General features: G+C 60.7%; 77 protein-coding genes and 2 pseudogenes. 36 read left to right on the forward strand and 43 right to left on the reverse strand.

Going from position 1 to position 92,622, the window contains the following annotated elements; all coding sequences use genetic code 11:
* Positions 1 to 21: 21 nt before the first annotated feature.
* The 4 genes from NTD84_RS08465 to NTD84_RS08480 all read right to left on the reverse strand — a co-directional run bounded on the left by NTD84_RS08465 (position 22) and on the right by NTD84_RS08480 (position 4,015).
* Positions 22 to 1,101 carry a putative urea ABC transporter substrate-binding protein gene (locus NTD84_RS08465; RefSeq protein WP_262164697.1) on the reverse strand — a complete coding sequence of 360 codons (1,080 nt, stop codon included), beginning with the start codon at positions 1,099 to 1,101 and terminating at the stop codon, positions 22 to 24.
* Between the two features lie 40 nt (positions 1,102 to 1,141).
* Positions 1,142 to 2,080, reverse strand: a complete 939-nt coding sequence (locus tag NTD84_RS08470; protein ID WP_262164698.1) for a hypothetical protein — start codon at positions 2,078 to 2,080, stop codon at positions 1,142 to 1,144.
* Position 2,081: 1 nt separating this feature from the next.
* Positions 2,082 to 3,131, reverse strand: a complete 1,050-nt coding sequence (locus tag NTD84_RS08475) for an isopenicillin N synthase family dioxygenase (RefSeq protein WP_262164699.1) — start codon at positions 3,129 to 3,131, stop codon at positions 2,082 to 2,084.
* A gap of 263 nt (positions 3,132 to 3,394) precedes the next feature.
* Positions 3,395 to 4,015 (reverse strand): cell wall hydrolase, encoded by a 621-nt coding sequence (locus NTD84_RS08480; protein ID WP_262164700.1) that lies wholly within the window; start codon positions 4,013 to 4,015, stop codon positions 3,395 to 3,397.
* Between the two features lie 200 nt (positions 4,016 to 4,215).
* Between NTD84_RS08480 and NTD84_RS08485 the strand changes: the two genes are divergently transcribed.
* Both NTD84_RS08485 and NTD84_RS08490 read left to right on the forward strand, forming a co-directional pair.
* Positions 4,216 to 5,067 carry a CAP domain-containing protein gene (locus NTD84_RS08485; RefSeq protein WP_262164701.1) on the forward strand — a complete coding sequence of 284 codons (852 nt, stop codon included), beginning with the start codon at positions 4,216 to 4,218 and terminating at the stop codon, positions 5,065 to 5,067.
* A gap of 185 nt (positions 5,068 to 5,252) precedes the next feature.
* On the forward strand, positions 5,253 to 6,152 hold the full coding sequence (locus NTD84_RS08490) for a bestrophin family protein (protein ID WP_262164702.1): 900 nt from the start codon (positions 5,253 to 5,255) through the stop codon (positions 6,150 to 6,152).
* Between the two features lie 308 nt (positions 6,153 to 6,460).
* Here the strand turns inward: NTD84_RS08490 and NTD84_RS08495 are convergent, their stop codons facing one another.
* The 5 genes from NTD84_RS08495 to NTD84_RS08515 are packed head-to-tail and all read right to left on the reverse strand — an operon-like array spanning position 6,461 to position 11,302.
* Positions 6,461 to 8,500: an LTA synthase family protein gene (locus tag NTD84_RS08495; RefSeq protein WP_262164703.1), complete on the reverse strand. Its 2,040-nt coding sequence runs from the start codon at positions 8,498 to 8,500 to the stop codon at positions 6,461 to 6,463.
* A 27-nt stretch (positions 8,501 to 8,527) separates the two neighbouring features.
* A complete protein-coding gene (locus NTD84_RS08500; protein ID WP_262164704.1) occupies positions 8,528 to 9,145 on the reverse strand; it encodes a hypothetical protein in 618 nt (205 codons plus the stop codon).
* On the reverse strand, positions 9,145 to 10,440 hold the full coding sequence (locus NTD84_RS08505; protein ID WP_262164705.1) for a sialidase family protein: 1,296 nt from the start codon (positions 10,438 to 10,440) through the stop codon (positions 9,145 to 9,147). The genes NTD84_RS08500 and NTD84_RS08505 overlap by 1 nt, the downstream gene beginning before the upstream one ends.
* Before the next feature lie 50 nt (positions 10,441 to 10,490).
* Positions 10,491 to 11,036 (reverse strand): cytochrome b/b6 domain-containing protein, encoded by a 546-nt coding sequence (locus NTD84_RS08510; RefSeq protein ID WP_262164706.1) that lies wholly within the window; start codon positions 11,034 to 11,036, stop codon positions 10,491 to 10,493.
* The gene (locus tag NTD84_RS08515) at positions 11,036 to 11,302 is read right to left on the reverse strand and encodes a PepSY domain-containing protein (protein WP_262164707.1); all 267 of its coding nucleotides are present in this window, start codon (positions 11,300 to 11,302) and stop codon (positions 11,036 to 11,038) included. The genes NTD84_RS08510 and NTD84_RS08515 overlap by 1 nt, the downstream gene beginning before the upstream one ends.
* A gap of 165 nt (positions 11,303 to 11,467) precedes the next feature.
* Here NTD84_RS08515 and NTD84_RS08520 point away from each other — a divergent pair, with 165 nt between their 5' ends.
* Positions 11,468 to 12,130, forward strand: a complete 663-nt coding sequence (locus NTD84_RS08520) for a response regulator (RefSeq protein WP_262164708.1) — start codon at positions 11,468 to 11,470, stop codon at positions 12,128 to 12,130.
* Positions 12,127 to 13,494, forward strand: coding sequence for an ATP-binding protein (locus NTD84_RS08525; RefSeq protein ID WP_262164709.1), 1,368 nt, complete (start codon positions 12,127 to 12,129; stop codon positions 13,492 to 13,494). Before NTD84_RS08520 ends, NTD84_RS08525 begins: the two co-directional genes overlap by 4 nt.
* A gap of 9 nt (positions 13,495 to 13,503) precedes the next feature.
* Here the strand turns inward: NTD84_RS08525 and NTD84_RS08530 are convergent, their stop codons facing one another.
* Positions 13,504 to 14,292, reverse strand: a complete 789-nt coding sequence (locus NTD84_RS08530) for a DeoR/GlpR family DNA-binding transcription regulator (protein WP_262164710.1) — start codon at positions 14,290 to 14,292, stop codon at positions 13,504 to 13,506.
* A 67-nt stretch (positions 14,293 to 14,359) separates the two neighbouring features.
* Positions 14,360 to 15,028 carry an ATPase gene (locus tag NTD84_RS08535; RefSeq protein ID WP_262164711.1) on the reverse strand — a complete coding sequence of 223 codons (669 nt, stop codon included), beginning with the start codon at positions 15,026 to 15,028 and terminating at the stop codon, positions 14,360 to 14,362.
* Between the two features lie 259 nt (positions 15,029 to 15,287).
* On the opposite strand from NTD84_RS08535, the gene NTD84_RS08540 reads away from it, so the two are divergent.
* A complete protein-coding gene (locus NTD84_RS08540; protein WP_262164712.1) occupies positions 15,288 to 15,503 on the forward strand; it encodes a hypothetical protein in 216 nt (71 codons plus the stop codon).
* Between the two features lie 25 nt (positions 15,504 to 15,528).
* Here the strand turns inward: NTD84_RS08540 and NTD84_RS08545 are convergent, their stop codons facing one another.
* Positions 15,529 to 18,318 carry an amino acid adenylation domain-containing protein gene (locus NTD84_RS08545; protein WP_262164713.1) on the reverse strand — a complete coding sequence of 930 codons (2,790 nt, stop codon included), beginning with the start codon at positions 18,316 to 18,318 and terminating at the stop codon, positions 15,529 to 15,531.
* 345 nt (positions 18,319 to 18,663) lie between these two features.
* Here NTD84_RS08545 and NTD84_RS08550 point away from each other — a divergent pair, with 345 nt between their 5' ends.
* From NTD84_RS08550 to NTD84_RS08560, 3 genes are all read left to right on the forward strand, one after another.
* Complete coding sequence (locus NTD84_RS08550) at positions 18,664 to 19,467, forward strand: energy transducer TonB (protein ID WP_262164714.1); 804 nt, start codon at positions 18,664 to 18,666, stop codon at positions 19,465 to 19,467.
* 82 nt (positions 19,468 to 19,549) lie between these two features.
* The gene (locus NTD84_RS08555) at positions 19,550 to 20,275 is read left to right on the forward strand and encodes a MotA/TolQ/ExbB proton channel family protein (RefSeq protein ID WP_262164715.1); all 726 of its coding nucleotides are present in this window, start codon (positions 19,550 to 19,552) and stop codon (positions 20,273 to 20,275) included.
* Position 20,276: 1 nt separating this feature from the next.
* The gene (locus NTD84_RS08560; RefSeq protein ID WP_262164716.1) at positions 20,277 to 20,678 is read left to right on the forward strand and encodes an ExbD/TolR family protein; all 402 of its coding nucleotides are present in this window, start codon (positions 20,277 to 20,279) and stop codon (positions 20,676 to 20,678) included.
* A 214-nt stretch (positions 20,679 to 20,892) separates the two neighbouring features.
* Here NTD84_RS08560 and NTD84_RS08565 read toward each other — a convergent pair.
* A pseudogene (locus tag NTD84_RS08565) lies at positions 20,893 to 21,081 on the reverse strand (methyltransferase); the annotation flags it as partial.
* 74 nt (positions 21,082 to 21,155) lie between these two features.
* Between NTD84_RS08565 and NTD84_RS08570 the strand changes: the two are divergent.
* Positions 21,156 to 21,566 (forward strand): RidA family protein, encoded by a 411-nt coding sequence (locus NTD84_RS08570; protein ID WP_262164717.1) that lies wholly within the window; start codon positions 21,156 to 21,158, stop codon positions 21,564 to 21,566.
* Between the two features lie 107 nt (positions 21,567 to 21,673).
* Positions 21,674 to 22,702 (forward strand): NAD(P)-dependent alcohol dehydrogenase, encoded by a 1,029-nt coding sequence (locus tag NTD84_RS08575; protein WP_262164718.1) that lies wholly within the window; start codon positions 21,674 to 21,676, stop codon positions 22,700 to 22,702.
* Positions 22,703 to 22,741: 39 nt separating this feature from the next.
* On the opposite strand, the gene NTD84_RS08580 is transcribed toward NTD84_RS08575, so the two are convergent.
* From NTD84_RS08580 to NTD84_RS08590, 3 genes are all read right to left on the reverse strand, one after another.
* A complete protein-coding gene (locus NTD84_RS08580) occupies positions 22,742 to 23,170 on the reverse strand; it encodes a molybdopterin-binding protein (RefSeq protein WP_262164719.1) in 429 nt (142 codons plus the stop codon).
* A 95-nt stretch (positions 23,171 to 23,265) separates the two neighbouring features.
* Complete coding sequence (locus NTD84_RS08585) at positions 23,266 to 24,183, reverse strand: LysR family transcriptional regulator (protein ID WP_262164720.1); 918 nt, start codon at positions 24,181 to 24,183, stop codon at positions 23,266 to 23,268.
* Positions 24,184 to 24,330: 147 nt separating this feature from the next.
* Positions 24,331 to 26,916, reverse strand: coding sequence for an EAL domain-containing protein (locus NTD84_RS08590; protein ID WP_262164721.1), 2,586 nt, complete (start codon positions 26,914 to 26,916; stop codon positions 24,331 to 24,333).
* Between the two features lie 236 nt (positions 26,917 to 27,152).
* On the opposite strand from NTD84_RS08590, the gene NTD84_RS08595 reads away from it, so the two are divergent.
* Positions 27,153 to 27,647 carry a PaaI family thioesterase gene (locus tag NTD84_RS08595; RefSeq protein ID WP_262164722.1) on the forward strand — a complete coding sequence of 165 codons (495 nt, stop codon included), beginning with the start codon at positions 27,153 to 27,155 and terminating at the stop codon, positions 27,645 to 27,647.
* A gap of 130 nt (positions 27,648 to 27,777) precedes the next feature.
* On the opposite strand, the gene NTD84_RS08600 is transcribed toward NTD84_RS08595, so the two are convergent.
* The 4 genes from NTD84_RS08600 to NTD84_RS08615 form a co-directional block, all read right to left on the reverse strand.
* Positions 27,778 to 29,979 carry an OsmC domain/YcaO domain-containing protein gene (locus tag NTD84_RS08600; protein WP_262164723.1) on the reverse strand — a complete coding sequence of 734 codons (2,202 nt, stop codon included), beginning with the start codon at positions 29,977 to 29,979 and terminating at the stop codon, positions 27,778 to 27,780.
* 163 nt (positions 29,980 to 30,142) lie between these two features.
* A complete protein-coding gene (metE, locus tag NTD84_RS08605; protein WP_262164724.1) occupies positions 30,143 to 32,431 on the reverse strand; it encodes a 5-methyltetrahydropteroyltriglutamate--homocysteine S-methyltransferase in 2,289 nt (762 codons plus the stop codon).
* Positions 32,432 to 32,700: 269 nt separating this feature from the next.
* Positions 32,701 to 34,098: an MFS transporter gene (locus NTD84_RS08610; protein ID WP_262164725.1), complete on the reverse strand. Its 1,398-nt coding sequence runs from the start codon at positions 34,096 to 34,098 to the stop codon at positions 32,701 to 32,703.
* Between the two features lie 515 nt (positions 34,099 to 34,613).
* Entirely contained in the window at positions 34,614 to 35,627 is a 1,014-nt protein-coding gene (locus tag NTD84_RS08615; protein ID WP_262164726.1) for a GlxA family transcriptional regulator, read from the reverse strand.
* Between the two features lie 101 nt (positions 35,628 to 35,728).
* Between NTD84_RS08615 and NTD84_RS08620 the strand changes: the two genes are divergently transcribed.
* Both NTD84_RS08620 and NTD84_RS08625 read left to right on the forward strand, forming a co-directional pair.
* Positions 35,729 to 36,637, forward strand: coding sequence for an alpha/beta fold hydrolase (locus NTD84_RS08620; RefSeq protein ID WP_262164727.1), 909 nt, complete (start codon positions 35,729 to 35,731; stop codon positions 36,635 to 36,637).
* A gap of 113 nt (positions 36,638 to 36,750) precedes the next feature.
* A complete protein-coding gene (locus tag NTD84_RS08625) occupies positions 36,751 to 37,176 on the forward strand; it encodes a hypothetical protein (RefSeq protein WP_262164728.1) in 426 nt (141 codons plus the stop codon).
* A 4-nt stretch (positions 37,177 to 37,180) separates the two neighbouring features.
* Here NTD84_RS08625 and NTD84_RS08630 read toward each other — a convergent pair whose 3' ends face one another.
* From NTD84_RS08630 to NTD84_RS08645, 4 genes are all read right to left on the reverse strand, one after another.
* Positions 37,181 to 38,395, reverse strand: a complete 1,215-nt coding sequence (locus tag NTD84_RS08630; RefSeq protein ID WP_262164729.1) for an MFS transporter — start codon at positions 38,393 to 38,395, stop codon at positions 37,181 to 37,183.
* 282 nt (positions 38,396 to 38,677) lie between these two features.
* Complete coding sequence (gene tauD, locus NTD84_RS08635) at positions 38,678 to 39,511, reverse strand: taurine dioxygenase (RefSeq protein WP_262164730.1); 834 nt, start codon at positions 39,509 to 39,511, stop codon at positions 38,678 to 38,680.
* Between the two features lie 2 nt (positions 39,512 to 39,513).
* Complete coding sequence (tauA, locus tag NTD84_RS08640) at positions 39,514 to 40,500, reverse strand: taurine ABC transporter substrate-binding protein (RefSeq protein ID WP_262164731.1); 987 nt, start codon at positions 40,498 to 40,500, stop codon at positions 39,514 to 39,516.
* A 151-nt stretch (positions 40,501 to 40,651) separates the two neighbouring features.
* Entirely contained in the window at positions 40,652 to 43,552 is a 2,901-nt protein-coding gene (locus NTD84_RS08645) for an EAL domain-containing protein (protein WP_262164732.1), read from the reverse strand.
* 299 nt (positions 43,553 to 43,851) lie between these two features.
* Between NTD84_RS08645 and NTD84_RS08650 the strand changes: the two genes are divergently transcribed.
* On the forward strand, positions 43,852 to 45,204 hold the full coding sequence (locus tag NTD84_RS08650; RefSeq protein WP_262164733.1) for an MFS transporter: 1,353 nt from the start codon (positions 43,852 to 43,854) through the stop codon (positions 45,202 to 45,204).
* 121 nt (positions 45,205 to 45,325) lie between these two features.
* Here NTD84_RS08650 and NTD84_RS08655 read toward each other — a convergent pair whose 3' ends face one another.
* Positions 45,326 to 45,664 (reverse strand): hypothetical protein, encoded by a 339-nt coding sequence (locus tag NTD84_RS08655; protein ID WP_262164734.1) that lies wholly within the window; start codon positions 45,662 to 45,664, stop codon positions 45,326 to 45,328.
* 182 nt (positions 45,665 to 45,846) lie between these two features.
* Here NTD84_RS08655 and NTD84_RS08660 point away from each other — a divergent pair, with 182 nt between their 5' ends.
* Positions 45,847 to 46,083 (forward strand): hypothetical protein, encoded by a 237-nt coding sequence (locus NTD84_RS08660; RefSeq protein WP_262164735.1) that lies wholly within the window; start codon positions 45,847 to 45,849, stop codon positions 46,081 to 46,083.
* Positions 46,084 to 46,152: 69 nt separating this feature from the next.
* Here NTD84_RS08660 and NTD84_RS08665 read toward each other — a convergent pair whose 3' ends face one another.
* Complete coding sequence (locus tag NTD84_RS08665) at positions 46,153 to 46,389, reverse strand: hypothetical protein (RefSeq protein WP_262164736.1); 237 nt, start codon at positions 46,387 to 46,389, stop codon at positions 46,153 to 46,155.
* A 150-nt stretch (positions 46,390 to 46,539) separates the two neighbouring features.
* Here NTD84_RS08665 and NTD84_RS08670 point away from each other — a divergent pair, with 150 nt between their 5' ends.
* From NTD84_RS08670 to NTD84_RS08680, 3 genes are all read left to right on the forward strand, one after another.
* Positions 46,540 to 46,833, forward strand: coding sequence for a hypothetical protein (locus NTD84_RS08670; protein ID WP_262164737.1), 294 nt, complete (start codon positions 46,540 to 46,542; stop codon positions 46,831 to 46,833).
* 199 nt (positions 46,834 to 47,032) lie between these two features.
* Positions 47,033 to 49,159, forward strand: coding sequence for a TonB-dependent receptor family protein (locus NTD84_RS08675; RefSeq protein ID WP_262164738.1), 2,127 nt, complete (start codon positions 47,033 to 47,035; stop codon positions 49,157 to 49,159).
* A 42-nt stretch (positions 49,160 to 49,201) separates the two neighbouring features.
* On the forward strand, positions 49,202 to 50,107 hold the full coding sequence (locus NTD84_RS08680; protein WP_262164739.1) for a helix-turn-helix domain-containing protein: 906 nt from the start codon (positions 49,202 to 49,204) through the stop codon (positions 50,105 to 50,107).
* A 360-nt stretch (positions 50,108 to 50,467) separates the two neighbouring features.
* Here NTD84_RS08680 and NTD84_RS08685 read toward each other — a convergent pair whose 3' ends face one another.
* The 5 genes from NTD84_RS08685 to NTD84_RS08705 all read right to left on the reverse strand — a co-directional run bounded on the left by NTD84_RS08685 (position 50,468) and on the right by NTD84_RS08705 (position 56,450).
* On the reverse strand, positions 50,468 to 52,054 hold the full coding sequence (locus NTD84_RS08685; RefSeq protein WP_410017337.1) for a GMC family oxidoreductase: 1,587 nt from the start codon (positions 52,052 to 52,054) through the stop codon (positions 50,468 to 50,470).
* 57 nt (positions 52,055 to 52,111) lie between these two features.
* Positions 52,112 to 52,996, reverse strand: a complete 885-nt coding sequence (locus NTD84_RS08690; protein WP_262164740.1) for a sugar phosphate isomerase/epimerase family protein — start codon at positions 52,994 to 52,996, stop codon at positions 52,112 to 52,114.
* A 152-nt stretch (positions 52,997 to 53,148) separates the two neighbouring features.
* A complete protein-coding gene (locus tag NTD84_RS08695; RefSeq protein WP_262164741.1) occupies positions 53,149 to 54,171 on the reverse strand; it encodes a glycoside hydrolase family 3 N-terminal domain-containing protein in 1,023 nt (340 codons plus the stop codon).
* 2 nt (positions 54,172 to 54,173) lie between these two features.
* A complete protein-coding gene (locus tag NTD84_RS08700) occupies positions 54,174 to 55,208 on the reverse strand; it encodes a glycoside hydrolase family 3 N-terminal domain-containing protein (RefSeq protein ID WP_262164742.1) in 1,035 nt (344 codons plus the stop codon).
* A 72-nt stretch (positions 55,209 to 55,280) separates the two neighbouring features.
* Positions 55,281 to 56,450 (reverse strand): Gfo/Idh/MocA family protein, encoded by a 1,170-nt coding sequence (locus NTD84_RS08705; RefSeq protein WP_262164743.1) that lies wholly within the window; start codon positions 56,448 to 56,450, stop codon positions 55,281 to 55,283.
* Positions 56,451 to 56,814: 364 nt separating this feature from the next.
* Between NTD84_RS08705 and NTD84_RS08710 the strand changes: the two genes are divergently transcribed.
* Positions 56,815 to 57,681 (forward strand): XRE family transcriptional regulator, encoded by an 867-nt coding sequence (locus NTD84_RS08710; RefSeq protein ID WP_262164744.1) that lies wholly within the window; start codon positions 56,815 to 56,817, stop codon positions 57,679 to 57,681.
* 59 nt (positions 57,682 to 57,740) lie between these two features.
* Here the strand turns inward: NTD84_RS08710 and NTD84_RS08715 are convergent, their stop codons facing one another.
* On the reverse strand, positions 57,741 to 58,910 hold the full coding sequence (locus NTD84_RS08715) for a thiamine pyrophosphate-dependent enzyme (protein WP_262164745.1): 1,170 nt from the start codon (positions 58,908 to 58,910) through the stop codon (positions 57,741 to 57,743).
* Between the two features lie 586 nt (positions 58,911 to 59,496).
* Here NTD84_RS08715 and NTD84_RS08720 point away from each other — a divergent pair.
* The 5 genes from NTD84_RS08720 to NTD84_RS08740 all read left to right on the forward strand — a co-directional run bounded on the left by NTD84_RS08720 (position 59,497) and on the right by NTD84_RS08740 (position 65,475).
* Entirely contained in the window at positions 59,497 to 60,660 is a 1,164-nt protein-coding gene (locus NTD84_RS08720) for a PotD/PotF family extracellular solute-binding protein (protein WP_262164746.1), read from the forward strand.
* Positions 60,661 to 60,884: 224 nt separating this feature from the next.
* Positions 60,885 to 61,820 carry an ABC transporter permease gene (locus NTD84_RS08725; protein WP_262164747.1) on the forward strand — a complete coding sequence of 312 codons (936 nt, stop codon included), beginning with the start codon at positions 60,885 to 60,887 and terminating at the stop codon, positions 61,818 to 61,820.
* A 31-nt stretch (positions 61,821 to 61,851) separates the two neighbouring features.
* Positions 61,852 to 62,643, forward strand: coding sequence for an ABC transporter permease (locus NTD84_RS08730; RefSeq protein ID WP_262164748.1), 792 nt, complete (start codon positions 61,852 to 61,854; stop codon positions 62,641 to 62,643).
* 5 nt (positions 62,644 to 62,648) lie between these two features.
* Complete coding sequence (locus NTD84_RS08735; RefSeq protein ID WP_262164749.1) at positions 62,649 to 63,728, forward strand: ABC transporter ATP-binding protein; 1,080 nt, start codon at positions 62,649 to 62,651, stop codon at positions 63,726 to 63,728.
* Positions 63,729 to 63,885: 157 nt separating this feature from the next.
* Entirely contained in the window at positions 63,886 to 65,475 is a 1,590-nt protein-coding gene (locus NTD84_RS08740) for a GMC family oxidoreductase (protein ID WP_262164750.1), read from the forward strand.
* A 139-nt stretch (positions 65,476 to 65,614) separates the two neighbouring features.
* On the opposite strand, the gene NTD84_RS30010 is transcribed toward NTD84_RS08740, so the two are convergent.
* The 3 genes and pseudogenes from NTD84_RS30010 to hisD all read right to left on the reverse strand — a co-directional run bounded on the left by NTD84_RS30010 (position 65,615) and on the right by hisD (position 69,195).
* Positions 65,615 to 66,370 carry a methyl-accepting chemotaxis protein gene (locus tag NTD84_RS30010; RefSeq protein ID WP_410017338.1) on the reverse strand — a complete coding sequence of 252 codons (756 nt, stop codon included), beginning with the start codon at positions 66,368 to 66,370 and terminating at the stop codon, positions 65,615 to 65,617.
* 102 nt (positions 66,371 to 66,472) lie between these two features.
* Positions 66,473 to 67,729 (reverse strand): annotated as a pseudogene (locus NTD84_RS30015) (HAMP domain-containing protein); the annotation flags it as partial.
* Between the two features lie 182 nt (positions 67,730 to 67,911).
* Entirely contained in the window at positions 67,912 to 69,195 is a 1,284-nt protein-coding gene (hisD, locus tag NTD84_RS08750) for a histidinol dehydrogenase (protein WP_262164752.1), read from the reverse strand.
* A gap of 396 nt (positions 69,196 to 69,591) precedes the next feature.
* On the opposite strand from hisD, the gene NTD84_RS08755 reads away from it, so the two are divergent.
* From NTD84_RS08755 to NTD84_RS08765, 3 genes are read left to right on the forward strand one after another with little or no spacing between them, the layout of a single operon-like run.
* Entirely contained in the window at positions 69,592 to 70,317 is a 726-nt protein-coding gene (locus NTD84_RS08755; RefSeq protein WP_262164753.1) for a ThuA domain-containing protein, read from the forward strand.
* Positions 70,314 to 72,101: a thiamine pyrophosphate-binding protein gene (locus NTD84_RS08760; protein ID WP_262164754.1), complete on the forward strand. Its 1,788-nt coding sequence runs from the start codon at positions 70,314 to 70,316 to the stop codon at positions 72,099 to 72,101. The genes NTD84_RS08755 and NTD84_RS08760 overlap by 4 nt, the downstream gene beginning before the upstream one ends.
* A 17-nt stretch (positions 72,102 to 72,118) precedes the next feature.
* A complete protein-coding gene (locus NTD84_RS08765) occupies positions 72,119 to 73,723 on the forward strand; it encodes a GMC oxidoreductase (protein ID WP_262164755.1) in 1,605 nt (534 codons plus the stop codon).
* Positions 73,724 to 73,838: 115 nt separating this feature from the next.
* Here NTD84_RS08765 and NTD84_RS08770 read toward each other — a convergent pair whose 3' ends face one another.
* Together NTD84_RS08770 and NTD84_RS08775 are read right to left on the reverse strand one after the other, a co-directional pair.
* Positions 73,839 to 74,939 (reverse strand): LacI family DNA-binding transcriptional regulator, encoded by a 1,101-nt coding sequence (locus NTD84_RS08770; protein WP_315975563.1) that lies wholly within the window; start codon positions 74,937 to 74,939, stop codon positions 73,839 to 73,841.
* Between the two features lie 56 nt (positions 74,940 to 74,995).
* On the reverse strand, positions 74,996 to 76,123 hold the full coding sequence (locus tag NTD84_RS08775) for an MFS transporter (protein ID WP_262164772.1): 1,128 nt from the start codon (positions 76,121 to 76,123) through the stop codon (positions 74,996 to 74,998).
* Between the two features lie 306 nt (positions 76,124 to 76,429).
* Between NTD84_RS08775 and NTD84_RS08780 the strand changes: the two genes are divergently transcribed.
* From NTD84_RS08780 to NTD84_RS08815, 8 genes are all read left to right on the forward strand, one after another.
* Entirely contained in the window at positions 76,430 to 77,722 is a 1,293-nt protein-coding gene (locus NTD84_RS08780) for an MFS transporter (RefSeq protein ID WP_315975564.1), read from the forward strand.
* Positions 77,723 to 77,850: 128 nt separating this feature from the next.
* Positions 77,851 to 78,546 (forward strand): SDR family NAD(P)-dependent oxidoreductase, encoded by a 696-nt coding sequence (locus NTD84_RS08785; protein WP_262164758.1) that lies wholly within the window; start codon positions 77,851 to 77,853, stop codon positions 78,544 to 78,546.
* Between the two features lie 84 nt (positions 78,547 to 78,630).
* The gene (locus tag NTD84_RS08790) at positions 78,631 to 79,650 is read left to right on the forward strand and encodes an AraC family transcriptional regulator (RefSeq protein WP_262164759.1); all 1,020 of its coding nucleotides are present in this window, start codon (positions 78,631 to 78,633) and stop codon (positions 79,648 to 79,650) included.
* Between the two features lie 139 nt (positions 79,651 to 79,789).
* Complete coding sequence (locus NTD84_RS08795; protein WP_262164760.1) at positions 79,790 to 81,031, forward strand: sterol desaturase family protein; 1,242 nt, start codon at positions 79,790 to 79,792, stop codon at positions 81,029 to 81,031.
* A gap of 3 nt (positions 81,032 to 81,034) precedes the next feature.
* Positions 81,035 to 81,589 (forward strand): hypothetical protein, encoded by a 555-nt coding sequence (locus tag NTD84_RS08800; protein WP_262164761.1) that lies wholly within the window; start codon positions 81,035 to 81,037, stop codon positions 81,587 to 81,589.
* Positions 81,590 to 81,724: 135 nt separating this feature from the next.
* The gene (locus tag NTD84_RS08805; RefSeq protein ID WP_262164762.1) at positions 81,725 to 83,677 is read left to right on the forward strand and encodes a DUF1302 domain-containing protein; all 1,953 of its coding nucleotides are present in this window, start codon (positions 81,725 to 81,727) and stop codon (positions 83,675 to 83,677) included.
* Between the two features lie 17 nt (positions 83,678 to 83,694).
* The gene (locus NTD84_RS08810) at positions 83,695 to 85,062 is read left to right on the forward strand and encodes a DUF1329 domain-containing protein (RefSeq protein WP_262164763.1); all 1,368 of its coding nucleotides are present in this window, start codon (positions 83,695 to 83,697) and stop codon (positions 85,060 to 85,062) included.
* A 133-nt stretch (positions 85,063 to 85,195) separates the two neighbouring features.
* Positions 85,196 to 85,567, forward strand: a complete 372-nt coding sequence (locus NTD84_RS08815; protein WP_262164764.1) for a hypothetical protein — start codon at positions 85,196 to 85,198, stop codon at positions 85,565 to 85,567.
* Positions 85,568 to 85,598: 31 nt separating this feature from the next.
* Here the strand turns inward: NTD84_RS08815 and NTD84_RS08820 are convergent, their stop codons facing one another.
* Together NTD84_RS08820 and NTD84_RS08825 are read right to left on the reverse strand one after the other, a co-directional pair.
* A complete protein-coding gene (locus tag NTD84_RS08820; protein WP_262164765.1) occupies positions 85,599 to 86,075 on the reverse strand; it encodes a GNAT family N-acetyltransferase in 477 nt (158 codons plus the stop codon).
* Positions 86,076 to 86,122: 47 nt separating this feature from the next.
* Positions 86,123 to 87,514 (reverse strand): aldehyde dehydrogenase family protein, encoded by a 1,392-nt coding sequence (locus NTD84_RS08825; protein ID WP_262164766.1) that lies wholly within the window; start codon positions 87,512 to 87,514, stop codon positions 86,123 to 86,125.
* Positions 87,515 to 87,650: 136 nt separating this feature from the next.
* Here NTD84_RS08825 and ptrR point away from each other — a divergent pair, with 136 nt between their 5' ends.
* Positions 87,651 to 88,547, forward strand: a complete 897-nt coding sequence (ptrR, locus tag NTD84_RS08830) for a putrescine utilization regulator PtrR (protein WP_262164767.1) — start codon at positions 87,651 to 87,653, stop codon at positions 88,545 to 88,547.
* A gap of 49 nt (positions 88,548 to 88,596) precedes the next feature.
* On the opposite strand, the gene NTD84_RS08835 is transcribed toward ptrR, so the two are convergent.
* The 4 genes from NTD84_RS08835 to NTD84_RS08850 form a co-directional block, all read right to left on the reverse strand.
* Positions 88,597 to 89,220 carry an NIPSNAP family protein gene (locus tag NTD84_RS08835; protein WP_262164768.1) on the reverse strand — a complete coding sequence of 208 codons (624 nt, stop codon included), beginning with the start codon at positions 89,218 to 89,220 and terminating at the stop codon, positions 88,597 to 88,599.
* Positions 89,221 to 89,331: 111 nt separating this feature from the next.
* The gene (locus tag NTD84_RS08840) at positions 89,332 to 90,351 is read right to left on the reverse strand and encodes a 3-hydroxybutyryl-CoA dehydrogenase (RefSeq protein ID WP_262164769.1); all 1,020 of its coding nucleotides are present in this window, start codon (positions 90,349 to 90,351) and stop codon (positions 89,332 to 89,334) included.
* Positions 90,351 to 91,457 carry an NAD/NADP-dependent octopine/nopaline dehydrogenase family protein gene (locus NTD84_RS08845; protein ID WP_262164770.1) on the reverse strand — a complete coding sequence of 369 codons (1,107 nt, stop codon included), beginning with the start codon at positions 91,455 to 91,457 and terminating at the stop codon, positions 90,351 to 90,353. The genes NTD84_RS08840 and NTD84_RS08845 overlap by 1 nt, the downstream gene beginning before the upstream one ends.
* Before the next feature lie 95 nt (positions 91,458 to 91,552).
* Positions 91,553 to 92,527 (reverse strand): AraC family transcriptional regulator, encoded by a 975-nt coding sequence (locus NTD84_RS08850; protein ID WP_262164771.1) that lies wholly within the window; start codon positions 92,525 to 92,527, stop codon positions 91,553 to 91,555.
* Positions 92,528 to 92,622: the final 95 nt, after the last annotated feature.

The raw sequence follows: 92,622 nt of genomic DNA on the forward strand, positions 1-92,622 counted from the left end.
ACCCGGCGATGGCGTTCACGCCTAGAGTTGATTGGCCACCGCCATGTTCACGAACCGGCTGTCGAATCGCAGCTTGATGTTGTTTTTGTCACCCAGGGTCGAGCCATCGGCGAACTGCATGCCCACCGCATCGGCGCTGGTCGCCGCCTGGCCGAGCAAGCCTTTGGCAAAGGAAAACGTACGGACCTTGTCCATGGTCTGGCGAATCGCATCGGAGTTGGCGAATGCAAACGCGCTGCCTGGCGTGTAGAAAAGCATGGTCTGGGTAAGTTGCTCCTCGTAGCCCTTCAGGTCCGTACCCGAACGCTCAGCCATCGAGGTGCGTGCGGCCTTGGCCTGAGCGTCGTCGCCCGACATCAGTTGCAAGGTTTCAAACCACGCTCCGACCAACGCCTTGCCCAGCTCCGGGTTGGCCTTCAGCGTCTCGGTGTTGACCGCCATCATGTCGATAATCTCGCCGGGGATTTCCTTCGAGGTGAATACCTGCACCGCGGTCGGCGATTGTTTCATGACCATGCTCAGCTGCGGGTTCCACAGCGCTGCCGCGGTCACGCCCGGCGTGGTGAATGAGGCCACGGCATCGGCGTCGGACGTGTTCATGATCTTGATGTCGCGCTGACTCAAGCCGTGAATGTCCAGCGCCCGGGACATCAGGTAATCCGACACCGACAGCTCGACCAGATTGACCTGCTGGCCCTTGATGTCGGCAAAGGTTTTGCCGTTCTTCAACACAATCGCATCGTTGCCATTGGAGTAGTCGCCGAGGATCAGTCCGGTGGTGTCGACGCCGTTTGCGCTGGGAATGGTCAGCGCATCCATGTTGGTCATGCCACAGGCATCGAATGCACCGGCAGCGTACTGGTTGATCGACTCGATGTAGTCATTGAGTTGCACCAGTTCGATCTTGATTCCGTATTTCTTCGCCCATTTGTCGATGATCCCGTGCTCACTGGCGTAGCCCCACGGCATCCAGCCGGAATAGATCGACCAGGCGACCTTGAATTCCTGTTTTTTCTCCGCCGCGGACACGCCGAAAGCCAGGAAAGACAGCGCCAGCAACACGGCTGCAAAACGATAAAACACACACGAGAATGCCTTCATGGAAACCTCACGGGTTATGAAATGGGGTGCTGCATCGGGGTCAAACGAGCGGCTGGGTATAGCGGCTCAGTGTCTGGGATTCACGTTCGTACCATTGCGCGGCACGCTCGGTGAATCCGGTGGATGGCGTGTAGCTGATGTCGGGTTCCAGCGTGTCGATCACGAACAGGCGTTCACGGGCAATGCCACCCACCCGCAACGATTGAACAACGTGCTTGCCGTCGTCGAGGCATTCGAAACCGTCCAGCGCGATCAAGGGCTGGCCGACACGCACCGCACGCGTCGATAACACGACGTTGAAGCCGGAATTCAGCGAACCGCTGGCCACCGATGTTTCGAAGTTGAAGGCTCGTTCGAGCCATTGCGGATCATCCCCGTTGCGCACGACCAGGTCCCGCAACGGCAGATCACCCTCCAGCGGCTGGGCCCGCCCCAGCACCAGCGCCGCGTGATCACCGCAGACGATCAGGCCCCCGCCCCGGTGATACACGTCGCCGCTCTCCCGGGCTTTTTCTTCCAGCAATCGCAGGCCGATCAGCGGACCGGCGGCCGACGTTTGCAGGCGCCAGTCTTCGACATAAGCTCCGCTGGGTGAAAACTCGATCATGCAGTTGCCGATCCGTTGCAACACGCCAGGTTCCGGCCAGCGGTTATGCAATTGAAAGGAGGTGTCGGTATGCCAGCTCAGCACATCGCCTTCCCACGCGCACAAGGCTTCCCATCCTTCGTAGTTGGCAAGCACCTGCAACTCTTCGGCGCTGTAATCCGGCAAGGATTTGACCGGCACCTGGTGAATCTCCAGCGGCAGGCGCAAGTCGATGGTGAAGTTGCGGCTCTGGAACCAGCAGACGTGGGTGCGCGCATCGGTCAGGCCGTTGGCGAAACTGATGGAATGGCGCTTATAGAAACCCAGCATCCAGTCGGGAACGCCCTGCGCCGGTTGCTGCGGGTAGTGTGCAACGAGATCGAGAAGGTGCATGTCAAACCTCCCCCGCAATGGCCGCGCGACCGAATGACGACAACCCCTTGGCACCGGTCGGCAAGCTCAACTCACCCGTCGCCAGTCGCTGCTTGAGATAACGGAAGGTCTGCAGGGTTTGCGCATAGAGGTGATCGCCGCAGTTGACCGGTTCGTAGCGGCTTGGCGCTGCCGGATCCAGCAACTGCGCAATAGGCTCGATGACCGTGTCGTAGTCACAGGCACAAAACATCGGGAAGGCGTAACGCTCCTCACCGACCTTGCGTACCCGATGCGCTGTAGCAATGTAAGTGCCGTTGCTCAGCACCTCCATCATGTCGCCGATATTGATGACAAATGCACCTTCAACCAACGGCACGTCAATCCACTGCCCTGCCCCGTTAAGCACCTCGAGGCCCGGCGCGGTCGGCAGCAGGATGGTGAAGCATTCGTAGTCGGTGTGAGCGCCGATCCCCGGCCGGTCCTGCACCCCATCCGGTGAGAACGGATAGTGGATCAGCCGCAGCTGACTTGGCGGGTGGTTGACCCGTTGGCTGATCGCATTTTCCGGCAGGCCCAACGCCAGGGCGAAGCCCTTGAACAACGTCATGCTCAGGCTGAACACCGCATCGTAGTAGGCCTTGATGTCCTCCTTGAAGCCGGGCAATGTCGGCCAGCGATTCGCGCCCAACATGGGCCGGCGCCCCTCTGGCCTCAGGTAATCGAAGCCGACATCAAACGCTTCCTTGTGGTCGATGCTGCCTTCGACAAATTGCTCTTCGCCTTCGGGCACATAGCCGCTGTGATTGCTCGACAGACCGATGTAGTCCTGCAACTTGCGTTCAAGCGGCTGCGCGAAGTATTCCGCGGCGCGCGTCTTCAGCCGGTGGATGACCCGTGGATCGATACCGTGCCCGGTCACATACAGAAACCCCGCTTGCGAGGCGGCGTGCCCCAGGGCAGCGGCAGCTTCGGCGCGGTCGGCCAGGCTTGCGGAGAAAAGCCCGCGAATGTCCACGAGGGGAAGGCGCTGGAATGCGGAGTGTGGGGTGTTTCGAGGCGTGGGCGCCATAAGTAACCTCCTGATGATTAGTCAAAATGTCACCTGGTCGTCCAGATATCGCGTAGCCGTGAGGCCTCCGGGTCGTCCCGGATCAAGCGCACCGAGAAAGGTGCATGAGGGAGTCAGCAAGGTACGTGCCACGTCCTGGAAAACTGCGTGCGCTGGTTTATCCCATTGATTTGCCAAGGGCCGGCGATGGGCCGACCCGCTGCAGTTGCCCCGTTTGTGATTGCCCTCACGGCACCAGAATGGGGCCGTGCGCCGTTCGGAGGCTACTTGGCTGAACCGTCCTTGGGCTTGTAGAACAGGAACCGCCCGATCGCGGCGGTCTTGATGTATTTACTGGCCCAGTCCGGCTTGACGTTCTTGTCATGAAAATACATCGCGCCCCGGGTTCGATCCTTGAGTTGTTTGTTCAACGCCTTGCGCGCGATTTCCTTGGCCAGCGTGTATTGCGCCTCTTCCTGTACCTGATCGGAACGCCCGTCGCACCACCACGAAAACTGGCAACTCTTGCTCTCCGAACCTTGCTTGACCACTCCGCACACCTTATCGGGAAAACCTTCATGGCCCAGGCGATTCATGACCACGCTGGCAACCGCTTCCATCTCGGCCGTTTCCCGGCCTTTGGCTTCCCAGTAAATGGAACGGGCCAGACAGGTGATGGCGTCGTCCAGCGGTGCTGTGCCTGCGGGGTCAACCGCCTGTACTTCGGTGGTGGTAATGGTTTCGGTTTTGGGCACCGGCACATCAGTGCCCTTGTCGGCCGCTTTCTGCTCCAGAACGACGGCTTTGTCCTCGGCCGCTTTCTTTTGCTGTTCCGGCTCCGCCGCCATCGCCAGACTGCCGATAAGGGTTATTGCCAGGCAGGTTACAGTCCAGATGAATCGCATGATCGCCCCTTCTGAGTGAGCCGGATTTGAGCTGAAGACATCAGTACCGCAGCGCGCCAGCGTGGCGGGCTGGCTTGATTGTAGTAGCCAAAATTCTTTCCGGCCGACAGCCGCTAAACTTCAGTTCGGCGCGAAAAGGCATTGCGCGCCCGGGGGTGAAATCGCGCATCATGGGCGCAGTCCGATCAAGGGAGATTTCCATGCGTGTCCTGTCATCCGCTTTACGCCTTGCCACGTTGTCATTGGGTTTGTTGTTCGCCGCGAATGCGCTGGCGGTTGACGAGAAACAGCTGATCGACGCGATCAACGTCTACCGCAGTCAAGTCCAGCGGTGCGCGGGTGAGGTGTCGGCGGAACTGCCGCCGCTGGCCGGTGATCCACGGCTGGCGCTGTCTGCCACCAGCGTCATCAATCTGCAGCAGGCCATGGTGACGGCGGGTTATCCAATGAAGAATGTGCAGGCGATCAGCCTGTCCGGGCCCCGTGATGCGGCCTCGGCGATGAAGGCGATCCAGGAGAGCTTCTGCCAGATCGTGCTGGACCCGCAATTCGTCGACATCGGCGTGAGCCGCCAGGACCGTGACTGGCGCATTGTCCTGGCACGCCCGCTGCTGAGCGCGCGGCTGGGCGACTGGCAGGCGGAAGGTCAGAAATTGCTGGCCGAACTCAACATCGCACGCGGCCGTCCGCAGCAGTGCGGTACCCAGGCGTTCGCCGCCGCCCCGCCGCTGACCTGGAACGCCACGCTGGCAACAGCGGCCGAAGAACATTCGCGCTCCATGGCCAACAACAATTACTTCGATCACAAGGACCGCGATGGCCGCACGCCGGGTGACCGCGCGGAACTGGCGGGTTACAGCGCCCAGCTGATCGGCGAGAACATCGCCGCCGGGCAAGACACCGTGCGCCGCGTGGTCGATGGCTGGGTCGCCAGCCCAGGTCATTGCGCCAACCTGATGAACCCGCAGTTCCAGGAGCTGGGCGCGGCGTATGCGGTGGATCCGAAGAGCGATTCGGGGATTTACTGGACGGCGATGTTCGGTACGCCGTGACCGGTAGCGCCTGGCTTGTCGATGATGGCGCCCTATTCTGCCTATGGCCGGGCGCCGTCATCGACTCGGTCGATTACCCGGTCATCCATAGTGATTGGACGCCCCCGCCAGGTTGCTCATAGCCTGCGCGCATTCAATTCGTCAACAGCGCCCTTCAACGTGGGCGCCTGCGCAGGCAAAGCACCATGATCGTCCGTCCCAAACCCAACCTGATCAACATCCTCACCTCGCTCAAGGGCTCGATTGCCAAGAAGATCGCGCTGCGCTGCGCGATGGTGACGCTGTTGGCTTCGATCATCGTGCTCGTGGAGACCCTGCACCCGAACTCCTTTGCCAAGGTCAACGCTACGCCGTTCACGCTGCTCGGCCTGTCGCTGTCGATTTTCATGAGTTTTCGCAACAACGCCTGTTACGACCGCTGGTACGAAGCCCGCAAGGCCTGGGGCGACGTGATGGTGGCGATCCGTTCGATGATCCGCGAAACCCAGGTCGTCAAGGATCCGCAGCAACGGCAGATCCTCCTGCACAACCTCTGCGGATTCGCCCATGCGCTGAACGCCCGGTTGCATAAAAAAGATGAACTGGAGGCGGCTGGCAACTGGCTGGCACCCAAGCCTGACGCCAACGCGCCGGATGTCAGCGGGCGCATTCTCAACCACGTAGGCCAGCAATGTTCGGCGCTTGGCGAATCCGGGGCCATCAGTGAATGGCGCTACACGCTCATGGCCAACCACCTGACCAGCCTGACCCATTCCCAGGCCGTCTGCGAACGGATCAAACACACGCCACTGCCCTTCGCCTACACCCTGCTGCTGCACCGGACCACCTACCTGTTCTGCATTCTGTTGCCCTTCGTCATGGCCGAACCGCTGGGCTGGCTGACGCCTGTGTTCACCGCCATCGTCAGCTACACCTTCTTCGGCCTGGACGCGATTGGCGATGAACTCGAGGATCCGTTCGGACAGGACGAAAACGACCTGCCGACCTATGCAATCGTGCGCAACATCGAGCGCGAAGTCCTCGCGGCGCTGGGTGCAACGCAACTTCCCCCAGCGTTAGAGCCGGTCGACTTTGTGTTGAGCTGAGGCACCGCGTTAACAGTCCGCGCCGAAAGACGTGCGGCTCCCCGTCCAGTTATCAATTTCCTCGATCTTTCACATCATGAAGCCGAATTTTTTATTTTCCTGCGGCATCGGCAAGATGGCGCCATATCCAATAATTCGGGCGATCGTTTCATGAACATAAATTTTGCATTTGCATGCTTGATCGTGGTGTCGTTTGCGATCGCGTTGGGGCACGGTTGATCCCGCCAGCCTGCGGACCTCTTCTGCAACATTTTCGAGGTGCGGATCTGTTTCCTCGAGGAGCAGCTGTTTCCTGAACAGAGCAACCGTTAATCCACCCGCACGTTTCGATACAACATCAGACGCGAACTCTCATGCAGCCCCCGCGTCAGTTCCACCAAACGCTTGAATTCCTCGGGATTCTGCTCGGCGATATCGTCCGTCGGCGTCGCGGACGCCAGGTCGTGCAACGTCGGTGAGCTGCCATCATGCTGCATTTGCAGCAAGTGATGCCGGGTCACGCCACCGATCAGCGGGAAGGTGCCTTCACGCAGCACCAGCGGCACGACGCGTTCGCCTTCCGGCGCCGGTTGCTGGATATCCCGCCCCATCGCACCATGGGTAAACGGCATGCCAGCCATGCCGGCCACCGTCGGCAACAAATCCGCCAGCCCCACGGCCTCGTCGATCACCTTGGGCTGCAGCAGCCCGGGCGCGTGGATCAGCATCGGCACGTTGTTGCTTTCCAGGCCCAATTGCTCGAAGGCCGGCGCCATATGCGGAATCTGGCTGATGCGGGTGTTGTGGTCGCCAAAGAACACGAAGATTGTGTTGTCGTAGTAACCGCCCGCCTTTGCGATCTCCATCAACCGGCCGATATTGAAGTCCAGCAGGCGCACGGCGTTGTACTGCTCGACGCTGCGCGACCCGGCGGCCTGCACCTGTTCCACGGTCAGGTGGTCGACCTTGAAGCCGTCATTGTCCTTGGGGATGGTGAATGGACGGTGATTGCCGGAGGTTTGCAGGTAGGCAAAGAATGGCTGGCCCTTGGGCAGATCGCGAATGATCCGGTCACTCTCCTTGAACAAGTCCAGGTCCGAGATGCCCCACACATCGACCAGCGGCGAGCGCCAGTCGCTTTCGTCATACAGCCGCACGCCGTCGATGCTTTGGCGGATGAGCGCGTTGATGTTCGCCCAACCGGCGTTGCCGCCAATCATGTAGAGCTTTTGGTAGTCGGTGAATGAGTTGATCAAGGTGTGCTGGCGAGTGATCAGCGGATTGCGCGTGGCCGTTTCCTGACGGGTGACGTCGGGCACGCCGGTGACGCTGGCCCACACCGTCTTGGCGGTGCCGGTCACCGGCACGTAGAAGTGCTTGAAGAACCAGCTCTGGCCGGCGAGGCGATCTATGTTCGGTGTCGGGTTCAACGGATTGCCGTAGGCACCGACGGCGCTGGTGCCCAGCGACTCGAGCATGACGAAGATGACGTTGGGCGGACGCGCTCCCGATGCCTTATAGGGCTGCGCGGCTTGATGACGTTCGAAGGTCAGGGTTTGCGGGTCCGGTTGCTCCACGCCGAGATAGCGGGCCACTGCCGGGTAATGCTGGCGCACTTGCGCTTCGTCGAATTGCGACTGGCCGACCTTGAGCGTGTCATAGAGAAAGATCACCGGGTTGAGTCCCAATGCGGCGATCTGACTGTTGCCGGAAAAAAACGCATCGCTCCAGCGCAACGGCACCGGGTTCTGCACGTTGAGGTTTTCGACCCGGCCCAGCAATGCCAGTAGCACAGCGACCACGCCGAGCCCCGCGCCGAAGGCGACCGAAGAGCGGCGAACCGCCGTCGGCTCGCGGTCCAGGGTCAGGCGTTCCAGCCGGATCAGGCCGTAGAACCACAGCGCGACCACGGCCAGCCAACCGGCGGTGATCCACAGTACCGGATAGGTTTGCCAGACCATTTGCCGGGAGATCTGCGCGTCCTCCAGATAACGCAGCACGGTGGCGTTGATCCGTACGCCCAGGTAGGCGTAGTGGCCAAAATCGACGATGTACACCAGGCCCACAACGCCCAATGCCAGCAGCAGGTAGAACCTCGCCAGCCCACGCAGCGCTGGCGTACGCAACAGATTCCAGCGCGGCAGCCACGCCAGCAAGGCGAGCGGCAGCATCAGCAACACCGCCAAGCGCAGGTCGAAACGCAGGCCGATACCCAGCGTCTCAAGCCACTGCGGGTTGTCCGCCATGGCCCGGATATCGACCCCGGAAAATCCGAGCACGAACACCAGCCTGAGCATGGCAAACAGCAAAAACATCAAACCGATCGCGCCAGCACCGTAGCGCAGGCGTCGTGATTGCAACCAACCCATCGTTTACCTCTGTGTTGTGTGAGCGCGTCAGCTGTTCAAGGAGGGTTTCAGGACCGTGCGCGCCGGGCGAATCCGGCGCCAGGCAGCCATCGCCAAAAGCCTCGAACCGGCCAGCACGCAGTACCCCGCCAACAGCGGGTCGATCAGATAATCCCAGTAATTCTCTGACGCCTTGAGCCGCAGCGCGAACGCCAGCGTGCCAGCCGCCAGCATCCACACGCCCAGTGCGTTGCGCAGCCACAACAGCGACAACGCCGCCAGTCCGGTGAGCACAATCATCGGGCGCGGGTTGAAACCCCAGCGGTACGGGTCGAAATACGTCACGCCCAGCGTGGCCGGATACAGCATCAGGCCGAACACGGCAAACACCAGCAGCACCTGACTGCGATGTATCCGCTTCAACGGCTGGACCACCCCGAGGCGCAGCAAGCCCGCCCAACCCAGAAACATCAGGGTGCTGATCGCCAGGTCATCGGTGAAGCTGCGCGCATACGCCGCGAGCGACAGGCCATCGACAGGCATGAAACTGACCAGCGCCAGCACCGGCAACAGCCAGGGGCGCCAGGACGCGGTGAAGTTGAACGACCCCAGCAGCGCAAAAAGCACCAGGGTGAAACTCAGGTGGGCTTGCCAGAGAGGTAGCATCAGCGTTGCTCCGCCAGCCAGGCATCATTGAAGCTGACATGTTTGATGAAGGTGTTGTTCCACGAGTAGACCAGGTGATACATGCCGTCCAGGCTGCGGCTGAAATACGGGTATTCGTACTCGAATTCACAGCCGGCGGGCTTGCACACCCGGTAATCGAGGTTGCTCAGGAAACCCTGTTCAAGGGGCAAACGCCGGGCACCGCTGGACGCACGGAAGTCTTCACCAATGATTTGCCGGTAAGCCTCGGGTGAAAACGCTTTGCCCAACGGATCGGGCGACTGGTCCAGCTCGACCAGGTTGCGCCAATCGGTGAGCCCGGCATCGGTGCCATACAGGCTCAGCTTGAAGCGACCGTCCCGCAGGTCGTTGAGCGCCACCAGCACACCGTCGTCGGGGGTCCCCACCGCCGCCAGCGAGGAATTGGGATTGGCCGGTTCCAGCGGATGCGGTTCGCTCCAGGTCTGCCCGGCGTCTTCGGTGCGGCTGGCCAGAACCCGATGATGGACGTTGCCGGCATAACGCAGCATGGCCACCGCACGCCGTGCGTCCTGGGGCACGATGGTCGGCTGCAAGGCGTTGGTGCCGCGACTGATCCGAAACTTGTCGATCACCTCGCCGTCAGCGCTCAGGTACAGGTACTCGGCGAACTTGCCCAGGAACTCGTGATAGATCGGCAAGCCGATCGAGCCATCGGCATGGAACACCGGCGCGGCGCGTACCAGTGTGCTGATGTTGAAGAACGGCGACGTGATCAGTTGCCGCGGCGACGACCAGCTGCGGCCCAGATCATCCGAGACCATGGCGTTGATGGCGCTGCCGGCCCAGCCACCGACCGACACCGAGACATAAAACAGCCACAGGCGATTGTCCGGCGCCATGGCGATCACCGGGTTGCCCAGTTTACGAATGTGCTTGCGGGTGCCGATGCGGGTCGAATCCCTGGTTGCCAGCACCTGCTCCGCGCCCCACTCGCCACTGCTGGCGTCGAAGCGTGAAGCACGCACCTGAACGTCTGCCGCACCCTCGCGCGTACCGGCGAACCACACCGCCATCAGGTTGCCACCGGGTAATGCGGTGACCGACGACGAGTGAACGAAATCATCCAGATGGGAGGACACGAAACGGCTGGTGTAGATCGCGGCGGGCTCATGGATCGGTGCCGGCTCAGGCGCTTTGGCCTCGGCGAAATCCGCCAGGACATGCGGCGGATGACTGCGCCAGGCGGCGAAGAAGATGATCGCCAGCAGCAAACTGCCGACGCTGAAGACCAGGCGAAAAGAAAGCGTACGCATGAGTAACCTGTTGCAGGTGCAGTGGAGAACAAGCGACAGAACGCGAGTGGTCAGCGCGCAGCATCATCGGGAAGTCGCCGACGACGCCCGGTGAGCATCGACAACGGCAAGTTGTCGCGGACCATTACACTTTCAACCAGCGCTGCCGCCACGTGAATAGCGACCAGCCCGAGCAGGACATTGGCGCTGGTCTCATGAACCAGCAACGGCCAGTCGGCGCCCCACAAGGCATCGACCTCCTCCATGGCCCAGCCAGTGAGCGCCAGAACTGACATCGCCAGCAGCATCAGAATCATCACCAGCGCGCCAAGCGGCGAATGCCCGAGGCGGTGCTCGGGACGTTTGGCCAGCAGCGATCGCACGTGTCCGGCGAGCCTTTTCGGCGTCGGCCAGAAGTCCGCCCAGCGCGCACTTCGAGGCCCGATGAATCCCCACACCACCCGCATCAGCAGCCAGGCAGCGGCGTAGTAACCGAGCCAGACATGCCAGTCGTCACCGGCTTCATTGAAGAAGTAGTTAGCGACGAAGACGCCCGCAATAGAGAGGTGAAACACCCTCACCACGGGGTCCCAGAGGTGCAGGGATTGCGTCGGCATCAGCCTTTGATCTCGGTCTTGACCGCCTTGCCGGTCACCGGATCGTGGTAGATCTCGACCTTGCGCTTGTCCTTGTCGAAGCCATAGATCTCGTAGCAATTGCCATCGGTGACCTTGAACTTGCTGATCTCATAACCCTGTGCCTTGAGCTGTTCCTGAAAGGCCTTCTGGTCTTGCCATTGCGAGCGTTCGGCGGTGGTGCACTGAGGGCCGGCGACGGCCAGCGGGCTGAGAATCGACAGAGACAACAGCAGTAGTTTGCGCATGACAGCACTCTCTTTTTGAGGAAGCTGCACTGTGCAAAACCAAGCTTAGGCCAAGCTTAGTTCGCAACTCGCGGTTACATCTTTCTCGGCGAAGTGACTGCCCGATCCCAATAGGGCGCGGCATGATGCGGCCGTTTCACCGACCTTTTCCTACAGAGAACTTCCATGCGCCTGCTGCTTGTCGAAGATGATCGTGCCCTCGGCCTGGGCATTCGCGTCGCCCTGAGCGCCGAAGGCTATACCCTCGACTGGTTGCAGGACGGGGTCGGAGCGCAGCACGCCTTGCGCAGCGAAACTTTCGACCTGCTGTTGCTCGACCTCGGTTTGCCACGGCTCGACGGCCTGACGTTGTTGCAGCAATTGCGCGCCGATCAGCAGGATCTCCCGGTGCTGATCCTGACCGCCCGCGATGGCACCGCCGAACGGATCGCCGGGCTGGATGCCGGCGCCGACGACTACCTGATCAAACCCTTCGATGTCGACGAGCTCAAGGCTCGGGTCCGCGCCCTGCTGCGACGTAGCCAGGGACGGGCACAACCGTTGATCGAGCACGCGGGCGTCAGCCTTGACCCGGCGACCCAGCAAGTCAGCTATCAAGGCCATGAGGTGGTGGTCACGCCGATGGAATACCAGTTGCTCCATCAGTTGATGGTGCGGCCTGGCAAAGTGGTCACCCGCGAACGCCTGTCACGGGCGCTGTACGGCTGGCAGGACCGGGTCGAAAGCAACACCCTGGAAGTGCTCATCCATAACCTGCGCAAAAAACTCTGCACGGAATTGATCCGCACGGTGCGCGGCGTGGGTTATGTGGTGGAGCTGAGGCCGTGATGTCGGTACGCGCACGCATCCTGGTGCCGGTGCTGATACTGGTCCTGATCGGCGACGTGTTGATCAGTTGGCTCGCCTTGCGCGACAGCCATCATGAGATCGAAGAGGTCTACGACGCCCAATTGGCGCAAAGTGCCCGGTTGCTGCAAGGCGTGCTGCGCCAGCGGGCCCAGGGAGAAAACGACTGGGAGCGTTTGTACCAGGCCTTCGATGACGCCATGAGCCGCGTCGGCGATGGCGAGGCGGCCCACCCTTATGAAACCCGACTGACTTTCCAGGTGTGGCGAACCAGCGGTGAACTGTTGGTGCGTTCCGCCGAAGCACCGGTCCTTGAGTTTCCGCCCACCACCCTGGGCTCCCACGACCTGATGGAAAACGGCCGCGACTGGTGTGCGTTTCTGCTCGCCGACCCTCAGCAGGGTTTGCTGATCTGGGTTGGCGAGCGCGACGACATTCGCCAGGACCTGATTCAGCGCATCGTCCGTCATACCTTGTGGCCGACCTTGATCGGCGTGCCGTTGCTGGCCGCTTTGATCTGGCTGACCATCGGTTGGGGCTTCAAGCCTTTGCGAGCCATGACCCAGGCGATCCGCGGGCACAACACCGACACCCTGCAACCGCTACAGCTGAGGCCCTTGCCCGTTGACCTCGCGCCCATGCAAACCGCCCTCAACGGCCTCCTGGGGCAGATAGATACGCTGCTGGAACGCGAACGCCGCTTCATCGCCGACGCCGCCCATGAACTGCGCACGCCGCTGGCGATCCTGCGGATTCACGCGCAAAACGCCCAGCACGCCGGCACCGCGCAGCAGCGCGAGGAAGCGCTGGAGTTCCTGGTGTCCGGCGTCGACCGAGCGACCCGCATCGGCAGCCAGCTGCTGACCATGGCCCGCATCGAGCCGCACCTGAACAATCCGGATATCAGGGCGGTGGAGTTGACCGCCCTGGTCCGCGAAGAACTGGCCGAACTGACGCCGTTGGCCTTGGAGAAAGAGGTCGAACTGGTCCTCGACGGCGACCTCGATTGCGAAATCCGCACCGATCCGGTGGCCCTGGCCATCGCCCTGCAAAACCTGGTCACCAATGCCCTGAACTTCTCCCCGCCCGGCAGCGAAGTCCGTGTGCGGGTACGTCCGCAAGCGTCGGGAGCGGTTTACATCAGCGTCGTCGACAGCGGACCCGGGATCGACGAAGCCGCATACGCCCGGCTGTTCGAACGTTTTTATAGCCAGGGCAACGCCAATGGCGCCGGATTGGGGCTGGCGATCGTCGAGATGATCGTGGGCAAGATCGGCAGCAGCCTCAAGCTGTACAACCTGCCTCAGGGCGGATTGTGCGCGGAGCTGCGGCTCAACCAACGCTGAGGCACGCCCTCAAACGCCCGCTTGCACCACCTCGATGCCCAGACTCCGGTAATCCTCGATATTGCCCGACGCCACATGCCGCTCGGTAATCAGCGTATGAAGGCGACCGCACGGTGCGACCACGAACGGCTCGACCGCGCCAAGCTTGTCTGCGGTGGTGACGGCGATCACCTGCGACGCACTGTCGATCAGCGCCTGTTTCACCGGCACCTCATCGAAATGCAAAGAACTGATGCCCACCTCCGGATGAATCGCGCAGACCCCGGTAAACAGCAGGTCCGCCTTGATGCTCTGCAACAAGCGCACGGTTTCATGGCCGCTGACCGACATTGTCGCCAGATTGAGTTGCCCGCCCGCCAGAATCACTTTGATCCCTTTGTATTCGGCGAGGATGATCGCGGTCATCGGCGAGGTCGTGATGGCGGTGATGGCGATGTCCGGGCGCAACGAACGGGCGATCTGCAAGGTGGTGCTGCCAGAATCGAACATCACGATCTGGCCATCCTCCACCAGGTGGGCGGCGAACTGTGCCAGGTGGGTTTTCACTTCGTCGGTCTCGCTGACCCGGGTGAAGTAATCCTTGCCCGTGTCCTTGGGCCGCGGCAGCGCCCCGCCGTGAACGCGTTGCACCAGGCCGGCGGTGGCCAGTTCCGAGAGGTCGCGGCGGATGGTGTCTTCGGAAACGGCGAAATGCTGACTCAGCTCGGACGCCATGACCTTGCCGTCACGTTCGAGAATCAACAGAATTTTTTGCCGGCGTAGATGAGGCAGCTCGGCGACTGCGTGCTGGTATTGCATGTTTTTGCCTGAATATGCGGGTTTGTGCGAGGTTAGCCAAACCCTCGCACAAATACAATCCAGACGGTCAGTTGCTCGCGACCTGAGCGACGTTGCCGGACGTCACCAGCGCCTTCAGCGAGGCATCGAACTGCTTCAGTGCATTCACTTGCAGCGCGGTTTGCTGGTCGATCTGCGCGGCAATCTCCGGCGCGGCCTTGCCATGCACCCACACTGACGGCATTTGCTGGGCGCGCGAGCCTTCGGCCTTGCCGATGTATTGCAGGTTCGCGTCGTAGAACTTCGCCATGAACCGCGCTTCGACCTGATTGTTGCGCTTCGACACGAGGCGACTGTAGGTGTCCAGCATCACCACTACGTCCGGGTGCGCTTGCACCAGCGCATCGAGGTTGTCGTAGACGGTCACCGAGGCGAACTCTTTTTGCAGCGAGCCCATCAGCCAGTTGATCGCCCGTTTCGGATCGGAGCTGTCGACGAAGGCGTTGCTGATGCGCGGATCCAGCTCAGGGTTCTTCGCCCCGTTCAGTGCGACGGAGTGGTACTGCTCAAGGTATTCGAGGGTATTGACGGTGTTTTCGCTATAGAGCACGCCCACCGATTGGCCACGCTGCAGGCTGGCGGCGCTGTCGGCGACCGGCGGAAAGTGGCAGGACTGATCCGCCGCGTAGGCCGGAACGGTGGCGGCAGCACTGCCGGTCAGGACGGCGACAAGGGCGAGCCAGGTTGGGATTTTCATCGCGCAGGTTCCTTCGGAGGCGAATGCGGTATGTAGCCATCCTCCTCCCTTACCGGAAAAACAGAACTTGCGTTTGTTGATGGTGGTTATTGATTAAACGAATGGTTGCGCCAACCCGATCAACCCCGCATGGCCGAGACGTACCGCTATAAGACCTATTCCATTTCGCGCTTAAAAACTGTCATTCCTGACAGGTCATCAATGACCAGGCCTGTGCAACGATGTGTCCAACTTGAACCAGCGACAGTCAGGAGACGTCATGAGCAGCAAAGTCGAAATGTCGGTCACGGACGCTCCCGAGACGGCGACCGACAAAATGGTCCGAAGTGCGCTGGCCAGGATGTTTCCGGGCGCCGATGTCGTCTCGGTAAGCAGGCCCTCAGGGGGCTTTAATTTCATGTTGCTGGGCAAGCATGAAATCGGGTCGTCTCCAACGAGCATCAGCTATCGGCAACTGGTGAACGAACAACGTTAGTTTCGTCCCTCGATCTGGCTGATGGTCAGGCCACCCGCTCGAGCGTATCCGCGGCGGCCTTGTTCTTCCGACGATTCCAGCGCGTCAACACGATCCGTAAACCCTTGTTCCAGGCATACGCCACTGCGATGCCACCGACAATGGCCAGGACGACGGCGAGCGCCGGCTGGCCGGCCACGATGTGACGGGCCAGTGACTGGAACTGAAAATGCGTCAGGTAGATGTACAGCGTCGACGAGGCGATCATCGCCAGCCCTCGCGCAACCAGACTCGGCACCGGGATGGATTTGACCCAGATCACCGCGAGAATGGCCGGTACGGCGATGTCGACATACCCCCGAGCTTCCAACGCGTCCGGTCCGTTTCCAAAGACAAGCAGCAGATCCTGCCCGCCCATCACGATAACCGCCACCGCACTGACCAGCCACTTCTGCACGTTCGAATGGGCGTAGTGAATCGCCATCCCGAGCACCATGATCGCCAGGTAATGTTGCGGCACCCGGTTGTACAGCGCTGTCGCATCAAACACGTAGGCGTTGATCAGAAAGTCCGCCACGACCAACGCGCAGGAGGCAATCAGCAGGTTTTGAAACGGGTTGGACATGATCACTTTTCTGACGCCCTCGAACGACAGGGCCAGCCCGATGAGCACGATCATTTGCAGCAGCACTTCGATGTACCAGTACGTGAACACCCCGACGACGCGCTCCGGAAACCAGTTGGAAATCAGCAGCACGGTTTGCCAATGGACCTTGTCAAACATCGCTTGAACCAACACGGCGTAGAGAATGGTCGGCGCTGCGATCGTGACAATGGACTTGCCCAGCGCGCGCGCGTTACCGCGTTCATTGATGGCTTGAAGTTGAAACCGCGCCAGGGCGATGCCGGACACGATAAACAGCACCTTCGTTTCACCGGCAATCAGCCAATTGGAAAAAAGATGAAGATGGCCGACAACGATCAGCACAATGGAGATGACGCGCAAAAGGACGGGGACTTCCATCGCCCGGATTGAAAAACGCGACGACCGGGCGTTTTGCGTCAGCTCGCACAGTTCACGCACCGGGATCATTTCCCACTGATGCGGCAGATGGCCAATCAGTTCTTCCAGCACCATCGAGGCCTGGACGAACGACAGCGAATCCCCGCCCAGCTCGACGAACGACAAGCTGGCATCGATGCGCGGGACTTCGAGTATTTCGGCCCATGCGGCCGCCAGTTTGAGTCCGAGCGGCGAAAGGTCCTGATCCGAGTCCGTGTGACTGACCATGGTCGGCAATGCACGCTTGTCGATCTTGCCGTTGGGTGTCAGCGGGATGCTGTCGATAAACACGTACTGCGCCGGCACCATATAGTCGGGCAATTCACGGCCAACATGCTCACGCAATTCCGCCGGGGAAACCGGCTCGGTCGACACGCAATAAGCCACCAGCTTGACGTTGGCGTGTTCAGTGAGCGCCAGCACCACCGACTGTTTGATCCGCGGATGCCGTGCCAGTGCACCCTCAATCTCGGTCAACTCGATCCGGTGGCCGCGAATCTTGACCTGACTGTCTCCTCGCCCCAGAAACGTGACACTGCCGTCGGCCAGATAAGTGCCGAGGTCGCCGGTTTTGTAACAACGGTCATCCTCGACCTGGGTGAACGGGTTCACCACGAACTTCTCCCGGGTCAGCGCGGCGTCATGCCAGTAACCCAGGGACAAATAGGGGCTGCGGATCAGGATTTCGCCGACCTCACCTTCGGCAACCAGTTGGCCGGATTCATTCACCACCAGCAATTGCGCGCCTTCAATCCCCTTCCCCAGCGGAATCTTCGCCGTGTTGGTGTCCGGGTCGATCTGATGAAAGCCCATCGCCTGTGGCGTTTCCGTGGTGCCGTAGAAATTCACGCTGACGGCATTCGGCGCAATCACGCGGATCTGTTCATACAGCGTCTGGCTTAGGGCATCTCCGCCCCAGAACAGGTAACGCAAGGCGTTGAAGGTCAGGCCGGCAAGTTTCGCCCCGGTTTCGATCAGCTTGCCCAGCGGCGGCGTCAGGTGGATTACCGAGATCTCGTTGTCACGTAGCCACGTGGCCAATGCCACGGGATCGATGACGGTTGACTGGGCCGGGCAAATGACTGTCCCGCCGATGGACAACGGCGTGAACACATCGCGGTAGACCGGGTCATGGCCCAGGCCGGACAGCAGGGAAAAACGATCGTCCTTCGTGAGCGAATGGCGCTGCACATGCCACTCGATGAAATGCACCAGCGGCGCATGAGGGGTGACGACCCCTTTCGGCTCGCCGGTGCTGCCCGAGGTGAAAGTGATATAGGCCGGACGCCCCGGATCGACGTCAGGCAGGCTGGTGTCAGCGGCAGGAAACGCCTTCAGTGCGTCGTCGGGTATTTCCGGAATTCGAACGACTGGCAGCGCAGCTTCGAGGACGACACTTGCGTCACCGCAGAGCAGAACGAAGGAAGGCTCAAGCGTGCGAATGATTTGATCCACCCGCGCCGCCGGGTAGGCGGCGTCGGCCACCGTAAAGGTCAATCCGGCCCGCAGCGCGCCGAGCATGGCGTAGACCAACCCGGCACAACGGCTGGACACAATCACCACCCGGTCGGTTTCAGTGGCGCCCTGGGCAATCAGCGACGCCGCCATGCCGCGGCTGATTGCTTCGAGCTGACGGTAACTGCACGTTGCGCCCTGTGAGATCACGGCAACTGCATCAGGTGACTGCCTGGCCTGCTGCAAAAAATCCGTGAAAATCGGTTGTTCTGCGCAACTTTCCAGAATAAGCGCAGGGTTTGGGCGAAGATCGCGCATCTTGTTTCAGTGCTCCGCAAAATCCATACGAGGTCGACGGTCGAATGCAGTGCACGTTAATGCACCGCGGTCCACGGCGCCATAGCGGGTGATGCCTATTCGTCTTGTCGCAAGCAACCAGTTGCTGCTCCAGCAACACTTGATGAGCAACCAATGCGTCTGACCCAGCACAACCGGCAGCGCGCACCCCTCAAAAACGCCATTCCAGGCGGGATTGGCAACTGGTATGGCTCTTGCTCTGACTGATCACCCATGCATGTTTGCCTGAACATTTACAGGCCGCGCGCAAACAAGAGTTGCTGACGGGAAGGCTTCCCGTCTTGCTAAACAGTCAGGAGTCAATCAATGGCCAACGTCCAAACCGCCCCGGCACTCGATGTGCCCTGGCGTCAGGCGCCGAGCGCTGAGTTGCTCGACTTGGGGCGGGTCTACCTGGGACCTCTGTCCCAGTCGCGACTGCACAGCACGCCCAAGCGGGTATTGAGCCGTCGTGAAGGGGTGCTGCTCGGTGTTTTTGCCCTGGTGCTGCACGGTGCGGTGATCTATTGGGTGAATAGCACACCTACTCCGCCGCTGCCCGTGGTGCCGCCGGAAATTCCGCCGATGACCATCGAGTTTTCCCAGCCCGCGGTGGCGGTGGCGGAGCCGCCCGAGCCCGTTCCGCAGCCCGTGGTCGAGCCACCGCCGCCCGTGGAGGACGAACTGGCCGTCAAGCCGCCTCCGCCCAAACCGATTCCCAAACCTAAACCTGTGGCTAAACCGGTGCCCAAGCCCGTCGCCAAACCGCTGGAACAACCACCGGCGCCACCGGCCCCGCCACAACCGGTCGCCGCCCCGGCACCGCCTGCGCCACCCGCGCCGAAACCGGTGACCCCGGCCTCGGCCAACGCCGGTTACCTGCATAACCCGGCGCCGGAATACCCGTCCGTGGCCATGCGTCGCGGTTGGCAAGGCACGGTGTTGTTGCGGGTGCATGTGTTGGCCAGCGGCAAACCCGGCGAGATCCAGATCCAGCAAAGCAGCGGCCGCGACCAGCTCGATGACGCGGCGCTGGCCGCAGTCAAGCGCTGGAGTTTCGTCCCGGCCAAACAGGGCGACGTCGCCCAGGACGGCTGGGTCAGCGTGCCCATCGACTTCAAGATCCGATAACCCCCGATTGCATTGAACACCGCGGGCCACCTGACAAAAGGCGCATCGCTACACGACCTACGATTTGTTGGAGAGCCTCACCATGAACCTCATCGCATCGCCTTTTGAATCCATCGAACACGCGGTTATCTGGCTGCTGATCATTTTTTCCGTCGCCACCTGGGGCCTGGCCCTGCTCAAGGGCGTGCAGTTCACCCGCCTCAAACGTCAGGATCGTAAATTCCACCAACAGTTCTGGGCCGCTTCGAGCCTGGACTCCGCGGCGGAGCTGGCCCACAACCAACCGGGCGCCGCTGCTCGCGTGGCACTGGCCGGTTACGCTGCGATCCAGGTGCCGGACGGCGCACAGGCCACCGACCTGAGCCAGGCGATCAACCACCAGGACCGTCTCGAACGCGCCCTGCGTCAACAGATCGTGCGTGAGCGTCGGTCGCTGGAAACCGGCCTGGCGATTCTGGCCAGTATCGGCAGCACCTCGCCCTTCATCGGTCTGTTCGGGACGGTCTGGGGCATCATGTCGGCGTTGAAAGGCATCAGTGCAGCGGGCTCGGCGAGCCTGGAAACCGTGGCCGGGCCGATCGGTGCGGCATTGGTCGCCACCGGCGTAGGGATCGCCGTCGCGGTACCGGCGGTGCTGGTCTACAACTACTTCCTGCGGCGCCTGAAGCTGACCGCTGCCGACCTCGATGACTTCGCCCATGACTTCTACAGCCTGGCGCAAAAGAACGCCTTTCGCGTGCTGGTCCATCCGGCACTGAAAAAATCCGGCGCGACACCCACCGGGCAAAAAGTGAAGGAGGCGTCCTGAGATGGCCTTTTCGACGCAAGACAATGACGAAGTGCTGAGCGAGATCAACGTCACGCCGCTGGTGGACGTGATGCTGGTGCTGCTGGTGGTGTTCATCGTTACCGCCCCACTGCTGACCAACTCGATCCCGATCAACCTGCCGAAAACCGAATCGGTGGCGCCGGTGGAGCAGAAAGATCCGCTGGTGGTGAGCATCGATGACAAGGGCAAACTGTTCATCAACAAGGATGAGATCCAGCCGGACCTGCTCGAATCCGACCTCAAGTCCGCCAAGGACAAGAACGCCGATGTGCGCGTGCAACTGCAGGCGGATAACGGGGTGAATTATGGCGAAGTCGCGCGTGCGATGGCGTCGATCGAGCGGGCGGGCATTACCAAGCTGTCGGTGATTACGGCGAAGTAGCGCGGCTTCTTTGATCAGGGCCACGCACTCAACGGGAAGCGAATCAGCCTGGGCGTCTGCCCGACCGCCATCGCCAGCAAGCCGGCTCCTACAGTGGTTCAGCGTAAAGCTTGAATCCTGTGCCCACCACAGATCCCTGTGGGAGCGGGCTTGCCCGCGAAGAGGCCGTCACAGCCGACACCAATGGCGCCTGCAGGCTTGTTTCTACAGGTTATCAAATGATCGGCGCAGGTTTGCAGGCGATCCAGCCTTTGAAGGTGAATCCGCTGTAGAACAACTCGACACTGCCGAATCCTGCCTCCCGCAGCAGTGCTTCATCCTGCTCGGGCGCCAGTACCGGGAGTTGACTGTTGATCGCGGAGTTCGCGCGTTCCGCGTCTGCGGCGGGTACGCCGGAGTCCACGTCCCGTTCTGTGAGCAAGCGTCCCGTCGCGGCGGCGGGTAGAATCCGTCGATCACCTGCCCCGGAGCCCCACCATGTCGGACCGTGAAATCGTCATTCCAGACGCCATGAAAACCGTCGTCGAACGCGCGGGCTATGCCCCTGCGGTCAAGGTCGGCGACACGTTGTACTGCGCCGGCCAGGTCGGGCGAACCGCCGAACTGGAGGTGATCCATGATCCCGAGCAACAATTCATCAGCGCCTGGGAAAACCTGCGCACGGTGCTGGCCGCGGGAGGCTGCGGCTTCGAGGATGTGGTTGACATGACCACGTATCACATCGACATGGCGCAGCACATGGCGGTGTTTCGCGAGGTGAAGAACCGGCTGTTTCCCAAGGGCCTGTGCGCCTGGACGTGCATCGGTGTCAGCGAACTCGCGCACCCAGGGCTGCTGGTGGAAATCAAGTGCATTGCCGTGCGGCGAACCTCAGTGCGCGAAGGTTAGGCACTCCATCGGCAAGTCAGGCGACGGCCAGCAGTGCAGCTACACTCCGTTGGCTTCGCCGCGGCACCCAAGGTGCCAAACCGTCACTCCTGATCTGGAGGTGTGCCATGAGCGATACCGAACTCAAATCCTTCACCGGCTGGGCCGCAACGGCTGCCGGTGCTCCGCTGGAACGTTATAGCTACGATCCCGGCCCGTTGGGCGAAGAAGAAGTGGAAGTCGCCGTGGAATATTGCGGCGTCTGTCATTCCGATCAGTCGCTGATCGATAACGATTGGGGGATCAGCCAATACCCGTTTATCCCGGGCCATGAAGTGGTCGGCCGTATTGTGCGAGCTGGCGCGCAGGTACGCGGACTTAAAACAGGCCAACAGGTCGGCATCGGTTGGTACAAGGGCAGCTGCATGCATTGCGCCTCGTGCATCAGCGGCGCGCATAACCTGTGTGGCACCGCGCAGCCGACGATCATTGGCAGCAATGGCGGTTTTGCCGACCGAGTGCGTTCGCACTGGGCCTGGGCGCTGCCGATCCCGGACGGCCTCGATCCAGCCGCCGCCGGACCGCTGTTCTGCGCCGGTTCGACGGTGTTCAACCCCCTGGTGGAATTTGACGTCAAGCCCACTGACCGGGTCGGCGTAGTCGGCATCGGCGGCCTCGGTCATCTGGCCCTGCGTTTTCTCAATGCCTGGGGCTGCGAAGTCACCGCATTCACCTCGTCGTTGAGCAAGCAGGACGAAGCCAAGCGTCTGGGCGCGCACAAGGTCGTCGCCTCGACTGACAGCAACGCATTGAAATCGATTGCCGGGACGCTGGACTTTTTGCTGATCACCGCCAATGCCGACCTCGATTGGCCGGCCATGCTTGGCACGTTGCGTGGCAAGGGCCGCCTGCATTTTGTCGGCATCGTGCCGGGCGCGATTCCCGTGCACGTGTTCGACCTGATCCCGCAACAAAAAAGCCTGTCCGCCTCACCGGTCGGTTCGCCGAGTAATACCGCGAGCATGCTGGAGTTCTGCGCGCGCCATCAGATCGTGCCACAGGTCGAGCACTTCCCGATGAGCCGGGTCAATGAGGCCATTGATCACCTGCGCAGTGGCAAGGCCCGTTATCGCGTGGTGCTGGACGCGAGCAAATAACCGGCCAGGACTGACCGGTTGGTTGGCGCTGGGTGGCTGTCAGGCCGGAACACCGAGGATGATGTGGGAAGCCTTGATGACCGCCGTGGCGCTGACACCCGGGGCCAGGCCCAATTCAGTCACCGCCTCACGGGTCACAATCGAATACACCTTCGAGCCACCGGCCAGTTCCAGTACCACCTCGGCGTTCACGGCGCCATCGGTGACGCTCAGCACTTTGCCCTCCAGGCAGTTGCGGGCCGAGAGGCGAATGTCGCTCGACTCGGTCATTAGCATCACCCACGGTGCCTTGATCAGGGCAATCGCCTCCTTGCCGGCCGCAATCCCGAGATGACGGATGCTTTCCACGGTCACCACTGCCACCAGTTGCTCGCCACCGGGCAGGGTCAGGATGACTTCCGAATTGACCGCGCCGTCCTGGACCTGAGCCACTTTGCCCTTGAATACGTTGCGCGCACTGACTTTCATAACAGAACTCCTTGTTTTTTTGACTTTAAAGTTAGGAATCACGCCATCATCAAGGTTAGCAGTGCGTAAAACAAGTGCACCAGCGCTGCCAACCCTCAACGCACTTCGACCGGCGCATGCTGTGCCATCAACTCGGTGATCCAGTCGATGAACACCCGCAACTTGAGGCTGATATGCCGGTTCGGCGGAAACGCCACGTAAAGCGGCATCGTATCGAGACGCCAGTCTTCAAACAGCGGCACCAACTCGCCGCTCGCCTCGTAGGCCCTGGACATGTACCTGGGCAGCCACAAAACACCCAACCCGGCCAGACCGGCCGCCAGATAGGCGTTGCCATCGTCGACCGCCAGCGCATAGCGGCCTTTGACCTGCACGTTTTCACTGTGGTTATGCATCGCATAAGGCAGTGGTTTGCCAGTGCGAGCCCAGAGGAAGCCGACGACGCGATGCTCCGACTCTTCCAGCTCCCGAGGATGCGCGGGCGTGCCAACCCGAGCCAGATAACTCGGCGCTGCAAAAACACCGAGCTGCAGGTCTGCGACCCGTCGGGCCATCAGCGATAGGTCCGTCAGCTCACCGCCGCGCACCACGCAATCGACGTTCTCATCGATGATGTCGACGATACGGTCGCTGACGCCCATGTCGATCTGGATATCCGGATAGCGCGCATAAAATCCGGGCAGCGCCGGCATCAGGATCATGCTCGCCAGCGGGCTAGGCACATCCACCCGCAATCGCCCGCGGGGCAGCGACGCGGCCACGGACAGACTGGTCTCGGCGTCGTCCATGTCAGCCAGCACCTTCAACACCCGTTCGTAGAACACCGCGCCATCGGCGGTGACGTTGACCTTGCGCGTAGTGCGGTTGAGCAGTTTGACCCGCAGTCGCGCCTCAAGCTGCTGCACCAGTTGGGTCACGGTGGTCTTGCTCATGTGCAGGGTTTCCGCGGCCTTGGTGAAGCTGCCCGCCTCCACCACCCGCGCGAAGGCCTGCATTGCATCAAAACGGTCCATTGCTGCCCTCGGATCTATCGGATTGTCTGGGCTCACCCACCAGTGATCGCCAAGGTTGCTCGTATATCGCCCCGTGCGAGCTTCTGCGGTTTTTTCACTGCAGATGTCACGTCAATGACCCCTCTGGATGCGGGCCGCGGTTCACAATCAGTCCATTGTCCCCAGGGCGTTGCTCTCAAAGACGCCGATCAATTCGTTGAAAGCGTCAGTCTCAAGCGGCCGGCTCAGGAAATAGCCTTGGCCTTCATCGCACGAGACCTCTCTCAACAGGTTCAGGTGATCGGCGGTTTCGACCCCCTCTGCTGTCACAGTGAGCGATAGCGCCCGGCCCAAGCCTACGATCGCCTGAATGATGGCCTTGTCATCCTCGCTATCAACCAGCCGGGTCAAAAAGCTGCGGTCTATTTTCAGGCCGTCGAACGGAAAGGCGCGCAGGTAGCTCAGCGACGAATATCCCGTTCCGAAGTCGTCCATTGCTATTCGTACACCGAGGCGCTTGAGCGTGCGCATCACCTCCAGTGCGCCGCTGGCGTCCTCCAGCATCACGCTCTCGGTAATTTCCAGCTCAACCCGCGCGGGATTGATTCTGGAATCGAAAAGCGCTTTCTGAACGCGCTCGACCAGATTGCCGCGCTTGAATTCCGTCGGTGACAGGTTGACCGAGACGAACAGATTTTCCGGCCAGCGGGCGGCGCTGGTGAAGGCCGTTTCGAGCACCCAGTTGCTCAAGGCCAGAATCAGCCCCGACTCTTCTGCTATCGGAATAAACGTGTCGGGGGCGATCAATCCACGCTCAGGGTGTTGCCACCGGACCAGCGCCTCGGCGCCCACCATCTGACCGTCAACGATCCGATAACGTGGCTGGAAATGCAGGCGCAGCTCGCCGTGTTTGATCGCAAACCGCAGATCGCTTTCAAGGCGGCGGCGCTCGATGATCCGCGCATTCATGTCGCCCGCATAAAAACGCCAGGTATTACGACCGGCCGCCTTGGCCTCGTACAGGGCAATATCTGCGTAACGAAGCAGTTCGCTCGCTTCGCAGGCGTCATTCGGTGCCATTGCGATGCCGATACTGGCGCTGACGAACACTTCCTGTTCATCGATCGCTATCGGCCGTTCGACGGACTCGATCAGACGCCGACACAGCGTTTCCACTTCCTCCTGAGAACTGACGTCGGTGAGGATCAATACGAACTCGTCACCGCCGACCCTGGCAACCAGATCACCGTGGCGCACGCAATCAGCCAGTCGACTCGACACTTCATTAAGCACCCGATCACCAGCGGCATGCCCGAGCAAATCATTGACCGGTTTGAATCGATCCAGGTCCAGGCTGATCATGACCAGCGGTTGTTCCACCGTCGGCAACGCCTTGAGCTTGCCGTCAAGAAACTCTTGAAGTCGGGTCCTGTTGGGCAAACCCGTCAGCGCGTCGTGTTGCGAAAGAAACTCGATGCGTCGGCGGGCTTCGACTTCCTCGGTCACATCGGTGGCCGTGCCCCGGAACCCGCCGCCCACCATTCCCCTGGCGGCAAGACGCGTGATGCGCTCCTGACCTTTTGCATCAACGTAGCGGCACTGAATGCTGATATCCGGGCGACGGCTCGGAATACTCAGCCACTGCGACAAGGTGCCCAGTTCGGTGCTCAGCAGGTCGTTGATCAAGGCCCCTATCCAGGCTTCTCTGGAGAGCCCCGTTACGCCTTCGAACCGTTCGGACAAATAGGTGAAACGCCAATCGTTGTCGATTTCCCACACCCAGTCCGAACTGGCTTCAACCACATCACGAAAGCGCGCTTCGCTGGTCGCCAGAGCATTCTGGCTGCTCTGCAGTGACGCGTAGCTGGCATCCAGTGCCAGCGCCCCCGCAGTCGTGCGACGCAGAATGGCCCAGGTCATCAGGCACACCAGCAAAGCGGCGATGCCGATCAGCGGCAGCCCGACCCCCAACAACTGCAGCCCCGGCCGGGTCGGACTCCAATGCAGACTGCCCGCCGCGCCATCCTCGCCAAGCGGATAGAGTGCCGTCGCGCCGAGTTCGTCAGGCGTGGCGACGTGCAAGCGGCTCACCCCGAAATCGTTGCCGATCATCGCCAGCTTTGTGCTGTTTAACATGTCGACGAAGATCAACACCGACGGTGCTCGGTCATCAAGCACCACCGTCGGATCAGTCCCCGGTGTGATGGCGGCAGCAGCGATCAGGGTGGGCACACCGGCGACGTTTATGAAGGCGGTAACCGGTATCTCCGTTTCCGCGCCTGCGCGAGCCTTGTCGAGGATTCCGACGATGGACTGTTTGAGCCAATCGGCGACTTCTACAGCCTTCAGCTCGCCCTTGATCACTGAATAAACGGTGCGGTTGACGTCGTTGACGACGAATATGCCCTGGAAGCCAAAATCCGAATAAAGCGTCGGTCCGACGTTCTGGCGTACAAATGCCCAGTCTGAGTCCACTTCAGTATGCAGGTGTTTATAGGCATCGCCCCAGAACGCGTAGTCCTTGACGGTTGAGCGCAGGGATTTCTCCAGCGATTGCATCGCTTTTTTCGTATAGAACGCGCTTTCAACCTCTTCATTGCGATCCAGGTCATGAGCGAGGTAGATGAGTGAAAGGCCAGCCAGTAAAAACACGGCGGCCAGCAGACTCACGAACTTGAGGAGCGAGGCGCGTGCCAACAGCACGCTGGAGCGGTGGGAGGCGGAACGGGCGATTGAGTTCTGGTTATCGGGCATAAGTTCCGCTGATCATTGTCGTAAGTCGATTGCATACCGGGTTATCGGCGGATGCGGCGGATCGATGAGAAACGACTCGATCAGCGGCGCATTGTCATTAAAGTCCATGTATCTGCACCTGGCTCGATCCGACAATCAATAAACTGCTGCATGCTTGATCCGACGGCACGTTCTGACGTTCACCTTCAGCGGATCAACGTTAGAATCATGCGTTCAGATATAAGGATGATCAACCCATGTCCGTGCTCGAAACTTCCCTGCAAGACACCGCCGCCCCCGATGGCGTTTGCTACGGCTGCGGCGGCAGCAATCCTCACGGGCTGCACATCAAGAGCTACTGGCATGAGGACGGCGAGCATGTCATCGCCGAGCACGTGCCCGAGGCCAGATATTGTGGCTGGCCGGACCTGGTCTACGGCGGCTTGATCGCGATGCTGGTGGACTGCCATTCCAACTGGACGGCCATGGCCTGGCATTACCGGGCAGAAAACCGCGAAGTCGCCAGCCTGCCACGCATTAATTGCGTCACCGGCAACCTGGGCATCAAGTTCATCAAGCCGACGCCGATGGGCGTACCACTGACCCTGCGGGCGAGAGTGGAAGGTGATGTGGGTCGCAAGACCCGCGTGATCTGCGAGGTCTACGCGGGTGACCTGCTGACGGCGGTGGGAGATTCAGTTTTTGTGCGGGTGGACACCGAGCAATTGGCGGCGGTCGCGCACGGGCGGTAATGCCTGAAAGTAAGCATGCCCGGTAGGAGCCAGCTTGCTGGCGATGGACTCCAGGGCGCCGCGTTCATTCAGACAGAACGCGTGAGCGTGGACGACCATCGCCAGCAAGCCGGCGCCTACAGATGTTGCGTTATTTCTGGGCTACCCAATTGGCCCGCGCCGTGTGCAGCTTTTTGTAGCTGTCGATCAGGCGCAAATGCCGGTCGAGCCCTTCCAGTTTCATGCTGGTTGGCGTCAAGCCATGGAAACGCACGCTGCCCTCTACAGAACCGATCACTGCGTCCATCCGCTCGTTGCCAAACATCCGGCGGAAATTGGCCTCGTAATCTTTCAGTTCCAAGTCTTCGTCCAGCTTCATTTCCAGCACTACGTTGATGGCCTGGTAGAACAAGCCCCGTTCGACGGTGTTGTCGTTGTATTGCAGGAACATTTCCACCGCCTCTTTCGCCTCTTCGTATTGCTGCAGGGCGAGATAGATCAGCAGCTTCAACTCCAGGATCGTCAGCTGACCCCAGGCGGTATTGTCGTCAAACTCGATGCCGATCAAGGTGGTGATGTCGGTGTAGTCGTCCAGCTCGCTTTCCACCAGACGCTCAACCAGCCCCTGCAGTTCGCCGTCGTCCAGGCGATGTAGGTTCAGGATGTCTTCGCGGAAAAACAGCGCTTTGTTGGTGTTGTCCCAGATCAAATCGTCGACCGGATAAATTTCCGAATAGTCCGGGACCAGGATGCGGCAGGCCGTCGCGCCGATGTGCTCGTAGACCGCCATGTACACTTCCTTGCCCATGCCCTTGAGAATGCCGAACAAGGTCGCGGCTTCCTCGGCATTGGAGTTTTCGCCCTGGCCGGAGAAGTCCCACTCGACGAATTCGTAATCCGACTGGGCACTGAAGAAACGCCACGACACCACGCCACTGGAGTCGATGAAGTGTTCGACGAAGTTATTCGGCTCGGTCACCGCATGCCCTTCAAACGTCGGCTGTGGCAAGTCGTTGAGGCCTTCAAAGCTGCGGCCCTGGAGCAATTCAGTCAGGCTGCGCTCCAGCGCCACTTCCAGGCTCGGGTGCGCGCCGAACGAGGCGAACACACCGCCAGTACGCGGGTTCATCAAGGTGACGCACATCACCGGGAATTCACCCCCCAGCGATGCATCCTTCACCAACACCGGGAACCCCTGCTCTTCCAGCGCCTGAATCCCGGCGAGGATCCCGGGGTACTTCGCCAGCACGTCGGCCGGCACATCCGGCAGGGCAAATTCACCTTCGATGATTTCGCGTTTGACCGCCCGCTCGAAGATCTCCGACAGGCACTGCACCTGGGCTTCGGCGAGGGTATTACCGGCACTCATGCCATTGCTCAGGAACAGGTTTTCAATCAGGTTCGACGGGAAATACACCACCTCGCCGTCGGACTGACGCACATAGGGCAGTGAGCAGATGCCGCGCTCTTCATTGCCCGAGTTGGTATCAATCAGATGGGAGCCACGCAGTTCGCCGTCGCGGTTGTAAATCTTCAGGCAGTACGCATCGAGGATTTCCGTCGGCAGCGCGTCTTTGCGGCCAGGCTTGAACCAGCGCTCATCCGGGTAATGCACGAACGCCGCGTTGGCGATGTCTTCGCCCCAGAACTGGTCGTTGTAGAAGAAGTTGCAGTTCAACCGTTCGATGAACTCGCCCAACGCCGACGCCAGTGCGCCTTCCTTGGTTGCACCTTTGCCGTTGGTAAAACACATCGGCGAATGCGCATCGCGGATATGCAGCGACCACACGTTGGGCACGATATTGCGCCACGAGGCGATTTCAATCTTCATGCCCAGGTCCGCCAGAATGGCCGACATGTTGGCAATGGTCTGCTCCAGTGGCAGGTCCTTGCCGGCGATATAAGTGTTCGCCTCGGAATGCGCGGCAGGCATCAACAACGCCTGGGCATCGGCGTCGAGGTTGTCCACTTCTTCGATCACAAACTCAGGCCCGGCTTGCACCACCTTTTTCACGGTGCAACGGTCGATTGAGCGCAGGATGCCCTGGCGGTCCTTGTCGGAGATGTCCGCCGGCAATTCGACCTGAATCTTGAAGATCTGGTTGTAGCGGTTTTCCGGGTCAACAATGTTGTTCTGTGACAGCCGGATGTTTTCGGTGGGGATATTGCGCGTCTGGCAGTACAACTTCACAAAATAAGCCGCACACAACGCCGATGACGCCAGGAAATAATCGAAAGGGCCAGGTGCAGAGCCGTCACCCTTGTAGCGGATAGGTTGATCGGCAACCACGGTGAAGTCATCGAACTTGGCTTCAAGTCGGAGGTTGTCGAGAAAATTAACCTTGATTTCCATGCGGAGTTACCAGAATGACGAGTCAAAAATGAATTGGGCGCCATTATCCGGTTTTTCCATACAAGTAGTTAGCCTGTCGTGGGAAAGCCGCTGACGGGTGTCGGCTGAATGAAAAAACCGGAGCACCGTGAAGTGCTCCGGTTTGGAGTCAGGCCTTTGAGCGTCAGGCCAGTTCTTTACGCAATTGACGGGCCGCGTTGACCATGTGCACCAATGCCGCTTCGGTTTCCGGCCAGCCACGGGTTTTCAGGCCGCAGTCCGGGTTGACCCACAGGCGCTCGGCGGGAATTCGCTTGGCGGCTTTGCGCAACAAGTTGGCCATTTCCGACGAATCCGGCACCCGTGGCGAGTGGATGTCGTACACGCCCGGACCGATGTCGTTCGGGTAGTCGAAAGCTTCGAAGGCATCGAGCAGTTCCATGTCCGAGCGCGAGGTTTCTATGGTGATCACGTCGGCGTCCATGTCGGCGATGGACTTGATCACGTCGTTGAACTCGCTGTAGCACATGTGGGTATGGATCTGCGTTTCATCCCGCACACCGCTGGCGGTGAGACGGAACGCTTCCACCGCCCAGTCCAGGTATTCCTGCCAGTGCGCGCGCCGCAAGGGCAGACCTTCGCGGAACGCCGCCTCGTCGATCTGTACGATCTTGATGCCAGCGGTTTCCAGATCAACCACCTCGTCGCGCAGCGCCAGGGCCAGCTGTTGGGCCTGGACTTTGCGCGACACGTCTTCGCGCGGGAACGACCACATCAGCATGGTCACAGGCCCGGTCAACATGCCTTTCATGACTTTGTCGGTCAGGCCTTGAGCGTAGCGGATCCACTCGACGGTCATGGCGCTCGGGCGGCTCAGGTCGCCGAAAATCACCGCGGGTTTTACGCAGCGCGAACCGTAGCTCTGGACCCAGCCAAAGCGGCTGAATACATAGCCATCGAGTTGCTCGGCGAAGTATTCGACCATGTCGTTACGCTCGGCTTCGCCGTGCACCAGCACGTCCAGGCCCAGGCTCTCCTGCACTTGCACGGCGTGACGAATCTCGCTTTGCATTGCTTCGGTGTATTCGGCTTCGCTCAGTTTGCCCTGCCTGAAGGACTGGCGCGCGAGACGAATCGACGTGGTTTGCGGGAACGAACCGATGGTCGTGGTCGGAAACAAGGGCAGGTTCAGACCGATACGTTGCTTGGCCATACGCTGGGAAAACAGCGAATGACGCTGACTGTCCTTCGCGGTGATCGCGGCAACACGCGCCTGCACGGCCGGCTTGTGAATGCGCGGCGAGGCGGCGCGGCTGGCCTGGACGGCGCGGCTTTGTGTCAGTGCTTCGAGTACGTCTGGCGCTTCCGGCTGATTGATCGCCTGGGCCAGCACCGCGACTTCTTCGCACTTCTGCACGGCGAAGGCCAGCCAGCTTTTCAGCTCGGCATCGAGCTTGTCTTCACGCCCGAGGTCGACCGGGCTGTGCAGCAACGAGCAGGATGGCGCGACCCACAGACGATCACCCAAACGCTCATTGGCGTGTTGCAGTGTGGCCAGGGCTTGTTCCAGATCGCAACGCCAGACGTTACGGCCGTTGACCACGCCCAGCGACAACACTTTATAAGCGGGCAGGCGATCGAGGATGGTCGGGTATTGCTCCGGCGCGCGGACCAGATCGATGTGCAGGCCGTCCACCGGCAGGTTGGCCGCCAGGCCCAGGTTTTCTTCCAGGCCGCCGAAGTAGGTGGCGACCAGTTTTTTCAGCGGGTCACGCTGGATCAGGTTGTAGGCCCGTTCGAAGGCGTTCTTCCACGCTTGCGGCAGATCGAGCACGAGTATTGGCTCGTCGATTTGTACCCACTCGACGCCCTGCTCCGCCAGGCGCTGGAAGATCTGGCCGTACAGTGGCAGCAGGCGATCCAGCAGCTCAAGCTTGTCGAATTCGGCGCCCTTGGCCTTGCCCAGCCACAGATAGGTGAGCGGGCCGATGATCACCGGCTTGACGTTATGGCCCAGGGCGCGGGCTTCTTCGACTTCTTCGAACAACTGATCCCAGCCGAGCTGGAACTGTTGATCGGCGCTGAATTCCGGGACGAGGTAGTGATAGTTGGTGTCGAACCATTTGGTCATTTCCTGGGCGTGTGCACCACCGCAGCAACTGTCGCTGACACCACGCGCCATGCCGAACAGGGTTTGCAGTGAAGCCTTGCCGTCGTGCGGACGGAAACGCTCCGGGATCACGCCGAACATCAGCGAGTGGCTCAGTACCTGGTCGTACCAGGCAAAGTCGCCCACCGGCAACAGCTCGATCCCGGCGTTCTTCTGCAATTCCCAGTGGGTCTTGCGCAGATCCCGGCCGACCGCACGCAGGCTCGCTTCGTCCAGTTCGCCCTTCCAGAACGCCTCTTGTGCTTTTTTCAGCTCGCGGTCGCGACCAATGCGCGGAAATCCAAGGGAATGGGCCAAAGCCATGACAAAAAACTCCATGTGGTTGATGGGAGCCATTGTCGATAGTTAGCAGTGAGTGAGACAAACTCATTTTTATCGTGATGATCACAAGTTCCCTTCATGATCAACCAGCACCTGTAGGAGCCAGCCTGCTGGCGATGGCCTCCAGAGCGCCGCGTGCATTCAGGCAGCAACCGTCATCGTTGACGACCATCGCCAGCAAGTTGGCTCCTACAGGGGGATTGTGTGTACCTGGTGACGAGGTCGGCCGGGCGGCCGCCTCGCCTGTCCGCTTAGAGGTCGGTGATTTCTTTGTGGCGCGGCACCAGAACTTTCATCACGCTCCACGCCACCAGGTAGGCCAGCGCGCAGATGGCGAACATGATCATGTAGCCGGTGTGAATGTCGTTGATCGATTTGTAGTAGTCGAACACCCAGCCGCCGATCTTGGTCATCACCACACCGCCCAAGCCACCCGCCAAGCCGCCGATACCGACGACGGAAGCGATGGACTTCTGCGGGAACATGTCCGACACGGTGGTGAAAATGTTGCACGACCATGCCTGATGCGCCGACGCGCCCACGCCGATCAGTAACACCGGCACCCAGAAACTGATGTAGCCCAATGGCTGCGCCAGCAACACCAGCAGCGGGAAAAACGCGATCACCAGCATGGCTTTCATGCGGCCGTCGTATGGCGCATCACCACGGGCCATGAAGTAACTCGGGAACCAGCCGCCGCCGATGCTGCCGACCATGGTCATGCTGTACAGCACCGCCAGCGGCCACACGATGGCCTGGCCTTTCATGCCGTATTGCGCCGACAGGTAGGTCGGCAGCCAGAACAGGAAGAACCACCAGACACCATCGGTCATGAATTTACCGAAGGCAAATGCCCAGGTCTGGCGGTAGGTCAGCAATTTGAACCACGAAACTTTCTTCTCGGCGACACCCGGCTCCGGGGTGACGATCACCTGCGCATCGCTGCGGATGTATGCCAGTTCCTGCGCCGAAAGGCGCTTTTGCTTTTCCGGTTTTTCGTACAGCGCGATCCACACGGCGACCCAGACGAAGCCCAGCATGCCGATCACGATGAACGCCGCTTCCCAGCCCCACAGGGCGGCAATCAGCGGTACGCAGATCGGCGCGAGGATGGCGCCGACGTTGGCCCCGGAGTTGAAGATACCGGTGGCGAACGAGCGTTCCTTCTTCGGGAAGTATTCGGCAGTGGCCTTGATCGCGATCGGAAAGTTACCCGCTTCGCCGATCGCCAGCACGGCGCGCGACAACATGAAACCGGCGATCGAAACCGGGATCACCGCCAGGCCGAGTGCGCTGGAAATCGAAGCGATCCCCTCGCCCATCGGCACGGAAAAGGCGTGCATCATCGCGCCGGTCGACCAGATACCGATGGCGAAGATGTACGCCTTCTTGGTGCCGATCTTGTCGACGAAGCGGCCGGCAAACAGCATGGAAATCGCGTACACGAACTGGAACACGGAGGCGATGTTGGCGTAGTCGCTGTTGCTCCAGCCAAATTGCGTCGACAGGTCCGGCGCCAACAGACTGAGGACCTGGCGGTCCAGGTAGTTGACGGTGGTAGCAAAAAACAACAGCGCACAGATCGTCCAGCGGTACTTGCCGACCGCCTGGCCGACACGTTGCGGATTGATAGGCTCATTCAGATTCATGGCATCACTTTATTATTGGATTAGGGTGATGATCTCTCGGTTTCAAACGAGATCACTGCTTACGCGAAAGCATTGCTTCGACTCGCGTCAAACGAGCAGCACGTGCAAATCAAAGGCGGGCGGTGTTGCCAAGAGACTGGGGGATGACTGCGCGGTCGGGCGAGCAGTCAAGACCGGGCCATACGTAATGACCTTCGGGGAGGTGCGCAAGCGGATTGATTTCATGATGAGTGCCGGTTTTTGTTTTTAGGAGTGTTACATCGTATGTCGTCGTACAACTGTATCTTTTATAGCGACAGCCTCCCCGGCTGTCAATCTGGAAAATCGCCGTTCGTCTCGGTGAATACCCATGCGCAAGCATTGCTGTGGGCCAAATAAAGCGGGCTATCGCACGCCCATGACGGTTGGCTTCTGCAGAAAATCGGCAGTGTATTTGATATTTAGATAGTCGTACGACAACGCATGTCGCTCGCTAATGGAGATCGCCGGCCCTTATGGACCGGCTCGGACGGCGCTCATTTGACCAGCCGTGTTTCCTTGGATGGCCTGTAGCCAAAATACGCGCTGTAGCATTTGCTGAAATGACTGGGCGATACAAACCCACAGGCCACCAGCACCTCCACTTGGGACAACTCCGTATGCTGAAGCAGGCGACGCGCTTCAGTAATCCGCAGTTCCATGTAATAACGCTGCGGCGTGGTGCCGAGTTGCTCCCTGAACAGACGCTCCAGCTGCCGACGGGAGCGACCGACGTACACCGCCAGTTGCTCCAGTTCAAGCGGCTCTTCGAGGTTGGCGTCCATCAGCTTCACCACTTCGCGCAACGGCGCGCTGACACAGACATTCTCCGTCGGTTTTATCCGTCGGTAGCGTGACTCTTCGAACGCGAGAATGTCCTCGATGCCTTCGACCAGCGCCTTGTCGTGCAAGCCCTTTATCCAGTCCAATGCCATGTGAAACGCGCCCGACGGACTCGACGCCGTGAGCCGGTCGCGATCGATGACGTAGGGCTCGCTGGTCACGTGCGTGGCCTTGGCAATTTCCGCGAGTGCGGGGCGATGTTCCGGGTGAATCGCGCAACGGTAGCCGTCGAGCAAACCGGCGATGCCCAGGAACCAGCCGCCATTCCACAAACCGGCCAGGCTGACGCCATGATCCGCGGCCGTGCGCAGCAGGTTGATCAACTCGTCGGTCGCCTTCAGTTCTGTGCGATAACCGCCGCAGATCACCAGCAAATCGAGTTCACTGACCGCGGAACAATCGAGCTGCGCATCCGGGCGAATCACCAACCCCAAGTCGCTGACCACCTCACCATCGCCCAAGCCGAACGTTCGGGATGAAAACAGTTTGGGCCGCAGCAGATTGGCGGTGACGATCGTATCCAGCGCCTGGGTAAACGCCGGCAGCGAAAAGTGTTCAAGCAGCAAAAAGCCCGTGCGGGTCAGATGCACAAGCTCGTTGGCGTTCTCGTTCAGATAGCGAAGGTTCTTGCCCTTCATGCCTCCACTAAATTGGCGTCGTTCGATCAAGGGTCGGGGCACTCGGTTGCGTTAACGATCAGGGAGTCTGCACATCAGGATATCGCAAAACGGTCTACGCTCCTCCCATCGTTCCTTCCGGAGACTGAGCCATGATCCGCACCCTGCTGACCGCGTCCCTGCTCATGGCCTTGAGCCTCCCCGCCCACGCCGACATTACGCCGTTCCCCTCCTCCTTTCGTACCCAGGATATTGCCGTAGACGGCGTGAAGATCCACGTTCGCGTCGGCGGCAAGGGGCCCGCCGTGGTGCTGTTGCATGGCTTCGGCGATACCGGCGACATGTGGGCACCGCTGGCGGCGGACCTGGCCAGGGATCACACGGTGGTGGTTCCGGACCTGCGCGGCATGGGTTTGTCGTCGATCCCGGAAAGCGGTTATGACAGGAAGACCCAGGCGGGTGACATCCGTGCGGTGCTGGCCTCGTTGGGCATCGAACATGCGATCGTCCTCGGTCACGACATCGGCACCATGGTCGCCTTCGCCTACGCCTCGCGTTATCCGCAGCTGACCGAGCGCCTGGTGGTGATGGACGCGCCCGTGCCGGGCATTCCGCCATGGAACGACATCGTACGCTCACCGATGCTGTGGCATTTCGACTTTGGCGGCCCGGACGCCGAACGTCTGGTGGCCGGGCGCGAGCGCATCTACCTGGACCGGTTCTGGAACGAGTTCGCCGGCGATCCCACCAAGATCGACGAAGCCACCCGCCAGCATTACGCCGATCTCTACGCGCGACCCGGCGCGATGCATGCGGCATTCGCACAGTTCCGCAGCATTCGGCAGGATGCGGTGGACAATGAAGCGGGAATGAAGGCGCGGTTGACCATGCCGGTGCTGGCGGTCGGCGGAGAAAAATCCTTCGGCAACAATGAAGCCGTCGTGATGCGTAATGCGGCGGATAAGGTCACGGAGGTGGTGATTCCCGGAGCGGGGCATTGGTTGATGGAGGAAGCACCGACGCCGACCATTAGCGCGATTCGCCAATTTATTGAGCAATGATGTTCTGTCGGCGCATCGCTAAAACGGATGGAACCCCACGCCTCATCGCGTTTTCGAATCTTTATCAGCGCTGATCCTGTGCCAGGCGAGGCGCCATTGGAGAGGAAATCCCGATGAACAGCAAAGTTCTGTGCCTGATCGTTTGCCTGAGTCCGACGTTGGCGTTCGCCGAAGGTTGCGACGTACTCACCCGTTCCCAGAGCCCTTCGGTGCCCGCCGTCGAAAACCATAGCTGCTATGAGTATGAAGGCATGCCGGTTAACGCCATCGACTGGTCATGCAGCAATCAAAGCAAGGAAATGCTCACCAATACCAAGAAAAAGGTCGCACAGTGCGACGACCATTATCAGGCCTCGTGCATCGCCACGTTGACTCAGGAATCGCTGGCCAACCCGCATTCCACCAGCAAGGACAAGAACGCCACGTCGCTCAACATTCCGAATAACGCCCAGGTCACGACGTATTACTACGACGCCGAGCACCTGAGCCAGGCGAAGATTGACTGCGAGTCGGGTGGCGGGCACTGGAAATCGAAGTAACCGCTCACGCCGTGCGATCCAGGCCGCGCTGCACAATCCAGGACAACGGCAACGTGAGCAGCAGAATCGCCGACAAGGTCATCACCGCGACGGGGATCCCTGTGAGGTCCCCAAGGCGACCAAACAAAACCGGCGCCAGAGCACCACCACCGATGGTGCCGGTGTAGAACAGGGCGAAGGCGTGCTCGCGTTTTTCGGCGCTCGACAGTTCCGGCACCACGCCATAAAGCACTGAGGACGTGCCGTTCAGCGCCAGCCCCAACAGAGGCAGCAGCACCATCATGCCGGTCAGCGGCAAGTAAACGGCGAGAATGATCAACAGCGCCGTCGCGGACTCCGTCAGCCACACGGTTTTCATCATGCCGATACGCGCGCCAAGATAACCACACAGCAACTTGCCGAATGCACCGCCGACGAACAACAGCGCCAACGCCAGGCCGATGCCCGCCGTGCCGGCACCTTTGCTCGTCAACACGAACGGCAGGAAAGTGAGAAAGCCCATGCGGACCGCACTGTCCAGGACGCCCGTCACGAGCAATGCGCGCAGGCCGCTGACGGAGCCGGTACCGGCCTTCACCTTGGTGGTTTTCGTCTTGCCAGAATTCCGGGCGCCGCGAGCGACAATCAGCCAGCCCAGCAGCGCCGCAGCGGCCAGCCCCAACAACCCCAGCAACGTGACGCTGGTGCGCCAACTGACCACCGTCAGCAACAAACCGACCAGGGCCGGGATCAACATCTTGCCGATGTCGCCGGCAAAGTTGTATTGCGACAATGCCTCCTTGACCCCGCCGCCCGCTTCATAGGTATCGCTGACCATCGAAGACGCCAGCGGGTGCTGCGTACTGGCGCCCAATCCGCCCAGCATCAGGGCCAGCAACAACAGCGGCAGTCCGTCCGCCAGCCCCACACACAGATAGGCAACACCGGCCAGCGCCGTGCCGCCCACCAGCAATCGGGTGCGGCCCCAGCGTTTGGCTGCGCGACTCGCCAGCAACTGGAACCCGGCCATCGTCCCGGAATAGGCCCCGCGCAGCAGGCCCACTTGCGCAAGACTCAGGCCGAATTGCACCTGCCAGATCGGCAGCAACACGTAAATGACGTCAGTCAGGCCGTCGTGTATGGCATGCGCGCCGCAGGCGGCCAGCAGCGATCGGCGACGGACAGACATGTCGTCGGGAAGTGATTCATTCAAGGAAATTTTTTCGCTGAGGTCGGTCATCGCATTGCCGTGCTAAACGCGTGAGTGAAGCATGAAGGTAGCAGGCCCGCCTGCTTTGCGCTCCTGCAGAAGATTGAGTCGGGCCCACCGCCATCGCCAGCAAGCTGGCTCCTACAGGGATTGGCGGCGTGCCAGGATACTTGAGCACACCACAAATCCCTGTGGGAGCGAGCCTGCTCGCGAAAAGGCCTGACATTCACCATTGATGCTGGCTGACCCACTGCTATCGCCAGCAACCGGGCGTCTACAAAGGATCCTGACCTGCAAAATCGATTTGAAGCCTCAAAAAGGCACATCACCCAAAATCGTCGCCCGGTGCATGACGCGTCGGTTGGGACGGTAGTCATCGATAGCGTAATGCTGGGTGATCCGGTTATCCCAGAACGCTACGTCATGGGCTTTCCACTGCCAGCGAACGGTGAATTCCGGGCGGCTCACATGCTGGAACAGGAAACCCAGCAGCCCATCACTTTCCTTCGCTTCAAGTTCGTTGATACGGGTCGTGAAACCCTCGTTAACGAACAAGGCCTTTTGACCCGTAGCCGGATGCGTTCTGACGACCGGATGGGACAGCGGCGGGTGATCTTTCCTGGCTTGCTCATAGCGCGCCAGCGCCTCGGGCGTGCTGCCAAACCGCTCGGTGGGAAATGACTTGGTCAGCTCGTGAGTGGCGGTCAACCCATCGAGCAGCTGTTTCAGCGGCGCAGACAACGCCTCGAAAGCCGCCACGCCATTGGCCCACAACGTATCGCCGCCAAAGGCCGGCACCTGCCGCGCGGCCAGCACCGACCCCATCGCCGGCGCCGCAAGAAAAGTGACATCCGTGTGCCAGATGGCATTGTCCCGCACGTCGGTGATGGCGGTGTCGATCAACAGCAGTTCCGGATGCTGGTCCACGTGCGGATAAATCGGATGCCGGTGCAAATCGCCGAAACGCGCGGCGAACGTCACATGTTCTGTGGGTGTAATCGTCTGGTTTCGGAAGAACAACACCTGATGCTGCAACAGTGCTTGCCCAACCCACTGATGCTGCTGATCGCTCAAGGGCACGCTCATGTCCAGCCCCTTAACCTCGGCGCCAATCGTGGGCCCGAGGGGGCGAAGCGTAAGGCTCATGTTTACTCTCCGATGAACTTGTCGCTGACGAAGGCCGAGTAGTCAGGCAACACCTTTTCGATTTTCCCCTGCTCTTTCAGAAACTCGGCAGTCTTGCCGATTTCCTTGGCGGTGCCACCCGCGAGGAACTGCGCGGTCTTCTGCTCGGAGGCCACCGGGAAATACGAACCGTCCAGCAATTCTGGAATATCCGAAGCGTTCGCCCCGGTGAGCCGCGCGATGCTCTTCACGGGTTCAGAGGTCGCCGTCCACTCGGCTTTGTGCGCGGTGTAATCGGCAATCGCGGCCAGGCTGACCTTGGCGAAATCAGCGACGATCTTCGGATTTTTTTCGGCGAAGTCTTTGCGCGCTACCCACACTTCAAAGGTCGGTGCGCCCCAGCCTGACACTTCAGCCGCATCGGTGAGAATCTTGCCGGTCTTGCGAATTTCACCCAACGCCGGCGACCAGGTAAACGCCCCGTCGATATCGCCACGACTCCACGCCGCAGTGATTTGCGCCGGCGTCAGGTTGATGATGTTGACCTTGCGCGGATCCAGGTTCCAGTGCTTGAGCGCGCCGAGCAGGCTGTAGTGCGAGGTCGACACGAACGGCACGGCGATGGTTTTGCCGACCAGATCCCCAGGCGCTTTGATGCCGCTGCCATCGCGTACGACCAGCGCTTCGGAACTGCGAATCTGCGCGCTGACGATGAACGTCACCAACGGCATGTTCCGCGACGCAGCAGCAGCCAGCGGGCTCGAACCCAGGTTACCAATCTGCACGTCGCCGGAAGCCATGGCGGCCAATACAGCAGGGCCTGCCTCGAATGCACGCCAATCGATTTTCTGGCCAATACCCTTTTCATATTCGCCATCAGCGATGGCGCGCTTGATCGGGTCGATGCCGTTGATGTAGCCAAAGGTCAGGTCGGCGGAATGAGCGGTCAACGAAAATGCAGCGATCCCCAAGACCGAGACAAGGTGCCTGGCCAGTTTCAGCGTGTTCATTTTTATGGATTCCTGGGCGGGTAAAGACTGGAACGACGCGCTTCTGGATGCCTTAGCGTCGAGTCTTTTAGATGATATTGATCTATTAATTATTAAATAAATAATTTAATGGAATTAGCTTAGATCCATCACCCCGTTCATCGCCCATACCTCAGCGACCCTGAACCCCTATCAACGAACTCGCCAGCAACGCCTCCAACCCCATCGGCTTGGCAAAGTAATAACCCTGCGCTTGCCCTGCCCCCATTTCCCGCAGCAACAGCAGCGTTGCTTCATCCTCGACACCTTCAGCCACGACGCTGAGGTCCAGCGATTCGGCCATGCGGACGATCGCCCGGACGATCGCGCGGCTGCGTGGGCTGGTGGTCAGTTCGAAGATGAAGGATTTGTCGATTTTCAAGCCGCTGAAGCGGTATTGGTGCACGTAGCTCAAGGAGGAAAACCCGGCACCGAAGTCGTCCAGCACCACCGACATGCCGTTGTCGGCCAGTTGCTGCATGGTCAGTCGGGCAATGGCGGGCTCGGCCACCAGTGCACCTTCGGTCAGTTCAAGGCAGATTCGTGACGGCGCAACCTGATAACGCGCCAACAGCGCCAGCACATCAGTGGCGAAATCGGGACGCGTCATGCTGTAGCTGGAGCAATTGACGTGTACCGGCGGCCAGTTGGCGTGCTCGGGCTGTGACAGGATCACGGCAATGCTGGTGAGCATGTACAGGTCCAGTCGACCGATCAGGCGCAACCCCTCGACGTCCGGCAGAAACTCGCCCGGCTCGATGACCCTGCCGCCCGGCTGATGCCAGCGGATCAGCGCTTCAAGGGCCAGCAGTTCGCCGGTTTCCACGCTGACAATCGGCTGGAAGTACGGCTGCAGTTCGTCGGTCCGCTTAAGCGCGTTGCGTAACGCCCCTTCGCGCTCAACCTGGTCCGAAACTTCGCGACGCACTTCCTGGTTGAACACCGCGTAGCTGTCGCGTCCGGCGGCTTTGACTCGGTACATCGCGGCATCGGCATCGCGTAGCAAGTCGGCGGGCTCGTCATGGAACTGACTGTCGGCGCTGACAATGCCGATGCTGCAGGACGAGAAGACTTCATGGCCATTGATCAAGAACGGCAGGTCGAACGCCAACAGGATCCGCTCGGCGATTTCGATCACCACGTCCAGCGGTGCCTCGGGCGCGAGCACGGAAAACTCATCCCCGCCCAGGCGCGCGAGCATGTCGGTCTCGCGCAGGCATCCACGCAAGCGGTGGGCCGCCTGCATCAACAGCAGGTCGCCGAAATGGTGGCCGAGGCTGTCGTTGACCATCTTGAAACGATCGAGGTCGATGAACATCACCGCCAGGTGCCCGCCTTCACTGCCGAATTGCGACCAGGCCAGGTTGAGGCGCTGTTGCAGGTAGGTGCGATTGGGGAGCCCGGTCAGCGCATCGTGGGAGTTTTCGTGCTGCAGCTTGGCATTGGCGTGGTCGAGTTCGCGGGTGCGGTTCTGCACCCGGGCTTCGAGTTTGAGGTTGGCGGCATGAATGGCTTCGGCGGCGGTGCGGCGCGACAACGCGGTGTCGATGTGCCGCGACACGAAGGTCAGGAGTTCCTGGTCGCGTAGCGTATAGCCGACTCGCGAGGTATAGGTTTGCACCGCCAGCACGCCACGCACCACATCACCATCGAACAACGGAATGCCAAGCCAGGAATACGAGCGGACCGACTCGTCAATTTCAATTTCACCCCTCGCGGCCAATCGGTCAGCTTCGCTGGAATCCACCAGGCAAGGCCGGCGCTGACGGATCACGTACTCGGTCAACCCGCGTTGCCCACGACGTGCGACCGGACATTGGGTCCGCCGCTCATCGACGTAATAGGGGAAGGTCACTTCACCGGTGGCGTCATCGAACAGCGCGATATAGAAGTTCTGCGCGAACAGCAGATCACCGACGATACCGTGCAGGGTCTGGAACAATTCCGCCATGTCGCCGGGCTGGCTCGACAGTTCGGCAATCTGGAACAGCGCACTCTGCAAATGTTCGGCACGCTCCCGCTCCGCGACTTCCTGGCGCAAGGCGTCGTTGAGTGCCGAAAGCTCCAGGGTGCGGCGCATCACCGTCTCTTCCAGGTCCGCGCGGTGCAACAGCCGGTCGAGTGCCATGGCCACGTGACGGGCCACCACCAGAAACAGGGCACGGTCTTCAGCGCTGTAGGTCCGGGAAACGTCGTAGACCTGCATCGCCAGCATGCCGAACACGTCGTCCGAAGCATTTTTCAGCGGCGCGCCCATCCAGAACTCGGGGCGATCCCCCACGCAGTAGAACCGGCCTTCGGCCTGGGCCGCGCGAATACCGGCGGCGTCGATCAGCAGGGGCTGGCCAGAGGTCAGCACCTGACCCGTCAATGACAAGTGCGAAGGGTCAAGGAATTCGTAGTGTTCGGATTGCACGGCGTCGACATCGATGATGTCGACGTAATACGGGTAATCGATCTTGCCACTGCGCGGGTCATACAGCGCGAGGTAGAAATTTTCGGCGTCGATCAGGCTGGCAAGCAGTTGGTGAACCCCCACCAGAAACACGAACCGGTCGCGGGTCGAACTGGCCAGGTAGGTAATTTCATACAGCACCCGTTGAGTAATCTGAGCACGGGCCAGGGTATTGGTCTGTAGCTGAACGCCCAGGCGCTGGGCAAATTCGGCGAGCGCCGGTTCCGCGGCGTCGTTGACCGGCGCGAGCAGCCAACCCAATTCACTCTCGCCTCTGCCAGTCGGCCAGCGGTGCAGGCGCCAGGTCTGGCAAAAGCCTTCGAAGTCTTCGGTCGCGACGCTGGAAGGCCACTGCACCCGCGGGTCGCCCTGCCCGACCAGATGCATCTGTTCGCCAGCGCGATAAACGGCCCACGACGTGGTATGGACCCAGTGGCGCGCCGAGTCCAGCAATCGTTCGATCGTGTCCTCATTGCCTGCGCAGGCCATGTCGAGCGGGCCCGGGTTACCGGGTGGAGACGCGACGTCGTCGCAATCGTTCGATTGCCGCGGGGAGTCGTTCAATGGACGAAAACTCATCAGCGCTCTCCCTGAGCGAAACTGGCGATAACTCACTTACGGATTGCTAGCAAAGTACCGGTGAGCTTCTCCTTTAAAGCTTATAGAAGTTTTTTTCAATCTTTTATTCGCTTTGGTGACAACCAGAGCGCGGACCACAGCCGGGTTGTCTGCGCCAGCCCTCACTTTGTCCGGCACAGATCATGCTTCAGCGAACCGCAACAAGTCGGTCCTGACTACGCGGAGGGTACTTGGCAAGCAAGTGCTTTCAGCCACGGCCCCGATAATCGAAGGCTAATTGATGAAACGTCGAGGTCCGCATGACGAGCAGCGCCACCGGGCAGGTCAGCCCGCAAACCCTTAGAAAAGTCATTGTCGCCGCCGGCATCGGCAACTTCGTCGAATGGTTCGACTTCGCGGTGTATGGCTTTCTGGCCACGACCATTGCCCAGCAGTTTTTCCCCAGCGGCGATGCGAGCGCGGCATTGCTCAAGACCTTTGCGGTGTTCGCCGTGGCCTTTGCTTTTCGCCCGCTTGGTGGGATTTTTTTTGGCAGGCTGGGTGACCGGATCGGTCGCAAAAGAACCCTGGCCATGACCATCCTGCTGATGGCGGGTGCGACCACCTTGATCGGTCTGTTGCCCACCTACGCCGCGATCGGGGTGCTGGCCCCCGTTCTGCTCAGCCTGATCCGCTGCGCCCAGGGCTTTTCTGCCGGGGGCGAGTACGCCGGGGCCTGCGCCTACCTGATGGAGCATGCGCCCAATGACAAGCGCGCCTGGTATGGCAGCTTCATTCCGGTCTCGACCTTTGCCGCGTTCGCCTCGGCCGCAGTGGTGGCCTATGCGCTCGAAGCCTCGCTATCGGCCGAAGCCATGGGCAGTTGGGGCTGGCGCTTGCCGTTCCTGATTGCCGCGCCATTGGGGCTGGTGGGCCTGTACTTGCGCTGGAAACTGGACGAAACCCCGGCGTTCCAGGCCGTAGCGCAGAGGCATGCGGTTGCGCACTCGCCGATCAAGGACACGCTGCGCAATCATGGTGCGGCGATGTGCTACCTGGGCGCGTTCGTGTCGCTGACGGCGCTGTCGTTCTACATGTTCACCACCTATTTTGCGACCTACCTGCAAGTCGCCGGCGGCTTGAGCCGCGCGATGGCGTTGCTGGTATCGCTGATCGCCCTGATGTTCGCCGCGGTGGTTTGCCCGCTGGCCGGGTTGTTTTCGGACCGGGTCGGCCGTCGCAAGACCATGATGACCGCGGGCGTGCTGTTGATGGTGGCGGTGTATCCGTCGTTCCTGATGGCCAGTTCCGGTTCCTTCGCCGCGTCCATCGTGGGCGTCATGCTGCTGGCGATTGGCGCGGTATTGTGCAACGTGGTCACCGCCGCCCTGCTTTCGGAAACCTTTCCCACCCGAACCCGCTACACCGCTTCGGCGATCACCTACAACATGGCCTACACCTTGTTCGGCGGCACCGCGCCGCTGGTGGCCACGTGGCTGATCACCACCACCGGCAGCAACTTGTCGCCGGCGTTCTACCTGATCGCCGTGGCCGTGCTTGCGTTGATCGGCGGTTTGGCGTTGCCGGAGACGTCGAGGATTTCGCTGCATGATGTGCCGAGTGGGGACCCGCTCAACGACGCGCGCTACAGCGTGAAATCGCAAATTCCGTAGGAGCTGCTTGGTTTCCGGAACTCAGACAAAAAAAGCCCCGTCACCGAATGCGGTGCGGGGCAAAAAATTGGTTGGTTGCGGCCAACCAAAGGAGCTCAGTGCAAAACGTGTACGGCCGGACTCAGATGCATTCCTGTGCGGCACGTTCAAAACTTGAGGGCAGGAAGTTCGAAGCCAGCAAATGCCGGTCGTAGACGAACACCTTGCCGCCGTTGCCAGCCTTGTAAGCCTCCAGCACGTTGTCCGCCGAAACCTTGCTCGGCACCACGATGCGGTAGCTGCGCTGGGTCTGCGAAACCGTCGGGTTCAACGCACTGCCCTGCAATTTCGGTATGACGCAGTCAGCGAATTGGGCAGGTGTCTTGTGGGTCTGCAACGTTAATGTCGGGTCGTTCGGCGCGGAGGCGCAACCGGCAAGCAGCGAGGCAAAAGCCAGGACAGTCACAAATAAAGGGCGCATCACTCTCATCCTGAAAACAAAAAATTCTGTTCATTGACTCTCTGGAGCCGATTTTCCGACTATTCCGAACAAAACAGAACTTACGTTTGGTAATGGTGACTATTACGTCTAGCGATAGTTACGCCTCGCACAGCGGGATGCATACTCAATCACCACATGGAAAAACTGATGAGGATCGCTGCTTGAGAACTTTTGACCTGATCCGCGACGCCGTTTTGCCCGACTTCCGCGATCGGGTGGCCGAATACCTGATCCAGTATGAAAGCGTGCTGCTCGCCGACACCGCGCCCGACCCGGAGCTGACTCGGGCCACTGCCAATCAGTTGCGCGGCTACTTGCGCGGATTGAACACCACTCGGGTGTTGGGCATGGCTGATTGGGAAGAGCTGGATCGGCGGGTGGTGAATACCTGGCTTTAGGTCAATTTGCCCGGTGCCGCCGCATCCGGCGCCATCCCTGCCAATCCGCCGAGCCTGAGTCTGCGCCTATCAGCCAGGTTGCTCGGCGACTTCAATCCGAGTCAGCCCGACCAGCTCGGCCTGCTCCAGGATTTCTTCCGGCGTGGCGTCCGCATTGGGCATGATCAGGCTGTTTTCGCCATCGCCAAAATGCAGTTGTAACAGGTGCATGGCCGCTTCATGGACGGGCAGCTGCGGCTGTTTGAATTCGAACGTCTGCGTGCGGGGTTCGCCGTTGAACAGGTATTCAAGGGTGTAGAGATGCATGGTGGGATCCTCGTGACGGGAGAAGTGTGACTGCTTATCCTGACCAGCCAGTCAGCTTCCAGTTCAACTGCATTGGGCGCTGTCTTATCATCTAATCTGATAAGCACGCGCTCCACACACGCTGCCAGACGCATTTTGCAGGACATCGCCATGACCCAAAAAACAGCGCGACACGTCTCGTCATGGATCCTGCCCTCCCTGCTCGCGCTCAACATGGCGTTGATTGGAGGGTGTTCCGGCAAGGGGACTCGCTATTCGACGGCAAACGTCGGTTCCAGTTGCTACGCCAAAGCACTGCCCACTTCCGGCGAGGGCGGCCTTGCGTGGGGAGACACCTTGAGCATGGCGCGCAGCAAATCCCTGAACAATTGCATCCGCTACGCCGGCCGATCCGGGGGCACGCCGGACACCTGTCAAGTGGTGTTGGCCGAGTGCCGAAAGTAGCGCTCCAGAGAACCTTCAGATACCGCATTACCCGTAGGAGCCAGCTTGCTGGCGATGGGCGTAAGCGCGCCGCGTTGATCCAGCCAGCTCGCGTTATCGTTAGCGACCCTCGCCAAAAACAGAATCGCCATGTGTTTCCTTCGTTCTTGCTGACGTCGCAATTGTTCACTGCCCGTTCCTGCACGTCTGGAGTTTCCCAATGCCCTCGCCCAAATCCTTGCCCGCTGCGCTGCTGGGCCTGGCCCTTGTTTGTCCGGCCATTACCGAAGCCCAAGGCCTGGAGCTTGGACAAGTGCTGATCGGGGCGGAGGATCAGAGCGGCGAAGACGCGTCGATCGAGGAAGCGCAGGCGCGGCTGGCCCAGGTGCCCGGCGGCACCAACGTGGTGGATCTGCGCCGCCCGCTGCAAGGCCGCGTGGCGAGCAATCAGGATGTGCTGGCTTACCAGCCAGGCGTCTATGCGCAGTCGGCGGGTAACGAAGGGGTGAAGATCTCTATCCGCGGATCAGGGATCAACCGCGCACCGGGCGCCCACGCCTCGGGGTTGTACACGCTGCTTGACGGTCTGCCACTGACCGGCCCCGGCGGCACGCCCTACGAGTTGCTGGAACCGCTGTGGCTCGATCACGTGGAAGTGTTGCGCGGCGCCAACGGCTTCGATCGCGGCGCGCTGGCCTTGGGCGGCGCAGTCGATTACGTCAGCCACACCGGCTACAACGCAGCGAAGTTGCAGGTGCGTTACGCCATGGGCAGCCACGGCTATCAACAGCGTCAGGTCAGCTCCGGGCAAGTGCTGGGCGATTTCGATTACTACGTGGCCGTGACCGATGCGCGTGCCGACGGCTACCAGGACCACACGAACAGCGACAGCCAGGGCGTCATCGCCAACTTCGGTTATCGCTTCAATCCCAACCTGGACACCCGTTTCTACCTGCGCTATCGCCAGACCGACAACGACCTCGCCGGGCGCGTGACCAAGCGTTCCATCGAGCATACCCCACGCGCAGCCAACCCCGCGTACGTGGCGCGGGACGACAGCCGAGAGCAGCCAGGCAGCACCTTCATCGGCAACAAGACCACGTTCTATCTCGATGACGATTCGAGCATCCAGACCGGCCTTGTCTACCACGACTATCCGATGGATTTGCGCGAGGGGCCGAACCGTTTGACGGTGGCGTACACGGACGTCAGCGGCACCTTCGACTACAAGCGCCGCGATACCCTCTGGGGCCTGGAAAGCCGCAGCACGGTGGGTCTGCGCGTGACCAAGCACCTGCCGAATGATGGCGCCAGCGAGTGGGTGCGCATCCCTACCGGCAACACCGCCGGCTATGAGCCGGGCACGCACATGCGCGACTTCACTTATCAGGGTTCGGACACGGTTCTGCATCTGGGCAATGACCTGGAGATCGCCGACGACCTGTGGCTGACCACGGGGCTCGCCGCGATCTACACCCGCCGCGAAAGCGCGGTGACTTACCCCGACGGCGGAGGCAAGACCAGCATGAACGACTGGGACTATGCGCCGCGAATCGGTCTGCGCTACCAACTGACGCCCGATTTGCAGCTGTTCGGCAACCTCAGTCGCTCGGTCGAAGCGCCGCATCCGTGGTCGCTGATTTACAGCGCCAACCAGCGGTTTCCGGTAGGCAGCGGCCCCGCCACCGGCACCCAACGCGACCCGATCGAGCTGCAGAACCAGACTGCGACCACCCTGGAACTCGGCGGTCGCGGCGACAGCAGCGTCGGGCAATGGAGCCTGGCCTGGTACTACGCCCAGGTGCGCCACGAATTGCTCTCGGTGTTGCCGGATGCCAACGCCATCACGCCCTATGAACTCAACGCCAGCCCCACCGTGCACCAGGGCGTCGAAGCCAGCCTGAACAGCGATCTTTGGACGCGGGACGATGGCGGCCGACTGAGTTTGCGCCAGAGCTATACCTTCAGCGACTTCCATTACCGCGACGACGACCGCTTTGGCGACAACCGCCTGCCGGGCCTGCCGATGCATTACTATCAGGGCGAACTGCGCTACGACTGGCCGCTGGGCTTCTTCGCAGCGCTGAACACCCAATTGACCTCAAAAGTGGCGGTGGATTACGCCAACAGCTACGACGCCGACCCCTACGCCCTGTTCGGCACCACCGTCGGCTACAACGCCCCCAAGGGCGACTGGCAGACCTGGCTGGACGTGCGCAACCTGACCAACAAACGCTACGCCGCCACCGTCACGCCAGGCTACGACGACAAAGGGCTGGACGCCGCACGGTCGACGCCGGGTGAAGGTTTGGGGGTATATGTCGGGGTGTCGTGGAGCCTGCTCTGAGTTTTTTATCCAGCAGTATGAAATAGCGAAGGGAGACTGGCAGTGACGAGCGCAGAGCGAACCTCAGCGACCGGCCTGGAAGCGCATATCCGCGGAGTACGCCTGGCGGCGTCTGACGATGTTTCAGCGAAAGACGTGCTGGTGCAGATTTTTACCCGAGAGCGGGCCGAGCCGAGTCTGGTCGTTCCCGCCGTGGCCGAACCGTTGATTGTCTGGGTGCTGTCCGGGGAAGCGGCCATCGAGGAAAGAGAGCCGGGAGAGGACTGGGTGGCGAGCGCGGTTCGCCAGGGCGACTTTTTCCTGACCACCTCGGCGGTGCCCTATGAAATGCGTTGGCAAGTCACCAGTGCCGCCCCCTTTGTGGTCATGCACGTTTACCTCGGACTGCAGCTACTGGAGCGCGCCATCGAAGAAACCGATCAAGGCGTGCCCGATGCCATACGCTTGCGCGAAGTCTCCGGAGGACGCGATGAGGCGCTGTCGTTGCTGCTCGAACAATTCAGGCTCGAACTGACGACCTCGGCGCAAACCAGCCCGCTCTTGATGCAGGGCATCGCGCAATGCCTGGCCGTGCACCTGGCCCGCCATTATCGCGACGACAACGCCGAAAACATTGCCCTACGCAATGCCCTCCCCGCCTATAAGCTTCGGCGCGTGGTGAGCGTAATGGAGAACACCCTCGACGAAGAATTTCGTTTGTCCGAACTGGCGCACGAAATCGGCCTGAGCGAATACCATTTCAGTCGCCTGTTCAAACGCGCCACAGGCCACTCACCCTCCCAATATTTCATCAAGCTGCGAATGACCAGGGCCAAGCAACTGCTGGCCGAGACCGACCGAAGCATCATCGATATCGGCATGGACGTCGGCTACAGCAGCGCCAGCCATTTTTCCCAGGTGTTCAAGCGCGAAGTCGGCGTCACACCGAGCCATTACCGCAGGCCCTGACGCGACACCGCGCAGAATTCCGGCCGCAAGAGCCTGCTCGCGAGGGACGTAAACGATGACGCGGGCTTTCTGAAGAAACGCGGCGTTCTCGAGTTCATCGCGAGCATGCTCGTTCCTACAGTTGGGGTGTGGGCAGTGGTCATAGCCCTGCGACGCTACCCACTTGCCGCCCAACGCGTTGTAGCCCGCAACAAACTCAACCCCTGTAGGAGCCAGCTTGCTGGCGATGTACGCAAGGGCGCCGCGTTGATTCAGGCTGCACGCGTTATCGTTGGCCACCATCGCTGGCAAGCCGGCTCCTACATATCTCCGCGTCCTCGGTGACAACCACGCTTTGCTCGACCGGTAATACGCGTCGGCCTACTGACCCCTCCTGATCATGTCGGCCGCCTTCTCACCGATCATGATGCACACAGCATTAGGGTTGCCGGATATCAACGTGGGCATGATCGATGCATCAGCAACACGCAGCCCTTCCACGTCGTGTACCTTGAGATTCGGCGCAACCACCGAGTGCTCATCCACCCCCATGCGGCACGTGCCGGAAGGATGCAGCGCCGCGTGGGCTTCTTCATGGCAGAACTTTCTCATGGCCTCTCGAGTGCTGACCGCCGCGTCTGGCACATGCCGCCTGGCCAGATAGGGTTTGAACGCGGCTTGGGACATGATCGCCTCCCCCACCAGGCAGCCATCCACCAGGCTTTCGATGTCGTACGGGTCGGAGAAATAGTTGGGCACGATGCGCGGCGGTGACATTGGGTCGGCGGAATACAGTTCGACGTAGCCCCGGGACCTGGGACGGATCTGGCCGAGGTTCAAGGTGCAGCCATTCCCCCCCGGCACCGAGTCGACGCCCTCTTCAATGCCAGCGCCGACCACCATGAAATACTGGATATCCGGGTTGGCCGCCGCCTTGTCGCCCCACCAGAACGCCCCGCCTTCAATCAGGTTGGACGCCGCCGGGCCTTGCCTGAACAGGGCGTACTGCAAGCCCGCCATCATCTTCCAGTGCAGCTTCTTGTATTTGTCGTAGCTGTGCGGCCCGGTCAGTTCATAGACCAGCGACACTTCGATATGGTCCTGTAGGTTCTGCCCGACACCGGGCAGATCCTTGACGACTTTGATCCCCTGTTTTTCCAGGTGCGCGGCCGGGCCGATGCCCGACAACATCAACAAGCGCGGGGAGTTGATGGCGCCGGCCGACAGCACGATCTCTTTTTCCGCATGCATGACCTGCCGCACGCCGTTCTCGACGTACTCGACGCCGATGGCCTTGCTGCCCTGGGTCAAGATGCGGATCACCCGGCAGCCGGTCTTCACCGTCAGGTTCTTGCGAGCCTTGGCCGGCGCCAGGTAGGCCACCGCCGCACTGCTGCGAAAACCATTTTTTGCGGTGATCTGATACAACCCGCATCCCTCAGGGTGACCCGAGTTGAAGTCTTCGTTATACGGCAGACCGTATTGCTGGCAGGCGCGCAACCATACTTTGGTCAGCGGATGGATATTGATCGGGTCAGAAACACCCAGCGGCCCGCCAACGCCATGCACGTCGTTGCAGAAGCGCTCGTTATCCTCGGCTTTTTTGAAGTAAGGCAGAACGTCCTGGTAGGACCAGCCCGTCGCCCCTTGTTCGACCCAGCCGTCGTAGTCGGCGGGCACGCCGCGGATGTAAATCATCGCATTCACCGAACTGCCGCCACCCAGCACGCTGGCCTGGACCATGGTCGGCGTTTCAGTCCGGCGCTGATCTTCGGTGGGCTCCCATGCATAGCGCTTGAGCAGCGGACCTTGCGCGGTTTTATAGTAGGCACCGGGAATATGGATGTAGGGATTGCGATCGCGCGGTCCCTCTTCAAAAAGAACCACCGACGCAGACGCCTCTTCGCTGAGTCTCGAGGCCACCGTGCAGCCTGTCGAGCCGCCTCCGATTACGATGAAATCCACCATGACGACTTGATACCTTTTATGAGGTGCAGATTGTAAGAACGGGGGTTTTAAAGCGCGTTAACGTCCAACCAGGCTGGCTAAAAGCGCCTTTAAATCTTTCGCGACCTCATAACTGTTTTGTTGCTGCTGCTTTTTGCAAAACAACTCACAGCTCCACCATCCCTCGTAACCGGTGGCTTTCACCGCGTCCGTCCACTCGCGCAGGTTCAATATCCCCTGCCCCGTCGGTACGTCGCGGAGGATTTCCTCATTGGGGATACCACCGGAAAACGGCAGCGAGTCACACACGTGCACGCCGTAGATCACGTCTTTGTTCATGCGTGCGATGTCTTCGGGTGTCACGCCGGACGTGAAGCAATGCCAGTAGTCAATCACTATCTTCACGTTGTCGCGTTCGCTGCGCTCGATCAGCTGCAGTTGATGCTCAAGCGTATTCAGAGGCGTCCATGACAGCGCTTCCAGGTAGAGCAGAACGTCGTACTGCCTGGCCAGGTCGGCGAGCAACGCCAGGTTGTGCGCGGTCAACGCATATTGTTCAGGCTCGGACCACCCCAGCAAACCGCTGTAATGAGGGCTCGTGCCGTGCTGCTGGTAATCGATCACGGCCTGAACGTTGATGGGGCCGGTGAGCACCTGAACACCTTTGGCGCCGACCAGTCTGGCCAACTGAAATAGCCGTTCCGCTTCCTTCAACAAATCATCGCGCTCGGCGCCCTGGCGTTCGATGTCCCGCAGGTAACCCATGCCGGTGACGGGGATATCCTTGAGTAACGCTTTGAGTTCCGGCTCCGAATAACCGGCCTGAAGATAAGCCTCCAGTTTGCCGCTGTAGATTTCCAGCGCATCGAAACCGAGGGTCTTCGCCATGTCGATGTCCATGGCCAGCGTTGAATGCTTGGCGACCGTGGAATGCAAGGCCAGGATGTTTTTTTGAGTGTTCATGTCAGGCTCCTACCGTTGCTTCCCAGTGTAGAGGGATAGGGTTCCGGTAGTGATTTCGCACTTGCAGGAAATCCGGCGCAACCTGACGCAGTGGCTGCGTCAGGTTTAATGACCTGAGGGAGCGGGCTTGCTCGCTCCCACAGGAATTGGCGTTACGAGTAAGGGGCGGCCAGGCGATTGGCCAATGCGCAAACCGCCATCGCCGCAGCATCCAGACGCTCCTGAGCCAGGGTGCCCGCCGCGACAGCCCCGGTGATCGCACGAACAATCTGCGGAATCTCCGGCATCGCCTTCGCCGAAATCAGTAGCAGATCTGCCCCCGCGTTCAACGCAGCAACCGCCACCTCGCCTAGCGACGACTCGCCTATCGTGGAGCGGTGGTCCAGATCAATGGTCATGACCAACCCCTTGAACCCCAGCTCCCGGCGCAGCAACCCGATCAGCTCAGGCGAAACCGAGGCCGCAACGGGGGGCTCGCAGGCCGCGAAAATCGCCGGCCCCATCATCACCGCGTCCGCACCGGCATCCACCCCGGCTTGAAACGCGGGCCAGCCGGCGCGCAGTTGCTCCAGCGACTCGGTCACCACCGCCTCCTCGGTTGACGGTTGGCGCAGCAGCACTGGATGCCCGGGAAAATGCTTCAGGGTGCTGGCCATCCCTGCACGGCGCACGCCACGCACATAGGCGCCCACCATAGCGGCGGCACGGTCGACATCATCGGAAAGCGTTCGGCCCTGGAGCCACACATTGGGGCCAGCCACTACATCGGCGGTCGGTGATAACAGCAGATTCACACCGGCCTTGCGCACCGCTGTGCCGACCTGAAAACACACCTCTTCCAGTTCAACAACGCCCATGGTTCTGGCGAGCTCGGGGTCAGGCAGGGCAGGCGCAATGCCTTGCAAACGGTGGACGGCAGAGATATCGGCATCGGCCGCCAGCAGCAGCGGCCCACCCAATTCCCTTGCCGTGCCGGTGAAGCGCTGCCACTTCTCCAATGTCTCCGACGCCAGCCGGCTCGCGCTCATTTTACCGCTGACATATTCCTGCGCGGTCTCACCAAACAACAGGCTGCGCCCGCCACTGCCGAGAAATCTGCGCACGCCGTCATCCATCTGGAGATCGAGCAACACTGGAAACAGTACGCTGTATGCCTGGCTTTCAATCGCGCTCATGATCAATTCCGCGTTGAGTGGTATTGGTCGTGATTGGCCACTGCCAGTTCACGAACCCTGGTGGCGGCATCCAGCAGAATCTGCCGGTCCAGCGCACCCTCGTGAACGGCCGCGACAATCGATTCGGCAATCGCATCCAGGCCCGATTCGCTGGACACCAGCAGCAGATGTGCGCCAGCGGCCAGCGAAGCGACGGCGGTGTCGGTGATCGAGTTACCCCTGAGGATGGACACCGCATCCAGGTCATCGGAAATGATCAAGCCGCTGAATCCAAGGGTGTCACGCAACACCCCGATGACCTTGGCTGAAGTAGAGGCGGAATGATCAGGGTCGATGGCCGGAAAAACCGCCGGCCCCGGCATCACCGCTTGCACGCCGGTAGCAATGACTTTCTTGAACACTTCAAGGTTGTCGTGCAGCAACGCCAGCGGGCCAGGCACGGTGGCTTCCGCGATGGCCGGGTCCGTTTCCGTGATGTAGTGGCCGGGAAAGTGTTTGGCGGTGGCAATCACGCCAGCACGTTGCACTCCGCGGATAAAGGCACAGGACACCCGGCTGACTTCAACGGGGTCGGCGCCCAGGTGTCGGTTGTGCAACCAAGGGTTGGCGCCAGTGACCACATCGACGATCGGTGCCAGAAACAGATTGACGCCCAGCTCCCGCGCCACGCCCGCCATCGCAAAGCAGCGCTGCTCGATCTCCGGTGCACTGAGGTCGTGCAATTGGTTCCTCGATGCGACAGCCGGAACCAACCGGTGGAGCCGTTCAATGCCGCCGAGTTCCTGATCCACCGCGATCAGCACCGGCGCACCGGCCAATGACGCCGCTTCCCGGGCGATGTCGATGAAGTCGGCAGCGGACTCAGCGCCCTTGCGCGCCACGCTCATGTCTCTGCCCACATATTCGTCCCGGGTTTCGCCCAGCAAAATGGAGACACCACCGCGACTCAGAAAACGCCGGACAGTGTCGTCCAGTTGCAAATCACCAAATGCGGGAAGCAGTACCGAATACGCCGCTCTATGCAGTTCGCTTGACATCTTTTTCCTCACCACCGTTGTTGTGAGCGCAACGCTCAACTTGAAGGACGCGTGACGCAATGCCACGCAAAGTTACCGTTCTGGAAAAGGCACCCAGGCCCGCCGCTGACTGGACTCGACACACGCCTGCGACAGCACCACGCCGCGCACGCCCTCGTGAATGTCCGGTAACGGCACGCGGGTCGCGGTGCGCCACTCGGCTCCGGCATCGAGGGCCTCGGCGAAATCGGCGTACAGCACGGCGAGGGCTTCTAGATACCCTTCCGTATTGCCCGGCGGCAGGCTGGTGCAGGCCAGCGTCTGCGCGGCGTTGTCACTCTGGCCACGACGATGGATGCGGTCGGCGCCGTCAATGGGCGTGAACAGCAGGGTTTCCGGCGATTCCTGACTCCACTCGATGGACGCCTGGCTACCGACAATCTTGAAGCGCAAGCCGTTGCGATGACCGGGTGCCGCGAAACTGGCCCACAACAATCCATCGATGCCGTCCTCAAACTCGAGCTGCACCACACAGGTGTCGTCCAGGCCCCAGCCGGGTACGACCGTGCTCAACTTGGCATTGAGGTTCGTGCAGCGGCGTCCGGACAGGAACTCAAGCATGTTGAACGCATGCGTCCCGACATCGCCCAAGGCACCCGTCGGGCCGGCCATTTCAGGATCGCCGCGCCAGGCGAGGCTCTTGCTCAAGCCCTCGACGCCAGGCGCCAGCCATTCCAGCAGGTACTCGACATACATGAAGCGCACGTCCCCCAACTCGCCGGCCTGAATCCGGCTGCGAGCGTCCCTTACCATCGGGTAGCCCTGATAGGTGTAAGTCAGCGCGAAAAAGGTATTGTGCCGATCGGCAATGCTGGCCAACGCGTAGGCCTCATCGGCGCTGTTTACCAACGGCTTGTCGCAGATCACCGGGATGCCGGCCTGCAGAAACAGCCGGCACGGTTCGAAATGCAGGTGATTGGGCGTGACGATGACGACGGCCTCAATCGGATCCGGCCGTCGCGACTCGGCAGCGGCCATGTCGGCGAATGACAGATAGATCCGCTCTTCATCAAGGTTGAACGCCGCCCCGGCTTCCCTGCATTTATCTGGGTCCGAAGAGAAGGCGCCCGCAACAATATCGAAGCGGTTGCACAGGCGCATGGCAGCCCGATGGTAGCTGGCAAAGTACGCGCCCTGGCCGCCACCCACCATGCCGATCTTCAGACGCCGCTGCCCTGGAATGTCGCCGGTTAACCTGGCCATTTCTTGAAGCCTCCTACCGATACAAAAAAGTGTGTTACTCCGCAAAAATCAATGTGTTACTGACATGGGGCCACCCGTAACTTCCGGCCCCTTTAATCGGGTTCTACCGGTCAAGTGCGGCGATGTTTTATCCGGTCGATAAATGGGTAAAACCGCTTACAATCTGACGCAACCGTCTATAAGAAAAACCTGAAATTAAAACGGCATGAAACATGCTTTATTACATTGGAGTTGGTTAAGTTATTGAGTTTATAAAGGTTAAACGACGGTTATTCGATAACTGCCCTATAACTTGTATAACCGCCGATTCATCCGAACTGAACAGATCGAGAGAACCATGCCCAGCCGAGGAGATCCGCCCCCCATGTCGTTAAACACCGCCACCTCGCACCCCGAGCGACAACAGGTTCGCAGCGACTTGCAGGCCAATGTGCAAAAGAACCTCAGCACGCTGGTAGAGTCGTGCCGTTCGGTTGCCGACATGTGCCGCAAGGTTGATGTCAATCGCCAACAGTTCAACAAGTACCTGGTGGGCCAGCACGTCCCCTCACAAAAGATCCTTCAAAAAATCGGCCGTTATTTCATGATGGAAGCCGAAGATCTTTTTCGCCCGCCCGCGGAGTTCAAGAAGTTCTACGAAGGCTACGAAAACGAATTACCGACAGACTTGCGGGCCTCGGCGCAATTCAATCATTTCCTGCCATTGGCAAAACAGTCGGTCGATTTGCTTGAAGACTATCTGGGCGTCTATTACCGCTATCACAACTCCTCGATTTATAAAGGCCGGATCCTGCGCTCTGTCACTTGCCTGTATCGCGCCGATTCAATGGTCCAGTACGTCACGGTAGAACGCTTCCCGCTGCTGGATGGCAGCGGCAAGATTGGCTACTCATTCACTTATCACGGTTTTTGCCTGTTGCTTGGGGACCGCCTGTTCCTCGTGGACTTTGAAGGCAAGCAACGCAACGAGATGACCTTTTCGATCCTGACCCCGCAACATCGCCGACCGATCCGCTTCCTCTATGGCCTGGTGACCGGGGTGGCGTCTTCATCCTTCCGCCAGCCCTTTTCCACCCGTATGGCCCTGGGCCTGGTGGACAAGGGCAAGATTCGCAAACATCACCTGCGCAACGCGACCGCCGTGTTGCCCAGCGATCAGTCGCTGCCACTGGAAGTGCGCGAATACATGACCGGTGACAACGCCACTATCGTGTGGGGTGGCCAGGACTGAACCATTACTTGCGAGGCTGCCCGTCGATGATCGGCGGCGATTCCTCTGTCAACGCTTGATTAATTCACTTGTGGGCCGCGCGTCGTGATGACCTCCACCAACGACGGCCCCTTGCTGTTCAACGCCTTGATAAACGTCGGATTGAGTTGCGAAGCATGCTCGACCCGCCACGCCTCAAGACCAAAATTTCTGGCGATGCCCGCGAAGTCGGGAGCGTACGGTTTACCGTCCGGGAGATTGAACTCGCCGGCCCGGTGCTGCTCGACTAACGGGGTTTGCACATCGCTCAACGACACATACCCGCTGTGGTTGAACACGATGAACACCACGGGAATGCTGTGCATCACGCACACCGCCACTTCCTGCATCGATTGCAAAAAATCCCCATCCCCCACGGCACACACCACCTGGCGCGCCGGCATGGCGAGCTTGGCGCCGATAGCCGCCGGCACCGCCCAGCCCGGCATGCCCGCATTGGCGGCGCAGAGATTTCTGGATTGATAGACGGGGAACATCTCTCTGACCAACGCCTGGAGATTCCCCGTACCCACCACCACTATCGCGTCCTGCTCCAGAACCGACCGTAGTTCGGCCATGGGTCTCTGTACTGTCAACGGTGCGACATCGCCGGAACCGTCTTCAATCGGACGCGACGCGCTGTCTTCGCGCAGGGCGACAACGTTGAGTCGTGAGTCTGCCCTCAGCACTTCGCTGGTCGCTCGCAACGTGGCGGGCGCCAGTCGGACATCCATCGAGGCGCGCAGAACCGCGGCCGGAATATCCAGGCTGACCGGGCCGGCGCGATCACTGAACATCGTGTCGAAGGATTGCCGCAGGGCGTGCGGCAACTGGTCGGGCAAGGCCACCCGCACGTGCTCTTTAGCGGTCGCGGTGGGCGGCGCTGCCGGCCGCTCATCACCGTCCTCGCCGCTGATCACCAGCATGGCCGACGAGCCCGCCAGTGCAGAGGCGACAGCACCCAGCGCCTTCGACAGACCCAGCGCCACCGGGAGCAAAACCGCCATGGAACGACCGCACGCCCGAAAGTAGCCATCGGCAAGATGCACGGCGCTCTGCTCCTGCATGACTTGAATGAACGGGATGTCGGTGCCAACCGTGAGCAATGCTTCCAACAGGGCCCACGTGCCGTTACCCGGCATGCCGGCCACATAACCGACACCGTTCGCTTTCAGCGCTTTTGCAACAATCTGGCCACCGGTGAGTTTCACAGGACACTCCAATCAATCAGTGCAGGTGGGAAGGCGGAATGCACCTCGCCCCTCTCGGTATCGCCACTGGAGTATTCGCCTGGAGCACTTGCGGCTCAATTTCGCACCCTGCGCAAAAGAGACGCACGTTGACGCAGGTGATCGCCGCCGGTCACCCACGCTAGGGGAAGTATCGTCAGAGAGAGCGTGTTGCGCCGATTAGGTCACTTTGATGCGTCAGAGTGCGTCGCTTTTGTGAGCGCTGCGAAATTGAGTGCTCTGCCTGCCAGGCCAATACTCGATCCATGAAAACAACAAGCCGAGCCTATCAAGCGCTGGGCGCGTCGCTTCAAGTCTTGCCCTCGCCACTTGAGGAAAGCCGCGCAGCCCAGCCGAGGAAGAGTCAATCGGATCAGTGGAGGTCCAGGTGCGCCATGTTCTCTCGACAGGCAATTGCGCATCGCCCGCCTCCCCAGCCCATGGAACCAATGCTGGCCATCACACTGCCGATCTACAGGACTGCATACACGCCCGGCACACCCGCCGAGCCAACGCCCTTGCAAGTCGCTAATCGTTTTCACACAACCACCCTAGGCAGGAACTCGAAATGAAAAAAGAAACAGAGACGGGTTTTGGATTGACCGGCATTGACCTGGATTCGATTAGCTTGAAACGGCGTACGTTTTTGCTGGGGGCTGCCGCATCGGCCGCAGGGTTGTACATGGGCTCCTTCATGCCTAGCGCATTTGCCGCCGCCGCGGGTGGTCACCTCGAGATTCTCGGCTGGGAAGGTGAAACCGGTGACGCGGAGCTCGCCGACTGGCGCAAGCAGCGTGGCATCACCGTACGGTCCAGCTACGCCAGCAACCAGGACGACATTACCGCCCGGTTGGCCGGTTCTGATCCGGTGCAGCTTGATCTGACCATGTACGCGCTGGGCTACGAGACCATCTACCAGGAAATGGGCCTGCTCAAGGCGATCGACACCTCGAAGATCCCCAACTACTCCGCGGAGAACACCGTTCCGCTGTTCTACAAGGGCAAACGCTGGTTCTGGGATGGCAAGCAATGGGGCGTGCCGCTGCTGTGGGGCATGAATACCATCGTCTACAACCCCAAGCGCGTCACCAAGCCGCTCGAATACAAGGACCTGCTTGATCCGAAACTGAAAGGCAAACTGACCTTCGTCGATGACGGCACCTCGAACTGGTCACTCATCGCGATCATTGCCGGCTACGGCGACAAGTTCCCCAACCTGACCCGTGCCGAGTTCGACGACGCCTTCGAGAAACTCAAACCGTACCGCGATCAGTGCCGCGTCTTCGCAGCCTCCTCGGGCGACGCGGTTTCGCTGCTGGTGTCGGGCGAAGTCGACGTGGTGTTCTCGGCGTCGGCCAACACGCCTAGCGAGACCAAAAAGCGTGGTGTAGACACGGCGCTGTCGGTCCCCAAAGAAGGTGCAGCGCTCTGGTGCGATGCCTTGTTCATCCCGAAAACCGCCAAGGATGTACCGCTGGCACTGGAGTTCATCAACAAGACGCTCGAGGCTGAAACCCAGGCCAAGATGGCGACCACCATGTTCTCCGGCGTGGTCAACACCCAGGCGGTGCCGCTGCTGCCCGCAGAGCTCAGAAACACCTTCGACTACGCGAACCTGGACAGCTTTTTCGAGAAATCGAAACTCTACGGCCAGCCTCCCCTGAGCTCCGACAAGTATGTGACCTATGCTGAATGGATCGACCAGTGGGCGAACTTCAAAGGCTCGTTCTAGAGCCGTCGGCGGTCGGGTTATTTGAAGGGACTGTTTGAGGGAACTGCTTGGGTGGACGGCACCGGAGAGTGCGTGTTTTCGGGCACGCGCTCCTCTGCTCGATGGAGGCGATGGAATGGCCTGTCGATGCCGTTCGTACGGTTCAGAAAAAGCACACGTCATACCGTGCCGGCGCTCGCCAAAGCGCCCTCGTCATCGAAACAAAAAGCAAAGGCAAATTCATCATGAACGTAGTCAACAATAGCGAGCCCATCATTCTTGAAGAAAGGGATTCGCAGACCGGTAAACGCGTGAAAATCGACAAGAAAACCCTGAGCGGGTACTGGCTGGCGTCGCCTCCACTGCTGTTCCTGGTGGTGTTCTTTCTTATTCCGTCGGTGTTGCTGCTGGTCGCCAGTTTCTGGACCGCCAAGACCTTCAGCATGGAGCCCGCCGCCACGCTGGCCAACTACGCGAAGGCCCTGAGTGCCACCGGGTTTTACGACTCGCTGTGGATCGCGCTGCAGAATGGTTTCTGGACCGCCATTCTGTCGACAGTCATCAGCGCCCCGGTCGCCTATTACATTGTTTACCGGACCCGCTCCAACGCTGTGCTGTACCTGGCGTTGATCTCGTGGTTCTCCAGTTACCTGGTGCGGGTCTACGCCTGGCGCTCAATCCTCGGCACCAACGGCGTGATCAACTCGACGCTGATGCACCTCGGGCTGGTCGATCAACCCCTGGACTGGCTGGTCTTCAGCAAGTTTTCGGTGGTGCTGACCCTGGTCCACATCATGCTGCCGTTCACCCTGTTGCTGCTGGTCTCGGGCCTGCGCGACATCAAGAAGGATTACCTGGAGGCCGCCGCCGATCTGGGCGCCAGCGGTTCCACCATCCTGTGGCGGGTGATCATGCCCATGGCGCACAAGAGCATCGTCAGCTCATTCATGTTCACCTTCGTCCTCGCCGCCAGTGACTACGTCACGCCCCAGCTGCTGGGCGGCAGAGACGCGATGACCACCGGCCTGGTGATCGCCAACCAGTTCCGCTCAGTCGGCAACTGGCCGCTGGGAGCGGCCATGGCTTACCTGCTGCTGATTGTCTTCATGCTGGTTTATGCGCTGCTGCTGGGCGTTTTGCGGGCCGCCAACCTGGCGCCCGGCAAACGCTACCACGACTGAATGCCGCCAATAAAAACGCAAGGTGACCGCCATGATCAGACTCTTCACGTACGTTTACATGCTCTTCCTCTACGCGCCCATCGCGATTATTGCGTTGTTCAGCTTTCATTCGTCGGCCTCGTTGTCGTTCCCGTTCGAAGGCTTTTCCACGCAGTGGTATGAGGCGCTGTTCAGCAGCGCGGACTTCATGACGGCGCTGACCAACAGCGCCATCGTCGCCGCTGGCTCGGCCCTTCTCACCACGCTGCTGGGGACGTTCTCGGCACTGGCGCTGATGCGCATGAAAGGTCGCGTCAAAAGCGTGTTCGCTTTCATGAACTTCGCCCCGATCGCCCTGCCCGGCTTGTTCCTGGGGATCGCGCTGGTGATCTTCTTCTCGCTGATTGGCCTGCCGCGCTCGCTGCTGACCGTCGTCATCGGCCACACGCTGTTTACTTTTCCGTTTTTCGTCGAGTCGGTGCGTTCCCGCCTGGAGTACTTCGACCTGTCGTTCGAAGAGGCCGCCCGTGACCTGGGGGCTTCACCGCTCAAGGCGTTCTGGCTAGTGACACTGCCGATCATCGGCCCAACGATCGCCGGTGCCGCGATCCTCGCGGTGGCGCTGTCCATGGACGAATTCCTGATCACCGTGTTCGTTACAGGCAGCGACACCACGCTGCCCCTCATGATTCTTTCGATGATGCGCCGCGCCGTCAGTCCAACCATCAATGCCGCCTCGGTATTCATGCTGGTCGTGACCATCGCCATCATCGTCATCGCCGGCCTGGTCATGACCCTGCGCCGTCGCCGCCTCGAACTTGAACGTGCTGAAACTGCAGAGTAATCGCCATGACCAACAGTATTGAACTGACCGGAATCTCCAAGAGCTACGGCAACCTGACCGCCCTGGGCAAAGTCGACCTGACCGTTAAGCGTAACGAAATCCTGACCCTGCTGGGCCCGAGCGGCTGCGGCAAGACAACGCTGATGCGCATCATCGCCGGCTTCGAAGAACCGACCACCGGCAAAGTGGTGATCGACGGCAAGGACTCCACATCCCTCGCGCCAGAGCATCGCCCGGTGAACATGGTGTTCCAGAAGTACGCGCTGTTCCCACACCTGGACGTGTTCGATAACGTGGCGTTCGGGCTGCGCCTGAAGAAAAAACTGAAAGACGAGATCAAACGCGAAGTGACCAAGGCACTGGAGCTGGTCCAGCTGGAAACCTTCAAGAATCGCTGGATTTCCGAACTCAGCGGCGGGCAGGCGCAACGCGTCGCGCTGGCACGGGCCCTGGTGAATCGTCCTGCTGTGCTGCTGCTCGACGAACCACTGGCGGCGCTGGACCTGAAGATCCGCCATCACATGCTCAATGAGATCAAGCGGATCCACGAAGAGACGTCGACCACCTTCGTGTATGTGACCCATGACCAGGATGAAGCGATGATCCTGTCCGACCGCGTGGTGCTGTTGAACAAGGGCGGCATCGAACAGATCGGCGGGCCGCAGGAGATGTACTGGTCTCCACGGACGTTGTTCGCTGCGAAGTTTTTCGGTGATACCAACATCGTCAACGGCACTTACGGGCTGGGTGAAACCAGCAATGGGTTTGTCGACCTGCCGTTCGGTCGTTACGCGCACACCGCCAGGAACAGCCTGGGTGCCGGGCCGGTGAATGTGTCGATCCGTCCCGAAACCATTGGCCTTGAGCCTGCACTGGGCACGCCGCTGGCCGATGGGGCGTTTGTCGGTAAAGTGAAAGACACCTCGTTCATTGGTAACCGGGTCATCTATCGGGTGGCGGTTGCTGGTGGCACCCTCGACCTCAAATGCCAACAATTGCCAACACCGGGTAGTCACGCACTGCCGCCTGGATCGGATGTGGCGCTGACCTGCAAACCGGACAGTTTTGTGGTGATGCCAGCTTAAACACCGCTCTCCTGTAGGAGCCAGCATGCTGGCGATGGTCGTCAACGATAACGCGGGGTATCTGATAGCCCGCGGTGCGCTTAAGTGCATCGCGAGCAGGCTCGCTCCTACAGGTGTCGGGTTATCCGTAGGATTTTATTCAGGGCGGTATATAGCAGTGGTCGACTTCATCGTGGTTGGGGGCGGGTCAGCCGGGTGTGTCCTGGCGGCACGCCTGAGCGAAAATGCGCAGGTTTCGGTGGTGCTTCTCGAAGAGGGGCCGAGGGACACCCACCCGTTCATCCATCTGCCGGTCGGTTTCTATAAGACCAGCCAGGGCAATCTGGTCGAACGTTACCCTTGGGAACCACCAGCGGACTATATCGGCGCAGCCAACCCGAGCATGGTGCAAGCACGCGTGCTCGGTGGCGGGAGTTCCGTCAATGCCATGGTGTACCTGCGTGGGCAACCGGCCGATTACGACTGTTGGGCGGCGAATGGCGCAGAGGGCTGGGGCTACGAGGACGTGCTGCCCTACTTCAAGAAATGCGAGACCAACGATCGGTTCAGTAACGATGCGCACGGCACCGAGGGTCCGCTCGGCGTCAGCGATCAGCGCTACACCCACCCGCTGACCAAGTTCTGGCTGCAAGCCTGCCAACAGGCCGGGCTGCCCTACAACGCCGATTTCAATTCCGGGGTGCAGGACGGCTGCGGGCTTTATCAGATCAACGCCAGGAATGGCCTGCGATCGAGCACGTCGGTCGCGTACCTGAAGCCGGCGCGCAAACGAACCAACCTGACGGTTAAAACCAACTGCCGGGTCTTGCGCATTCTGGTCGAAAACGGCCGTGCAACGGGCGTTGAATACCTGGAGCAGAACCAGCGTCGGGTCCTCCGGGCCGAGCGCGAGGTCATCGTCAGCGCGGGCGCGATCAACACGCCGAAGCTGCTGATGCTGTCCGGCATTGGTCCCGCCGATCACCTGCGGGACACAGGCGTCGAGGTGCGACATGACCTGCCCGGGGTCGGCCAGAACCTGCAGGATCACATCGAAGTCTCACTGATCAACGAACTGCGCCATCCGTTGAGCTACGACAAGTACAAGAAACCGCACTGGAAACTCGCGGCTGGCTTGCAGTACGCGCTGTTTCGAGGGGGACCAGTGACGTCCAACGTGGTCGAAGGTGGTGCGTTCTGGCGTACGTCGGTGGCCGAGAATCGTGCGGACGCCCAATTCTGCTTCATGGCCGGAGCCGGGGTGGAAGCCGGGGTCGGTTCCGTACCCGGGGGCAACGGCTGCACCCTGAACGTGTGCCAGACCCGTCCGCGCTCGACGGGTGCCGTGACGTTGCGCAGCGCAGACCCGATGGATTTCCCGTCGATAAAACCCAACTACCTGAGCGATCCGTTCGATGTGGAGTGCATGGTACAGGCGACCGAGTTCGGTCGGCACATCATGTCCCAGCGCGCGATGGCCGGGCACATTCTGCGCGAGCACGTCCCCGCCGAACCGTTGCGCACCCGCGGCGATTACCTGAGATTCGTGCGACAGCAGGCGCATGCGGCGCTGCACCCGGTGGGCACCTGCAAAATGGGTACGGACGGGATGGCCGTGGTGGACAACCAATTGCGGGTACACGGGATCGAAGGCCTGCGGGTCGCCGACAACTCCATCGCGCCGAGCCTGTGCTCCAGCAATACCAATGCGCTGGCGATCATGATTGGCGAGAAGGCGGCGGATCATATCCAGCGTGGGCGTGCATAACCCTATCCGCGGCAGCCGCACGACTGACTGCAGGAGCCGGCTTGCTGACGATAGCGTTGCATCCGCCAACATTTATCGCCTGAGCGGGCGCTATCGCCAGCAAGCCGAACTCCTGCAAATGCAGGTGTGCACCGCTTCTTCAAACCCTGAAATTGCTCATCAGTCGTTGCTGCTGGTTCGCCAGGTCATTCAAGGCCTGGCTGATCCGCGCCGACTGATCCGCCTGCGCCACCAATGCCCCGGTCACGTCCCTGATGGCCGAGACGTTGCGGTTCACCTCTTCCGTCACCGCGCTCTGCTCCTCCGCCGCACTGGCGATTTGCAGGTTCATGTCGGTCATGATGTCGATGTTCTGGCTGACATTGGCCAGGGCATCGACAGCCTCCAGCGCCTGCGCAGCGCTGTCATCGGCCTGGCGATGCTGACTTTGCATGGCACTCACGACATCGCGCGTCCCGCTCTGCAGGCTTTCGATCACAGCCTGGATCTCGCTCACTGAATCCTGCGTGCGCTGGGCCAGATGCCGAACCTCGTCCGCCACCACCGCAAAACCCCGACCGGTCTCCCCCGCTCTCGCCGCTTCGATGGCAGCGTTCAGCGCCAACAGATTGGTTTGCCGAGCGATGTTGCGGATCACATCGAGCACGCTGCCGATTTGCTCGCTGCTGTCGGCGAGTTGGCGAACTCCGGCCATGGCGCCGTTCATGTGGTTAGCCAGGGATTGAATGGATTGCGCAGCGGTTTCGATCGTGCCCTTGCAGGATCGGGCCGCGACATCGCCATTGCGCGCTGCGGTTGCGGCCATGGAAGCATTACGGGCGACGTCCTGGGCGGTGGCGCTCATCTCATGCGCGGCCGTCGCGACCTGCTCGACTTCCCGCAATTGCTGCTGCATGCCGCTGCTGGTCCGGGTGGCGATCGACGACGCCTGGTCGGCGGTGGAACGCGTGTCCAGCACGCTCTGGCTGACCTGGGCGATGATCGGCTGCAGCTTGTCGAGGAAGCGATTGAACCAGCCCACCAGCGTGCCCATTTCATCGCGGCGCTCGGCACTCAGGCGTTGGGTCAGATCGCCCTCGCCGTTGGCGATGTTTTCAAGCATTGCGCTGACCCGGCGGATCGGCCGGGTGACGCTCACCGCCAACCAGCCCATCAGCAATGTGCCGGCCAGGGTAACGCCAATGCCGGTAGCCACCTGCACGATGATCGATGTTCGATTGGATTGCTCCAGTACCTGCTGCAACGCCGCGACCGACGCCATCAACGTGGCGCGCGGCACCTCGATCACCGTCATCCACTGGCTGGCGTTGGGGATGGGGGAAAATGGCACGACGAGCATGACGTTCGGATTGCCGCCATCATCGATCACCAGCGTCTTGCCCGACTTCGCATTCTCGAACATGTCAGCCGCCTGTTGCGCAAAAATGTCCATGATGGATTTTCCCAGCGCCGCAGGATCGCCGCTCCTGCCCATGACAGCACCCGCGGCGCTGACAAAGGTCAGTTGCCCCTGCCCCTCAAACAGCGACGCACTCGCTTTTTGGGCGATGTTTTGCAAGCTGCTCAAGGGCAGGTCGATGCTGACCACGCCGAGAAATTTGCCGCCATCCAGCAACGGAATCGCGATGCTCGAGGTCAGGGTTGGCACATCGTTGAGCAGGAACGAATACGGCTCGATCAGGCACGCCTTGCGGGTTTTCTTCGGGCAGTTCCACCACTCTTTTCCGGGGTCGCCGTCGTCCTGCATGTCCTTGTCTTCGAGAATGAAATTTTGCATCGAAGAGACGTATACCCCGAAACGGCCATTGGCGTTGCCGGAGAAGTCGGCGCCGTTGATGTTGCTCGCGTCGGCACCGTCCAGTGCATTGGGCTCGAAGGCGAGGCCCACGCCGAGTATCTCCGGCGTGGTTGCCACCTGCGCGCGAAGCAACCGGTACAGATCGGCCCGCACTTGCTTAGGGGCCAGACCGTTTTGCCGGGCCTGACGGCGCAGCATGACGACCTGGGTCGCCAGTGAGCGAGTGAACATCATGCTGCTGAGAAACCGCTGCTCGATGCCATTGGCCTGGAGGTGCCCGGTGGCGTCCAGGTATTGCATGGAGGCCAGGGACAATGAATCCGTGCTCGACTGACTGACCACGGCGGAGGTGTCGCGCATCTGATGAATCGAAAACCCCACCAGACAGAACACCATCACACACAGGCAACTGCCGGCGGCCAGCGTAATTCTTGTTTTAATCGACAAGGTTTGCATTGCATTGCCTCATTCAAGTCCAGCCTGGAATAACGGGATTTTTTCGAACGGTTCAAAAAAAAGGCTCCCCGAATGGGGAGCCTGAACACACGTGGCAAGACGGTAAGAGTGACCGGCAGCAGCGAGAAACGACCCTTTTTCTCGCCACCCGCTTGCCACGCGCGGCAAATGACTTGACGACCTCAAGCGGATTTCTTGTACCGCCGAATGCGGATGTCCGCCTGCTCCTTGTGCCCGGCAAAACCTTCCATGCCGCACAGACGCGAGCAGTATTCGCCGACCAGCACCGAGGCTTCGTCCGTCAGGACACGTTGATAGGTGCAGGTCTTGATGAACTTGCCGACCCACAGGCCGCCGGTGTAGCGCGCGGTGCCGGTGGTCGGCAAGGTGTGGTTGGTGCCGATCACCTTGTCACCGTAGGAGACATTGGTGCGCTGGCCGAGGAACAGCGCGCCGTAGTTGGTCATGTGCTCAAGGAAATACAGCGGGTCCCGGGTCATGACTTGCACGTGCTCGGAGGCGATCCGGTCGGCTTCCGCGACCAGTTCGTCCACGGTGTCGCAGAGGATAATTTCGCCATAATCACGCCACGCCACCGAAGCGACCGGCGCAGTAGACAGAATGGCCAACTGCCGCTCGATTTCCGCTGGCAGGGTTTCCGCCAGCTCAGGGCTGTTGGTCAGGAACACGGCTGGAGAGTTGACGCCGTGCTCAGCCTGACCAAGCAAGTCGGCGGCGATGATTTCCACATCGGAGCTGTCGTCGGCAATCACGAGGGTCTCGGTCGGCCCGGCAATCAGGTCGATACCGATCTTGCCAAACAGCTGACGCTTGGCTTCCGCGACATAGGCATTGCCAGGGCCGACGATCATATCGACCGGGGTGAAGGCTTCGGTGCCCAGCGCGAACGCGGCAATCGCCTGCACCCCGCCGACGCAATAGATTTCATCAGCTCCCGCCAGGTACATGGCGGTGACGATGGCCGGGTGTGGCTTGCCATCAAACGGTGGCGCTGCGGCCACAACCCTTTTGACGCCCGCCACCTTGGCCGTCAGCACGCTCATGTGCGCCGATGCCAGCAACGGGTATTTACCGCCAGGAATGTAGCAACCCACCGAGTTCACCGGAATGTTGCGATGGCCGAGAATCACGCCCGGCAAGGTCTCGACTTCAACGTCGTGCATGGAAGCTTTTTGCACTTCGGCAAAACGACGTACTTGCGCCTGGGCGAACTTGATATCGCCGATTTCCTGTTCGGACAGACTGGCGACACACGCCGCGATTTCTTCATCGGTCAGACGGAAGGACACCGGTTCCCAGTGATCAAATTTCTTCGAGTATTCGCGAACGGCGGTGTCACCGTTTTTGGCGACGTTGGCGATGATTTGCTCAACCGTCTCGCGGACTTGGGACGCAATCTCCGCTTGAGCTTCGACAGGTTTACTTTTCTTCAGGTAACGAATCATCAATGTGCTCCAGGTGGTTCTTGAGGGCACGCGGCATGCCCTCAGCATTGGCGACCATCTTTTCTCACCCCCCTGCCCCCGGCAATTTCGCAGCGTCCTTATTGATGACGCGATCTGACGCAGCACAGACGCAATGCTGAAGCACTTAAGCCAGCAACTAACGTTATTCGTATAACCCTTTCTTCTTAAAACAGTCCCAGCTGAACTGCATCTGAATTACGCCAGCGCAGGCACTCTGGATTTATCAGGCCAGAAGCCCTCTATATCAACGCCCTCAAGTCGCCCTTCATGAAAATGATCATACAGCCATTGACTTAGCGATTCGGAGTGATAGCTTAAATAAGCGGTTATACGTATAACCTAATAATCACACCCAACTTGAAGAGGTGACCAACCGTGAGTCGAGTCTTGTATCTATTCGGTGGCTGGCCCGGCCATTACCCCTATGAAATTGCTGCATGGGCCCGGACCGTTTTCCAGGAGCTGGATTTCCAGGTTGAAGAGTCGACTGACATCTTCACCCTGGACAGGGACTTGACCGGTTACGACCTGATCGTGATCGGCTGGAACAACGCCGTCACGACGGAAACGCTGACCGCCTCTCAGGAAAACCGCCTGCTCGAAGCGATCGAAAGCGGCACCGGGCTGGTGGGTTGGCACGGTGCGGGTGCGGCGTTCCGCGCCAGCCTCAAGTACCACTGGGTGTTGGGTGGATCGTTTCTCGAACATCCGATGGGCGAAGGGTTTCCCCACCCCTACCAGGTCAACGTCATCGATCACAGCCATGAGGTCACTCAGGGCGTCGAAGACTTCGAAGTGCGCTCCGAGCAGTACTACATGCAGGTCGACCCGAACATTCATGTGCTTGCCGAAACCACCTTCGACGGCAACCCGTTCCCCTGGATCAAGGGCCATCGCAGCCCGGTCGCCTGGGTTCGTCAATGGGGCCAAGGCCGGGTGTTCTATCACTCGATCGGGCATGACACCAGCAACCTCGCCGACCCGAATATCCGCCGCCTGACCAAGCAGGGCCTGAACTGGGCGACCCGCGGGCGTGCCACGAATACCGGGGAAACCGAGCCATCCACTTCCGCTTCATCAACCCAAGGAGTCCTGTCATGACTAAATTGACCGGCAGCCAGATCGTGGCGCAAACCCTGAAAAACTATGGCGTCGAATATGTCGCCGGTATTCCTGGCCACGGGATCTGGACACTCACCGATGCCTTCCTGGAAGAAGACTCGAAACTCAAGTTCATCCAGGTCTTCCACGAGCAGAGCGCGGTGCACCTCGCGGACGGTTACTACCGGGTGTCGGGCAAGCCGATGGCGGCGGTGACCTCAATCGGCGCCGGTGCCACCAACACCATTATTGGCCTCGCCACCGCCTTCACCGACTCCACCAGCCTGATGCTGATCACCGGCGGCCCGCCCACCCACATGCGCGGTCACGGTTTGCTGCAAGAGCTGGAGCGCTACACCGACAACGACTTCCCGAAGATCGCCGAAGCCGTGACCAAGCGCCATTGGGTCGCGACGCGCGTCGAAGAGTTGCCGTTCATGATGCACCGCGCCTGGAGCGCCATGGTCACCGGCCGTCCTGGCCCGGTGCACATTGAAATCCCGATGGACGTGCAAGCCGAAGCGGCCGAAGTGACGCTGCATGACCTCGAAGAACGCACCCCCATCGGCAAGTCATTCCCGGATCCTGCCGCCACGGCCCGTGCGGTTGAAGAGTTGCAGGCGTGCAAACGTCCGGTGCTGGTGATCGGCGGCGGTGTGATCACCGGCGAAGCGCATGCCGAGATCCTGGCCCTGGCCGAAGCGTGGAAAATCCCGGTGGTCACCACCTGGAACGGCAAGAGCGGTTTCCCCGAGGACCACGCACTGTTCGCCGGCAGCGTCGGCCAGACCGGCACGATGTGTGGCAACAAGGTGGCCTCGACCGCCGACGTGATCATCGCCGTGGGCTGTCGCTTCACTGACTGGTCGTCGTCGAGCTACGCCAAGGGCGTGACCTTCGCGATTCCGCCGTCGAAGCTGATTCACATCGACATCGACCCGCACGAAATCGGCAAGAACTACCCGGTGACCGTGGGCATCTGCGCCGACGCCAAGTATGCCCTCGCGGCCATCGTCGAAAGCCTCCAGGGCCAGACTGTCGATCGCACCGAATACCTGAGCGACCTGCGCGGCTATCAGGACGAATGGGAGACCAAGCTGGCCGGTCGTCGTGACTCCGATCGCTTCCCGTTCACCTCGCAACGGCCGCTGGGCGCGCTGCGAAAGGTCTTCCCGCGCGACACCATCGTGGTGGTCGGCTCCGGCAACACTCAAGGCGCGGTCAAGCAGACCTTCCCGGTCTACACCCCGCGCACGCACCTGACCTCGGGCGGGTTCTCGTCCATGGGCTGGGCGGTGCCTGCCGCCATCGGCGCCAAGCTGGCCGCGCCAGACCAACCGGTGGTATGCATCCTCGGCGACGGCGACTTCCTGATGACCTCTCAGGAAATCGCGATCTGCGTGACCAATAACATTCCCGTGGTGTTCATGATCCAGAACAACGCCGGGTACATGTCGATTCGCGGCGGCCAGCGCAAGCAGACCAGTCGTCACATCGGCACCGAGTTCAATCATCCGGATGGCACGCCTTACAGCCCGGATTTCAAAGCGGTCGGTGAGGCGTTCGGCCTGAAATCCTATCGTGTAGAGCGTCCGGAAGACCTCGAGCCGATCCTGCAGGAAGCGCTGGAGCTGAATGCGCCGGTGCTGATCGAAATCCCGACCGATCGCGACGCCGCGGGCCCTTGGGTTCCAGGCTGGTGGGACTTCCCGATTCCTGAGTACATCACTGATGAACGCCAGGACGAGTATCGGGAACTGCGCAACTCCGAACAGCACCTATAAGAACTGGAGCGGCTCACATGAGTGATGCATTGATTTCGCATCATGCAGAGCTGAATCCACAACCGGGGGCGCCGCGTGAACCGCGCGCCCTCGACGTGGTGACACCTGATGCAGATGGCAATATCAACTGTGATGTAGTGATTATCGGCTCGGGCATGGGCGGTTCGACCTTTGCCCACGCCTTGCGCGACAGCGGGCTGGACATTGTGATCGTCGAGCGCGGTGATTTCCTGCCCCGTGAGATTCAGAACTGGAGCGCCGAAGCGGTGTTCGCCGAAGGCCGCTACCGCAATGCCGAACAATGGCTGGATCAATCCAATCAAGCGTTTTCACCCGGTGTGTTTTATTACGTCGGCGGCAACACCAAATTCTACGGGGCCATGCTCCCGCGGTTTCGCGAAGAGGATTTCGGCGAAATTCAGCACGCCGAAGGCGTGTCGCCTGCGTGGCCGATCAGTTACGCCGACCTTGAACCCTGGTACGCGGAGGCGGAAAAACTCTACCGGGTACATGGCCTGGCGGGCACCGACCCCAGCGAGCCCTGGCGCTCGGGGCCTTTTCCACAGCCTGCGCTCAAACATGATCCGGCACTGGTTCCGTTGGAGCAAAGCATGCGGCGCTCCGGGCTCAAACCCTTCGTGATGCCCGCTGCCGTGGATTATGGCGACGGTGGCGGCTGCGTGTTGTGCTCCACCTGCGACGGCTATCCCTGCCTCGTCGATGCCAAGGCTGACGCGGAAGTCTCGGCCCTCAGGCCTGCCCTGCGCAGTGGCACCGTAAGGCTGTTGACCCGTACGACCATCAAGCAATTGAACACCAGCCAGGACGGCCGGACCGTGACCGAGGCACTGGGTGTCATCAATGGTCGGGACGTCACGCTTAGGGCCAAACGTTTCGTCCTCGCGTGCGGTGCGGTGAACAGTGCGGCACTGTTGTTCAAGTCAGCGAACGATCAGCACCCTGAAGGGCTTGGCAACCGCTCGGGGCAATTGGGCCGCAACTACATGGTGCACAACAGCACGTTCATGCTGGCGGTGGATCCACGGCGCCGGAACAAGGTGATCTTCCAGAAAACCCTGGCGATCAACGATTGGTACAGCGCCAGCTCGCACAACGCTTTCCCCTTGGGCAACGTACAGATGCTGGGCAAAATCCGTGAGCCGATGATCAGCGCCATGCGGCCGTGGCTGCCTAAGTTTGCGTCGCGATACATCACCGACCATAGCGTCGACTTGTACCTGACCTCGGAGGATTTACCGACGCAAGAGAACCGGGTCACGTACGACAAGCAACGTGGCGCGATCAAAGTCCACTGGATACCGAATAACCTCAAAGCCCATGAGGGACTGGTGAGCAAGACCAGTAAAGTCATGCGCGATGCGGGCTATCCGGTGATCCTCAAGGCACGCATGGGCATTGCCACCAACTCGCACCAGTGCGGCACCGCCGTCATGGGCAAGGACCCCGCTTCAAGCGTGCTGGATGTGAACTGCAAGCTGCATGACCTGGATAACGTCTGGGTCGTCGACAGCTCGTTCTTCCCATCTTCAGCGGCGGTCAACCCGGCACTCACCATCGCCGCCAACGCCCTTCGGGTCGCAGCAAATTTCAAGCGCCTGTAGCATCGGAAAAACGCAAATCCTGTAGACGCCCGGCTTGCTGGCGATGGTGATCTTGTTGACGCTATCGCCAGCAAGCGGGCTCCTGCAAAGGGCCGCTTGCCCCTGCGGGAAGTTTTCAGGCGTCGGTTGGCGGGAGTTGTTGCGTAGATGTCCGCACGATGAGCTTGGTGGCGAAGATCTTCTGCTCAGGTTCGAGCCGTGTACCGGCCGGTGCATTCAATTGCTCGGTCAGCAGCCGCGCGGCGTACACGCCCTTCTCCACCATCGGCTGGCCAATGGTGGTCAAACCCAGCTGAACCGCCTCAGGAATGTCATCGAAGCCGATCACTGAAAGGGCCTGCGGGACTTTTCGATTCAGCGCGTGCGCAGTTTTCATGCAGGCGATTGCCATGACGTCCGAGCACGCCACCACCGCGGTCACCTCATTGGATGTCAACAACGTAAAGGCCGCCGTTTGCCCGGAAGTCGAATCCAGCCCGCCAGCCTCGATAATACTCAGGTCCTCGAAGGCCAGGCCCGCCGCGCTAGCCGCTTCCACATACCCGGTGAGCCGCTCCCTGACAATGCGCTCACTGGCGCTTTTGAAACGCGCTTGATCAATCGGTCCGCGATAACCGTCGGGATTGAGACGGTCAATGATGATGCCGATCTTGCGATGCCCCAGGTCCAGCAGATGTTGCATCTGCGTCCGGGCGGCACCTCGATCATCGATGCCGACAAAGAACGAGTCGTCCACCAGCGGCGAATCGATGACTACAAACGGAATGTTCTGTTTCACCACCGCCAACACGGCCGGGTGATCATCCGGCAGGGTCGAGATAATCAGACCATCCACCAGCCCGCGCAGGGCCAGGCTGCCGTGATTCTCCGCCTGGGCTCGACCGACCAGCCGGTTGTTATTCAGCGGGAACAACGTCAGAGCGACGTTCTCCAGTTCGCCCACTTCACTGATCCCGCGCAACAAGGCAATGGTGCAGGGGTCGGCGAACGCCAGGGACAGCTTGTCCATCATCATCAGCCCGATCGCGCCGATCTTGCCGGAACGCAAGCTGCGCCCCAGCACGTTGGGCCCCGGATAACCCAGGGAAGCCGCGACCTCGAGGATATGCTCGCGCTGGGCCTGCGACAGTTTGGAGGGGCGATTGTAGGCGTAGGACACCGCCGGCTGAGACACCCCCGCCGCCAGTGCTACATCTTTCATTGAAACGGATGCCATCGCTTGCTTCCCGATCTTTTTGAAAACCCCATGCGAGGTCGTAATAAAACATGCATTCAGTGTAACCGTTGACGGGAACCCTTCGGAACCAGTCGAGTGGCACTGAGCATCACCGCGATCATCAATGACGCTACAGCGAGCAGCGCTGCGGACAGACTCGTCGAGTGAGCGACGAACCCGATAACGGCCGGCCCCATCAGGATACCGAGGTAGCCAAGGCTGGTTGCCGCCGCGATAGCCAATTCACCCGGCATTGTCCGTTGCGCGCCCGCCAGCGAGAGATAAACCGGCGCAATGTTCGCCAGGCCGGCGCCGATCACCGCGAAGCCCAACAGGTTCAACAGCCAGTCCGTCGTCAGCACGACCATCAGAAAACCCAGCATGACCACCAGGCCACCGCCAATAAGCACCACGCGCGAACCCAATTTCAGCAGGATCCGGTCACCGTTCAGTCGCCCCAAAGCCATCATCACCGCGAACGTTGCGTACCCCAAACCGGCAATGGAATGTTCAACCCCGCGGACCTCGGTGAGAAACACCGCGCTCCAGTCGAGAATTGCGCCTTCAGCGAGAAAGGCGAACAGGCACAGCACACCCAGCAGCAGCACCTTGCGGGTCGGCCGGACAAAGATCGGGCTGCCCTCATCGCCGCTTCGCCCCAGCATTTGCCGCCCGGCGGTCAGGACAAACGCGACCAACGCCGCCATCACCGCACTGCTGGCCAGCAGCGGCGTCGCGCCCAGCCATAACAACGCGGTGATACCCGCCGCACTCACAATCGTCCCGAGGCTGAACAAACCGTGAAAACCGGACATGAGCGAGCGCCCGGTAGCACGCTCAACCATCACGCCCTGAACGTTCATCGTCACGTCCACCGCTCCACAGCCTGCGCCGAACACGGTCAGGGCAAACATCAAACCGGCGAATGAATGCGTCGTTGCCAACAGCGGCAGTGTCAGCAAGACCAGCGCGATACCGATATGCATCGTGAAGCGACACCCCTTCCTCGCGTTGAGGATCCCGGCGAGCGGCATCATCACCAGTGAGCCCAGGCCCAGGCACAGCAGCAACAGGCCCAGGGCGCCGTCATCGACGCCGGCCCGGCTGCGAGCATAGGGAACCAGCGGCGCCCAGGCCCCCATGCACAGGCCTGACAGCAGAAACGTAAGCCGATAAGCCGTCATGTCCGGAGTGGCGCACGGCAGTACCAATTCTTGAGACGACACGGAAACCTCAATGTTCGGACAATTGAAGTTATACGTATAACCTAAAACAATCCGTTAGGCCAATGCGTCTTTACAACGCAGCGATGCCGCATCGTGCACAGCAATGGAGCAATTATCTGGCCGACCTGCAACGAGTCTGAAATAAGTTGACAGCCTGTGAGCTGCCAATGTTATTTTTGATGGAGTTATACGTATAACTCTAATACCGCCACCTTCCATATGCACGAACAACCCACAAAAAAACAATAGGGACGATGCAGCGTGATAAACAACCTTCCACGAACACCCATTCCAGCCCGTATTCGCAAGGCGCGTATCGCCACCTTCGTGGGCTTCATGATGATCGGCGCAATGATGTACATCTGGTCGACAGGCGTGAGTGTCTTCAGAGCGCAACTGGGCTTCACCGGGGAATCGGGGGACGCGAACTTCGGCCTGATCGCCCTCGGCGTCGGCGTAGGTTCCGCGGCGGGTGCGCTATGGGTGGGCCGCTTGCTGGACAGCTTCGGTGCGAAACCGGTGATTACCGTGTGTGCCCTCGCCTATCCGCTGTCCATCATTCCCCTGGGTTTCGTCAGCGGTTTCTGGTTCGCCTTGTGCTTCGGTGTCGCACTAGGACTTTTGCGCGGGGCGATGGACACCGCACTGAATGCCCATGGCGTTCAGGTCGAACGTTTCTATCAACGCTCGATCATGTCTGGCTTCCACGCGTTCTATTCGCTGGGCGGTTTTTTGCTGGGCATGGTGTGCAGCTGGCTGACCGGCTTCTACACCGACAGTGTGCAAGTGCCCTACACCGTATTGGGCGTGGCGCTGTTCATCGTGGGTTGTTTCTTCAGTCGCTGGTTGCTGGGCAAACACGATGTACCGCTGCCGTCGTCCAGCGACTGGCAGACCGGCGCACAGTCGCTTGATGAAGTCGGCAAAGGTCCCTCGGCCAAAACCCTGCTGGTCATGATTGCCCTGGGCACCCTGCTCTTGGGCAGCATGATGGGGGAAAATGCGATTGCCGATTGGGGCCAGGAATACATACGCCGAGAGTTCTCGACGACGACGTCGATAGCCGGCATGGCGGTGTCCATCTTTGTCGGCGCAGCGTTCGTCGGGCGTCTTTTCGGTGATCGGCTCGCGGCAGCGTTTGGTAATGCGCGAGTGGTGTTCGGATGCGGGGCGCTGTGCGTGCTCGGGATGATCATCACTATTGTCGGTGGCACCGCGGTCACCGGCATCGTCGGCTATGCCCTGTTCGGCCTTGGCCTGTCCTGTATCGCGCCGTTGATGATCTCCGCCGCGGGGCGCAGGGACCCGAAACACGCAGGCCGCAACATTGGCATCGTCAACTGCATCGGTTTTTCCGGGATGCTCGTAGGCCCCGCCGTTATCACGGTGATCGTCAGTAACTTCGGCTTAAGCAAGCTGATGTTTTTCCCGTTGATCATGCTCGGTTTGCTGGCGACATTTGGCCCATTGCTGATGCGTGGACCTCAAGCTGTTAAGCGCGAAAAGCAACGCACTCAGCGCAACATTGACGCGGCCACTAAAGAAGAGTGCCTCTGAAGCCCCACCGTAACGTTCGTCAGGCCATCCATCTGGCGCAACAGCGCACTCAAGTTGGCGCACTGAGGCATGCCAACGGGTCGCTGGCTCAGTAGCGTGTGCGCACATCAAAAAGAAGGATAGCGTTCATGAATGACTCACTCGCCCGGCGCGTCGTCGCGATCACCGGGGCATTTGGTAATTTGGGTGCAACCCTGGCCAGAATGGCCGCGGCCCAAGGCGCCTGCCTGGTATTGATTGATCAGACTGCCTCGGCGATGCCTTCGTCGCCAACGCGGCTGGTGCTGTCCGGCATCGACCTGACTTCGTATGCCGACTGCGAGGAAGTGGCGCGGCGCATCCATGAGCATTTCGGGCGGCTTGACGGGTTGGTCAACGTGGCGGGAGGGTTTGCCTGGGAGTCCGTGCAAGACGGTGCACCGCATACTTGGGACCGGCTCTTCGCTCTGAACGTGGGTACAGCGTTGAATGCCAGCAAGGCCGTGCTGCCGCTGCTCCTGGAGTCGTCGGCCGGACGCATCGTCAATATCGGCGCCGGCGCTGCGGCTAAAGCGGGATTGGGGATGGGTGCCTATGCGGCGTCCAAGTCGGGCGTCTTACGCCTCACTGAAAGTCTGGCCGAGGAACTCAAGGATAACGGCATCACCGTCAACGCCGTGCTGCCGAGCATCCTCGACACCCCTCAGAACCGCGACGCCATGCCCGATGCAGAGCATGACCGCTGGGTGACGCCGGCACAGCTGGCGGCGGTGATTCTGTTCCTGCTTTCGGACGCGGCGACGGCCATCACGGGGGCCGGCATTCCGGTAACGGGTCGGGTCTGATTCGCAGACGGGCGTCGCTCGCCGTGGCGATGCCCGTGCTGTTAGACTCCGGCTCCCAACCGGATCACCGGATTCCCGTCGCCAATGCGTCCTGCTACCGCCAGTGCAGCTTTCGTCAACCACGTCCTTGATGTCGCCGAGCAGCATGGCTGCGAGGGTGAATCGCTCCTTGCCACAATCGGTTTGCCACGGGAGCGGTTGTCCGACCCGATCCTGCGTATCCCCATGCATCAGCTTAGAGCCCTGCTGGCGCTGTCGGCGTCGATCACCGGCTTGCCGCATTTCGGATTGTTGGTAGGCGCCGCTGTGCGGCCGGGGACCTATGGCGTACTGGGTTATGTGTCGATGACCAGCGCTACGCTCGGCGAGTCGATGAGCATGATCCGGCGTTTCGGCAAGATCGTTTTCGACAGCCCGTCGAGCCAGACGCATATTGAAATCAATGACGGTCGCGTATTGGTGGAGGACCAGCGCATCAGCGAATTGGAGCCCTACTGCGCTTTCCAGCAAGAAGCTGTACTGACAGGGTGGACAGCGTTTGGCCGCTGGTTGATTGCCAGCAACCACCCGGTGCTGGCAGTCACGATGAGGCATCCGGCGATGGGTGATCCGGCCGTCTACGAACGTTTCTTCGGTTGTCCGGTGCAGTTCGGCGCCAAGCGCAACAGCCTGGTATTCCCCGCGTCGATGCTCGCCATGCGGGTACAGGGCGCCGACCCGCGTACGCACAAGAGCCTGCTTCTGGAAGCCACCCTGCAACTGGGCCGTTCCTATGCGCCGCTGTCGGTGATTGGCCGCCTGCGGGCCCTGTTGGTGGAGCAGCTGCCCGGTGGCGACTTCAGCCTCGAAAGCCTGGCCAGCCACCTCGCCATGTCGCCGCGCACGCTGCAACGCAAACTCGCCGTCGAGGGGGAAAATTTCACCCAGGTGCTGGAGACGATGCGCATGGAACTGGCCGACCATCACCTGCGCAGCACCGACGCCAGCATCATGGATATCGCGTTGACCCTGGGCTTCTCCCAGGCCAGCGCGTTCAGCCACGCCTTCCGCCAAGCCCGCGGGATTTCTCCGGCAGATTTTCGCAAGGCGCTTCACAAGCAGTAAAAACGCCTCGTCAAAGGCCGGCCTGATGTCGCGCGCGACATGAAAATTGGCGCCATTCAACATGGACCCTGACGCGCTGGGTCAAGCCCTTGGATGAGGATCGGGTTAGCTTCCTTGCTACATAACAAGGAGGCAGAAAATGCCCAATGCCATCGTCTATGCGATCCCCGCATTCTTCGTGTTGCTGTTGCTGGAGTTGCTCTGGAGTTTCTGGCGACGCCGCCAGACCTTTGCCTTGAGCGACAGCCTGTCGAGCATTTCCCTCGGCCTGGGCGGCCAGGTGCTGAACATCTTCGCCAAAGGACTCAACATCGGCATCTACTTGCTGGCGTACAAGTACCTCGCGCTTTTTGAACTGTCCCCCTCGCAGTGGTGGGTATGGGCCATCGGCCTGATCGGCTACGACTTCTGCTACTACTGGCATCACCGCATGGGCCACGAGACCAACCTGGTCTGGGCCTCGCACGTCGTGCATCACTCCAGCGAAGAATTCAATTACTCGACCGCGATGCGTCAGACCAGCACCGGTTTTTTCACCAACTGGTTCTTTTACTGGCCGCTGGCACTGATTGGTTTGCCACCGCTGGTGTTTATCGTCAGCGGTGCCGTGGTGCTGGGTTACCAGTTCTGGATTCACACACGCCATATCGGCAGCCTTGGCTGGTTCGACTACTGCTTCGCCTCCCCATCCAATCACCGCGTGCATCACGGCCAGAACGACTACTGCGTGGACCGCAACTACGGCGGTGTGCTGATGCTGTGGGATCACCTGTTCGGCAGCTTCGCCAAGGAACGGCCGGCGCAAGAAGAGCCGATTATTTATGGCATCCATGGGCAGCTCAAGACCTTCGATCCGATCAAGGCAAACCTGCACAAATACCTGGGTCTGCTGGAGGATTTTCGTCTCGCCGACAACTGGCGCGATCGCCTCAAACTCTGGTTCGCCCCGCCTGGCTGGCGGCCCGCCGCCGCCCATCGCCTCAAGCCGCATCCGCCCCATGACATCAGCGCCTTCCGCATCTACCGGCCGCGCATTTCCAATGCAACCGCGCTCTATTGCCTGTTGCAGATGGCGCTGATCATGCCGCTGGGGATGGGGTTCATCGCCTTCGCTTTCCAGCTCAGCCTGCCTTGGCAACTGCTCGGCGCACTGTGGGTGCTGGCTTCGCTGTGGGTGTTGGGCCGCACCCTGGAAAACGCGCCAGGCAATGGTCGTTGGCAGGTGCTGTGGCTTTGCTCGCTGGCCATCCCGGCGGCCATCGCCCACCTGCAATGGGGCCTGCCGATCGCCTGGGTGGTGACGCTGTTCAGTGTCGCCAGCCTGGTGCTGCTGGGTACGCTCGTGCGTTCGCTGCGCCGTCCATTGCCATTGGAGGTGTGATTGATGACCAGCGTGATCTGTGAGCTGTTGTTGTGCATGGCGAGTATCTGGGCCGGCGCTGTCAGCCTTAAGGACCGCCAGGGTTGGCGGACGGCGGGCTTCCTGTTGATCGCGACGACCGCACTGCTGGGTGCCCTGGTGTACGCCCGGCTGGAGCAGTTTCAGCCGGTGCATCAATTCATGTCGGGCGTTTCCGCACGCCTCGCCTTGCTGTTGATTGCCGTGGGCGGCCTGTACCGCATGTCGCATCGGCTGCTGCTGGTGGCTGCCGCCGCCGTGATGCTGTGGGTCCCGGAGCAATGGGCGTTGGCCGGCAATGTGATCGCGCTGATCGCCATCGCCTGGCCGGGTCGATCGCGACGCTGGCCGTTGGCGCTCATGGGCGCGCTGCTGTTCATGTTTGCCGGGCTGGTGGTTGGTGTCCGCGGTGACTGGCATGGCATCGCCCGGCAGGACATCTACCACCTTACGTTGATGCTGGCTGCGCTCTCCTGGGGGATGGCGCGGCTTGTCAGTCAAGGACCGCAGTCGCGCTTGCCAGCGCCCCTGGCCGACTGACGGCGATCTCTGTCGATTGGAGGAAATCATCACGGCGTGAGCGCAGCACGCCGCATCGCAATCTACTTCCGGGCGCCAAGGCGGCACACCGGCTAATGACGCAAACAATAATAATCAGTCGTTGGAGCAGTTCAGATGGAAAGCAAATCCCGCAAGCGCAGCTTGCACGCCGGGTCCGCCCTCGCCTGCGTCTTCCCGTTGTTACTCAGCGGACAGTCCAAAGCCGCCGAATTCAGTTTCCTCGACAATCAGGTCACCGGATCACTGGACACCACGGTTTCCTATGGGGCGCTGTGGCGCGTGCAAGGCCAGGACAAGAGCAACAATGACGTCAACTCGAACGACGGCAACCGTAACTTCAGTCCCGGCCTTGCCTCACAGGTCTACAAGATCACCTCCGACCTGGGGGCGACCTACCAGAACTACGGCCTGTTCGTGCGCGGGTCAGCGTTCTACGACACGCAGATCATGGACAAGCGCAACAACTTCTACGACCACAACACGCCCCCGCAGCCGAGCCAGTCGTATCCGCAGGACGATCATTTCACCCAGCAGACCCGCGACGTTGCCGGCAGTCGCGCGGACATCCTCGACGCCTACGTCTATGGCAACTGGGACATTGCCGAGCACCCGGTGACGGCGCGCCTGGGCCGCCAGGTCTTCAACTGGGGTGAAGGCCTGTTTTACCGGGGCGGGGTGAACACGACCAACCCGGTGGACTCATCGAAATTCCGCCTGCCGGGGGCCGAGGTCAAGGAAGTGCTGATGCCGGTGGAGGCGGTCAGCTTCAACATCGGCCTGACCGACAACCTGTCGATGGACACGTTCTACCAGTGGAACTGGAAGGAAACCCGCCTCGATCCCGTGGGAACGTTTTTCTCCGAAACCGACCTGTTCGCCGATGGCGGCAACACCGGCTACACGCGTGTCGATGCGTTCTCCAACCCGCGGTTCCAAAGCCTCTACCCGCAACTGGCCGCCAGCCACTTCGCCGGGCTTCAAGGCACCCAATACCTGGATGCCAATGGCTACTTCAAGGTCTCCCACATCGGCCAGGACATCAACGCCAAAAACGACGGGCAGTTCGGTGCAGCCTTCCATTACATCGCCGAGCAACTCAACGCCACGGAGTTCGGTTTCTACTTCGTGAACTACCACGCCAAGGACCCCGTCATCTATGCCGATCTGAACCCGGCCTATGCCGGCGTCAACATGAACCAGATGGCGGGCCTGGGCGGTTTCTCGTCCTATAACAACCTGATCAATGCGGCCGCAGCGGGCAACGCCAACGCGATTCAGACGCTGGGTCTGGTCAACGGTGCGGCGGCGGTGGACCTGGCCAACCAGACCACGGCGAAGCGCGAATACGTTGAAAACATCCGCATGTACGGTCTGAGCTTCAACACCACGCTGGGGGATGCCTCGTTGTTCGGCGAAATTGCCTACCGCCCCAACCTGCCGATCGGCGTGGCCACGACCAATGACCTGCTCGGCGACATGCTCGCTCAGGCCGGACAACTGGTGAGTGGCCGGGCGGTCAACGTCGGCGGGCAGATGGTTTCCCTCGGCGGTCAGGTGCATGACTACGAGCGCGTAGAGGCTTTCAACAGTTCCATCGGCAGCCTCTACAACTTCGGCCCGGCGCTGTCATTCGACTCGTTGATGGGCGTGATCGAGGTGGCGGCCGAGCAGCTACGCGGCAGCAGCCTGAAGTACACCGCCTACGACGGCTCGACCCGCTACTACTCGGGCCGCTCCAACGGCGCCTATGTCTCCGGCTTTGACCGCAGCGATCAGGTCGACCGCAACGCTTACGGCGCCACCGTGATGTTGACGGGCACCTGGAACGACGTCGTCGCCGGCATCAACCTCTCGCCCTATGCCGTCTACAAGGACGATTTCAGCGGCAACTCCTACCAGGCCGGTAACTTTATCGCCGGGCGCAAGGCCTACACGCTGGGGCTGAAGGCCAGCTACATGAACAGCCTCGAGGCGGAATTGCAGTACACCGAGTTCTATGGTGCCGGGCAGGAAAACGCTGCGCGTGACCGCGACAACGTCGGCTTCAACGTCAAGTATTCCTTTTGAATTCACGGAGAAACACCATGGGTAACATGCGTATTCTGGCCAGCACCGCGCTGGCCCTGGCGTTGGCCAGCGGCAGCACACTGGCGGCGGTTTCCCCGCAGGTCGCGGCGGCTCTGCAATCCAACCTGACACCTTTCGGCGCGGAAAAACCGGGCAATGCCGCGGGCACCATTCCGGCCTGGACCGGCGGTATCCAGCAGGCGCCGGCCGGCTACAAACCGGGCCAGCACCATGTCGACCCGTTTGCGGGTGACAAACCGCTGTTCACCATCACCAAGGCCAATCTGGAGCAGTACAGGAACAACCTGACACCGGGTCAGATCGGCCTGTTCAACACCTACCCCGACACCTATCAAATCCCGGTCTATACCAGTCGGCGCAGTGGCTCGGCGCCCCAGTCGGTGTATGACAACACGTTCAAGAACGCCACCACCGCGAAACTGGTCGCCGATGGCAATGGCTTCGTCGATGCCTTTGGCGGGATTCCGTTTCCGATTCCGCAGAGCGGCGTAGAAGCGGTCTGGAACCACATCGCCCGTTACCGCGGCGTCTACGGCATTCGTCGCTCCGCCGAAGCCGCCGTTCAGCGCAACGGCGACTACACCCCCGTGGTCAGCGAGCAGGAAGCGCTGTTCAAATACTATCAACCGGGCAAAAGTTTCTCCGAGCTTGGCAATGTCCTGTTCTATTACCTCGCCTTCACCAAAAGCCCGGCACGCCTGGCAGGCAGCGGCTCACTGATTCATGAAACCCTCGACCAGGTCAACGAGCCGCGGCAGGCCTGGGCCTACAGCTCCGGCCAGCGCCGGGTAAGACGGGCTCCGACCCTGGCCTACGACACCCCCATCGCCTCCTCCGACGGGCTGCGCACTGCCGACGATACCGACATGTACAACGGCTCCCCTGACCGCTATGACTGGAAGCTGCTGGGGAAAAAGGAAATCTACATTCCCTACAACAATTACCGGTTGTCCGCGGCTGACGTGAAGTACAAGGACCTGCTCACGCCCAACCACCTGAACCCAACATACACGCGCTACGAACTGCATCGGGTGTGGGTGGTCGAGGGCACGCTCAAGCCTGGCTCGCGCCACATCTATTCGAAGCGGGTGATGTTTCTCGACGAGGACAGCTGGGGCGCGGCAGAGGTCGACCAATATGACGGCCGTGGCGAGTTGTGGCGCGTGTCGGTGGCCTATCTGAAAAACTACTATGAATTGCCCACCACCTGGACCTCCCTCGACGTATTCCATGACTTGCAGGCACGTCGCTACGTCGCGCTGAACCTGGACAACGAAGAACCGGGGAGCATCGACTTCAGCCAGGCCGCTCCAGACAGTGAGTACTTCAGCCCATCAGAGCTGCGACGCCGAGGCACTCGCTGAGGCAGTCGTCGTTCAGCGCCTCCCCAAGGGAACCCTGGGGAGGCTGGAAGCATTGATGTTGTGTCCACCTGTGCTCGGATTGACGCTCACCCCGTCAGTCCGTGCTGTCTGATCAAGATCCAAGGAAAGGCCCATGTCTCGCGCCGCGCGGTCACTCAAGTTCTTCGCGATTTATCTGATGTTGCTAGGGGTCGGCCTGATGCTGGTTCCCAACCTGATCCTCACGCTGTTCAAGATGGCCCCCACACCGGAGGTGTGGATTCGCGTGGTGGGCGTGCTCGCGTTGAACATCGGGATCTATTACTGGTACGCCGCACTGAGCGAATGCCGCCCCTTGTTCTGGGCGTCGGTCTACACACGCGCGCTGGTGCTGATGAGCTTCGCTGTTTTCGCCGCGCTTCAGTTGAGCGAGCCGGTGCTGGTCGTGTTTGGTGCGGTTGATTTTTGCGGCGGGCTTTGGACGTTATGGGCTTTGCGTAGCGAGCCTTTTCCGTCCAAAAAATAAACTCAAGAGCGCATCGCCAGCGAGCTGGCTGCTACAGGGTTTGCGTGATGCCCAGGCGTTTTTCGAAGTAGACGCGGTCGAATCCATCCTCCGAGCGCCGCTCGGTTTCGACGTAACCCAAGCGAGGGTAAATGGACAGGTTGTCGACCATCTTCACGTTGGTATAAAGCTGAACGCTGCCCAGACCCAGGCGCAGCGCCTCTGCTTCGCAAAACTGGATCAATGCCTTGCCGATGCCTTTGCCGCGCCCGGCTTCTGACACGGCAACGTTTTCCAGAAGCATGTGCTGCCCCACCGCAAAGAACACGACGAAGCCTCGCACTTCGTCCTGCTCCCCGGTGGCAACGTACACCTGCCCTGCCGCGATCTGCGCCCCGAAATCCGCCAGCATCGGTGCGGGTTTTCGCCCAATCACCTCGACATACTGCGTATAGGCCTGCTCGGCACAGGCGCGCACAACGCCTTCGTCGGCAGCCACGGCCTGGCGGATCACGGTTCGTTCACTCATCGCAACTCCTGAAAAACGCTGTCTGGAAACGCTTCGTGCAGACGTCCTTAACGGCGATCCACCCACACCGTCTGCACATTGCAGAACTCGCGGATGCCGAAGTGGGACAGCTCACGCCCGAAGCCACTCTTCTTGATACCACCAATCGGCACCCGGGCGTCAGAGGCGGTGTAGCCATTGATGAACACCCCGCCCGTTTCCAGCCGCGAAGCGATGTCCCGGGCCTTGTGCTCGTCCGCCGTCCAGACGCTGCCCGCCAGGCCGAATTCGCTGTCGTTGGCCAGCTCCACCGCGTGCTCGGCATCACGCGCGGCGATGAGCGACGCCACCGGGCCGAACAGTTCTTCCTTGAACGAGGTCATGCCTGGCCGTACACCGGCCAGAATGGTCGGTGCGTAAAAGTTGCCCTCGCCTTCGACCTTGTGACCGCCCAACAGCAACGAGGCACCTTCCCGCAGCGTTGCCTGAACCTGACCGTCCAGTTCATCCCGAAGGTCATAGCGCGCCATCGGACCGATATAAGTGTCGTCGCTCTGGGGGTTACCGACTTTCAAGGCCTTGACCGCCGCGACGAATTTTTCGGTGAACGCAGGCAGCAGGCTTTCTTCCACGATGATGCGCTTGGCCGCGACGCAGATCTGACCGCTGTTCTGGAAGCGCCCCACCACGGCGGCTTTTACCGCCTCCTCCAGGTTGGCATCGGCCAGCACGATGAACGGGTCGGAACCGCCGAGTTCCAGCACGCATTTTTTCAGGTTTGCGCCCGCCTGGCTGGCAATCGCCGCGCCCGCCCGGACACTGCCAGTGACCGCGACAGCCGCAATCCGCACGTCGGCAATGGCGCTGGATACACCTTCGTTAGTCACGTTGATAACTTCGAATACGCCTTCGGGCAGGCCCGCTTCGGTCCACGCATCACGCAGCAAATACGCGCTGCCCATCACATTCGGCGCATGCTTCAGCACATAGGTGTTGCCCGCCAGAATGATCGGAATGGCGCCGCGCAGGACCTGCCAGACCGGGAAGTTCCAGGGCATGATCGCCAGCACCGGGCCCAGCGGCAGGTATTCGATGCGCGCCTTGTCGTACTCGACCGGGGTTTTCTCCGAGAGCAGCATGGCCGGGCCGTGTTCGGCGTACCAATCGCAGGTCACCGCACACTTTTCAACTTCGGCACGCGCCTGCGCGATGGGTTTGCCCATTTCCGCGGTGATCATCTGCGCCATCGCTTCGGCGTTGTTCCGCAGGGCTTGCGCCATTTTGCGCAGGACGCCGGCGCGGACGCTGACCGGCTCTTTGCGCCAGGCTTTGAAACCGGTGGCCGTACGCGCTAACGACTGCTCCAGTGCGGCGGCGTCCTCGAAGGGATACTCAGCGAAGACCTGACCGGTGGCCGGGTTGAGCGAGAGCGCGTGTAGCGGGGATGTGTGGTTCGGCATCGCTGATTCTCCTGAGATTACGGTCTGTCACCCTCCGGCGCCTGCCGATGATGAGCTATGGACGCCACGATAAGCTTCAGGCTTAATTTCCGATAATGAATAATTAGCAACGAAACATTCTCCCGGAGAGAAAGTTATGGACCTCACTCAACTCAGGCTTTTCCAGACGGTCGCCGAAGAAGGCAGTATCACTGCCGCGGCCGAGCGCCTGCATCGCGTGCCCTCGAACCTCACCACCCGGATCAAGCAGCTGGAACAGGAACTCGGCGTCGACCTGTTCATTCGCGAAAAGCTGCGCCTGCGCCTGTCCGCCACCGGCTGGACATTTCTAGGTTACACCCGGCGCATCCTCGAGCTGGTGGAAGAAGCCCGGCAGGCGACGTCAGGCACCGAGCCCCAAGGCATCTTCACCCTGGGATCATTGGAAAGCACCGCGGCGGTGCGCATACCTTCGCTGCTGGCGGACTTTCACCAGTGCTATCCCAAGGTCGAACTGGACCTCTCGACCGGGCCCTCGGGCGACATGATCGAAGGCGTACTGTCTGGCCGACTCAACGCCGCGTTCGTCGACGGACCGCTGCGGCATCCGGAACTTGAAGGCCTCAAGGTCTTTGAAGAGGAAATGGTGCTGATCACGCCGTCCAGCCACGCGCCGGTCAGCCGGGCGCAGGACGTCAGCGGCAAATCGGTCTATGCCTTCCGGCAGAATTGCTCCTACCGCCGCCACTTCGAAGCATGGTTCAAAGCCGATCTGGCCGCACCCGGCAAGATTTTCGAAATGGAGTCCTACCACGGCATGCTGGCCTGCGTCACCGCCGGCGCGGGCGTCGCGATGATGCCCCGCAGCATGCTCGACAGCATGCCGGGCAACCGCCGGGTCAACGCCTATCCGCTGGTTGAAGCGTTCCGCTACCTGAACATCTGGCTGACCTGGCGACGGGGTATTCGCAGCCCCGCACTGAATGCATTTATCGAATTGACGCAGGTGGAGTCCGATAAGTCCGAGCATGCGATTGCTCGGGCCGGTGCGTGAGCGTTACCGATACAGACCTGCCCAACCGAACACTTCGTATGACCGGCATTCATTGCAACGGTGAAAACGCCGCGGGCAAGTAAATCGTCGAACGCATATCACGCAACTGCGGACCGGAGTTCTCCGGTGGCCAGACGCCGTCCGCCACCGCCTGGGTTCGTACTTGCAGGCGTTGTTCCAACGTGGTCCAGGGCCAGATGTGCAGGTAGCGCGGCAGCGCGCCGTCCGTGGCATAAAACGCCGCGTACACCGGCGAGTATTGCTCGGCGGTGCGCGGCTCTATGGCCTTGGCCCAGCCCTCGAGGGTCGGTTGCAATCCGGAACTGACCAGGTCATAGACGCGCAGCTCGTAAAACGGTCCGTGCTTGCCAGCGGCCAGCGGCTTGAGAAACGGAAACAGGCTGTAGTTTTCGATCCGCAGGTCAGTGATGAATTCGCTGATGCCAAACACCGTGCCGGCCAACAGAAAGCGCTCGCGTTCGGCGTGTCGCAGGCTTTCGTCGGCATAACCGCGCAGTAGCGCGATCTGGTTCAACTGACCGATTTCCGAGGCCCAGCAACCGATCAGCGTGCCGCCGACCTCAGGTTCGGCCAACGCGGTCTCGATACGTTTGAGCGCATCCGCCACGGTACGCACGCGTACGGTGAAAGTGATCAGTTCAAAATAACGCATGGCGGACTCCGACAATGGGTAGCGCTCCAGCCTAAGCGGACATCCGAGGACGCGCTATTCAGGCAAATCCCCGGGTGAACCGCCATCGCCTTAGTTCGCTAGGTAATTTCCTTAGCGAACCCTGCCCTCAGGTTCAACCTGTTTCAAGGCGCCATCGAACGCCGGGGTCAGCCCCGACAGTTCCAGTTTGCGAACGAACTCGCCGAGGCGCTGCAGCTTGTAGGCGTCCACATCCAGGTCGCGGTAGTCGTAGAAACCCTGGCCGTCCCGCAAGCCATTGCGACCGTTGTGCATGTTGTCGGCAATCACCTGGGGCGCCTCGAAACGCGGGTCCAGCGCTCGACTGAGGTAGCGTGAGGCGTAGTAGAGAATGTCGCCGCCACCCCAGTCGATGAACTCGAGCAGCCCCAGCACCGAAAAACGCAAGCCGAAGCCGACGCGCACCGCGGTGTCGATGTCTTCGGCGCTGGCCACGCCCTCCTCGACCATCCGCGCCGCCTCGTTCATCGCCAGTGCCTGGATGCGCGGGACGATGTAGCCGGCCACCGGATTGCACACCACGGGAACCTTGCCAATCAGCTTGAGCAGTTGCAGCAAGCGCTCGACTGCTTTTGCACAGGTCGCTGCGCTGCGGCTGACTTCCACCAGCGGCATCAGGTGCGCGGGATTGAGCCAGTGCGCGTTCACGAAACGCTTCGGCTCACTGACCATGTCGGCCAGCTCGGTGACCAGAAAGGTCGACGTGGTCGACGCGATGATCGTCGACGCCGGGACATGCTCGCTGACCCAGGCGAACGTCTCCTGCTTGACGGCGATGACTTCCGGCACCGCTTCGAACACCAGATCGCACCGACTCAACGCCAGCGCCGCCTCGGATCTGGATTGCACCGTCAGCCGGGACAACGCTATGTCCGCCTGCTCCGCCTGAAGCAGCCCGAGGCGAACCAGCGTCTGCAACTCGCTGCGAACGTTGTTGCGCACGCGCTCGAAGTAGTCGCGCCGCTCAGCCTCGGCGCGCGCCTTGATGTCGATCAGGGTCACCGGCAGGCCGGCATGGATGAACGACAGGGCAATGCCCTCGCCCATCCGCCCGGCGCCGACCACGCTGACATGCGCCAGCGCGGCGTCCATCAGTTGAAACCCCGGGTCAGCAGCTCGGTCATCTGCGCCCGACTCAGCGTGGCCAGCCCGAGGTTTTCCAGGGTACGGCCTTCAGCGTAGAGGTCCCGTGCGGCGACCACCGAGGCGATGCTCAGCAAGCCCTGCGCCACCGGCGTCGGCACCCCGGCCCAGCGGCCGACGGACACCAGGAAGGACAGGCCCAGGCGAGTGTCTTCGAGCATGTAGCGATGTTTCTGCAAGTCGATGTCTTCGCGCCAGTCACCGCTGTCGGTCAGCTTGCCGTGGGCGCCGCGACCGTACATCCACTCGTCACCTTCAGTGGTGTTGTAGTGGTCGGCCAGCGGAAAGTGCGGTGCGCCGTAGGTCAGTGCTTCGCGCACGGCCATGCGTTCGGCATCCAGCTGGCTGGTCACGCGGCGAATCGACGGCTGGGTGCCCTCGTTGTGAATGTCCCAGGCCTCGAAGTGCTCCAGCGGTCCCGCGTTCATCATGATCAACGGCGGATGAATGATCGGGCCGGCGTTCATCAGCGCCCCGCTCAGGGCGTCTTCAATCGGCTCGACGCTCGGGTAGGCCTCGCGCAGCACTGCGAAGGCGTGTTCGGACAGATGGCTCGGGAATACGCCGGTCGGCAGGCGGGTGGCATAGCCACTGACGATCAGGTCGCTGGCGCCGTGTTTGCGCACCAGGTACGGCAGCGTGCCGGTTTCGGCGAAGGCGACCTTGCTGGTGTTACCCGCTTCGGCCATAGCTTTGGCGAACACGTAGCTGCCGAACGTGCCCGGCGGCAGGAACACCACTTGACCGTCGTGCAGGTGCGGCGCGACGTGCCTGGCCAGGTCTTCATGGGAGGTGGATGGCAGCGGGATGATGATCAGCTGCGCATCGCTCAGGGCCTCGGCAAGATTGTCGGTCAGGGTTAGCGTGTCGCCCGGTTGGCCGACGGATAACTGGCGCGTGCCGCGGTAGTCCTTGATGGTCAGGCGGCCGATGGCCAACAGTTCCTTGAGCGCTGCGCCGTCGCGACGCCACAGGCGGGTTGGATGCCCTTTTTCAGCCATTTCGACAGCAGCGGCATAGCAGCCGTGGCCGCCGCCCAGCACGGTAATGTTCATGGAGGTGCTCCTCTGAAAAGAGACTCGATGCTATCGGGCCGCACCGTCCCACACCTTTCCGATTGCGCAGCCGCCGTTCGGATTACGCAGCAGTCTCAATGGGCCTGCCGGCGCAAGGTGTCCGACGGCAGGCAGCCGTAGCGTTGCCGATAGGCGCTGGAGAAATGCCCGAAGCTGTTGATGCCGTGGCGTAGCAGGATGTCGGTGACGGTTTCACCGGCCCTGCACTGCTTGAGCGACTCGTGGATCACCGCCAGGCGGCGGTCGCGAATGTACTGCACCGGCGCCTGCTGGAGGAACTGACTGAAGCCGTTCTGCAAGGTGCGCACCGACACCCCGCACAGCTCGCTCAGCATCGCCAGGCTGATCGGTTCGTCGAGGTGCGCCTCTATGTAATCGCGGGCCTTTTTCACGTGGTGCGGCAGGGGTGCGCGGGAGTCGGCCAGCAGGTCTGCGGAGTAGTTATGGGGCAATTGCGTGAGCAGCAGTTGCATCAGGTAGTCGGACAGGCTGCGGTCGATACTCGGGCCGTCCACGCCGCTGCCGTACAGCCGGCAGATGTAGTCCAGGGTGTGAAAAAGACTGATGACCCCGGTGCCGAGCGGGTCGACGCTGACATCGAAGATCACCGACTGACCCAGGCTGCGACCGAGCAGGCGTTGCAGTTGGGTCTCCAGGGCATCGCGGTCGACGCGCAGGATCAGGTTGCGGCATTGGCCATCGGTGACGATCCGGCTCCTGGCGAACGGTGAGGAAATGCTCAGGTGCCCCGATTGCATCGCCGCGCTGCGCCGGCCGTGGGCCACCTCGCAATGACCCTGCAAGGTAATGCGAAACAGGTATTGATCGGCAATGTCGCCGACGGTGATTTCCACCGGCGCGCCATAGCTCAGGTCGAGCAATGCCGACGCGCCGAAAAACACGCCGTTGAGCCGGGTGTACATGGGCTCGTCGCGCAATACGCTGAAGCTGTGCGGGCACAGGTAGTGGCTGACCTTGTCCTTGATCTCGCGGTAATCCGCCGAGCTGAGCAGGCTGTGGCGTTCCAGCAAATGTACGTCGTTCAACATCGAAGGCTCTCCTGATTTGAAGCGGATCGGCCCCGCAGGGGGTGGATGGTCCGGGGCCGCGGGGCCCCGCATGGGTGGGTTGGGGGGGGCTGGCT

The sequence above is a fragment of the Pseudomonas sp. 14P_8.1_Bac3 genome (assembly GCF_025466085.1).
Taxonomy (GTDB): domain Bacteria; phylum Pseudomonadota; class Gammaproteobacteria; order Pseudomonadales; family Pseudomonadaceae; genus Aquipseudomonas.

Bases quoted from the DNA above. Each gene is read 5' to 3' on its own strand.
- NTD84_RS08795 (WP_262164760.1), top strand. From the start codon at position 79,790: ATGCCCAATGCCATCGTCTATGCGATCCCCGCATTCTTCGTGTTGCTG.
- NTD84_RS08550 (WP_262164714.1), top strand. From the start codon at position 18,664: ATGGCCAACGTCCAAACCGCCCCGGCACTCGATGTGCCCTGGCGTCAG.
- NTD84_RS08720 (WP_262164746.1), top strand. From the start codon at position 59,497: ATGAAAAAAGAAACAGAGACGGGTTTTGGATTGACCGGCATTGACCTG.
- NTD84_RS08645 (WP_262164732.1), bottom strand. From the start codon at position 43,552: ATGAGTTTTCGTCCATTGAACGACTCCCCGCGGCAATCGAACGATTGC.
- NTD84_RS08625 (WP_262164728.1), top strand. From the start codon at position 36,751: ATGAACAGCAAAGTTCTGTGCCTGATCGTTTGCCTGAGTCCGACGTTG.
- NTD84_RS08465 (WP_262164697.1), bottom strand. From the start codon at position 1,101: ATGAAGGCATTCTCGTGTGTGTTTTATCGTTTTGCAGCCGTGTTGCTG.
- metE (WP_262164724.1), bottom strand. From the start codon at position 32,431: ATGGCTTTGGCCCATTCCCTTGGATTTCCGCGCATTGGTCGCGACCGC.
- NTD84_RS08590 (WP_262164721.1), bottom strand. From the start codon at position 26,916: ATGCCCGATAACCAGAACTCAATCGCCCGTTCCGCCTCCCACCGCTCC.
- NTD84_RS08580 (WP_262164719.1), bottom strand. From the start codon at position 23,170: ATGAAAGTCAGTGCGCGCAACGTATTCAAGGGCAAAGTGGCTCAGGTC.
- NTD84_RS08835 (WP_262164768.1), bottom strand. From the start codon at position 89,220: ATGCGTTATTTTGAACTGATCACTTTCACCGTACGCGTGCGTACCGTG.
- hisD (WP_262164752.1), bottom strand. From the start codon at position 69,195: ATGATTCGTTACCTGAAGAAAAGTAAACCTGTCGAAGCTCAAGCGGAG.
- NTD84_RS08800 (WP_262164761.1), top strand. From the start codon at position 81,035: ATGACCAGCGTGATCTGTGAGCTGTTGTTGTGCATGGCGAGTATCTGG.
- NTD84_RS08845 (WP_262164770.1), bottom strand. From the start codon at position 91,457: ATGAACATTACCGTGCTGGGCGGCGGCCACGGCTGCTATGCCGCTGCT.
- ptrR (WP_262164767.1), top strand. From the start codon at position 87,651: ATGGACCTCACTCAACTCAGGCTTTTCCAGACGGTCGCCGAAGAAGGC.
- NTD84_RS08735 (WP_262164749.1), top strand. From the start codon at position 62,649: ATGACCAACAGTATTGAACTGACCGGAATCTCCAAGAGCTACGGCAAC.
- NTD84_RS08475 (WP_262164699.1), bottom strand. From the start codon at position 3,131: ATGGCGCCCACGCCTCGAAACACCCCACACTCCGCATTCCAGCGCCTT.
- NTD84_RS08690 (WP_262164740.1), bottom strand. From the start codon at position 52,996: ATGAACACTCAAAAAAACATCCTGGCCTTGCATTCCACGGTCGCCAAG.
- NTD84_RS08725 (WP_262164747.1), top strand. From the start codon at position 60,885: ATGAACGTAGTCAACAATAGCGAGCCCATCATTCTTGAAGAAAGGGAT.
- NTD84_RS08655 (WP_262164734.1), bottom strand. From the start codon at position 45,664: ATGCGCCCTTTATTTGTGACTGTCCTGGCTTTTGCCTCGCTGCTTGCC.
- NTD84_RS08840 (WP_262164769.1), bottom strand. From the start codon at position 90,351: ATGGACGCCGCGCTGGCGCATGTCAGCGTGGTCGGCGCCGGGCGGATG.
- NTD84_RS08545 (WP_262164713.1), bottom strand. From the start codon at position 18,318: ATGCGCGATCTTCGCCCAAACCCTGCGCTTATTCTGGAAAGTTGCGCA.
- NTD84_RS08595 (WP_262164722.1), top strand. From the start codon at position 27,153: ATGTCCGTGCTCGAAACTTCCCTGCAAGACACCGCCGCCCCCGATGGC.
- NTD84_RS08515 (WP_262164707.1), bottom strand. From the start codon at position 11,302: ATGCGCAAACTACTGCTGTTGTCTCTGTCGATTCTCAGCCCGCTGGCC.
- NTD84_RS08850 (WP_262164771.1), bottom strand. From the start codon at position 92,527: ATGTTGAACGACGTACATTTGCTGGAACGCCACAGCCTGCTCAGCTCG.
- NTD84_RS08775 (WP_262164772.1), bottom strand. From the start codon at position 76,123: ATGACGGCTTATCGGCTTACGTTTCTGCTGTCAGGCCTGTGCATGGGG.
- NTD84_RS08570 (WP_262164717.1), top strand. From the start codon at position 21,156: ATGTCGGACCGTGAAATCGTCATTCCAGACGCCATGAAAACCGTCGTC.
- NTD84_RS08820 (WP_262164765.1), bottom strand. From the start codon at position 86,075: ATGAGTGAACGAACCGTGATCCGCCAGGCCGTGGCTGCCGACGAAGGC.
- NTD84_RS08620 (WP_262164727.1), top strand. From the start codon at position 35,729: ATGATCCGCACCCTGCTGACCGCGTCCCTGCTCATGGCCTTGAGCCTC.
- NTD84_RS08520 (WP_262164708.1), top strand. From the start codon at position 11,468: ATGCGCCTGCTGCTTGTCGAAGATGATCGTGCCCTCGGCCTGGGCATT.
- NTD84_RS08540 (WP_262164712.1), top strand. From the start codon at position 15,288: ATGAGCAGCAAAGTCGAAATGTCGGTCACGGACGCTCCCGAGACGGCG.
- NTD84_RS08560 (WP_262164716.1), top strand. From the start codon at position 20,277: ATGGCCTTTTCGACGCAAGACAATGACGAAGTGCTGAGCGAGATCAAC.
- NTD84_RS08790 (WP_262164759.1), top strand. From the start codon at position 78,631: ATGCGTCCTGCTACCGCCAGTGCAGCTTTCGTCAACCACGTCCTTGAT.
- NTD84_RS08490 (WP_262164702.1), top strand. From the start codon at position 5,253: ATGATCGTCCGTCCCAAACCCAACCTGATCAACATCCTCACCTCGCTC.
- NTD84_RS08765 (WP_262164755.1), top strand. From the start codon at position 72,119: ATGAGTGATGCATTGATTTCGCATCATGCAGAGCTGAATCCACAACCG.
- NTD84_RS08500 (WP_262164704.1), bottom strand. From the start codon at position 9,145: ATGCTACCTCTCTGGCAAGCCCACCTGAGTTTCACCCTGGTGCTTTTT.
- NTD84_RS08630 (WP_262164729.1), bottom strand. From the start codon at position 38,395: ATGACCGACCTCAGCGAAAAAATTTCCTTGAATGAATCACTTCCCGAC.
- NTD84_RS08825 (WP_262164766.1), bottom strand. From the start codon at position 87,514: ATGCCGAACCACACATCCCCGCTACACGCGCTCTCGCTCAACCCGGCC.
- NTD84_RS08785 (WP_262164758.1), top strand. From the start codon at position 77,851: ATGAATGACTCACTCGCCCGGCGCGTCGTCGCGATCACCGGGGCATTT.
- NTD84_RS08610 (WP_262164725.1), bottom strand. From the start codon at position 34,098: ATGAATCTGAATGAGCCTATCAATCCGCAACGTGTCGGCCAGGCGGTC.
- NTD84_RS08670 (WP_262164737.1), top strand. From the start codon at position 46,540: ATGACCCAAAAAACAGCGCGACACGTCTCGTCATGGATCCTGCCCTCC.
- NTD84_RS08600 (WP_262164723.1), bottom strand. From the start codon at position 29,979: ATGGAAATCAAGGTTAATTTTCTCGACAACCTCCGACTTGAAGCCAAG.
- NTD84_RS08710 (WP_262164744.1), top strand. From the start codon at position 56,815: ATGTCGTTAAACACCGCCACCTCGCACCCCGAGCGACAACAGGTTCGC.
- NTD84_RS08695 (WP_262164741.1), bottom strand. From the start codon at position 54,171: ATGAGCGCGATTGAAAGCCAGGCATACAGCGTACTGTTTCCAGTGTTG.
- NTD84_RS08650 (WP_262164733.1), top strand. From the start codon at position 43,852: ATGACGAGCAGCGCCACCGGGCAGGTCAGCCCGCAAACCCTTAGAAAA.
- NTD84_RS08510 (WP_262164706.1), bottom strand. From the start codon at position 11,036: ATGCCGACGCAATCCCTGCACCTCTGGGACCCCGTGGTGAGGGTGTTT.
- NTD84_RS08470 (WP_262164698.1), bottom strand. From the start codon at position 2,080: ATGCACCTTCTCGATCTCGTTGCACACTACCCGCAGCAACCGGCGCAG.
- NTD84_RS08675 (WP_262164738.1), top strand. From the start codon at position 47,033: ATGCCCTCGCCCAAATCCTTGCCCGCTGCGCTGCTGGGCCTGGCCCTT.
- NTD84_RS08535 (WP_262164711.1), bottom strand. From the start codon at position 15,028: ATGAAAATCCCAACCTGGCTCGCCCTTGTCGCCGTCCTGACCGGCAGT.
- NTD84_RS08810 (WP_262164763.1), top strand. From the start codon at position 83,695: ATGGGTAACATGCGTATTCTGGCCAGCACCGCGCTGGCCCTGGCGTTG.
- NTD84_RS08815 (WP_262164764.1), top strand. From the start codon at position 85,196: ATGTCTCGCGCCGCGCGGTCACTCAAGTTCTTCGCGATTTATCTGATG.
- NTD84_RS08495 (WP_262164703.1), bottom strand. From the start codon at position 8,500: ATGGGTTGGTTGCAATCACGACGCCTGCGCTACGGTGCTGGCGCGATC.
- NTD84_RS08760 (WP_262164754.1), top strand. From the start codon at position 70,314: ATGACTAAATTGACCGGCAGCCAGATCGTGGCGCAAACCCTGAAAAAC.
- NTD84_RS08480 (WP_262164700.1), bottom strand. From the start codon at position 4,015: ATGCGATTCATCTGGACTGTAACCTGCCTGGCAATAACCCTTATCGGC.
- NTD84_RS08770 (WP_315975563.1), bottom strand. From the start codon at position 74,939: ATGGCATCCGTTTCAATGAAAGATGTAGCACTGGCGGCGGGGGTGTCT.
- NTD84_RS08575 (WP_262164718.1), top strand. From the start codon at position 21,674: ATGAGCGATACCGAACTCAAATCCTTCACCGGCTGGGCCGCAACGGCT.
- NTD84_RS08730 (WP_262164748.1), top strand. From the start codon at position 61,852: ATGATCAGACTCTTCACGTACGTTTACATGCTCTTCCTCTACGCGCCC.
- NTD84_RS08555 (WP_262164715.1), top strand. From the start codon at position 19,550: ATGAACCTCATCGCATCGCCTTTTGAATCCATCGAACACGCGGTTATC.
- NTD84_RS30010 (WP_410017338.1), bottom strand. From the start codon at position 66,370: ATGCAGCAGCAATTGCGGGAAGTCGAGCAGGTCGCGACGGCCGCGCAT.
- NTD84_RS08665 (WP_262164736.1), bottom strand. From the start codon at position 46,389: ATGCATCTCTACACCCTTGAATACCTGTTCAACGGCGAACCCCGCACG.
- NTD84_RS08705 (WP_262164743.1), bottom strand. From the start codon at position 56,450: ATGGCCAGGTTAACCGGCGACATTCCAGGGCAGCGGCGTCTGAAGATC.
- NTD84_RS08530 (WP_262164710.1), bottom strand. From the start codon at position 14,292: ATGCAATACCAGCACGCAGTCGCCGAGCTGCCTCATCTACGCCGGCAA.
- tauD (WP_262164730.1), bottom strand. From the start codon at position 39,511: ATGAGCCTTACGCTTCGCCCCCTCGGGCCCACGATTGGCGCCGAGGTT.
- NTD84_RS08805 (WP_262164762.1), top strand. From the start codon at position 81,725: ATGGAAAGCAAATCCCGCAAGCGCAGCTTGCACGCCGGGTCCGCCCTC.
- NTD84_RS08585 (WP_262164720.1), bottom strand. From the start codon at position 24,183: ATGGACCGTTTTGATGCAATGCAGGCCTTCGCGCGGGTGGTGGAGGCG.
- NTD84_RS08685 (WP_410017337.1), bottom strand. From the start codon at position 52,054: ATGGTGGATTTCATCGTAATCGGAGGCGGCTCGACAGGCTGCACGGTG.
- tauA (WP_262164731.1), bottom strand. From the start codon at position 40,500: ATGAACACGCTGAAACTGGCCAGGCACCTTGTCTCGGTCTTGGGGATC.
- NTD84_RS08700 (WP_262164742.1), bottom strand. From the start codon at position 55,208: ATGTCAAGCGAACTGCATAGAGCGGCGTATTCGGTACTGCTTCCCGCA.
- NTD84_RS08505 (WP_262164705.1), bottom strand. From the start codon at position 10,440: ATGCGTACGCTTTCTTTTCGCCTGGTCTTCAGCGTCGGCAGTTTGCTG.
- NTD84_RS08485 (WP_262164701.1), top strand. From the start codon at position 4,216: ATGCGTGTCCTGTCATCCGCTTTACGCCTTGCCACGTTGTCATTGGGT.